Origin of the sequence: Aliiruegeria lutimaris (assembly GCF_900099935.1) — a bacterium.
GTDB lineage: Bacteria > Pseudomonadota > Alphaproteobacteria > Rhodobacterales > Rhodobacteraceae > Tropicimonas > Tropicimonas lutimaris.
Genome location: NZ_FNEK01000005.1, coordinates 1 through 113691 on the forward strand (window position 1 = coordinate 1; position 113691 = coordinate 113691).

At 62.8% G+C, this 113691-nt stretch carries 109 protein-coding genes and 3 pseudogenes (1 of these 112 only partly in view); 47 read left to right on the forward strand and 65 right to left on the reverse strand.

From position 1 onward, the window contains the following. On the reverse strand, window positions 1-248 hold a 248-nt coding region (locus BLR85_RS03725; RefSeq protein ID WP_139188298.1), incomplete at its 3' end, for a transposase. 89 nt (window positions 249-337) lie between these two features. Here BLR85_RS03725 and BLR85_RS03730 point away from each other — a divergent pair. Next, a pseudogene (locus BLR85_RS03730) lies at window positions 338-1438 on the forward strand (IS110 family RNA-guided transposase); the annotation flags it as partial. Window positions 1439-2029: 591 nt separating this feature from the next. On the opposite strand, the gene BLR85_RS29005 reads toward BLR85_RS03730, so the two are convergent. From BLR85_RS29005 to BLR85_RS03765, 7 genes are all read right to left on the reverse strand, one after another. Continuing rightward, the gene (locus BLR85_RS29005) at window positions 2030-2194 is read right to left on the reverse strand and encodes a hypothetical protein (protein ID WP_170844447.1); all 165 of its coding nucleotides are present in this window, start codon (window positions 2192-2194) and stop codon (window positions 2030-2032) included. 181 nt (window positions 2195-2375) lie between these two features. Next, a complete protein-coding gene (locus BLR85_RS30420) occupies window positions 2376-2624 on the reverse strand; it encodes a transposase (protein ID WP_093149836.1) in 249 nt (82 codons plus the stop codon). A gap of 712 nt (window positions 2625-3336) precedes the next feature. Then, a complete protein-coding gene (locus tag BLR85_RS03745) occupies window positions 3337-3897 on the reverse strand; it encodes an Lcl domain-containing protein (protein WP_093149840.1) in 561 nt (186 codons plus the stop codon). 353 nt (window positions 3898-4250) lie between these two features. After that, window positions 4251-5696, reverse strand: a complete 1446-nt coding sequence (locus tag BLR85_RS03750) for a TrkH family potassium uptake protein (protein WP_093149844.1) — start codon at window positions 5694-5696, stop codon at window positions 4251-4253. Window positions 5697-5718: 22 nt separating this feature from the next. Continuing rightward, complete coding sequence (locus BLR85_RS03755; protein ID WP_139188299.1) at window positions 5719-6165, reverse strand: CBS domain-containing protein; 447 nt, start codon at window positions 6163-6165, stop codon at window positions 5719-5721. Window positions 6166-6496: 331 nt separating this feature from the next. Next, window positions 6497-8809: a polysaccharide biosynthesis tyrosine autokinase gene (locus tag BLR85_RS03760; protein WP_093149854.1), complete on the reverse strand. Its 2313-nt coding sequence runs from the start codon at window positions 8807-8809 to the stop codon at window positions 6497-6499. Between the two features lie 63 nt (window positions 8810-8872). Next, window positions 8873-9631 (reverse strand): DeoR/GlpR family DNA-binding transcription regulator, encoded by a 759-nt coding sequence (locus BLR85_RS03765; protein WP_093150250.1) that lies wholly within the window; start codon window positions 9629-9631, stop codon window positions 8873-8875. Window positions 9632-9830: 199 nt separating this feature from the next. On the opposite strand from BLR85_RS03765, the gene glpD reads away from it, so the two are divergent. Together glpD and glpK are read left to right on the forward strand one after the other, a co-directional pair. Further along, window positions 9831-11429: a glycerol-3-phosphate dehydrogenase gene (gene glpD, locus BLR85_RS03770; protein ID WP_093149858.1), complete on the forward strand. Its 1599-nt coding sequence runs from the start codon at window positions 9831-9833 to the stop codon at window positions 11427-11429. 104 nt (window positions 11430-11533) lie between these two features. After that, window positions 11534-13021, forward strand: coding sequence for a glycerol kinase GlpK (gene glpK / locus BLR85_RS03775; protein ID WP_093149861.1), 1488 nt, complete (start codon window positions 11534-11536; stop codon window positions 13019-13021). A gap of 92 nt (window positions 13022-13113) precedes the next feature. Here the strand turns inward: glpK and BLR85_RS03780 are convergent, their stop codons facing one another. The 14 genes from BLR85_RS03780 to BLR85_RS03845 all read right to left on the reverse strand — a co-directional run bounded on the left by BLR85_RS03780 (window position 13114) and on the right by BLR85_RS03845 (window position 22963). Then, on the reverse strand, window positions 13114-14418 hold the full coding sequence (locus BLR85_RS03780) for a UDP-glucose dehydrogenase family protein (protein ID WP_093149865.1): 1305 nt from the start codon (window positions 14416-14418) through the stop codon (window positions 13114-13116). 141 nt (window positions 14419-14559) lie between these two features. Then, the gene (locus tag BLR85_RS03785; protein WP_093149868.1) at window positions 14560-16047 is read right to left on the reverse strand and encodes an ArnT family glycosyltransferase; all 1488 of its coding nucleotides are present in this window, start codon (window positions 16045-16047) and stop codon (window positions 14560-14562) included. Beyond that, the gene (locus BLR85_RS03790; RefSeq protein ID WP_093149871.1) at window positions 16019-16327 is read right to left on the reverse strand and encodes a lipid-A-disaccharide synthase N-terminal domain-containing protein; all 309 of its coding nucleotides are present in this window, start codon (window positions 16325-16327) and stop codon (window positions 16019-16021) included. Before BLR85_RS03790 ends, BLR85_RS03785 begins: the two co-directional genes overlap by 29 nt. Window positions 16328-16331: 4 nt before the next feature. Further along, on the reverse strand, window positions 16332-17072 hold the full coding sequence (locus tag BLR85_RS03795) for a glycosyltransferase family 2 protein (RefSeq protein WP_093149875.1): 741 nt from the start codon (window positions 17070-17072) through the stop codon (window positions 16332-16334). An 87-nt stretch (window positions 17073-17159) separates the two neighbouring features. Further along, window positions 17160-18230 carry a LacI family DNA-binding transcriptional regulator gene (locus BLR85_RS03800; protein ID WP_093149879.1) on the reverse strand — a complete coding sequence of 357 codons (1071 nt, stop codon included), beginning with the start codon at window positions 18228-18230 and terminating at the stop codon, window positions 17160-17162. A gap of 116 nt (window positions 18231-18346) precedes the next feature. After that, the gene (locus BLR85_RS03805) at window positions 18347-18886 is read right to left on the reverse strand and encodes a flagellar basal body-associated FliL family protein (RefSeq protein ID WP_093149882.1); all 540 of its coding nucleotides are present in this window, start codon (window positions 18884-18886) and stop codon (window positions 18347-18349) included. Between the two features lie 11 nt (window positions 18887-18897). Then, window positions 18898-19626, reverse strand: a complete 729-nt coding sequence (flgH, locus tag BLR85_RS03810; protein WP_093150254.1) for a flagellar basal body L-ring protein FlgH — start codon at window positions 19624-19626, stop codon at window positions 18898-18900. Between the two features lie 5 nt (window positions 19627-19631). Continuing rightward, window positions 19632-20084, reverse strand: a complete 453-nt coding sequence (gene flgA / locus BLR85_RS03815) for a flagellar basal body P-ring formation chaperone FlgA (protein WP_093149886.1) — start codon at window positions 20082-20084, stop codon at window positions 19632-19634. Further along, a complete protein-coding gene (flgG, locus tag BLR85_RS03820) occupies window positions 20081-20866 on the reverse strand; it encodes a flagellar basal-body rod protein FlgG (RefSeq protein WP_093149890.1) in 786 nt (261 codons plus the stop codon). Before flgG ends, flgA begins: the two co-directional genes overlap by 4 nt. A gap of 12 nt (window positions 20867-20878) precedes the next feature. Beyond that, window positions 20879-21592, reverse strand: coding sequence for a flagellar hook-basal body complex protein (locus BLR85_RS03825; protein ID WP_093149894.1), 714 nt, complete (start codon window positions 21590-21592; stop codon window positions 20879-20881). Between the two features lie 4 nt (window positions 21593-21596). Further along, on the reverse strand, window positions 21597-21863 hold the full coding sequence (locus tag BLR85_RS03830; RefSeq protein WP_093149898.1) for a flagellar biosynthetic protein FliQ: 267 nt from the start codon (window positions 21861-21863) through the stop codon (window positions 21597-21599). Between the two features lie 3 nt (window positions 21864-21866). Beyond that, on the reverse strand, window positions 21867-22157 hold the full coding sequence (gene fliE / locus BLR85_RS03835) for a flagellar hook-basal body complex protein FliE (RefSeq protein ID WP_093149903.1): 291 nt from the start codon (window positions 22155-22157) through the stop codon (window positions 21867-21869). A 12-nt stretch (window positions 22158-22169) separates the two neighbouring features. After that, entirely contained in the window at window positions 22170-22562 is a 393-nt protein-coding gene (gene flgC / locus BLR85_RS03840; protein ID WP_093149906.1) for a flagellar basal body rod protein FlgC, read from the reverse strand. An 11-nt stretch (window positions 22563-22573) separates the two neighbouring features. Beyond that, window positions 22574-22963, reverse strand: coding sequence for a FlgB family protein (locus BLR85_RS03845; protein ID WP_093149910.1), 390 nt, complete (start codon window positions 22961-22963; stop codon window positions 22574-22576). 81 nt (window positions 22964-23044) lie between these two features. Here BLR85_RS03845 and BLR85_RS03850 point away from each other — a divergent pair, with 81 nt between their 5' ends. Continuing rightward, window positions 23045-24364, forward strand: a complete 1320-nt coding sequence (locus BLR85_RS03850; protein WP_093150258.1) for a FliI/YscN family ATPase — start codon at window positions 23045-23047, stop codon at window positions 24362-24364. 61 nt (window positions 24365-24425) lie between these two features. Here BLR85_RS03850 and BLR85_RS03855 read toward each other — a convergent pair whose 3' ends face one another. The 6 genes and pseudogenes from BLR85_RS03855 to BLR85_RS03880 all read right to left on the reverse strand — a co-directional run bounded on the left by BLR85_RS03855 (window position 24426) and on the right by BLR85_RS03880 (window position 28890). Continuing rightward, window positions 24426-24800 carry a hypothetical protein gene (locus BLR85_RS03855; protein ID WP_093149914.1) on the reverse strand — a complete coding sequence of 125 codons (375 nt, stop codon included), beginning with the start codon at window positions 24798-24800 and terminating at the stop codon, window positions 24426-24428. A 7-nt stretch (window positions 24801-24807) separates the two neighbouring features. Continuing rightward, on the reverse strand, window positions 24808-25893 hold the full coding sequence (locus BLR85_RS03860; protein WP_093149919.1) for an EscU/YscU/HrcU family type III secretion system export apparatus switch protein: 1086 nt from the start codon (window positions 25891-25893) through the stop codon (window positions 24808-24810). Then, complete coding sequence (locus BLR85_RS03865) at window positions 25893-26663, reverse strand: flagellar biosynthetic protein FliR (protein ID WP_093149924.1); 771 nt, start codon at window positions 26661-26663, stop codon at window positions 25893-25895. The genes BLR85_RS03860 and BLR85_RS03865 overlap by 1 nt, the downstream gene beginning before the upstream one ends. Continuing rightward, window positions 26660-27766: pseudogene (locus tag BLR85_RS03870) on the reverse strand (FHIPEP family type III secretion protein); the annotation flags it as partial. The gene BLR85_RS03865 and the pseudogene BLR85_RS03870, both read right to left, overlap by 4 nt. Window positions 27767-27923: 157 nt before the next feature. Then, the gene (locus BLR85_RS03875) at window positions 27924-28583 is read right to left on the reverse strand and encodes a winged helix-turn-helix domain-containing protein (RefSeq protein ID WP_425284462.1); all 660 of its coding nucleotides are present in this window, start codon (window positions 28581-28583) and stop codon (window positions 27924-27926) included. A gap of 16 nt (window positions 28584-28599) precedes the next feature. Then, on the reverse strand, window positions 28600-28890 hold the full coding sequence (locus BLR85_RS03880; protein ID WP_425284463.1) for a hypothetical protein: 291 nt from the start codon (window positions 28888-28890) through the stop codon (window positions 28600-28602). Between the two features lie 180 nt (window positions 28891-29070). On the opposite strand from BLR85_RS03880, the gene BLR85_RS03885 reads away from it, so the two are divergent. The 3 genes from BLR85_RS03885 (at window position 29071) to BLR85_RS03895 (ending at window position 31203) form a co-directional block, all read left to right on the forward strand. After that, complete coding sequence (locus tag BLR85_RS03885; RefSeq protein WP_093149939.1) at window positions 29071-29538, forward strand: hypothetical protein; 468 nt, start codon at window positions 29071-29073, stop codon at window positions 29536-29538. A 173-nt stretch (window positions 29539-29711) separates the two neighbouring features. Continuing rightward, window positions 29712-30908 (forward strand): TIGR03862 family flavoprotein, encoded by a 1197-nt coding sequence (locus BLR85_RS03890; protein WP_244520597.1) that lies wholly within the window; start codon window positions 29712-29714, stop codon window positions 30906-30908. Further along, the gene (locus BLR85_RS03895) at window positions 30898-31203 is read left to right on the forward strand and encodes an HNH endonuclease family protein (protein WP_093149946.1); all 306 of its coding nucleotides are present in this window, start codon (window positions 30898-30900) and stop codon (window positions 31201-31203) included. The genes BLR85_RS03890 and BLR85_RS03895 overlap by 11 nt, the downstream gene beginning before the upstream one ends. 2 nt (window positions 31204-31205) lie before the next feature. Here BLR85_RS03895 and BLR85_RS03900 read toward each other — a convergent pair whose 3' ends face one another. Both BLR85_RS03900 and BLR85_RS03905 read right to left on the reverse strand, forming a co-directional pair. Beyond that, window positions 31206-31835 carry an enoyl-CoA hydratase/isomerase family protein gene (locus tag BLR85_RS03900; RefSeq protein ID WP_093149949.1) on the reverse strand — a complete coding sequence of 210 codons (630 nt, stop codon included), beginning with the start codon at window positions 31833-31835 and terminating at the stop codon, window positions 31206-31208. Then, window positions 31832-32587, reverse strand: a complete 756-nt coding sequence (locus BLR85_RS03905; protein WP_093149953.1) for an SDR family oxidoreductase — start codon at window positions 32585-32587, stop codon at window positions 31832-31834. The genes BLR85_RS03900 and BLR85_RS03905 overlap by 4 nt, the downstream gene beginning before the upstream one ends. A gap of 145 nt (window positions 32588-32732) precedes the next feature. Here BLR85_RS03905 and BLR85_RS03910 point away from each other — a divergent pair, with 145 nt between their 5' ends. The 6 genes from BLR85_RS03910 (at window position 32733) to BLR85_RS03935 (ending at window position 38534) form a co-directional block, all read left to right on the forward strand. After that, window positions 32733-34247 (forward strand): DUF2125 domain-containing protein, encoded by a 1515-nt coding sequence (locus BLR85_RS03910; RefSeq protein ID WP_093149957.1) that lies wholly within the window; start codon window positions 32733-32735, stop codon window positions 34245-34247. A gap of 124 nt (window positions 34248-34371) precedes the next feature. Then, on the forward strand, window positions 34372-34953 hold the full coding sequence (locus tag BLR85_RS03915) for a DUF2796 domain-containing protein (RefSeq protein WP_093149961.1): 582 nt from the start codon (window positions 34372-34374) through the stop codon (window positions 34951-34953). A gap of 8 nt (window positions 34954-34961) precedes the next feature. Then, window positions 34962-35678, forward strand: coding sequence for an ABC transporter ATP-binding protein (locus BLR85_RS03920; RefSeq protein WP_093149964.1), 717 nt, complete (start codon window positions 34962-34964; stop codon window positions 35676-35678). Further along, on the forward strand, window positions 35678-36925 hold the full coding sequence (locus tag BLR85_RS03925) for an ABC transporter permease (protein WP_093150262.1): 1248 nt from the start codon (window positions 35678-35680) through the stop codon (window positions 36923-36925). Before BLR85_RS03920 ends, BLR85_RS03925 begins: the two co-directional genes overlap by 1 nt. Window positions 36926-36954: 29 nt before the next feature. Then, window positions 36955-38010 (forward strand): hypothetical protein, encoded by a 1056-nt coding sequence (locus BLR85_RS03930; RefSeq protein ID WP_139188301.1) that lies wholly within the window; start codon window positions 36955-36957, stop codon window positions 38008-38010. Between the two features lie 8 nt (window positions 38011-38018). Next, complete coding sequence (locus BLR85_RS03935; RefSeq protein ID WP_093150267.1) at window positions 38019-38534, forward strand: DUF3299 domain-containing protein; 516 nt, start codon at window positions 38019-38021, stop codon at window positions 38532-38534. Here the strand turns inward: BLR85_RS03935 and BLR85_RS03940 are convergent. Then, complete coding sequence (locus BLR85_RS03940) at window positions 38531-40219, reverse strand: ABC1 kinase family protein (protein ID WP_093149970.1); 1689 nt, start codon at window positions 40217-40219, stop codon at window positions 38531-38533. The genes BLR85_RS03935 and BLR85_RS03940 overlap by 4 nt on opposite strands. 123 nt (window positions 40220-40342) lie before the next feature. Further along, window positions 40343-41722 (reverse strand): trypsin-like peptidase domain-containing protein, encoded by a 1380-nt coding sequence (locus BLR85_RS03945; protein ID WP_093149975.1) that lies wholly within the window; start codon window positions 41720-41722, stop codon window positions 40343-40345. Between the two features lie 142 nt (window positions 41723-41864). On the opposite strand from BLR85_RS03945, the gene BLR85_RS03950 reads away from it, so the two are divergent. The 5 genes from BLR85_RS03950 (at window position 41865) to lpxK (ending at window position 46807) form a co-directional block, all read left to right on the forward strand. Then, window positions 41865-43211: a TldD/PmbA family protein gene (locus tag BLR85_RS03950; RefSeq protein WP_093149978.1), complete on the forward strand. Its 1347-nt coding sequence runs from the start codon at window positions 41865-41867 to the stop codon at window positions 43209-43211. Continuing rightward, a complete protein-coding gene (locus tag BLR85_RS03955; protein ID WP_093149981.1) occupies window positions 43198-43974 on the forward strand; it encodes an inositol monophosphatase family protein in 777 nt (258 codons plus the stop codon). The genes BLR85_RS03950 and BLR85_RS03955 overlap by 14 nt, the downstream gene beginning before the upstream one ends. Window positions 43975-44304: 330 nt before the next feature. Further along, window positions 44305-44547, forward strand: coding sequence for a DUF4170 domain-containing protein (locus tag BLR85_RS03960; protein ID WP_068311973.1), 243 nt, complete (start codon window positions 44305-44307; stop codon window positions 44545-44547). An 8-nt stretch (window positions 44548-44555) separates the two neighbouring features. Beyond that, entirely contained in the window at window positions 44556-45818 is a 1263-nt protein-coding gene (locus tag BLR85_RS03965; protein WP_170844449.1) for a 3-deoxy-D-manno-octulosonic acid transferase, read from the forward strand. Beyond that, window positions 45818-46807 carry a tetraacyldisaccharide 4'-kinase gene (gene lpxK / locus BLR85_RS03970; RefSeq protein ID WP_093149989.1) on the forward strand — a complete coding sequence of 330 codons (990 nt, stop codon included), beginning with the start codon at window positions 45818-45820 and terminating at the stop codon, window positions 46805-46807. Before BLR85_RS03965 ends, lpxK begins: the two co-directional genes overlap by 1 nt. Window positions 46808-46810: 3 nt before the next feature. Here the strand turns inward: lpxK and BLR85_RS03975 are convergent, their stop codons facing one another. Further along, window positions 46811-47461 carry a DsbA family protein gene (locus tag BLR85_RS03975; protein WP_093149994.1) on the reverse strand — a complete coding sequence of 217 codons (651 nt, stop codon included), beginning with the start codon at window positions 47459-47461 and terminating at the stop codon, window positions 46811-46813. 14 nt (window positions 47462-47475) lie between these two features. Next, window positions 47476-48009 carry a DUF721 domain-containing protein gene (locus BLR85_RS03980; RefSeq protein ID WP_093149999.1) on the reverse strand — a complete coding sequence of 178 codons (534 nt, stop codon included), beginning with the start codon at window positions 48007-48009 and terminating at the stop codon, window positions 47476-47478. Between the two features lie 81 nt (window positions 48010-48090). Between BLR85_RS03980 and mutY the strand changes: the two genes are divergently transcribed. Genes mutY through BLR85_RS03995 form a run of 3 tightly spaced genes read left to right on the forward strand, consistent with a single transcriptional unit; the run spans window position 48091 to window position 51605 of the window. Next, window positions 48091-49158 carry an A/G-specific adenine glycosylase gene (gene mutY / locus BLR85_RS03985; RefSeq protein WP_093150004.1) on the forward strand — a complete coding sequence of 356 codons (1068 nt, stop codon included), beginning with the start codon at window positions 48091-48093 and terminating at the stop codon, window positions 49156-49158. A 56-nt stretch (window positions 49159-49214) separates the two neighbouring features. After that, window positions 49215-50348: an alkane 1-monooxygenase gene (locus BLR85_RS03990; RefSeq protein WP_093150270.1), complete on the forward strand. Its 1134-nt coding sequence runs from the start codon at window positions 49215-49217 to the stop codon at window positions 50346-50348. Window positions 50349-50402: 54 nt separating this feature from the next. Continuing rightward, window positions 50403-51605: a class I SAM-dependent methyltransferase gene (locus BLR85_RS03995; RefSeq protein ID WP_093150008.1), complete on the forward strand. Its 1203-nt coding sequence runs from the start codon at window positions 50403-50405 to the stop codon at window positions 51603-51605. Window positions 51606-51708: 103 nt separating this feature from the next. Here BLR85_RS03995 and BLR85_RS04000 read toward each other — a convergent pair whose 3' ends face one another. From BLR85_RS04000 to BLR85_RS04030, 7 genes and pseudogenes are all read right to left on the reverse strand, one after another. Continuing rightward, window positions 51709-52821 carry a site-specific DNA-methyltransferase gene (locus tag BLR85_RS04000; RefSeq protein WP_093150013.1) on the reverse strand — a complete coding sequence of 371 codons (1113 nt, stop codon included), beginning with the start codon at window positions 52819-52821 and terminating at the stop codon, window positions 51709-51711. Window positions 52822-52910: 89 nt separating this feature from the next. After that, window positions 52911-53567: pseudogene (locus tag BLR85_RS04005) on the reverse strand (ribonuclease HII); the annotation flags it as partial. Between the two features lie 13 nt (window positions 53568-53580). Beyond that, window positions 53581-54186 (reverse strand): glutathione S-transferase family protein, encoded by a 606-nt coding sequence (locus BLR85_RS04010; protein WP_093150023.1) that lies wholly within the window; start codon window positions 54184-54186, stop codon window positions 53581-53583. A gap of 81 nt (window positions 54187-54267) precedes the next feature. Then, complete coding sequence (gene holA, locus BLR85_RS04015) at window positions 54268-55299, reverse strand: DNA polymerase III subunit delta (RefSeq protein ID WP_093150028.1); 1032 nt, start codon at window positions 55297-55299, stop codon at window positions 54268-54270. Beyond that, entirely contained in the window at window positions 55296-55793 is a 498-nt protein-coding gene (lptE, locus tag BLR85_RS04020; protein ID WP_093150032.1) for an LPS assembly lipoprotein LptE, read from the reverse strand. Before lptE ends, holA begins: the two co-directional genes overlap by 4 nt. Next, window positions 55780-58371, reverse strand: coding sequence for a leucine--tRNA ligase (leuS, locus tag BLR85_RS04025; protein WP_093150036.1), 2592 nt, complete (start codon window positions 58369-58371; stop codon window positions 55780-55782). Before leuS ends, lptE begins: the two co-directional genes overlap by 14 nt. 91 nt (window positions 58372-58462) lie before the next feature. Then, window positions 58463-58960: a DUF3576 domain-containing protein gene (locus BLR85_RS04030; protein ID WP_093150040.1), complete on the reverse strand. Its 498-nt coding sequence runs from the start codon at window positions 58958-58960 to the stop codon at window positions 58463-58465. Window positions 58961-59197: 237 nt separating this feature from the next. On the opposite strand from BLR85_RS04030, the gene BLR85_RS04035 reads away from it, so the two are divergent. From BLR85_RS04035 to BLR85_RS04045, 3 genes are all read left to right on the forward strand, one after another. Continuing rightward, complete coding sequence (locus BLR85_RS04035) at window positions 59198-60265, forward strand: porin (RefSeq protein ID WP_093150046.1); 1068 nt, start codon at window positions 59198-59200, stop codon at window positions 60263-60265. A gap of 103 nt (window positions 60266-60368) precedes the next feature. Then, on the forward strand, window positions 60369-61841 hold the full coding sequence (locus BLR85_RS04040) for a tetratricopeptide repeat-containing sulfotransferase family protein (protein ID WP_093150051.1): 1473 nt from the start codon (window positions 60369-60371) through the stop codon (window positions 61839-61841). Between the two features lies 1 nt (window position 61842). After that, window positions 61843-62496, forward strand: a complete 654-nt coding sequence (locus BLR85_RS04045) for a YggS family pyridoxal phosphate-dependent enzyme (protein WP_093150054.1) — start codon at window positions 61843-61845, stop codon at window positions 62494-62496. A gap of 3 nt (window positions 62497-62499) precedes the next feature. Here BLR85_RS04045 and BLR85_RS04050 read toward each other — a convergent pair whose 3' ends face one another. Beyond that, a complete protein-coding gene (locus BLR85_RS04050; protein ID WP_093150058.1) occupies window positions 62500-62994 on the reverse strand; it encodes a L,D-transpeptidase family protein in 495 nt (164 codons plus the stop codon). Next, window positions 62991-64073 (reverse strand): GTP cyclohydrolase II, encoded by a 1083-nt coding sequence (ribA, locus tag BLR85_RS04055; RefSeq protein WP_093150062.1) that lies wholly within the window; start codon window positions 64071-64073, stop codon window positions 62991-62993. Before ribA ends, BLR85_RS04050 begins: the two co-directional genes overlap by 4 nt. A gap of 165 nt (window positions 64074-64238) precedes the next feature. Between ribA and BLR85_RS04060 the strand changes: the two genes are divergently transcribed. From BLR85_RS04060 to BLR85_RS04080, 5 genes are all read left to right on the forward strand, one after another. Continuing rightward, the gene (locus BLR85_RS04060) at window positions 64239-64925 is read left to right on the forward strand and encodes a response regulator transcription factor (RefSeq protein ID WP_068312185.1); all 687 of its coding nucleotides are present in this window, start codon (window positions 64239-64241) and stop codon (window positions 64923-64925) included. Window positions 64926-65320: 395 nt separating this feature from the next. Beyond that, entirely contained in the window at window positions 65321-66109 is a 789-nt protein-coding gene (locus BLR85_RS04065) for an exodeoxyribonuclease III (protein ID WP_093150066.1), read from the forward strand. Between the two features lie 71 nt (window positions 66110-66180). After that, window positions 66181-67101 carry a tetratricopeptide repeat protein gene (locus BLR85_RS04070; protein ID WP_093150071.1) on the forward strand — a complete coding sequence of 307 codons (921 nt, stop codon included), beginning with the start codon at window positions 66181-66183 and terminating at the stop codon, window positions 67099-67101. Between the two features lie 27 nt (window positions 67102-67128). Next, on the forward strand, window positions 67129-67767 hold the full coding sequence (locus BLR85_RS04075) for an LON peptidase substrate-binding domain-containing protein (RefSeq protein ID WP_093150077.1): 639 nt from the start codon (window positions 67129-67131) through the stop codon (window positions 67765-67767). Continuing rightward, window positions 67764-67955: a Trm112 family protein gene (locus BLR85_RS04080; protein WP_093150081.1), complete on the forward strand. Its 192-nt coding sequence runs from the start codon at window positions 67764-67766 to the stop codon at window positions 67953-67955. The genes BLR85_RS04075 and BLR85_RS04080 overlap by 4 nt, the downstream gene beginning before the upstream one ends. A gap of 114 nt (window positions 67956-68069) precedes the next feature. On the opposite strand, the gene BLR85_RS04085 is transcribed toward BLR85_RS04080, so the two are convergent. Then, window positions 68070-69299, reverse strand: a complete 1230-nt coding sequence (locus tag BLR85_RS04085) for a UbiH/UbiF/VisC/COQ6 family ubiquinone biosynthesis hydroxylase (RefSeq protein WP_093150085.1) — start codon at window positions 69297-69299, stop codon at window positions 68070-68072. Between the two features lie 87 nt (window positions 69300-69386). Between BLR85_RS04085 and BLR85_RS04090 the strand changes: the two genes are divergently transcribed. The 4 genes from BLR85_RS04090 to BLR85_RS04105 all read left to right on the forward strand — a co-directional run bounded on the left by BLR85_RS04090 (window position 69387) and on the right by BLR85_RS04105 (window position 75899). Further along, on the forward strand, window positions 69387-70715 hold the full coding sequence (locus tag BLR85_RS04090) for an amidase (RefSeq protein ID WP_093150090.1): 1329 nt from the start codon (window positions 69387-69389) through the stop codon (window positions 70713-70715). Between the two features lie 139 nt (window positions 70716-70854). Then, the gene (locus tag BLR85_RS04095) at window positions 70855-72039 is read left to right on the forward strand and encodes an aminotransferase class I/II-fold pyridoxal phosphate-dependent enzyme (RefSeq protein ID WP_093150274.1); all 1185 of its coding nucleotides are present in this window, start codon (window positions 70855-70857) and stop codon (window positions 72037-72039) included. Between the two features lie 13 nt (window positions 72040-72052). Next, entirely contained in the window at window positions 72053-74974 is a 2922-nt protein-coding gene (locus BLR85_RS04100) for an FtsK/SpoIIIE family DNA translocase (protein WP_093150094.1), read from the forward strand. A 331-nt stretch (window positions 74975-75305) separates the two neighbouring features. Further along, on the forward strand, window positions 75306-75899 hold the full coding sequence (locus BLR85_RS04105; RefSeq protein ID WP_093150100.1) for a LolA family protein: 594 nt from the start codon (window positions 75306-75308) through the stop codon (window positions 75897-75899). A gap of 69 nt (window positions 75900-75968) precedes the next feature. Here the strand turns inward: BLR85_RS04105 and BLR85_RS04110 are convergent, their stop codons facing one another. Both BLR85_RS04110 and BLR85_RS04115 read right to left on the reverse strand, forming a co-directional pair. Next, complete coding sequence (locus BLR85_RS04110) at window positions 75969-76550, reverse strand: transglycosylase SLT domain-containing protein (RefSeq protein WP_093150105.1); 582 nt, start codon at window positions 76548-76550, stop codon at window positions 75969-75971. 109 nt (window positions 76551-76659) lie between these two features. Beyond that, window positions 76660-77541: an AEC family transporter gene (locus BLR85_RS04115; RefSeq protein WP_093150110.1), complete on the reverse strand. Its 882-nt coding sequence runs from the start codon at window positions 77539-77541 to the stop codon at window positions 76660-76662. 82 nt (window positions 77542-77623) lie between these two features. Here BLR85_RS04115 and hspQ point away from each other — a divergent pair, with 82 nt between their 5' ends. Further along, the gene (gene hspQ, locus BLR85_RS04120; RefSeq protein ID WP_093150114.1) at window positions 77624-77950 is read left to right on the forward strand and encodes a heat shock protein HspQ; all 327 of its coding nucleotides are present in this window, start codon (window positions 77624-77626) and stop codon (window positions 77948-77950) included. Window positions 77951-78050: 100 nt separating this feature from the next. Here the strand turns inward: hspQ and BLR85_RS04125 are convergent, their stop codons facing one another. From BLR85_RS04125 to BLR85_RS04135, 3 genes are all read right to left on the reverse strand, one after another. Next, window positions 78051-79631 (reverse strand): gamma-glutamyltransferase family protein, encoded by a 1581-nt coding sequence (locus BLR85_RS04125; protein ID WP_093150118.1) that lies wholly within the window; start codon window positions 79629-79631, stop codon window positions 78051-78053. A gap of 199 nt (window positions 79632-79830) precedes the next feature. Beyond that, window positions 79831-80307 carry an ATP-binding protein gene (locus BLR85_RS04130; RefSeq protein WP_170844450.1) on the reverse strand — a complete coding sequence of 159 codons (477 nt, stop codon included), beginning with the start codon at window positions 80305-80307 and terminating at the stop codon, window positions 79831-79833. An 86-nt stretch (window positions 80308-80393) separates the two neighbouring features. Continuing rightward, window positions 80394-80732: an STAS domain-containing protein gene (locus tag BLR85_RS04135; RefSeq protein WP_093150127.1), complete on the reverse strand. Its 339-nt coding sequence runs from the start codon at window positions 80730-80732 to the stop codon at window positions 80394-80396. A gap of 90 nt (window positions 80733-80822) precedes the next feature. Between BLR85_RS04135 and BLR85_RS04140 the strand changes: the two genes are divergently transcribed. Genes BLR85_RS04140 through BLR85_RS04155 form a run of 4 tightly spaced genes read left to right on the forward strand, consistent with a single transcriptional unit; the run spans window position 80823 to window position 83474 of the window. Then, window positions 80823-81983, forward strand: coding sequence for an acetyl-CoA C-acyltransferase (locus tag BLR85_RS04140; protein ID WP_093150131.1), 1161 nt, complete (start codon window positions 80823-80825; stop codon window positions 81981-81983). A 12-nt stretch (window positions 81984-81995) separates the two neighbouring features. Then, entirely contained in the window at window positions 81996-82454 is a 459-nt protein-coding gene (locus BLR85_RS04145; protein ID WP_093150134.1) for a GAF domain-containing protein, read from the forward strand. After that, the gene (locus BLR85_RS04150; RefSeq protein WP_093150138.1) at window positions 82444-82830 is read left to right on the forward strand and encodes a GFA family protein; all 387 of its coding nucleotides are present in this window, start codon (window positions 82444-82446) and stop codon (window positions 82828-82830) included. The genes BLR85_RS04145 and BLR85_RS04150 overlap by 11 nt, the downstream gene beginning before the upstream one ends. Beyond that, window positions 82827-83474, forward strand: a complete 648-nt coding sequence (locus BLR85_RS04155; protein ID WP_093150142.1) for an RluA family pseudouridine synthase — start codon at window positions 82827-82829, stop codon at window positions 83472-83474. The genes BLR85_RS04150 and BLR85_RS04155 overlap by 4 nt, the downstream gene beginning before the upstream one ends. Window positions 83475-83480: 6 nt before the next feature. Here the strand turns inward: BLR85_RS04155 and BLR85_RS04160 are convergent, their stop codons facing one another. The 10 genes from BLR85_RS04160 to BLR85_RS04205 form a co-directional block, all read right to left on the reverse strand. Continuing rightward, entirely contained in the window at window positions 83481-85811 is a 2331-nt protein-coding gene (locus BLR85_RS04160) for an aldehyde dehydrogenase family protein (protein ID WP_093150145.1), read from the reverse strand. A 15-nt stretch (window positions 85812-85826) separates the two neighbouring features. Beyond that, complete coding sequence (deoC, locus tag BLR85_RS04165) at window positions 85827-86837, reverse strand: deoxyribose-phosphate aldolase (protein WP_093150148.1); 1011 nt, start codon at window positions 86835-86837, stop codon at window positions 85827-85829. 81 nt (window positions 86838-86918) lie between these two features. Then, window positions 86919-88028 carry a hypothetical protein gene (locus BLR85_RS04170; protein ID WP_093150151.1) on the reverse strand — a complete coding sequence of 370 codons (1110 nt, stop codon included), beginning with the start codon at window positions 88026-88028 and terminating at the stop codon, window positions 86919-86921. A 60-nt stretch (window positions 88029-88088) separates the two neighbouring features. Further along, on the reverse strand, window positions 88089-88448 hold the full coding sequence (locus BLR85_RS04175) for a hypothetical protein (protein WP_093150155.1): 360 nt from the start codon (window positions 88446-88448) through the stop codon (window positions 88089-88091). A gap of 109 nt (window positions 88449-88557) precedes the next feature. Beyond that, on the reverse strand, window positions 88558-90297 hold the full coding sequence (locus BLR85_RS04180; RefSeq protein WP_093150158.1) for a SulP family inorganic anion transporter: 1740 nt from the start codon (window positions 90295-90297) through the stop codon (window positions 88558-88560). A gap of 57 nt (window positions 90298-90354) precedes the next feature. Then, window positions 90355-92040, reverse strand: coding sequence for a bifunctional protein tyrosine phosphatase family protein/NAD(P)/FAD-dependent oxidoreductase (locus BLR85_RS04185; RefSeq protein ID WP_093150162.1), 1686 nt, complete (start codon window positions 92038-92040; stop codon window positions 90355-90357). Window positions 92041-92120: 80 nt separating this feature from the next. Then, window positions 92121-93002 carry an MBL fold metallo-hydrolase gene (locus tag BLR85_RS04190; RefSeq protein ID WP_093150167.1) on the reverse strand — a complete coding sequence of 294 codons (882 nt, stop codon included), beginning with the start codon at window positions 93000-93002 and terminating at the stop codon, window positions 92121-92123. Between the two features lie 17 nt (window positions 93003-93019). Then, window positions 93020-93538, reverse strand: a complete 519-nt coding sequence (locus tag BLR85_RS04195; RefSeq protein ID WP_342028767.1) for a YeeE/YedE family protein — start codon at window positions 93536-93538, stop codon at window positions 93020-93022. A 3-nt stretch (window positions 93539-93541) separates the two neighbouring features. After that, window positions 93542-93970 (reverse strand): YeeE/YedE family protein, encoded by a 429-nt coding sequence (locus BLR85_RS04200; protein WP_093150171.1) that lies wholly within the window; start codon window positions 93968-93970, stop codon window positions 93542-93544. 3 nt (window positions 93971-93973) lie between these two features. Further along, window positions 93974-94183, reverse strand: coding sequence for a YgaP family membrane protein (locus tag BLR85_RS04205; protein ID WP_093150174.1), 210 nt, complete (start codon window positions 94181-94183; stop codon window positions 93974-93976). A gap of 459 nt (window positions 94184-94642) precedes the next feature. Between BLR85_RS04205 and BLR85_RS04210 the strand changes: the two genes are divergently transcribed. Together BLR85_RS04210 and BLR85_RS04215 are read left to right on the forward strand one after the other, a co-directional pair. Further along, on the forward strand, window positions 94643-96577 hold the full coding sequence (locus BLR85_RS04210; RefSeq protein WP_093150184.1) for an elongation factor G: 1935 nt from the start codon (window positions 94643-94645) through the stop codon (window positions 96575-96577). 148 nt (window positions 96578-96725) lie between these two features. After that, on the forward strand, window positions 96726-97559 hold the full coding sequence (locus tag BLR85_RS04215) for an aldo/keto reductase (RefSeq protein WP_093150190.1): 834 nt from the start codon (window positions 96726-96728) through the stop codon (window positions 97557-97559). Window positions 97560-97625: 66 nt separating this feature from the next. Here the strand turns inward: BLR85_RS04215 and BLR85_RS04220 are convergent, their stop codons facing one another. Both BLR85_RS04220 and secG read right to left on the reverse strand, forming a co-directional pair. Beyond that, window positions 97626-99269, reverse strand: a complete 1644-nt coding sequence (locus tag BLR85_RS04220) for a CTP synthase (RefSeq protein WP_093150194.1) — start codon at window positions 99267-99269, stop codon at window positions 97626-97628. Window positions 99270-99465: 196 nt separating this feature from the next. Next, window positions 99466-99831 (reverse strand): preprotein translocase subunit SecG, encoded by a 366-nt coding sequence (gene secG, locus BLR85_RS04225; protein ID WP_093150198.1) that lies wholly within the window; start codon window positions 99829-99831, stop codon window positions 99466-99468. Between the two features lie 172 nt (window positions 99832-100003). Here secG and BLR85_RS04230 point away from each other — a divergent pair, with 172 nt between their 5' ends. Continuing rightward, complete coding sequence (locus BLR85_RS04230) at window positions 100004-101296, forward strand: adenylosuccinate synthase (RefSeq protein WP_093150203.1); 1293 nt, start codon at window positions 100004-100006, stop codon at window positions 101294-101296. Window position 101297: 1 nt separating this feature from the next. Then, a complete protein-coding gene (locus BLR85_RS04235) occupies window positions 101298-101555 on the forward strand; it encodes a DUF2842 domain-containing protein (RefSeq protein ID WP_093150207.1) in 258 nt (85 codons plus the stop codon). Between the two features lie 87 nt (window positions 101556-101642). Here the strand turns inward: BLR85_RS04235 and BLR85_RS04240 are convergent, their stop codons facing one another. Beyond that, window positions 101643-104420, reverse strand: coding sequence for a hypothetical protein (locus BLR85_RS04240; RefSeq protein ID WP_139188302.1), 2778 nt, complete (start codon window positions 104418-104420; stop codon window positions 101643-101645). A 125-nt stretch (window positions 104421-104545) separates the two neighbouring features. Here BLR85_RS04240 and BLR85_RS04245 point away from each other — a divergent pair, with 125 nt between their 5' ends. Continuing rightward, the gene (locus BLR85_RS04245; RefSeq protein ID WP_342028768.1) at window positions 104546-105277 is read left to right on the forward strand and encodes a thiamine diphosphokinase; all 732 of its coding nucleotides are present in this window, start codon (window positions 104546-104548) and stop codon (window positions 105275-105277) included. Here the strand turns inward: BLR85_RS04245 and BLR85_RS04250 are convergent. From BLR85_RS04250 to BLR85_RS04260, 3 genes are all read right to left on the reverse strand, one after another. Beyond that, on the reverse strand, window positions 105234-106136 hold the full coding sequence (locus BLR85_RS04250; protein ID WP_093150215.1) for a DMT family transporter: 903 nt from the start codon (window positions 106134-106136) through the stop codon (window positions 105234-105236). The genes BLR85_RS04245 and BLR85_RS04250 overlap by 44 nt on opposite strands. Window positions 106137-106191: 55 nt before the next feature. Further along, the gene (locus tag BLR85_RS04255) at window positions 106192-107565 is read right to left on the reverse strand and encodes an L-serine ammonia-lyase (protein ID WP_093150219.1); all 1374 of its coding nucleotides are present in this window, start codon (window positions 107563-107565) and stop codon (window positions 106192-106194) included. A gap of 107 nt (window positions 107566-107672) precedes the next feature. Further along, window positions 107673-108737: a LacI family DNA-binding transcriptional regulator gene (locus BLR85_RS04260; RefSeq protein WP_093150224.1), complete on the reverse strand. Its 1065-nt coding sequence runs from the start codon at window positions 108735-108737 to the stop codon at window positions 107673-107675. Between the two features lie 176 nt (window positions 108738-108913). Here BLR85_RS04260 and BLR85_RS04265 point away from each other — a divergent pair, with 176 nt between their 5' ends. The 4 genes from BLR85_RS04265 to BLR85_RS04280 all read left to right on the forward strand — a co-directional run. Continuing rightward, window positions 108914-109927 carry an ABC transporter permease gene (locus BLR85_RS04265; RefSeq protein WP_093150228.1) on the forward strand — a complete coding sequence of 338 codons (1014 nt, stop codon included), beginning with the start codon at window positions 108914-108916 and terminating at the stop codon, window positions 109925-109927. A gap of 50 nt (window positions 109928-109977) precedes the next feature. Next, window positions 109978-110988 carry a substrate-binding domain-containing protein gene (locus BLR85_RS04270; protein WP_068312135.1) on the forward strand — a complete coding sequence of 337 codons (1011 nt, stop codon included), beginning with the start codon at window positions 109978-109980 and terminating at the stop codon, window positions 110986-110988. Window positions 110989-111115: 127 nt separating this feature from the next. After that, window positions 111116-112663, forward strand: a complete 1548-nt coding sequence (locus BLR85_RS04275; RefSeq protein ID WP_093150232.1) for a sugar ABC transporter ATP-binding protein — start codon at window positions 111116-111118, stop codon at window positions 112661-112663. Continuing rightward, window positions 112660-113691 carry the 5' portion of an ABC transporter permease gene (locus BLR85_RS04280; protein ID WP_212635011.1) on the forward strand. 9 nt of this gene lie beyond the right edge of the window, so only the first 1032 of its 1041 coding nucleotides appear in the window; its start codon is at window positions 112660-112662; its stop codon lies off the right edge, out of view. Before BLR85_RS04275 ends, BLR85_RS04280 begins: the two co-directional genes overlap by 4 nt.

Here is a 113691-nt window from a genome sequence, read left to right on the forward strand (position 1 = left end):
TCCAAGGTGAGTTGACCGATCTTCGCGTGTAGGGAGGTGATGTCGATTTCCGGTTCCTTGCTCTTCGGCTTGTCCTCGAACACATCAGACACGCCATCGAGCAACTGGTCTTTCCACTGCTTGATCTGGTTCGGATGCAGGTCGAACTGGGTGGCCAGTTCGCTCATCGTCTTGTCGCCCTTCAGCGCCGCCAATGCGACCTTCGCCTTGAACGCGCCACTGTGGTTTCTTCTCGGACGTCTTGCCATCTTTCGCTCCTTCTTCCCGGCATCGCTGCCGGATCGGGAGCAGAAAATCCACCTAACTCAACCGTTCAGATTTCCCGAGCCACCTCTCTTTGGCCAGCTATGACCTGCCGGTGCGGATCGGGTTCGAGGCAACCGGCAATTATCACCGGCCCTTGGCGCATCATCTCGGTCAGGCCGGGTTCGAGCTGAAGCTTGTGTCATCCGTCGCGCTGGCCCGGACACGCGAAGCTTTGCACAACAGCTGGGACAAAAACGACCCAAAGGACGCCCAAGTCATCCTGCACATGCTGGAGATCGGCGCAGTGCAGTTTTTCCACGATCCGCTTGTGACTGGCGTTGCTGACATCCAGGAGCTGTCTAAAACGCATGAGATCGTTTCACGCTCAAAGACCGAGCTGTGGCATCGCATACTGACGCATTACCTGCCGCTCTACTTCCCCGAAGCCGAACGCTATCACCGCAGCTCGCGCACTGACTGGTTCTTGGCATTCCTCGAGAAGTATCCGACGCCGCATATGATCACGGCCATGAGCCGTGAGGCCTTCGTTGCAGATGCGTGGCAGGTGGTCGGCCGGAAGGTCTCAAAAGAACGCCAGCTTTCAGATATTTACGCAACGGCGGTTGGCTCTGTGGGACTGCCCGTTCACCCGGAGTCCGACGCCGTTCGTATGTTCCGCCTTGTGCTGGCCGAAGGCCGAAGCCTGGTTCGCCAGCGCAACGAGATCGAGACGCGGGCGTTCGAACTTCTATCTGATCATCCCGACTACCAACTTCTGACGACCGTCCCTGGCATCGGCCCGATCAACGCCTTGACCATCCTGGCCGAAGCTGGCGATCTGCGCCGTTTCCGCCACCATCGCCAGTTCCTGAAGTTCTGCGGCATGGACCTCGCAACCGTGCAGTCCGGCATGTTCCGAGGCCAAAGTCGCATCTCGAAGTATGGCAATGCACGGCTTCGCAGAACCCTATGGATGGCTGGCCAAGTTGCAGTGCTCAAACGCACGAACAGCTTCCGCGACAAGTTCGAACGCTACATCGCGCGGGACCGACACAATGCCCATTTGCGTCGCAAGGCCTACACCGCCATCGCGGCCAAGATGGCACGCACCGTACACGCCGTGGTCAAACACGGCGAACCCTATCGCCCCTTCTTCGAGGGGGTGAGCCCAGGCGGAAGGACCCTTGTCTGATAAGAGCCGTGGAGGCAGTTCGATGACCTCGTAGATAATGTTCAGGTCTTCCGCTTGGGAATTTGGATCTCGTCTTAAGGACGGTGAGGGCCGCGATGCTGCGTACCCTGTGTTTGCTATGGGAGAGACCGCTTCTTGACGGCGGAGACCGCTTGGGCAACCATATCAGGGCATTCGGGACACCGGATGTCCCATGACCTGCTTACCTAACCAGCAAAATCTTCCCGATATAGGACGTTGTCGCTGATAATCATGCCGGGCTTTCAGTGCCGCAGGAACAGCCCGTAGAGCACCTCAGGCACATCCTCTGAATCCATCCGTGTCCGAACCTCCAGCGGGTGCCCTTGGCGAGTGAATGCATCCAGGACAGTCAGCATCTTGTAGCTGGGCCCGTTGCTGAGTTTGTGGCGAACGAAATCGACGCTCCGGACGTGGTTCGGATGTTTCGGTTGGAGCCGGAAAATCGAGCTGTCCTCGTGAAAGAGTCGCTACTTTTTCTACTGGCGCTGAGGGAGTTGTAGCCTTTCGTCGTCCCAGAGGCGCTCGATCGTCTCCGGCGCTTTCGCGACCCCACTGGGACCACGGTCGCTTTCAGTTGTGATTGACCTGCCAGCCCTCGATCCGCAGCAACTCGGTAACCTTGCGATATCCGTGGCGACCATTGCTCTTTGCCAGGCGGATCAAGGCCCGCCGCAGGAAGGCATCGTTCTTCTCGGCGTCTTGGTTCTGCATCGAGCTGCGGGCAAGGCCGATCACCTAGCGGGTTCGCCGCTCGGACGCCGCGAGCTTCTGGCGGGTATAAATGACGGCCTGACGAAGTTGACTCGGCTTCAGGTAGGCCAAGTCTGCCTTGAGGATCGTTCTGCATGCGCCTCGAACCGGTGGCAGCTGCATGCCACTTACTGTCCAACTCCAGCTCAGCCACGGTTCTGCGCGCTTACGCGGCCGCGTTGCGGCGCCAGTCCCCTGAACTCTTCAGCCTGGCATTTTCCTTCTCAAGGCAGTGCAAATCCGACAGTTGCGACTTGCCTATGCCAACGAAGCGATAACGCCAGTTGTGGCACGTGGCATCCGTGACACCGTTGGACCGACATGCCGTTCGCACGTCATGTCCATCCACCAACTTCAGTTCAATCTCGCGCAGCAGCTTGAGGATATCCTCGTCCGGGTACCGTTTCCGAGCGATCTACCATTCCCTTTTTTCGGCTAACGTAGAGGCCCAGTTTTAGGGGGGTAATGACAGAATTTCTAGAAGGTCGGCAGCCGTTTAGGCGCCCGGAAGACGGGGCCAACGAAAGCCTGGATCCGGCGGTGATCGATTCAATCGGCGCACGTGACCACGCGGGGATTTTTTCGTCCAACATGGCAGCGATCCGTCCGACCCAGGCGCGGGCGGAATAGCTCAGCGTCGGGGTTTTGACACGTCCTTTGTCCGCCTGCATCTGCCGGCAATCGTTGACACGGCTGGTGCCAGTAAGCTGCCGCCCTCGTAGACCCTGACGTTGAGCGCGACCGCGCGCCGTTGAAACGCCTGCACGGTGCGAGACGGGTTCGCCTGTCCAACGCCTTCGACGAGCACGGCTGTGATTGCGTGTGGCGGGAGTCAGCCCGTGAAGAGCTTGCAGGTCTTCGGTCTGTTCATGATCGAAGCCAATATCGTCCTCGACCAGATTCTCGATCTCGACGGAAGTCACCGTGAGCGGGATCTCGGGTAAAGTGCGACCGAGGAGATGGACGCCGCTTACCGTCCGACCATCTGATCGAGCCAAATGCCGAAGGTCATCGCGCGTTTCAGGAGCAGTTCCCCGCAAATCGACACTTCTTTACAGATCAACCGCTCCGGAAACGTCATGCAATTCCTGAATGCAGGGAAATGCGATATCGGCTTCGTGGAAGCCTCACGCCCAGTGCAGCGGAGTCCGTACCATCGGCACATGGTGATAGAAGCGTGTGATCCGCGCCGTCAGGAGGTGTGGTTCGGGGAAAATGGTGGGAGTGGCACGGAAACCACCACCTACCCCGACCGGACTTCGAAAAACTGCCTCCGTGATCGACGCGGCATTTCTACCGTCTGTTTCAACCAGTTTCGAGAGCCCGCCGTGAGTGGTGACGCTTCGAAGTCTTCTGAAAGGAACCGCTGGCGTCTCCGGATCATGGTCATGTGTTCTGGTCGTGATGGCCGGAACCAACTCGTCCGGCAGCGCGAGATGACCGATCTCCAGGGACGCAAGCTCACAGGAATTGGGGAGCCGCCAGTCGTTGAAACCACAGTGACGCAGCGCGTTCTGACGGTTGACCCACTCCAGCGCGCCGAACCAGTCCACGCAGGTGCCGCAGGTCTGCCGGCTCCACATCAAGCCTTGGTCCCAATCGAATAAGACACCGTTGCCGGAGTCACTTCGCGTTTGGGTTGAGGGACTTTGACGACCCATTCTGGCCATTGCCGGGCGTGTAACCATGTCTTTTTGCTAACCTGTGCCGCTGACCGGAATTTCTTGCCGGCGAAGCCAATCTGGTCGGAGATTGTGGAGACAACAGGAAGTTGCGAGCGAACGTAACACCGTAGGATCGGACGGTGGAGATGAAAACAAATTTATAAATATCAGATGGATATGTCTTTTTGTGGTGGCATTTTCCTTTCGAGCCGAAAGCAGGCCGCGGACCGCGTTAGTAGGTCGTTAACTTTTGTTCCAGATTTCCTGCACATTGCCGAATCTTGCCGTCAAGTGGTCAGAACATACTTGGGCCGAAAGCAGGCCGCGGAAGACGGTGAGGGAATTTCTCACGCGGAGGAAGCCGCCTTGGTCCGTGCTCAGCCCGTCCAGAAACGGCGGGTAAAAAGCACGTAAAGAGACAGGATTTCGAGGCGGCCAGCAAGCATCCCGAAAATCATGATCCACTTGGCCGTTGCGGGGAAGGCTTCGAGCGACCCCGAGGCGCCGACCGCTTCGCCGAAGGCCGGGCCGATATTTGCAACCGACGTCCAGGCGGCGGTCACCGATGTCTGGAACGACAGGCCAGTCAGGGCAATTCCGACCGATGTCAGTCCGAGGGTAAGGATGAACAGGGTGAAGAAAGCCATGACGGAATCGATCACGTCCTTTTGCAGGCGCTTGTTGGACAGGCGCAACGGGACGACAGCGCTGCGCGAGCGCATCTGCTTCACCATCTGCTTGACGCTTTGCCACAGAACCAGCCAGCGAAAAATCTTGACCGAGCAGGCCGTGGAACCCGTGCACCCACCGATCAACCCGGCGATGAAGACGACCGTCAGCGCGAAGCCGCCCCAGCGGGTGATATCCTCGCTCGCATAGCCGGTGCCCGAGAAAAGCGTCACCACGTTGAAGACGGTTTCGCGCAGGATATCGGTAAATGTCCCTTGATGAAGCACCAGACGATAAAGGACGAGCATTCCGCAACACAGGATCAGGAGTTGAAGATAGACGCGCACCTGTGGGTCGCGAAACAGGTGCCCGGGGCGTCCTCCGAGAAGCTGCACCAGCCGGACGAGGGGGAAACTCGCCAGGATCATGTAGAGGGAGGAGACGTATTCCAAAGGGCCTTTATAGGGGGCGAACGACGCGTCCGAAGTCGAGAAGCCGCCGGTCGAAATCGTGGTCATGGCGTGCACGATCGCGTCGAATGGGCTCATGTGGAACGCCATATAAGTGAAAAGGCAGGCGAGCGTCAGCAGGATATACACCCTCAGCAGCGACAGGGCGATATCCATTGCGCGGGGCATGATCTTGCCCAATGTGTCGAAGCCTTCCGTCAGGAAGAACTGCATCCCGCCAACGCGCATCGCGGGCAGAAAGATCATCGCGACGATGACGATCCCGAGACCGCCAAGCCATTGTAGGATGCCGCGCCAGAGCAACACGCCATGGGGCAGGTTTTCAAGGCCGTGAAAGACGGTGGAGCCGGTTGTCGTCATCCCCGACATGGCTTCGAAATAGGCATCCACGAGGCTCGCATGCGGAATGCCGAGAACGAATGGAATCGCGCCGACGGCCGGTAGGACGCTCCAGACGAGGGAGGTCAGCAGGAAGGCCTGCCGGCGATCCATGAACCGAATGGACGCGCCCGTCGTCGCGAGAACGACACAGGCTGACAGAAACAGAACGATCACGCCGTCGAGAAAGAAGACCAGCCCGGACTGCCGTCCGCCGAAGGCATCGACGACTCCGCAGACCAGCATCAACACGCCCATGACCATGGCCAGATAACCGGTGATGTTGATGACGGGACGGATTTGCATGGAAATGGCTCTTGAACCGCTCTTAGTCCAGGGGCGTCAAACGACCGGCGGCGAGGTCCCGGAGGGTGTCTACCTCCAGGGTGTCGTCCTGGTGAATGCACTCGAGCAGGTCTTTTAGGGTTATCATCCGGACGAACGCTCCGTCGCGAAGCATGGCCAGATGCCGGATATGGTTTCGGCTCATGAGCTTCAGTGCGGCAGACAGGCGCGTGTCGGCTTCGCAGGTGATCGCGGGACGACTCATGCAGAATCTGACGGTTTCGTCGGACAGGTCCGGACCCCGCTTCACCATGGCGCGAATGATGTCGTGATCTGTCAGGATGCCTTCGACCCCGCCGTGGATATCCACCACCGCGAGCGCGTTCACGTCCAGATCTACAAGCTTTTCGGCGGCCCTTAGGACGGGCATTTTTGCAGAGCAGCATGCGCGAATACCGGACTCGTAATTTCCGATACGTTGAACCGACACGAGCGCTCTCCTTGTTCTACCCGGAACGCCGGGTCTGGCCGGTTATCGAAATACTCGAAGTGACGAAACAGCTCTGGAGTTCCACAACGATGCCAAAAAGTCTTTCAGGACTGGCAGGATACGTTCTGCCCAATTCGATCCGGTCCGGAGCATCGGGCCGGTCGCAGCGCCGCCTGGAGTTCGAAATCTCGGCAGAAACTGTATCGCCTCTTTTTTGGTTCGCCACCTTATGTCAGCAGAGGTGCAGGACGGCGGGGACGGTATGTCAGTTGCCAGCGAAGGTCAAGATCGGCGGGGTGCGGCGTGAAAACGGTGTCCCTTTCGGCCGCTATCAAGAGTTCTGGTAATAACCGCTCTTGGCGTAGCCATAGGCGCCGTAATCATGCCCATAGCCGTAGCGCCGCATGCCCTTGGGGTTCACATGGGTCAGGATCAGGCCCGTGAGTCTTGTATTTCCGGAAGAGACGGCCGCGATCCCCTGCTGGACGACGCTTGCAGGCGTGCTGTCCCATTTGACGGCCAAGATCACGGCGTCCGAATGGAGGGCGATGGAGCGCGCGTCTGGCACAACGAGAACCGGAGGCGTATCGATGATGATCTGATCATAGGTTTCGCGCAGTTCCTTGAGCAGATCCCCGAACTTTGCCGATGCAAAGAGGTCCGCCGCGCTGACCGAGGCGTTCTCTCCGGGCAGGACGTCGATGCCAAGGCGTTCGTCCTTGAGGATGATGTCCTTCAACTCGGCGTCGCCGGATAGAACGGACACGAAGCCCTTGTTGTCATCCAGCGTGAAATACTGGTTCAGAACACGGCGGCGAATGTCGCCTTCCAGCAACAGGACCTTTCCACCTAGCGCCGCGTAGTGATGCGCCAGCATGATCGATGTCGTGGTCTTGCCTTCGCCCGGCGCACAGGAGGTCATCATTATGATCTTCGGGGGATTGTCCAGGTTGGACAGCTCGATCGACGTGCGAAGGTTCCGGGTCGCTTCAGCCGAAGTCGAGGTCGGATTGCTCAGGATGAATTCGACCAGCCTGGATCTCCGTCGCTGGCTAATGAGCGGGATCTGGCCCATGACCGAATACCCTGTCACCGTTTCGAGGTCGCGGGCGGTGCGGAAACCCCGATGCAACAGTTCGCGCAGAAGGAAAATGGCGATCCCGACAAAGCCACCCGCCACCAACGCGACAGCCAGGATCAGGGATCTCCGAGGTTGAAATGGCGCATTCGGAGCGACGGCCTGCGAAATCACCCGTGCGTCCGCCCGTTCGATGCCCTGCTGGATCGAGAGTTCCCGTAGCCGGACAAGGAAGCTTTCATATAGCAGTCGGTTGGCTTCCACTTCCCGTTCCAGCTGTTGAAGCGTGACCAGGTCTGCAGACTGCTTTTCAACCGATGCCGCCAATTCAGTTGCGGATTTTTCCAAAGCGCGATGTTGCTCTTCCAACCGGGTCAATTCGAAGCGCTTGCGTGTGACAGCCTGTTCCACGAGGGCGTCGAAAGATGCATCGGTTGCACGACCGTTTGCGACATTCTGGGCCGCCCTGTTGAGGGCGACATCTTTGGCGACTGCGAGTATTCTCTCCCGTTCGCCGCTTTCGACAGCTTCCTCCAGCTCGGACAACTGCTCCCGCGCGCGTTGCGCCTCACGCAGCTTCGCGTCTGACCTGTCTCGCATTTCCTTCAATTGTCGGTTCATGCCCTCGAGCGTTTCGATACTGACGAGGTCGATCGAGGCATTGAAATTTTTTGCTGCAGTTTCTGAGGCTTCAAGGTCGGCGCGAAGATCTGCAAGGCGCTCGGACAACCAGACCAGCGCTTGTTCGGATGCGGCGAATTTTCTCTGAAGCTGGTCTTCGATATAGACCTCCGCCAGGCTGTCAGCCAGAAGCGCAGCCTTCTCGGCTGATTCCGATACCGCTGTGATGGTAAAAACGACCGTGTATTCGATGTTCTCAATTTTTAACGCGCCGAGAACATTGGAGACAACGTTTTCGCGTATGCGCTCCTCGCTTGGCGGAGGTGCGGGATCTGTTTCTTCTACGCCAAGAACGGTCATCAATACGGAACGGAATGCGGCCCTGAGCGAAAACGAAGGGGACTCAATTTCTTCTTGGTCCGGCGGTCCGAACTCGGGATCGTTCATCAAGTCCAGCTTGCTAACCAGCATGTGGCCGAGTTTCCTCGATTGCAGTATCTCGATCTCGGTTTGCGTGCCTTGGTAATCGCTGGCGGAAACTCCGGTTACCATGGATTCGATCGGGCTGAATTGTTCTGTTTTTTCTTCCGCCGCCAGTACCGTCTGGGCTCGGTACATCGGGACAGATTTTACATAAGCCTGATAGCCGCCGGCCAAAACGCCGAGTGCCGCGCAAACTGCGATGATCCACTTGCCACGCCAAAGGGTGTTTAAAATGGCGAGAATATCAATCTCGTCGTCGCTATTTTCTCGATTGAAACCCGCAGTGGCGGTCTCTGCAGTACGGTTGTTTCGCAAACTCTCGTTCATCAGATATTGCTCAAATAACGGGGCGAACTGGCCCGGACTGTTCAATTTGGTGAAACCTGTTTGCACCTGACGCATGTCGCATGCATGGATCGCGATCGCGATGCCGGCTCCCTGCCAATCGGCTTGCGGGATCAATGTATTCTTGGCAATGTTTCCATCAAAGGCCCGCGGCGCGTTGCGGACGCCATCGACGAGGGTTCACACCACCACCACTTCCGTGCCCCAATCCCGGCACTGCCGGCTCAGGGACGTCGTCAGCGGGCGGTCGGTGAAGAAGTTGTCGATCTCGCCGAGTGAGGCGATGCGGGCTGGGGCAGTCCGCTGGAACTTGGAATGATCGGCCACCAGGAAGCTCTGGCGGGCCTGTCGCAGGATCGCCTGCGAGACATGGACCTCCTCGATATCGAAATCGAGCAGATCGCCGTCATGGTCCAGCGCCGAGCATCCGATTACCGCGATGTCGACCTTGAACTGTTCGATCACTTCACGGGTCAGGGCGCCGGTCAGCCCGCCATCGGAGCGGCGCAGCATCCCGCCAGCGACCGTGATGTTGATCTCCGCGTTGGCGACCAGAATGTTCGCCACATTGAGGTTGTTGGTGATCACCATCAGGTTGCGATGTTGCAGCAGAGCCCGCGCCACCGCCTCTGTACTGGTGCCGATATTCAGGAAGACAGAGCAATCATGCGGGATCGCCGCAGCGCAGAGCGCGGCAATCGCTCCCTTGGCATTGGTATTGAGGTCCCTGCGGTCCTCGTAGCCGATATTGGTTACGCCGGATGGCAGCATTGCGCCGCCATGCACGCGTTCCAGCTTGCCGGCCTCGGCCAGTTCGGTCAGGTCGCGCCGGATCGTCTGATGGGTAACACCGAACCTGGTTACAAGGTCGTCGACCGTGACCTTTCCCTGTTGCCGGGCAAGTTCGAGGATGTCGGTTTGTCGGAAGCTCTGTGCCATGGCGCGAAAATGTTCGAAAATTTTGGTTTTGGGAAGCAAAAACTTCAGGTCTCCTCACAACCGCACGAAATGGCACGCAAAAATACTAAATATCGATCACAAAAGAACTAAATCGAACATATTCGATTGACCGACTCATCCGTTTCCGCTTTCTATTGGGGGGAGACAGCAGCCGAAGTTCGAAGGATAGACATCCGACATGTCCGAGAAGCGCTCGCAGCGGGAAATTTTCGATGTTTTCATCATTGGCGGCGGCATCAATGGCTGCGGCATCGCGCGCGATGCCGCGGGGCGCGGGCTGAAAGTCGGACTGGCGGAGATGGGCGATCTTGCGTCGGCCACGTCTTCGGCCTCGACCAAGCTCTTCCACGGTGGTCTGCGCTATCTTGAATATTTCGAGTTGCGCCTGGTACGCGAAGCGCTGATCGAGCGCGAGGTGCTGTTGCAGGCAATGCCCCATATCAGCTGGCCGATGCGTTTCGTGCTGCCCTATCACCCCGACATGCGTTTCGACAGGCAGACCCCTGCCTCTCGGCTGCTTGGCTGGACGATGCCCTGGACAAGGGGGCAACGGCCTTCCTGGATGATCCGTTCGGGGCTGTTCATGTATGACCATCTCGGGGGGCGAAAGATCCTGCCGGGAACCACCTCGGTCGATCTCAGGAACGATCCGGCAGGTGTGCCTATCAACGACAAGTTCACGAAGGCCTATGAATACTCCGATTGCTGGGTCGAGGACGCCCGGCTTGTCGTGCTCAACGCGCGCGATGCGGAGGCGCGCGGCGCTCATATCATGGTACGCACCAAGGTTACCCGCGCTGTCCGTGATGCCGGCGTCTGGAAGATCACGCTGCAGAATTCCGAAACCGGCGCCAGCCGGCAGGTGCAGGCTTCCATGCTGGTCAATGCGGCGGGGCCATGGGTGAAGGATGTGCTCGAAGAGATCGCCCATGCCGACACGCGCGAGAGCGTGCGCCTGGTACGTGGCAGCCATATCGTCACGCGTAAGCTCTTTGATCACGACAAATGCTATTTCTTCCAGGGACCGGATGGGCGGATTGTCTTCGCCATTCCCTACGAGAGCGATTTCACCCTGATCGGGACGACCGATTTGGAACATGACAGGGCCGATACAAAACCTGTCTGCACCGAGGAAGAGAAGGCCTATCTCATCCAGCTGGCATCGGACTATTTCAAGCGGCCGATCACCGAAGAGGACGTGGTATGGACCTATTCCGGCGTGCGCCCGCTTTATGATGACGGAGCCAGTTCAGCTACGGCTGCGACGCGGGACTATGTTCTCAAGGTCGATTCGGATGGCGATGCGCCATTGCTGAGCATCTTTGGCGGCAAGATCACGACATATCGAAAGCTGGCCGAAGCTGCTCTTGAGAAGATCTCGGCCCATGTCCCCGGCGCGACCGGGAAATGGACCGCGGGCGCGCCCTTGCCGGGCGGGAACTTCCCGGTCGACGGTGTTCCCGCCCTGATCGCGAAGGCGCAGGCCGACTATCCGTTCCTCGACGCGGCTTGGGCAAAACGGCTGGTTAGAGCCTATGGTACCGAGCTTTGGCAGGTTCTGGGCGATGCAGTCGAGCTTTCTGACCTTGGGGTGTTGTTCGGCTACAACCTGACCGAGCGCGAGGTTGCCTGGCTTATGGACAAGGAATTTGCGCGCACGACCGATGACGTGCTGTGGCGGCGTTCGAAACTCGGCCTCCGTCTGGATGCGGAGCAGGTCGCGGCGCTCGATAAGTTTATGAAGGGCGTCCGCGGCGGCGCTCCGGACGCGGCCTGAAGACACCTTTTCGCGCATTGCGCGGCGTGACAGGGTTCCAGCATCATCTTTCGCCGCCGAGGAGGATCGTGCGGCGAAGGACAAATCGAAAATAGGGCAGAGCCATGACCCACATCCTTGCCATCGATCAGGGCACGACATCCAGCCGGGCGATCCTGTTCGATAAACAGATGCAGATCCGCGAAATCGTTCAGGAGGAGTTTCCGCAGCATTTTCCCCATTCCGGTTGGGTCGAGCATGACCCGGCGGATATCTGGAATTCGGTTCTGAGGACTTGCCGTGAAGTGATCACGAAAGCTTCGCTGCTGCCGTCGGACGTGATGGCCATCGGCATCACCAACCAGCGCGAGACGACGCTCGTCTGGGACAAGGAAACGGGCGAGCCGATCCATAACGCCATCGTATGGCAGGACCGGCGGACGGCCGCGATTTGCGAGGAACTGCGCTCGGCTGGCCATGAACCGCTCGTCGCCCAGAAGACTGGACTTCTGCTGGACCCGTATTTCTCCGGCACCAAGCTGAAATGGCTGCTCGACAATGTCGAAGGCGTGCGGGCGCGGGCGGAAGCGGGCGAGTTGCTCTTTGGCACTGTCGACTGCTTCCTGATCTGGAAGCTGACGGGCGGTCGCGTCCATGCGACGGACGCCACCAATGCCGCGCGGACACTGATGTACGACATCCACAAGGGTGGCTGGAGCCTGTCCATCTGCGAGTTGCTCGGCATTCCGGTCGAGATGTTGCCCGATGTGCGCGACTGCGCCGCCGATTACGGCGAGACGGATCCAGCGCATTTCGGCGAGGCGATCCCGATCCTCGGCGTGGCCGGAGACCAGCAGGCGGCAACCATCGGGCAGGCCTGTTTCGAGCCGGGGATGCTCAAATCGACCTATGGAACGGGCTGTTTCGCGCTGCTGAACACGGGCGACACCCCGGTGCAATCGAAGAACCGCTTGCTGACGACCATCGCCTACCAGTTCGGCGGAAAGCCGACCTATGCGCTCGAAGGCTCGGTCTATATCGCGGGCGCGGTCGTGCAATGGCTGCGCGACGGGCTGAAGATCATTTCGTCGGCGCCGGAGAGCCTGCCGCTCGCCCAGTCGGCTGATCCTTCGCAGAATGTCATCCTCGTGCCGGCTTTCACCGGCCTCGGCGCGCCCTATTGGAATGCGGAATGCCGTGGCGCGATCTTCGGTCTGACGCGCAACAGCGGCCCGGCCGAGATCGCGCGAGCCGCGCTGGAAAGCGTGGGCTTCCAGACGCGGGACCTGTTGGAAGCGATGCAGGCGGACTGGCCGGACCGAAGCGCCGAAGCGGTGCTGCGCGTCGATGGCGGCATGACCGCCAATGACTGGGCGATGCAGTTCCTGGCCGACATTATCGGCGCGCCGGTCGACCGCCCTACGATCCTGGAGACGACAGCGCTCGGTGCTGCCTGGCTGGCCGGGATGGAGGCCGGTCTTTACCCCGACCGGGCCGGTTTTGCCGAGACATGGGCGCGCGACAGCCGTTTCGAACCGGCGCTGGAAGACGAGACGCGGGAAGAGAAATACGCCGCGTGGAAGCGCGCCGTGCAGGCGACGATGTCCGTCTGATCGCCCCGGATCGGGACATTGCGGAAATGGACGGCGTGCAAATAAAAGCCCGGTGCGGAACCGGGCTTTTCTCTTTTCGATGAACGTACCGTTTACCGGCCGACGGCGACAAACTTTTCGAAGCCGGCGGCCTTGGCGTCGGCCTCGGTGTAGATATTGCGCAGGTCTGCCATGCGCGGCGTTGCCATGCTGCCGGCGACGCGTTCGAGATCGAGCGCGCGGAACTCGTTCCACTCCGTCAGGATCACCAGGAGATCGGCGTCCTCGGCGGCCTCGTAGGCATCTTCCAGCCACTCGACGCCCGGCAGAAGCGCCTCGCCTTCGCGACGGCCTTGCGGGTCTACCACGCGGACCTTGGCGCCGCCGCCGACCATGGCCGGGACGATCGTCAGCGAGGGAGACTCGCGCATGTCGTCGGTGTTCGGCTTGAAGGTGACGCCCAGAACCGCGATGGTCTTGCCGTTGAAGCTGTCGCCGCAGAGGTCGCGCAGCTTGTCGATCATGCGCCGCTTCACCGCCTCGTTCACGCGGATGACGGTCTCGGTGATCTCCTGCGGAACCGAATGGTCCTGCCCGATCCGCGCGAGCGCGCTGGTGTCCTTCGGAAAGCAGGAGCCGCCATAACCGGGGCCGGCATGCAGGAACTTGTTGCCGATCCGCCCGTCGAGCCCCATCCCCTTGGAAACGGCCTTCACATCGGCGCCGACGCGTTCGCAGAGTGCCGCGATCTCGTTGATAAAGGTGATCTTGGTCGCAAGGAAGGCATTGGCGGCGTATTTGATCATCTCTGCCGATTCCAGGTCGGTGTAGACGATCGGGAAATCGCGCAGGAAGAGCGGGCGATAGATCTCGCCCATCGTCTCCTTGGCACGCTCCCCGTTGATCCCGACAACAACGCGGTCCGGCCGCATGAAATCGTCGATCGCCGCGCCTTCACGCAGGAACTCGGGGTTGGAGGCGACGTCGAAATCGAGATCGGGGCGCGTTTCGCGCACGATCCGCTCGACCTCGCGATTGGTGCCAACGGGGACGGTGGATTTCGTGACGATGACGGCGTAGCCGGTGAGGCAATTGGCGACCTCCTCCGCGGCTGCATAGACATAGGTCAGGTCCGCATGGCCATCGCCGCGCCGCGTCGGTGTGCCGACGGCGATGAACACGGCATCGGCACTATCGACAGCCGTGGCCAGATCCTCGGTGAAGGACAGCCGGCCGGCGGCCACGTTGCGTTCCATCAGCGAGTCGAGCCCCGGCTCGTAGATCGGCACCTCGCCGCGAACCAGCATCTCGATCTTGGCCGGGTTCTTGTCCACGCAGACAACCTCATGCCCGAAATCCGAGAAACACACCCCAGAGACCAGACCCACATAACCGGTCCCGATCATTGCAATCTTCATGAATTTGTCTCCGCAGGTTCCTGAATGGTGCAAAGCGAATGGTGCATCGCGTCCGCGCTGTCAATGCGACGGGGGGCGCGGTGCTCGGAGTATTGCCGACTTGTCCGGGTTTCGCCTGTGACAAAGCGGGCTCGGAACGTCTTAATTGCCCGGACGCGCGACCAGGCATTGCGCGTCGACCAGGAACAGTTTCTGCGAACGATGGGCATAGGCACCGTTTTGCGGAGCGATCCGGCCCAGCGAGACAGATTCCGTGCATTCATTGGGAGCGTTCTTTTGTTTGCTGACAAACAGGACCGGTTCCGTAAGATCCGAAGGCATGGAATGTTTGAGAACATAGTGATTGGGGGCACGTCCTGAAACCGGGCGGGCATAGACCGCAATCGGGCCGTCCTTGTTGAAATAGAACAGATCGGCCAGCACATCGCGGTCATCCGCGACGATGGCGCGCACCCCCCTTGTTTTCGCCGCTTCGAGAATACTTTGGCTCATGTCGCTGCGCCCCAGATACCGGGCCAGCAGCAGTTCGCCGTCGGCGCCGAGGCGCAGACCGGTTCCGAACACCGTCAGGACCGGCAGGAGGACTGCCAGCAGGAGGTGAATGCCCATGCTCACTTTCAGCAATCCCGGGCGATTGGTGAGCAGCCACGGGACGACCAGAAGCGTTCCAGCGATATAGGCAGTCGCCGCCCAGTTGGCATAGGCCTGGCTGAGAAGCGCCTGAACGGAGACGATGGCAAGGATAGGCAGCGAAAACAGCAGCAGGAATTTCTGTTCCGCCGAGATGCGCCGGGGGCGGGCTGCGAGATAGAGAAGGCAGGCAAACAGGATCGGACCGAAAACCGCGAATTGCGAGCCGAGGAATTCGGCCAGTCCGACGAAATTCAGCGTGGCATTGTCGCCCGGGTTCCGTACCCAGTCGGCATTGTCCAACGTGTGCTCGACCGTGCTCAACCCGTTGGCGAGGTTCCACAGGATATTGGGCGATATCGCCAGCAGGAAAGCGGCGAAACCAGAGGCTGCCGGTTTCCATCCCGGTCGGGCCTGCCAGAGCAGGGCGGCGGAGAGGCCAGCGCAGATGATGAAATAGACCGCCGCGTACTTGCCGAGAAAGCCGATGCCGAGCGAAAGACCGGCCAGGATTGCCCAACGATGCGAGCCGCCGACGTCCAGCCCGCGCATCCAGGCCAGCAGGGACAGCACGAGGAACGGTACCATGACCGTGTCGGTCGAGATCATCAGGCTTCCGATTGCGACCATCGGCAAAGTAACATAGGTCGCGCAGACCCAGATCGCGGCTTGCTTGCCGAAACGGGGTGCGGCGATTGCCGCCAGCAGCAGCCCCGTTACGCAATGCAGCAGCGGACCCGGGATGCGCACCCAGAAGCTCGCATCCGACCCGCCGATCTCCGTGGCCGCCCGTATGGCCCAGCCGATCAGCGGTGGCTTGGAATAGTAGCCGAAGGCCAGCTCCTGCCCCCAGAGCCAGTATTGCGCTTCATCAACGAACAGATCGGTGCGGTTTGCCGCAAGCAAGGCAATGCGGAATGTGGTGACCGCCAGCGCGACCAGAAGGGCGGGAGCGAACCAACCGCGCGTTTCAGCGGGCGATTTTGCGGCGTTCGGCATGGATCAGCCAGAGGTTCCGACAATAGATGAAGACGCCCATGGATTGACCGAGGATGAAGACCGGGTCCTTGCGGTAGACCGCATAGGCGAACAGGATGAAGCCGCCACCAATGGACAGGTACCAGAAGGCGAGTGGAACAACCGACCGGCGCGCGCGTTCCGAGGCGATCCACTGCACGAGGAAGCGGGCGGTAAAGAGCAACTGGCCGCCGAGGCCGATCATGACCCAGAGGAACTCGGTCCAGTTCGAGACGGCCAGAATGCGGAAGACCTGTTCCATTATGTCAGATACCTTCCTGTCCGGCGTCGAAACGTTCCTGCGGCTGGGCCTTCTTGCGGCGTCGAATGAGCCAAGAGACGGCCAGCAGGTCCGGGATACCGACGAGGGCACGCCGGAAATTGGTGTAGTTGGAGCTTCCGGCCTGACGTTCGCGGTGGCTCACATCGACCAGCAGGATCTCCCAGTTGTCGCGCTTGAAGAGCGCGGGCAGGTAGCGATGCATGTGATCGAAATAGGGCAGGGCGAGAAACGCGTCCCGGCGGAAGCCCTTGAGCCCGCAGCCGGTATCGCGGGTCCCATCCTTGAGGATCCAGGCGCGCAGGCCATTGGCGAATTTCGACCCCCAGCGTTTGGAAAGCGTGTCCTGGCGGGCGACGCGCTGGCCGGCCACGAGTCCAAGCTTGCCGGTCTCGTCGGCAAGCAGCGGTTGAAACAACTTTGGAAGCTCCGAAGGCGGGTTCTGCCCGTCGCCGTCCAGGGTGCAGATGACACGGCCTTTCGCGGCCAGAACGCCGCTGTGAACCGCCGCGCTTTGCCCAGCCGAATTCGGGTGCGACAGCAGTCGGACATTGCCGAGAACCGTGTTCATGCGCAGTGCCTCGGCGGCGGTTGCGTCATCCGATCCGTCGTCGATGACAATGATTTCCGAGGAGACGTCCGAGCAGGCTTCCGCGATCCCTTCCAGAAGAGGGCCCACATTCACCTCCTCGTTCTTCATCGGGATCACTACCGATACATCGACCATTTCCGCCTCGCTCTTCTATGTCCGACCATGCCGAGTGGTTGCAGCCGGGCTTTAACGTCATAGCAGGCCACATGTCCATGGCTGCGGTCATTGACGCTGGAGAGTGTCTCCCATCGTCACTTTCGGCATCAGGACGACATGCTCGCCACCGGCGAGGGCGGGGGAGCCTGCGCGCTCGGCAATAATCCGCGCCGCGGCCTCGCCGATCTCGCGCCGGCAGGAATCCATCGTAGCCAGTTGCCGGGGAAGCCCGTCGAGAAGCTCAATATTGTTGAAACCGGCCATGCCGACCCGTCCGGGAATGTCGATCCCGTTCTCCATGCAGTAGAGCATGCCGCCCGCACCGATCAGGTCATTGGAGTAATACAGGAAATCCAGGTCCGGGCTGCGTTCGAGAATGGCCTTGGTCATTTCCCGACCCTTGCCGAAGCCTGAGCCGCCTTCGTAATATTCTTCGTCGGCCAGCTTCATTCCGGCCGCTTCGAGCGCATCGACAAAGCCGTCCAGGCGCTTCTTTGCCCGGTGGTCCAGCGGCATCTTCGTGCCGAGGAAGCCTATCCGCTTGTAGCCGGCCTCGATGATCGCTTGCGCCATGACGCGCCCGGCCCGCCGGTGGGAAATGCCGACCACCGAATCAATGGGCTCTCCGTCGACATCCATGATCTCGACCACCGGGATCCCGGCATTCCGGAGCATGGCCTTGGAGGCTTCCGAGCGTTCGAGCCCGGCGATGATCACGCCGGACGGCCGCCAACTCAGCATTTCATAGAGGACCTTTTCCTCCTGCTCGGGGCGGTAATGGGTAACGCCGAGAACAGGCTGAAGTTCGGTATCTTCCAGGACATTCGAGATGCCGTCGATAACCTCGGGAAAGACCATGTTGGAGAGCGAAGGCAGGATGACCGCCACAAGGTTGACGCGGCTCGAGGCGAGCGCGCCCGCGATCTTGTTCGGTACGTATCCAAGTTTCTTCGCTGCGGCGAGAACGCGCTCGCGTGTCGCCGCGCTGACGTCGCCACGGTTCCTGAGAACACGGCTGACGGTCATTTCGCTTACCCCGGACGCTTCTGAGACGTCCCGCAAAGTCAGCGGTCTGCGCGCTTCGGTTGGGGTCGTGGCTGCGATGCCGGCGGAAGAGGTGGGATCATCAGTGCTCATGGCGGAGTGTTAGCGCCAATTCTTGCCTTGTAAAAGCGCTCACACTGCAGATCGCCGCTGAAAAGCACGGCAATCTGTCGCGATATGTCTTTTGGGTCACCAAAGCGCTCAAGGGCTCACAGGTCCTGACGGGCAATATCGGTGATCAGGACGTTCAGGATGTCATGCCCGACGAGCTTTCGGCCTGCCAGTTTCAGCTCGCGACGCAGGATGTCCATGTTGCCACCGCTGGTAATTATGCCGTCGAACCCGCCCATGTTCGCATGATCGAACAGGACCTGCAGGAACGTGTCGCGAAGACGCGGCTCCAGGGCAAAGATCTTTTCGCGGTAGCCGAGCGTTGTCTCGAGGCTGAGCGAGAGCACGACCATCGATACCACGCGGCCATCCTTCAACACGGGCACGATGAACTGGTTGTTCAGTTTCGTGAACTCCGTGTCTCCGGAGACCGTATCATGCCCCCCATCCTTCGTGTCACCATGGCCATCGGACTCGGTAGAATCGGCGCTTAAAGGTTGCGCGGCGTGGGCGTCTCCCGCTGCTGCCGCGTTTTCCGACTCGCTGCCCGGAACCGGGGCGGGTTTCAGATAGAGCCCGGCCCCGACACCCGTGGCAGCGCCGAACAGGGCAAGCAGGAGTGGCAGGATGAGACGCATGACGACACTCCTCAGAATGGCAGGATGATATCCGCGACCTGCTGGCCATAGCGCGGCTGCTGCACATCCGTGATCTGACCCCGTCCGCCATAGGAGATCCGGGCGCCGGCGATCTTGTCATAGGTGATCTCGTTCTGCCGGGTGATGTCTTCGGGGCGCACATAGCCGGTCACGAGCAGTTCCCGAAGCTCGAAATTCACGCGAACCTCCTGGCTGCCCTGGATTTTCAGGACCCCGTTCTGGAGAACCTCGACGACGGTTGCCGCCACCCGAAGTGTCAGTTTTTCCTTGCGCTTCACCGATCCGTCGCCTTCGGAGGAACTGGAGGATGACAGATCCACAGCTGGATCGAGCGAAGCACCTTCAAGGAACTTTTTCGAGAAACGGGTGTCGAGCCCCATGAGATTCGAAACTGCCATGTCTTCGCCTGAGCTGCGCGAACGTGCGGTCGAGTTCGAGATCTCCGCCTTGTCATTGATTTCGATGACGACAGTCATGATGTCGCCCATCTGGCCGGCCCGCCGGTCCCCGAGCAGGGACTGCCTGTCCTTGCTCCAGAGCGATGCGGTCTCGGTGGGTCGTTCTGTCGTCAGGGTCTCGGGCAGCGGAATCACCGACATCGCCCGGTGTTCATACGTTCCGGCAGTCTCGGAAAAATCCGGGCGTTTGCCGACATCGGCAACACGGGCGCAGGACATGAGGGCAAGGCTGGCGGCGATCAGGATCGCGACGTTTCTCATCATGGTCACTCCATTCGAGAGAATTGCATTTCGGTCGGTCCCACGAGCACACGGCCGTGGGCATCCACTGTTCCTAAAACGGTCGTGCGGGACTGCAGGTTCATGGCACGGACGCGATCGCCAAGCGCGGCACGTGCCAACGAACGGCCGTCGGTCGTGATCGCGAGACCGTTATGGTTGAAGACCAGGGGAACGATCTGGTTGCGCTCGATCAAGGCGGGCGGCGAGAGATCTTCTGGTCTGATGGCCCGCCCGGCATAGAGGACCACCCGCGCTTCCATTCCGACGGCGGTCTCCACGTCCGACATCGCGCCGGGCAACGTGTCTTCGACAAGCTGAACGTCCTGGGCGGAAATGATCGACCGCGATCGGATCGTGTGTGTTGCAACCAGCGATTCGGCCGCAGCCTGTCCGGCAAGGGCGATAATGAGCGGGAGAGCGAGCGGGATCGTTTTCATCGGATCTGCGTCGTTGCGCCGAGCATCTGGTCGACAGCGGAGATGACCTTGGCGTTGAGTTCGTAGCCCCGCTGGGCCTGGATCAGGTCGGTGATTTCGCGCACCGAGTCGACAGAACTGTCTTCGAGGTATCCCTGGCGCACGGTGCCGAGCCCGTCCTCGCCGGGCGTTGCAACGAGAGGCGGGCCGGAGGCCTCGGTCTCCAGGAAGAGATTGCCGCCAATCGCTTCGAGCCCCTTCTGGTTGGAGAAATCCGCGAGGGTGAACTGGCCCAGCAACTCGGCATCCACCTCGCCGTCGAAATAGGCATAGATCTCACCGTCCGGATTGATGGAGATCGACCGGGTGTCGTCCGGCACCGTGATCTCCGGCGCGATCGCGTAGCCGTCCGAAGTCACCACCAAGCCATCGGCGGAAAGTTTGAGTGCACCGTCCCGTGTATAGGCCGATGCGCCCGAAGGAAGGGTCACCTCGAGGTATCCCTCACCGTCGATCGCGATATCCAATTCGCCATTGGTGGCGGAAAGGGATCCCTGCTGGTGGTCGACCGTCACGGCGGAAGGCCGGACCCCAAGGCCGATCTGAACGCCGGTCGGGACTATCGTGCCGTCGGAGGCATTGATCGTGCCGGGGCGCGTGAGCTGTTGGTAATGAAGATCCGCGAATTCGGCGCGACGCGCATTATAAGCCGTTGTGCTCATATTCGCGAGGTTGTTGGAAATGACATCGACCCGCATCTGTTGCGCGGCCATGCCGGTAGCGGCGATCTTGAGCGACTGCATCAGTGCCTCCAATTATCTTGAGAGCGTGTCGATCAGGCTCGACAGCCGTTTACTTTCGCGGTCGGAAAAAGATTGACCAAGCTCGTAGCTGCGCTGGACTTCGATCATCCGCGCCATTTCGATCACCGGGTTCACGTTGGAACCCTCGACGAATCCCTGCAGAACCCTTGGGGAATCAACTGGTTCGAAGTCCCCGGCCAATGAGAATAGCGTGTCGCCTTCCCGTTTCAGGCTTGCGGGGTCTGCGGGGGCGACCACGCCAATACGTCCCAGTGGCCGGCCATTTGCGCTGATCGTGCCGTCTGTCGCGATGCTGACACTACCGGCATCCGGCGGCACGAAGATCGGGGCGGCACCCTCGTCGAGGACAAGAAAGCCATCCGGCGTCATCAGGTCCCCCATGTCTCCGGGAAAAAAGCTGCCCGCCCGTGTCAGCCGTTGCCCTTCCGGCGTCTCGACGAGGAAAAAACCGTCGCCTTCTATCGCCACATCAAATGTTCCACCGGTTGGCTCCAGGCGCCCCTGGCTCAGGTCAAGATTGCGCGCCCGGGCGGCGGCCATGGAAACGGACTGATCGGCATTGCCGGCCGACTTGATGAATTCCGAGAAAACCACGCCTTCCCGACGAAACCCGGTGGTCGACATGTTGGCGATGTTGTTCGCGATGCTCTGCATCTCGTTCAGCAGGCCCGATTGCCGTGACAGGGTGACATATCCTGCGCTCATTGCTTCAGACTCCTGCGATGAGCGGAATGATCCGCGCCGTGAAAAAGCTTACCAGTGTCTGGGTCATGAAATTCATCGACATCCAGAACACGACCACGATCGCCAGCAGTTTGGGTACGAAGGTCAGCGTCATCTCCTGGATCGAGGTCAGCGCCTGGAACAAGCCGACGGCCAGTCCCGCCACGAGTGCGACCCCGAGAATGGGCATGGCGATGGTGACGCCGGTCCAGAGCGCCTCTCGCAGCGTGTCGAAATACGCGGCTTCATTCATGGTTCAGACCGGCATCCGCATGATTTCCTGATAGGCCTCAACGACCTTGTCGCGCAGGGTTGATGCCGTCTCGATGGCCAGTTCGCTTTGCGTCAGGGCCATGACGAGGGCGTGAGGGTCGGCTTTGCCGACCATCGCCGCTTTCGCAGTCGCCTCCGTTTCCTGCAGACCGGCGGCGAAATTCGTCGCCGCAGCCTGAAAGCTCTCGCCGGCATTTGCCGGTTTCTGTGTGGGAGTGAGCGCGGGCTTTGCCGCAATGTAGCCTCTTGGGGCCTGTGTCGCCTGGATTACCATTCTGGTTACTCCTTACTTTCTACGCAGCTCGAATAGGCTCGAGGTCATTTTCCTCGCCTGGTCGAACATCTTGAGGTTCGCCTCGTAACTTCGTTGCGCCTGTCGGGCGTCTGCGATTTCGACGACGAGATTCACATTGGATCCGTCGTAATGCCCGCTGTCGTCCGCCATGGGATGAGACGGGTCGTAGACCTGCTCCAGCGGCCGCTGGTCGAGCTGCACATGTCCGGTTGTCACCAGCTCCATGTCGCGGCTTCGATCCAGCTCGCTTTCGAAAGGCACCATTTTCCGGCGGAATCCCTGTGTGTCGGCACTGGAGATGTTCTCGGAGATATGGCGCAGCCGCGTAGACTGCGCTTTCAGGCCGCTGGCGGACACGGCCATGGTGTTGAGCAGGTCACTCATCGCGAAACCTCCTACCGACGCCCGATGCTGGCGCGGATCACTCCCAGACCACTGCGGTAGATCGAGATCGCCATATCGTGTTGTTGCTGGATTTCTGCGGATTTCAGGATTTCGTCTTCGAGCGAGACGGAATTTCCGTTCGGCGCGACGACACCGGATTCCACGATCCTGGCCCTTGCCGCCGCTTCCTGGCCGTTGTGACCGATATGGCCCGGGCGCGTCGCGCGCATGGAGCCTTCGTCACCGAACGCGGTATAGCTGTCAGCAAAACTCGGAATGTCTTGCTGCCGGTAGCCCGGCGTGTCGACATTCGCGATGTTCGCGGCCACGACCGACTGGCGCGCAGCGGCAAGTTGGGCCAGTTGCTGCGCCATGTTCAGTAGTTCGATTTTTGTTGTCATCGGGGGTTCTCCCTCGGCTTTCAATCAAGGCTTAACCCCGATTCCTTTAGAAACAGTGTGCGTCCAAAAGGGGAACACATGATGAACGGCAGAAGCCTCGAAACGCTTGCTTGCGAAATCCGCTCAATGACACCCGTGCGGCCCGTAGGGCGCGTTGTCGCCGCCGGCCACGGCATCCTGACCATTGGTGGCCTGCAAGAGGACGCGGCACTGGGCGATCACGTCCGGCTGGAGACGCGGCACGGGGTGTTGCGGGGCGAGGTGATCAATATTTCGCGGGACGGAGTCGCCGTTTTGCCCGATGGCTCCGGGGAAGGCATCCGAATCGGGGATCCCGCCGTTCTAAAGGGGGCGCCCGTGATCGCTCCGTCCGATCACTGGGTCGGCCGCATCGTTGACCCTTACGGAAATTCGCTGGATGGCCGGAGCCTGGGGCGGGGCGCCACCGAGAGGCCTTTGCGGGCGTCGCCGCCGGTTGCAACGCGCAGGCGGCCGCTCGGGGAACGCCTTCCAACCGGTCTTGCCGTGTTCGATACAATGCTGCCGCTGGTTCGCGGGCAGAGAATCGGGATCTTTTCCGGCTCCGGCGTCGGAAAGTCGACCCTTCTGGGGAACCTGACCCGCCAGGTCGATTGCGACGTCGCCGTGGTGGCGCTCGTCGGCGAACGCGGGCGGGAAGTTCGGGAATTCGTCGAGTCCAATCTCGGGCCGGCGGGCATGAAGAAATCCGTCGTGGTGACAGCGACCTCCGATCAGCCCCCGCTGGCCCGTCGTCGCGCCATGTGGACGGCGATGAGCATCGCGGAGCATTTCCGGGACCAGGGCAAGCATGTGCTCTTTCTGGCTGATTCCGTCACACGCTTTGCCGAGGCGCATCGCGAGGTCGCTCTCGCGGCGGGTGAGTCCTCCTCCCTGCGTGGGTTCCCTCCGTCCACGGCGCACCAGATCATGACCCTGGCCGAGCGCGCCGGACCCGGAGACGTCCGCCATGGCGGAGAAATCACGGCAGTTTTCACCGTGCTCGTCGCAGGGTCGGACATGGACGAGCCGGTGGCGGATATTCTGCGCGGCGTTCTCGACGGGCATGTCATCCTAGACCGTCAGATCGCGGAACGCGGTCGCTTTCCGGCGGTGGACCTTTTGCGTTCCGTTTCGCGCAGCCTGCCGGGAGCGGCGAGCGAGGCCGAGAATGCCCTGATCCGTCTGGCCCGTCAGCGCCTTGGGGCCTATGACCGCGCCGAGGTTATGATCCAGGCCGGTCTCTATACATCCGGCAGTGACCCTGAGGTCGACGCGGCGATCCAGGTCTATCCGCAACTCGACAGCTTTCTTGCGGAGCTGTCGCCCGAAGGACCGGAGGGCGCGTTTGCACGGCTCGGGGCAATCCTAACCCGCAGATGAGCGCGGCTTCTTCTCGGAAGCGAAACTCAAAACGGCCGGTTCATCCGTCTTCCGGGGCGGACTAACGACGTTTCCTTTCGGCATCCGCTTGTACCAGCAGTTTCGACAGTGCGTTATCCTTGGCAAAGGTACGCCGAGCCGCTTCCTGTTCGCGCGCCAATTCCGCTCGCAGGCGGGCAACGGTCATGTTCTGGCGCGCCCGCTCCCCATCGACCCAGCGAAGCCAGCGCGTTGTCGAGAGCACCTGCGCGACATCGAGAGCGTCGCCGGGCGCGATCTGCTTCAGGGCGGTTTCCCTGTCCCGCGCCAGCTTGTTAAGGCGCGCGGTTGCCGCGCGCTCCTCCCCGGCCTTTTCCCGAAGCGACTGGCTGGCTGCGAGCCATGCGGCCTCGGTGACGGATTTCAGGCGTTTGAGGTCTCGAAGGCGGTTTTTCATGACGTGATCAATCCAGCACTCTCTGACGGGCGAGACCGCGCATCTTCTCGGCAAAACGAATGGCTGCCGCAACGGCGCGGTACTGGTCGGGATGGATCTCCTGACCGATTTCCGTCGTCGCGTGGATCGCGCGGGCGGTTGGCGGGTCCCGATGTATGGGAACACCCGATTCCATCGCCTTTTCTCGGATCCGGGCGGCGATTTCATCCACCCCCTTGGCAACGCAGATGGGTGGGCCGCTGAAGGACGGATCCCATTTGAGCGCCACGGCATAATGCTCGGGGTTAACCACGACGACACTCGCATCGGGCACATCGGCCAGCATGGAACCCATCGCGATTTCCTGTGCCCTCCTGCGCCGGGCCATTTTCATGAAGGGGTCGCCTTCGGACTCCTTCGCTTCGTCCTTGAGTTCCTTGTGGGACATCATGTTGCGCCGCCGGTGTTCGGCGTGCTGCCATAGCAGGTCGATGGCGCCGAAGGTCCCGAATACCAGAACGACGATGGTCAGGAAATCGACGGCAAGCTCGCCCATCAATTGCGCGACGCCGCCGGGTGTCGACGACATCGTCGCGGCAATGCTGTCCATGCGTGCCGACAGGAAGAGAAACAGCACGCCCGACACGATCACGAGCTTCAGGAAACTCTTGGCGAATTCGAACAGGCCAGAGCGGCCATACTTGTTCTTGGCGTTCGATAGAGGAGATATTCGGGACAGTTTTGGCGCCAGCTTGCTGGGGGCAAAGACCAGCGTGCGTTGTGCCAGCAGGCTGGCGATCACGATCAGTCCGGGCGGTAGCATCAGGGGCAGGAGACCTTGCAGCAGCGAGCTGCCCAAGGCGCCGCGTTCAAGCGGTACACCGAAATGCGCGCGCGTGGCCGCGCTGTTTTCGAGGCTGGAAAGTATCGATGTTCCGAGATCGCCGAAACGGGTTGCGATCGAGGGGCCGAGCGCAACGATGGCAATCAGGATCGTGGCGTAAGCGATGGCGCCGGTCAGGTCCTGTGATCGCGGCACGTCGCCTTTCTTGCGCGCATCGTCCAGTTTCTTCTGGCTTGGCTCGTGTTGCTTGTCCTGCTCTTCCTCGGCCATCAGCGCATCCCGAATGGATTGGCCAGAACGACCTGGAAAGCGTCGAGCCAGATCCGAAGAAGGAAAGGCGACAGCAGGGCCAGCATGGCCATTCCGACACCGGTGATCGCCGGCGCGCCAACCAGTACGACCATGAGTTGCGGCATGGCACGGTTAATCGCGCCGAGCGCCAGGTTGTAGATGAACGCTGCCAACACGAAGGGGGCGGCGAGGCAGAAGGCCAGCCGGAAGCAATAGGAGATATGGGCGATGCCGAATTCGGTCAGCTCGGTGGAATCCATCAGGCTGCCGACGGGAAAGATGCTGTAGCTCTCCATGATTGCCCTTGCCGCGAGCACATGGAGATCCGCCATCACGGCGAGCGCCAGCCCGCCCATGACCAGCACATGACCGATGGCGGGCATCGGCTCGGTCGCGGACCCGGAGAAAATCTGTGCGAGCGAGGTCGACTGTGCGATCATGGACGCGGCCATCTGCAAAACCACGACCATCATCCGCAGCGTCAGCCCGAGAACGACACCGATCAGGGTCTCGGCGCCTATCAGGGACAGCAGTTCTGTGCCCGTGTCGGGGGCATCTGTGAGTGGAACCGCAGGAAGGACAATCGAGGTGAATGCCAGCGCGACGGCGAGCTTGACGCGCTGCGGCACCAGTTTCTCGCCGAAAGCCGGCAGGAAGGCAACGACACCGGCGACGCGCAGGAAGGCCACCACTCCCTGCAGCAGAAGGCCCTGACTTGCCTGCAGCAGTTCGGGTGGCAATTCGATCATGCCGGGACGACCCCGATCATCGAGGGGCGTGCATCCATGCCGATTTCTTCGAAGGAAAGGACGGGCGAATGCACGCCCTTGGCGGCCAGAACGCTAGTCAGGAAACGCCGCCGGCGAGTCGAGGTGACGATTGCCGGGAAAATTCCTCTCTCGGCAGCTTGCGACAGCTTCTCGGAGACGCCTGCGGCCAGCCGGCCGAAATCTTCCGGCGGAAGCGCGACTTCCTTCATGCCGCCTGGGCCATCGATCTGGTAGGAGGAAAAACGGTCCTCCCATTCCGGTGCCAGCTGGAGCAGCGGCACGGTTCCGTCTTCGCGGCGTAGCCCCGAAACGATCTGGAACCCAAGCCGCTGGCGGACATATTCGCAGATGGCTTCGGGCGTGTTGAAGCTGCCGCGCGCCTCGGCAATCGCCTCCAGGATGAGCGGCATGTTGCGAATGGAGACCTGTTCTTCGAGCAGCAGGCGCAGGACGGCCAGCAGCATGTCGATCGGCACCTTGTCGGGCACGAGCTCGTCGATCAGCTTCCGGTTGGCCTCGGCGCGCCCCTTGTCGGAAAGATTGGTCAGTTCATTCAATAGGCGCCGGAGGGCCTTCAGGGTCATCAGGCGGGGGAAGTTCCGCTTGATGACTTCGAGCAGATGTGTCGCCAGCACTTCCGAAGGCGTAACGATCGTCGTGCCGTCGAGGGCGAGTTCCTCGCGTTGATCCTCCGGAATCCAGCGTGCGGGCGCTCCGTAGACAGGCTCTGAGACGTTCTCGCCCGGAGGGTAGGGAAGCGAGGGGTCGGAGACGAGCGCGAGCACCCTTCCGGGCTGAAGCCGGTCGCGCGCCTGTTCCACGCCCTGGATGCGCAGGACGTAGGTGCCCTGTTCGAGGGCGGCATTGTCGGTGAGTCGCACTTCGGGAAGGACAAGTCCGAACTGCGACGCGACGTGGTTGCGCATGTTCGCAATACGCGCGTCGAGGCCCGTGCCCGGATCGAGCACCATGGACACTAGCTCGGGAGAGAATTCCAGGTGAATGTCGTCGAGGTCGAGCATGTCGCCGATAAGCCGTTCCGAAGGGGCCGCTTCGGTTGCAGGACGGACGTTTGCGGCTGCCGCGGTGACGGTACTTCCGGTACGGGCCCGTCCGGTACTTCGGGCACGAACTGATCGGCATTGCGCGGCGTCGAAATGGCGTCGTCGCGATCAAGACAAAAAAGGGTCCAGGTCACATTCCTGGGCCCTTTATCTTTGGGCAGACGCCGGCGGGCCGTCACACCATCCGTATCACGTCCTTGTTGATGGCCAGCACATAGCCTTTGCGGGCGATGTTTCGCACCAGCAACTCGCTGACCATCTGGTTTCCAAGGGAATCCCGTAGCCGCTTGATGCGCGTGGCCCCGGCAGCTTCCTCGCAATCCTCCGGGCGCCGCCCCTGGATCACGGCTTCCAGTTCGGCCCCGGTCAGGAATTCCTCGTCCATGCGCGCCTCGGCTAGGGCGGCCAGCGTCTCGATGGCGGCTTCGGTCAGCTTGAATTCCATGTTGTTGATCAACACCAGCCGTTCCTGACGACTGATGATCAGGTCCGTGACCTGGATTCCCTGCCGTTCGATCTGACCCATGCGGCGGTTGAGAATGACGATCGCCACCAGCAGGGAGAGCGCCGCAACCAGTAGTGCAGCGGCAAAAACCAGCAGCACGAAGATGATCTGCCGGTAGCTCTGCAGCACGTCCGAGAAGGAGGTGCCGCTCGCGGCCAGGATCTCCAGAAGCCGAATCTCGGCCTCTGAGGTCAGGTCGTTATTCTCGACGAAAATCCGTTCGACCCGGGCGTTGAACGCATCCGCGTCCGGCAGGTTGGCAAAGAGCAGCACGGCGGCTAGCGCAAGAATGCCGACGATGCCGGCAACGCCGAACATGACGGCACGCATGCCGGCGCGGCGCGCCTCAATAACGGAGGTGGAACTGTCCGGCACTCGCTTTCCTCTCGGCCAGGCCGGATTCGTCAAAGACGCCCAGCACGTTCAGAAGGGTCCAGCCGTCGCGCGCAATGCGCTGTCTGATCTGCGCCGCGGCGGCGCCGGGATTGCAGGCATCCCCGTCGATGCGGATGGTGCCGTAATGCAGCCGCAAGGGGTTGTCTTGCTTTGCCTTGTAGTCGGCGTAGCAAGCCGCCTGGGCGGGCAGGGCAAGCAGCATGAGAACGGCGGTGCAGGCCGATATCCGGGTTCTGGTCATCATGCGGTCACAGTGGGCAAAATCCCCGCAAAGTTCAATAACGACAGGCCTCTAAGCGCTCGTTATTCGATAACACCCCGCCGTTATTGCGTGATTTCGGCGCTCGGGGCGAGGGTGTTTGCAGCAAGACCGGGGCGAGCAGCGTCGCTGGTCAAGGCGACGAATGACAGGAGACAGAAAATGCGCAAGACACTGACCGCCGTGACCCTTTCCATGGCCCTCGCAGCCACGAGCTTCGTTCCCGGACAGGCCGTGGCGGGGGACCGCGAAGACCTCGCCGCCGTTCTGTTCGGGGCGAGCCTTCTGGCCATCGTGGCGGCTGCCGCGTTGAATGACGACGATGGGAAGGACCGCAAGGCCCGCGCCCCGGTTGTCCAATACCAACGCGCGCCGGTCGTGACCGTGCAACCGCCCCAGCGGGTCGAGGTGAAGCGGAACAACACCCTTCCCAGCCAATGTTCCCGGCAGTTCAACACCAATAGCGGCCAGCGCAGCTACATGATGAAGGATTGCCTGGAAAGGAACGGTGTGCGCGTGTCCAGCCTTCCGGGGCGTTGCGAACGTTCCATCGACATGCCGGGCCGCGGACCGGACCGGACCGGATGGTTCCAGGGCTGTCTGAACAGCGAAGGCTATCGGATCCGTTGAGACCGCGAATACAGGCACGATAATCGCGGGAGCAGCAGGCAGGGGGAAACCTTGCCAGGGCGGCGGGGATCTCCTCGCCGCCTTCTCCGTATTTGAGGCGGTTCGGTGGAAAGCCGGCCGGGGCTCGCGTAGAAGCAATGCATCGGAATAAAAGCAAGAGGCTGGGCCTTGCGGTGAACGAACAAGTGGATGCGTTGATAATCGGGGCCGGTCCGGCGGGGCTGATGGCGGCCGAGGTGTTGGCGGATGCCGGCCACTCCGTGATCGTGGCCGATGCCAAGCCCTCGGCGGGGCGCAAGTTGTTGATGGCGGGCAAGTCCGGGCTGAACCTGACCAAGGATGAGCCTGCCGAGCGATTCCTCGAAGCTTACGCCGAGGCGGCGGAGTGGTTGGCGCCGATGCTCGCGGAGTTCGGCCCGCAAGATGTGAAGGATTGGGCGGAACAACTCGGCAGCGAGGTTTTTACCGGATCGGCGGGCCGTGTCTTCCCGAGGGAAATGAAGGCGTCTCCGCTGCTGCGATCCTGGCTGAAACGGCTGGGAGAGAAGGGCGTAGAGCTTCGCGTGCGCTGGCGGTGGACCGGCTGGGAGGGAGACGCCTGCTGCTTTGACACGCCCGATGGGGCGAAAACGGTCGACGCTGCAGCGACGGTTCTCGCCCTGGGCGGGGCGAGCTGGGCACGGTTGGGCTCCGACGGTGCCTGGGCCGGGAGGTTGCGGGGGGCAGGGATCGGGCTCGATGTCTTTGCCCCGTCAAATGTCGGGCTTTGCGTCGACTGGTCGCCGCATATGGAACGGTATTTCGGCGCGCCGGTAAAAGGCGTGGCCTTGGTGGTCGGCGAGGCCCGTTATCGCGGCGAATTCGTAATTTCCCGCCATGGTCTCGAAGGGAGCGGCATCTATGCGGTCAGCCGTCCGGCGCGCGAAGAGCGCCCGATCCTGATCGACCTGCTGCCGGACTGGAGCGAAGAGAAGGTTCAGGAACGGCTGTCCCGCCCGCGCGGCAAGGCCTCCATCAGCAATCATTTGCGCAAGAGCCTGCATCTCGATGCGGCGAAAGTCGCGCTGTTGCGGGAATTCGGTGGTCCGCTTCCCGATGGCGTGGCGTTGGCGCAACGGATCAAGGGGTTGCCGCTTGCCCATGACGGGCCGAGACCGATGGATGAGGCGATATCGGTGGCCGGTGGCGTGCGCCGAGACGCGCTGGATGACCGGCTGATGCTGAAGCTGCGACCGGGTGTGTTCTGTGCCGGCGAGATGCTGTCCTGGGAGGCGCCCACGGGCGGCTACCTGCTGACGGCGTGCCTGTCGACCGGGCTATGGGCCGGGCGAGGGGCGGCGGAATGGCTGGAGCGCAGCCATGACGCATGAGGCGGGCGATCCCGTCTGCCCGCTCTGTGGCCGGCCCATCCCGGCGGATGTGCGTCAAAGCCTGCACCACCTCGTGCCGAAACTGCGCGGCGGAAAGGGCGGGCCGACGGTGCTTCTGCACCAGATCTGCCACAACGAGATCCACGCCACACTCTCCGAGACCGAACTGGCGCGCAGCTACAGCAGCATCGAGGCTTTGCGGGCGCATCCCCAGATCGAGAAATTCATTCGCTGGATCAGCCGTCGGCCGCCGGAATTCTATGCCAGAACCCCGGGCCCGCGCCGCCGCCGCTAACGTCAGCCGGGAATCATCGCCTTGATCCCCTTGCGAATCTCGGGCGGCGCGGCGCAGACGGCTTCGCTGAGCGCATGTAGCGTCTCGCCAAGCGCCTCCTTCTCGACGACCCGGTCCACGAGGCCCCATTCATAGGCGGTCGCGGCGTCGATCTTCTGGCTGGCCATCAGGATCATCCGTGCGCGGGCCGGACCGATCAACGCGGCGAGGCGGCCCGGATCGGAGGGTTGCGGCAGGAAGCCGAGTTTCATCACGGGATAGAAAAACCTGGCCTGCGGTACGGCTACGCGCAGATCACAGGCCAGCGCCATGCCGAAGGCGCCGCCGGCAAGCGTGCCGTTCAGTGCCGCGATGGTCAGGCACGGCATCCCGGCGATGCGCGAGGACACCCGCTCCCAGATGCCGTCCGTTGCCAGCCCGGCGCGCGCTTCCTCAAGGTCGGCCCCGGCGGAGAACACCTTGCCCTCGCCGGTCAGAACCAGCGCGGCAACGCCGGCCTGCTCGGCCTCGGCAGTGGCGGTCTCTACGGCGCGCAGCATGTCGCGGGTGAGCGAATTGGCCTTGTCGGGGCGGTTGATCCGCAGGGTCCAGACCTGAGCCTCGCCCTGCGACTCGCGGATAACGTCGATCATTCGATGACTCCCACGCGGCGACGGATCGATTCGTCGCGCAGCGAAATCTCCTGTCCGATGAACTCGTCGGCATCGACGCCGCACATCCACAGTAGTGCCTCGGCCGGCCATTCGGGCGGAATGTGATCGCTCCACTCCAGCTTGCTCACCGGGTTGATTCCGCTGGACTTTATCACGCGCTGCATCTCGGTGGCCACGGTGCCAGGGCTCAGCCCCATCGCGCGGATGCCCGCCTGGGCGTATTCCTTGTCGAGCGAGCGGGTCAGCATCGCCGCGCCCGCCTTGGAGGCGCAATAGCTGCTCCAGGCCTCGACCGGCCCGTGCGCGGCACCGGAACTGATCGTGATCACGGTGCCGCCGCCTTGCGATAGCATGACGGGCAAGACTGCCCGCATACCGTGAAAGACGCCCTTCAGGTTCACGTCGATCGCCTGGCCCCAGCTTTCCGGATCCGCCTCTGCCAAATGAATGATCGGATCGATCACGCCGGCATTGTTGATCAGCACGTCCAGGCGGCCGAATGTGCTTGCAGTGGCCTGTACTGCCGCTTCAACCTCCCAGTAGCGACTTATCTCGCAGGGAATTGCCAGCGCCGCCTCTCCGATTTCGCCCGCCAGCGTGGCCAGTTCGTCCCGGCTGCGCGACACCAACGCCACTTTCGCGCCGGCGCGGGCGAAAACCCGGGCGGCGGCCGCTCCTATGCCCCGGCTCGCGCCGGTTATCAGCACCACCTTGCCGGTCATGTCGGTCATGTTTTCCCTCACCAAATTGCTCGCGCTTCCGTTACCCATGCCAATTTTATCATTACAAAGAAAGAGCTTTCGGCCTATTCCCTTGACCGTGTTCGCCCTCTGTCCGACACTTGAGCAGGGTTTTCCAAAGGAAGGGTGTTTCATTATGAAACCGTGGATTCTCGGCGGTGTATCGGCCGCAGCATTGATTACGATTCCTTGTGTGGGATGGAGCCTCACCGCGCAGCAGGCCTGGCAGAGCTGGCAGGACGCTGCACAAAGCTACGGTCAGGAACTCACCAATGACGGCGAGGAGATGATGGGCGGCACGCTCACCGTCCGCGGTGTCGCCATGTCTACCGACATGGAAGGCACCAGCATCTCCATGGGGGTGGAGGAACTCGTTTTCGCCGAGCAAGGCGACGGATCGGTCATGGTCACCATGTCCGAGACCATCCCGGTCACCGCGAGCGGCATCGATCCAGACACGGGCGAGGAAATCGACGTTTCGGTCGTGATCGAGCAGTCTGGACTTGCGATGACGGCCTCCGACGCCGACGGCGCCACCGCTTTTTCCTATGACGCACCCTCGTTGATGGTGAAAATCGCCGACATGAAGATCGACGATGCGGCTTTCCCGATGGTTCTGGAAGTGGCGCTCACGGACACGTCCGGTGCCTATTCCGTCGGATCCGGCGCGGGAACGCCCGTCGAATCCGCGTTCGAGGCTGCCGGCGTCGGCATCAACGTGGATGTCGCCGATCCGGAAGGCTCTGGAAAGATGGTTTTCACGGCGAGTGTCGATGGGTTGACCACGAGTTCCTTTGCTACGGGCTTCGCGGATATGGACCCCGATGACATGGCCAGAATGCTCAACGAGGGCTTCGCGGTAGAGGGTGGCGGCAAATACGGTCCGGTCAGCTTCGACATGGCCTTCGAGGAAGATGGCAGCAGCATGCTGGCGACGGGCTCGCTCACGGGCGGTGGTGTCGGCATCACCATGAATGCCGACGGTATCAGCTACGAAATCGGCTACGAGGGTCTGGATCTGAAACTGTCCGGCTCCGAGATTCCGCTGCCGCAAGTGACGGCCAAGGCCGATGTTCTGTCGACCTCCTTTGCCTTCCCGCTGTTGGTCAGCGATGCCGTGTCGCCTTTCGCGTTCCGCACGGCCATCGAAGGCCTGCAGGTGGGCGAGGAGATCTGGTCGATGATCGATCCGGCCGCGGTCCTGCCGCGCGATCCGGCCAGCCTTATCCTTGAAGTGGCCGGAACCGGCCGTTGGATGATGGATATCTTCGACGAAGAGGCCATGATGGCGCTCGACGACGCGCAGGCGCCCGGCGAAGTCGAGACGGTGGAAGTGAAGGAGCTGAAGCTGGCCATCGGCGGTGCCGAGTTGACCGGCAACGGCGCCTTCAAGCTCGACAACACGGACCTTCAGACCTTTGACGGCGTGCCGCGTCCCGAAGGCACGGCGAACCTGCGCCTGCTCGGTGGCAACGGCCTGCTCGACAAGCTGACCCAGATGGGGCTCGTGCCGCAGGATCAGGTGATGATGGTCCGGATGATGTCGGGCATGCTGGCCAAGCCCGGTTCGGAGCCAGATGAACTCCTCTCCGAGATCACGATCGACGCAAACGGGCAGGTCCTGATCAACGGCGCGCCGTTGCCTTTCTGAGCGTGTTTCAACTAATCGAAAACGGTCGGCCTGAATGGCCGGCCGTTTTCCCTTCGTGATGGTTGACCGGGCATGACGCGCCCTGCATAAGGGTTACGAGATAACATTTCATTTTGAGGCGCCGATGAAAGTTACCGTTCTTACCGCTTTCGCTCTCTCGGCGGCCGGGGCTGCGCTCGCCCAGGACATGCACCAGCATGACGCCCATGTGCATGGCAGGGGCGCGCTGGATATCGCGGTCGAAGGCGAAAATATCCTCATGGAATTACGTGCGCCCGGCGCCGATATCGTGGGATTCGAGTATCCGGCGCGGGAAATCGAGGAAAAGGCCGCCGTTGCGGTGGCGTTGAACCTTCTTTCCAACCCCGAGGACCTGTTCGTTCTGGACGCGGCGGCCGGATGCGGTTTCGTTGCCGCGGAAGCGGAATTGCACGGTAAAAAGACTCAGGACGATGCCCAGGAAAGGGACGACGACGATAAGACCGAGCTTGCCGACTCGGCCGAAGCAGGCGGGCATTCGGAATTTCACGCCGAATTCGTGCTGAGTTGCGATCACATTGAACGGCTGAAAACCATCTCCCTGAATTACTTCAAGGCCTTCGAGCGTGCGGAGGCGCTTGAGGTTCAAGCGATCTCGGACAAGGGTAGTTTCAGTGCCGAACTGACACGAGACGCACCGGTGCTGAAGCTGGAAGGGCGGATCTGATTTCGGATATGGCAGCGAGCGAAACGGAGGCAACAAACGCCATCTTGATGTCGGGCGTGAAATTCGCCTGGAGCGGCGCGCCGCGTTTCGGGATGTCGATTGCCGAACTGGCCGTGCCCGCGGGTCAGACCGTTTTCCTGCTGGGCGAGAGCGGCTCCGGGAAATCGACTCTTCTCAGCCTCATCTGCGGGATCAACCAGCCTGAGGAAGGCCGTATCGAGATCGCAGGACAGGACATCGTGCCCATGAAAGGCGCCGCGCGAGACCGGTTTCGCGCCGAGCAGATCGGCGTGATCTTCCAGATGTTCAACCTGCTGCCTTATACGACGGCGCTCGACAACATCCTGTTGCCCCTGCGCTTTGCCCCGGAACGGCGGCGGCGTTGCCCCGACGGGCGCGGCGAGGCACTGCGTCTGGCCAAGGCGCTAGGGCTGCCGGCGGCGCTGGTCGAACGCACACAGGCGGCCGCGCTCAGCACTGGTCAGCAGCAACGCGTCGCGGTGGCCCGTGCGCTGATCGGACAGCCACAGTTGATCATTGCTGACGAACCAACCTCGGCGCTCGACGCCAATGCTCAGGCGGCTTTCCTCGACCTGCTCTTTGAACAGGTGCAGCAGATGGGCGCGACGCTGCTTCTGGTCAGCCACGATATTCGCCTGGCAGAGCGTTTCGACCGGCGCCTCGACATTCTCGACATTGCCGACGTGCGGAGGGAAGCCACATGATCCTCCTCCGTCTCGCCATCCGCTCTCTGTTCAGCCGGCGTTTCACCGTCGGGCTGACGGTCTTTGCCATCGCGCTCTCCGTGGCGCTGTTCCTCGGAGTAGAAAAGGTCCGAACAGGCGCGCGCACCAGCTTTGCCGACACGATCTCGGGCACGGACCTGATCGTGGGCGCGCGTACGGGCGGGGTGCAATTGCTGCTCTACTCGGTCTTTCGTATCGGCAATGCGACCAACAATATCGGCTGGGACAGTTACCAGCAGATCGCCGCGCGCCCGGAGGTGGACTGGATCGTGCCGATCTCGCTGGGGGATTCGCATCGCGGCTTCCGGGTGATGGGCACCAGCGCGGAGTATTTCGCCCGCTACCGGTATCGCGGCGGCCGTTCGCTCGGGTTTGCCGAAGGCGCCGGGCTGGAGGACCTGTTCGATACCGTGATCGGCGCGGATGTCGCCCGGGATCTGGGCTACCGGATCGGCGATCCCATCGTGGTCTCTCACGGGTTGGCTTCCTTCACCGAGCATGACGACAAGCCGTTTCGCGTCGCGGGCATCCTGCAGAAAACCGGCACCCCGGTAGATCGCACGGTCATCGTCAGCCTCGAAGCGATAAGCGCGATCCACCTTGATTGGAAAGACGGCTCGAAATCGGCCAATCCACTCTCCGCCGATGCGGTGCGGGCCTTGGATCTTGCGCCGGACAGCATCACCGCGGCGATGCTGGGCGTGAAATCGCGGATGCAGGTGTTCCGCTTGCAACGCGACATCAACGAGTTCGGGGCCGAGCCGCTGCTGGCGATTCTGCCCGGCGTCGCGCTGCAGGAGCTCTGGCAGATCGTCGGCGTGGCCGAATCCGCGCTGGTCGGTGTCTCCGCCATGGTAGTTACGACAGCACTTCTGGGCATGGCGGCGATGATCTTTGCCGGGCTGAACGAGCGGCGGCGGGAGATGGCGATCTTTCGTTCCGTTGGCGCGCGCCCGCGAGTGATCCTCGGTATGCTGATGCTGGAGGCTTTGCTCATCGCCCTAGCAGGGGCATTGCTCGGGCTGGTCCTGCTCTATCTGGGGCTGGTGGTTGCGCGCCCGTGGGTGGACGCGGCCTTCGGGCTCTACCTGCCGCTCACGGCGCCAGGCCGGTTCGAGGCAAGCTGGATCGGCGTGATCGTGCTGGCCGGCGGGCTGGTGGGGTTGTTCCCTGCCATTCGGGCCTATCGGATGTCGCTTGCCGATGGCATGACTGTTCGGAACTGACCTGAACTGAACTGGACAAGGAAACGCGCGTGAAAAGGGGCATTGCAGCTCTCGTGGCACTGGCAATCGGGTATTCCAGCTCGGTCCATGCCTGCAGCTTCCATACATATTTGCCCGAGATGACGGTGATCGACCGGCTGATGATGACGGAAAACGTCGTCCTGGCGCGGCCAGCTGCCGGCGATCCCTTTCGATTCGAGGCCGTCGAGGCGCTGGAAGGCACCCTGGAGCAGGCCGATCTTCCGACGCTTGTCGACAGTTCCACACGGCGACGGCTCGCGGCCAATCCGGAGGATGCCGTTCTCTTTGCCCGCGACGGCGGTGGCTATGGGCCGTTCATGCGGCTGGCCTATGTAGACTCCGGGTATCGTGCGTTGCTGGAGGAGGTGATGGCCCGGAAGGAGGACTGGATCATGGGCGACGATCTGGCCCGCTACCAGTTCTTTGCCGACCGTCTGGAGAGCGAAGACCAGGCCATTCGCGGCCTCGCGCTGCGCGAACTCGATCGCGCGCCCTATGACATCTTTCAACAGTTGGACATGGCGCCCGCAGCGGCCCCGATCCTGCAGGAGCTCTGGCAGATAGACCAGATCCCGTTCGTTCCGATCCGGATCCTCCTGCTTGGCCGAAGCGGAGATGCGGCGGCGCAGGAGTCCGTGATCGCGGGGCTGGAACGCGCGAAGAAAGACGGCGGCCGCTATCTCGGCCCGCTCGCCGTGGCGCTGATCGAGCTGGACGGGGCGGGAGGCGTGGACAGGCTTGTGGCGGACTACCTCTCCGGCCAGAACGATCCGGGCGCCACCGAGAGCGTGGTAGAGGCGCTGGCAATTCAAGCGGGTGCCGGAGATGAGGCGCTTCGTACCTATATCCTCGAAACGCTGAGAGGGTTCGTGCATGCCTTCCCCCAGCACGCCGATGCGGTGGCCCGACAGTTCGTCCTTCGTTACGACTACGCAATGGCGGAGCCTCTGCGGGAGGTGATGACTGCCGGCAAGATCAAATCCGCCACGGATCTGATTCCCGTCGCCGCCTATGTGGCGACTTCCGGAGAATTTTCGGGCGCGTTCGGCGCCGTGAGTGAATGAGAGACAAGATGACGACAGTTCATACGCGGCGCAGCCTGTTGGGCGTCTCCCTCGCGGGATTGCTTGTTGCGGCTAGCCCGCTGCGGGCCGAAGACGTGATCGAGCTGGAATGGGATGACCTGATCCCGCACGAGGGCGGCGCGCTGGAGGCGGCCGCCGAGAGGATGGGCGTGATCTCGCATGACCAGATCAGCTCCCTGCCCGAGGCATCCGACGATGCCCCCACCACCGACGCCTATGACGGCAAGCTGGTCAGAATTCCCGGGTTTGTCGTGCCGCTGGAATATCTCTCAACCGGCGTGACGACCTTCATCCTGGTTCCCTATGTCGGCGCCTGCATCCACGTGCCGCCGCCGCCCGCGAACCAGCTCATCCTGGTGACGAGCGAGACGCCGCTGGAATTCTCGGGCCTGTTCGAGCCGGTCTGGGTGACGGGCGTGTTCGGCCGGGCGGCGCTCTCAACCGACCTGGCCGATATCGGCTATGCGATCTCGGCAGATAAGGTCGAGCCCTACGAGGGCTAGCGCCGCCCGCCGCCGCCGCGGCTGCGCCAGGTGGTGTAGATCAGCCAGAGCCCGCCTAAGATGGAAGCCGTGAAGCCCATCATCGCAAAGACCGACAGGCCGACGGGCAGTTTCGCGCCGGAAAAGCTCATCACCATGGAGGAGCCCATGATGAGCGCCGACGTGACGATGGCCATGGTCAGCCGGGTGACGGAGCGGTCGATGCGGTCGAGATAGTGCTCCATCTGGACGATGTCGATGCCCAGGCGGATCTGGCCACGCTGTGCCATTTGCAGCAGCTTCTTGAGATCCTTGGGCAGGCCGGTCACGAGGTCCAGCCCCTCCGCCGCGCCCTCGCGGGCCTTGCGGGCCAGACGGTCTGGCGCGTAGCGGCGCAGCATCTGTCGGCGCAGGAAGGGACGGGCTGCCTCGACCATGTCAAACTCCGGGTCGAGTTGCCGGCCCATCCCGTCGAGCGAGGCAAAGGCCTTGGCCATCAGCGTCAGGTCCGAGGGCAGTGCGAGGTCATGGTCGCGCATGGCCGAAAACAGGTCCCGCGTCAGCGAGGCGATATCCAGCCGGTCGAGCGCGACCCCGTGCACCCGGTCGATAAAGGCATCGATCCGGCTTTCCAGTTGCAGGTTCTGCTTGGCGTCGGCATCGGCCCAGGTGAGCAGGATCTCTGTCACCTTGTCGGCCCGCCGCTCGACCATGCCGTGCAGCAGGTCCACCATCTCGTCGCGGCGCTGGCGCGAGAGCTGCCCGACCATGCCGAAATCGATGAAGACGATCTTGTTGCCGGGCAGGTAGAAGACATTGCCCGGATGCGGGTCGGCATGGAAGAACCGGTCCTCGAACATCATCTTCAGCACGGCATTGGCGCCGCGCAGGGCAATGACCTTCTTGTCGAAACCGGAGCTGTCCACGGCGTCGCGGTCGCTGCCGGGAACGCCATCGATGAACGCCTGCACGTTCATCATCTCGTTTGTCCACTCCCAGAAGACCTTGGGCGAGGAGATGTCGGGGTCGTCGGAGAAATTCGTGGCGATGGTCTCGGCGTTGCGGCCCTCGATGGCGAAATCCAGCTCGGAATGGATGGAATTCGCGAATTCCTTGATGATCGCCTCCGGGTGGAAGCGCGCAACGTCTTCAAAGCGGCGGGAAGCGAAGCGAGCGATGCGGGTGAGCAGGCGCAGGTCGGCCTCGATCACGCCACGAATTCCGGGGCGGCGGATCTTGACCACCACGTCCTCGCCGGTTTTCAGCTGTGCGCGGTGGGTCTGGGCAATGGAACCGGCGGCCAGCGGCACGATGTCGATCCGCTCGAAAACCTCTTTCAGGGGGCGGCCCAGCTCTTCCTCGATCTCGACCACGAGCTTGTCGAAACTCAAGGTCGGGACGTGGTCACGCAGCTTTTCCAGCTCGCGAATGTATTCCTGTGGAAAAAGGTCCACCCGCGTCGACAGGATCTGTCCCAGCTTGATGAAACTCGGCCCCATCTCTTCCAGGGCCTTGCGCATTCGCACCGGGGCGGGTTCGTCCGCAACCTGTTCCTGCTTGCCCCGGTGCAGCAGCTCCCCGGCTTTCTCCAGGATCTGGTCGACCCCGGCATAGCGCAGCAGATCCCCGAATCCGTACCGGATGAGGATGGTCGAGAGTTCGGTCAGTCGTCGCAATTCGCTCGGGGAGCCGGGGGGGATGGGCACGCGAAGTCTCCAGCAATCCTGCGCGGCCGGTCGCAACCGGCCGCGGCTGTTGAAAACCTGTTAGAGCAGGCCAGCGCCATGGTCCATGCCAACCGGACCAATGGCGCCGAAAGGTCCCGCCTGTCAGCCGCGCACTCGAAGCCGCAGCAGCTTGCCGCGCCGCTCGGCGAGCATTTCCCAACCCGGCGCGCCCTGTGCCACTTGCGCCTCAAGCTGGGCGGCGGTTTCGATATCGACCCCGTTGAGGTTCAGCACCAAATCCCCCGGCCGCAGGCCGAGTCGCGCCGAGTCGCCGTCGGCCCGCAGGATGATGACGCCGGTGGCGCTCATCGGCAGGTCCAGCTCGTCGATCAGGCGCGGTGTGACATCGGCGAGCACGAGGCCCGACAGCGCCGACCGGCCGCCAAGCCGCACCGGTTCGATGCGATCAACGCCCGGCGCTTCGGCCAGTGTCACCGAAACGGTCATGGTTTCGCCATCGCGGAAAAGCTCGATCTCGGAGTTGGTTCCGGCACCGAGCGTCACCATCCGGTAGTCCAGCTCATCGGGCGTATTCACCGACAGGCCGGCAATTGACAGGATCACGTCTCCTGTCCGCAGCCCTGAGTTGGCAAAGGGGCTCTCCGGGTGGATCTCGCTCACCAGCACGCCGGTAGGCACGCCCTGCCCAAGCGCCGCGGCCAGGGCGCCATCGACCTGCTGCACGCTCATGCCGGACCATGGGCGGACGAAGTCCTCGTTTCCGGCCTGCGCCTGGGCGACGTATTGGGCGACCAGATTGGACGGAATGGCAAAACCAATCCCGTTCGAGCCGCCCGAGCGGGTGAGGATCGACGTGTTCAGCCCGACGAGCCGCCCGCTCATATCCACCAGTGCCCCGCCGGAATTGCCGGGATTGATCGGCGCGTCCGTTTGCAGGAAGTAGCCCGATCCCGTCCGCGTGGCCGCCCCGGTGCGGGCGGTGGCCGAGATGATGCCTGAGGAAACCGTCTGGCCGACGCCGAACGGGTTGCCGATGGCGAGCACGAGATCGCCCACCTCGGCGGCCTCGGAATCGGCCAGTTCCAGTGCGGGCAGGTCTTCGGCGTTATGCAGGCGGATCACCGCGATATCGGCCTCGCGGTCGCTCAGCAGCACCTCGCCGTCGAATTCCCGCCGGTCGGCGAGCACGACGCGAATATCGGTTGCCTTCCGCACCACGTGGTAGTTGGAGACGACGATACCGCTCTCGTCGACGATCACGCCCGAGCCGAGCGAGTTCTGCACGCGCGGGCTCGACCGGCCGAAGCCCTCGAAGAACTGAGAAAAGAACGGGTCGTCGGCAAAAGGACTGGCGCTGCGTTCGCTGACCCAGCTGGCATAGATATTGACCACGGCCGGCGCGGTCGCGCGCACGACAGGGGCAAAGGAGAGCTGGATCTCGGCCTCGTTGGCAGGGGGGCGCTCTTGCGCGGCGGCCGGCACAGCGAGGCAGAGACAGAGTAACAGGGGGAGGACACGCATTTATCAGGCTCCGTTGGGGATGGCTCCGGAATGCTGACGAGATATGTCTTCACTCGGGGGATCTTCAAGTCGGGGAGCGCTTGCGCCGGGCGACAATCCGCCCTAGCTCGGATGGGTGAGGCAAGCATACGAGGCACAGAAAATGGACCAGCCGCTCGAATCCCTGACCCAGGCGCTTCTGGATGCGGCAGCGCGTGCCGGAGCCGATGCCGCGGACGCGATCGCCGTGGACGGCACCTCGCTCTCCATCGAAGTGCGCGGCGGTGCGCTGGAGACGGCGGAACGCTCGGAAGGGGTAGATGTCGGCCTGCGTGTGATGCTCGGGCAACGGCAGGCCTGCGTCTCGGCCTCCGATCTGTCGCCCGCGACTTTTGCGGAGATGGCCGAACGCGCGGTCGCCATGGCACGCGAAGCGCCGGAGGACCCCGGTGTAGCCCAAGCCACGCCGGAGCAATTTGCCCGGGATTTCGACGAAACCGCTTTGGAACTCGTTGATCCCTCCGCCGAGCCCGAACCCGCCGCGTTGGAACAGGCCGCGCGAGAGGCCGAGTCGGCGGCGCTCTCGGTCAAGGATATCTCGCGGGTCGACACTGTCGGGGCGGGCTATGGAAGGCGGCGCATGCATATCGCCACCTCCGCCGGTTTTGCCGGTGGATACGCGCGCAGCGAGTCGAGCCTTTACGCGGTGGCCATTACCGGCGAGGGCACCGGGATGGAGCGGGATTACTACGGCGATTCCCGCGTGTTCCGGGCCGATCTGGACTCGCCGGAGAAGGTCGGGCTGACCGCCGCGGAGCGAACAATTGCTCGCCGTGGCGCCCGAAAGCCGCCCACCGGAGCCTATCCCGTGCTCTATGACGAGCGGATTTCCTCTTCGCTGATCGCGCATCTGCTGAATGCGATCAACGGCAATGCCATCGTGCGCGGCGGCTCCTGGCTGCGCGGCGCGATGGGCGTGAGCGTGCTGCCCGGCAGGCTTTCCCTGGTGGAAGAACCGTTGCGACCGCGCACCGCCGCCGCGCGCCCCTTCGACGCCGAGGGCCTGCCGACGGCAAGCCGCGACATCGTCCGCGACGGCGTGCTGAAACGCTGGGTGCTGGACATCGCTACCGCCCGCAAGCTCGGGCTGGAAAGCACCGCCAATGCCGCGCGCGGCACCTCCGCTCCACCCTCTCCCTCGGTGACCAACCTGTCCCTGACCCAGGGCAGTGTGAGCCGCGAGGAGTTGCTGGCGCAGATGGGAACGGGCCTGCTGGTGACCTCGATGATCGGCGCCACGATCAATCCGATGACCGGGGATTACTCGCGCGGTGCCTCCGGTTTCTGGGTAGAGAATGGCGAGATCACCTATCCGGTCAATGAATGCACCATTGCCGGGAACCTGCGCGAGATGTTGCGCAGCCTCGTGCCGGCCAATGACGCGCGGACGCATCTGAGCCGGGTTGTTCCATCCCTGCTGGTGGAAGGTTTGACACTTGCTGGACAGTGATCTGAGCCTGCTCATTGAGGCCGCCAGGGCCGCTGGCGAGATTGGCCGCAAGCATTTCACCTCTGGCCATCGTGTCTGGGAGAAGGACGACGGGCAAGGACCGGTGACCGAGGCAGATCTCGAAGTCGACGCGATGCTACGGGAGCGGCTGACGAGTGCAAGGCCCGGCTATGGCTGGATGTCGGAGGAGAGCGAGGACGATCCGGAGCGCCTCGGGCGCGCCCGCGTCTTCGTTGTCGATCCCATCGACGGCACACGCGCCTTTACCGAGGGAAGCAAGACCTGGGCGCATTCCCTGGCCGTGGTCGAGTGTGGGCGTCCAGTGGCGGCGGTCGTTTACCTGCCGATGCTGGGCAAGCTCTATTCCGCCGAGGATGGCAAGGGCGCGCGGTTCAACGACCATCCGATTGCCGCCAGTCCAAGGCAGGCCTTCGACGGTGCCGATATTCTCGCCGCGCACCCCACCTTCAATGCGCGACACTGGAAGGGGGGAGCTCCGACAGTCAAAAGACACTTCCGCTCCTCCCTCGCCTACCGCCTGTCGCTCGTGGGCGAGGGACGGTTCGACGGGATGCTGACCCTGCGCGACAGCTGGGAATGGGACATCGCCGCGGGAGCCCTCATCGCGGCCGAATCCGGTGCCAGGGTGAGCGATCGTCACGGAGCCCAGATTCGTTTCAATACCGTCGAGAGATGCGCGCAGGGTATCGTTTGCGCGACGCCGGGCGTGCATGGCGAGATCCTGGCCCGTCTGGCGCACTGACCCAGTTTATTTCGAAATTTGGCGATGGCCGTCATTGGGAGCGCTGCCCCCAAACCCCGGGGATATTTTAGGTCGGAAGTAATGTGACGTGCAGATCTTCTTCTGACACCAAATATCCCCGCCGGAGGCACGGTCCGCAGGATCGTTCAGGCGCGCGAAGCGCGCGCCCCCGAATGGAAGAATTTTCCGCAACATTGACATTCGGCCATTTTAATCGGCCTATGTGCGTGACGGCCTGCCCTGTCATCCACCGTTAGCGCCCCCTGCCTTGACGCGCCGCAGCATCCGGCTAGGGTGCAGCGAAAATGCACAAACGAACAGGGAAATCCCATGGCACAGCGCCTGCACCTCGTCTTCGGTGGCGAACTTGTAGATCCGTCCAAGAACCAGTTCAAGAATATCGACGACATCCACATCGTCGGCATGTTCCCCGATTACGCCTCGGCCCATGATGCGTGGAAAGAAAATGCGCAGAAAACCGTGGATAACGCTCACATGCGCTACTTCATCGCGCATCTGCACCGCCTGCGGGACGAAGAGACCGAAGCCTCTTCCACCGAGGAACTCGGCTGAGGCCACCCTTGGATGGCTTGATCCTTCCGCGCCTGCGCGCGCATTTGCGTGCATCAGGCCAGGTGCGCAAGCTTTCCAGTGAGCTTGAGCGCGGCGGAGAGCTAGGCCGCAATGCTGCAGAGCAGCTTGCTCGAAGTGATCTCGCGCGCCCGGATGGGCCGCTGGTCTGGTGCCATGTTCCGGGACGTATCGAGACCGGCGCTCTGGCGTCGCTGGTCGAAGGCCTGAATGCCGAAGTGGCGGGCACGTCGATGCTGGTCACTTCACCCGATTCCGCGCGCTGCAGGCGGGCTGTAAATCCCAGCGAGTTCATCTGTCAGTTACCACCGCTCGACAGTCCCCGCTTCAACATGCGTTTTCTCGACTACTGGGCCCCCGATGCAGGGATCTGGTTCGAACGGGTGGACGCGCCGATGCTGCTGGACGCTGCCGCGCGGCGTTCCGTCCCGCTTTTCCTGCAAAACGGGGTCGCTCCGGAAGCCACGTCGCCGCGCTCCCGCGCCGTCGAACGCCGGCAACTGGGATTGTTCGAGCGGATCTTCGTGCTGGATTCGCACGAATTCGAAGGGGTCCGCTCCCTGGGAGCGGTGCCTGCGCGGGTCGAGATAACCGGGCGGCTGACCCGGATCGCGCATCCGCCGCCCTGTCTTGAGGCCGAACGGATGGCGTTGGCGGAGGCGCTGCGTGGACGGCCAAGCTGGCTGGCCGCGGCGCCAGATCCCAGCGAGATTCCGGCCATTCTCGAAGCGCATCGGGTGGCCCGGCGCTCGGCCCATAGGCTGCTTCTGATCCTTATGCCACGAGAGGATTCAGAGGGGCCGGCCCTGACCAGGATGCTGCGCTCCGAGGGATGGAACGTGGCGCGCAGGGATGCGGATGAGGAGCCGGACGAGGCGACGGACATTTTCGTTGCCGACAGCAAGGAAGAAATCGGTCTGTTCTATCGGCTGGCGCCGGTGACCTTCCTGGGCGGAACTCTCTCCGACACGACTGTTCCTATGGCCATTTACCCCGCCACACTGGGATCTGCGATCCTGTCGGGGCCCTATTCGGGGGCGGAGGGCGAAACCTTGCGCAGGCTGCGCCGGGGCGGTGCCTGTCGGCTTGTCGCCGACAGCGAGCGTCTGGGAGCGGCCCTGACCGAGCTTCTGGCGCCGGACCGCGCTGCGCTTCTGGCGCTCAATGCCTGGGACATCGCGTCGGACGGAACCCAGATCCTGGAACGGTTGGTCAGGGCCGTTTCCGAAGCCCTGAGATCGAGGACGGATTGATGCGCGCACCGGAATTCTGGAACAGGCCTGCCGATAGCCCGGGGCTCGCTGCGCGGCTTCTCGCGCCGCTTGGTGCAATTTACGGAGCTGCCACCGCACTTCGTTTGACACGGGTTGCGGGGTATCGAAGTGAAATCCCGGTGATCTGCGTCGGAAACATCAGTGCCGGCGGCACCGGCAAGACCCCGACCGTCATCGCGCTGGCTCAGCGGCTCGGTGATGGCACTCATGTCGTCACGCGCGGGCATGGCGGGCGGCTGGAAGGTCCCGTTCAGGTCGATCCGAACCGGCATGAGGCCGATGATGTTGGCGATGAACCCCTGCTGATCGGGGCTTTCGCGCCGGTCTGGGTGGCCAAGGACCGGGCCGCGGGTGTGCGGGCCGCCGAAGCAGCCGGGGCGACATGCGTCTTGCTGGATGACGGCTTTCAGAACCCGTCGGTCGAGAAAACGGCTTCCATCGTGGTCGTCGATGCCGCGCGTGGTTTTGGCAATGGCCGTTGCATTCCCGCAGGCCCGCTGCGCGAGGCGGTCCCGGCGGGTCTGGCGCGGGCCGACCTTGTTCTGACCATCGGGTCCGAGGAGATGCAGGCGCGGTTTTCGGAAACCTGGGGAGCGGCGGTCGAGGTGGCGGGCGTGCCCCGGGCCAAGGGCGCGCTGGTGCCACTGCAGACGGGGATGGACTGGCAGGGCCTGCGGGTGCTGGCCTTTGCCGGGATCGGGTACCCGGAGAAGTTCTTTCAAACCCTGCGCGGGCTGGGGGCCGAGATCCTGCGGGCCGAGGCGCTCGAGGACCACCAGCCGCTGACCCCGGCCCTGATCGCGCGTTTGGAGACGGAGGCCCAGAGGCTTGGCGCGCAGCTGGTGACAACGGAAAAGGACGCCGTGCGGATGCCGGCGTCCTTCAGGCGGAACGTGTTGAGCGTTCCCGTGCGGTTGGAACTGGAGGATTGGGCGCCGCTGGATCGGCTGCTGGCGCCCACCCGCTAGCGCTTACTCGGCCAGCTTCTCGTCGAGCAGCTTGGAGAAATCCGCGTAGTTCATGTTGGAGTATTTCTCGCCATTGATGATGAAGCTCGGCGTGGCGTTGATGTCATGCTCCTCGGAATTGGCTTCCCACCACTGGTAGAGCGTCTGCGCCATGTCGGCATCCTGCAGGCAAGCATCGACCTTCTCGTCGGTCAGGCCCGCCTGGCGGCCGATCTTGCGCAGGTTGTCGGCGATCTGGGCCGGCTCGCCGGAAGCCCAGGACGAGATGTCGTCCATCAGCAAATGTTGCACGCCGAAATAGCGCATCGGATCGCAGCGGGCGACCATCGAGGCCCAGAGGCCGGGGCGGTCGAAATAGACATCGCGGAAGGTGAAGGAGATCTTGTCGGTGTCGATGTAATTCTTGCGGATTTCCTGAAAGACCGTCTTCTCGAAATTCGAGCAATGGCCGCAGGTGAAGGACGCATATTCGATCACTTGCACCTTGGCGTCCGGGTTGCCCAGCGTCATCTCGACGACTTCATGGCCTTCGGCGGCCTGGGCGGCACCCACCAGCGCGGGCAGGTTGGGCGTGCTGGCATTCTGGCTCATCCAGTAGCCAATACCGGTGGCCGCTACGGCGGCCAGGGCCGTCATGGTGAGGTAGCGCTTCATTCAGGGGTCTCCGATCAAGTCTTTTTCGATTTCTGTAACACGTCGGCACCGAGCGCTTCCAACGCCCGGCGAAGCCCGTCATCCGCCACGTTCGCGGCAAGTTCTGCTGCTTGTTCGCGACAGGCGGCGTCTGGCTGTTTCGGTGCGGGTGGTTTGCGGGCGGGCCGGAACTCCGCCTGTCCGTCGGCGAAACCGGTCGGCGCGGTCTGGGTGAAGCGGATTCGCGCGATGGCGTTGTAGCCGTAGACGGCGTTAATCTTCTCGCGCAGGCGCGGCTCCTGCATCTGCAGCATCGGCCCCTGGGCGCCTGTGGTCAGCACGGTCAGGGTCGCGCCGAAGCCGCCCTTGGCATAGGACACCGACAGTGGCCGGGAAATCTCCGAAAATTCGGCTCCGACGATTTCGGCCCAATGGGTCAGCAGGCGCGTCTCGGAAAAACCGCGGCTCTCGGAAGCCTTGCGAATCCGCTGCGCGAGCAGACCGGAAGTCCGTTCGAAGCCGCGCTTGCGGCGCGGTGCTGGTTTCTGGCTGTCCTGACGCGGCTTCATGCCTGACAAATCTCCTGTTCAGCACTATCTTACCTGTCTGTGCGACAGGAACCAGCACTACGCGGCGACGGAGAATAAATATTGCGTGACGAAGACGTCAGCGCGGCGAGCGGCACGCTGCTGGACTGGTATGATCGCCATGCGCGCGTTCTGCCGTGGCGGGTAGCGCCGGCAGACTTGCGCGCGGGGGGGCGGCCGGACCCTTACCGGGTATGGTTGTCAGAGGTGATGCTGCAGCAGACGACGGTTGCCGCCGTCGGACCAAAATTCGAACGATTCCTGTCGCTCTGGCCGGATGTGCACGCTTTGGCCGGGGCGGCGGACGCGGATGTCATGGCCGAATGGGCGGGGCTTGGCTATTACGCGCGGGCACGGAACCTGTTGAAATGTGCGCGGGTGGTGTCCGGGGATCTGGGCGGAGAATTTCCCCGTGAACGCGCGGGCCTGCTCAAGTTGCCGGGGATCGGCCCCTACACGGCTGCCGCGATCTCCGCGATTGCCTTTGACCACCCGGAGGTGGTGGTCGATGGCAATGTCGAGCGTGTCGTGGCGCGGCTTTTCGCCGTCGAAACACCGCTGCCGCAGGCCAAGCCCGAGCTGACCGAAATGGCCGGTATGCTGACGCCGGCGCAGCGGCCGGGCGATCACGCGCAGGCGATGATGGATCTCGGAGCCACGATCTGCAGCCCAACGAAACCAGCCTGCGGCATTTGTCCACTCGTGACTCCTTGCCGTGCGCGGGCTGCCGGTAATGCCGCTGAACTACCGCGAAAGACCCGCAAGGCACCCAAACCCGTGCGGCTCGGCTATGCCTATGTTGCCCGTCGGAGCGATGGTGCATTGTTGCTGGAGCGCCGCCCGCCGCGCGGGCTGCTCGGGGGGATGCTCGGTTGGCCGGGGAGCGACTGGGGCGACTCGCCCACCGAGACGCCGCCATTCGCCGCCGATTGGCAGGAGGTGCCGCGCGAAGTGCGCCACACCTTCACCCATTTCGACCTCCGGCTGGCCATTCGCGTGGCATGTGTCAGCCATGAGGTTGATGCAAGTCGCGGCGATTTTGTGGACAATGCGGATTTTGAACCGACATCGTTGCCAACCCTGATGCGAAAAGTCTGGAAGCTCGCTGAATCCTCCCTGCCGCCGCTTTGATCGCCGATACCGAAGGCGTATGCTCGGTGCAGTTTTTCCAGACGGCAGGTCCGACGATGATCCCCGCTTCCCAGGTTGCCCGTTTCCAGAATGCCCTGCCGTTCTGGCTCTCCCTGCTCATGGTGCCACTGGCCTATCTGTCGGCCACGCGGGGCGGGGTCTGGGTCTTTGTCCTGCCGCTCTTTTCCTGGGGCATGTTCTCGATTCTGGACGAGATTACCGGCCTCTACGAGGAAAACGCGGATCTGGCCACGCGTGATGACGAGCTGTTCTGGTATCGGCTGATCACGCTGATCTGGTTCCCGGTCCAATTCGGCACGCTGTTCTGCCTGATCTCCTACGTACCCGGTGCCGCGCATCTTTCCTGGCCCGAGAAATTCATGGTGTTCTTCGGCATGGGCATCGTGTCTGGCACGACCGGCATCGTCTATGCCCATGAGTTGATGCATCAGAGCAACCGGCTCGAACGCTGGCTGGGCGATCTGCTGATGGCGACGGTGCTTTACAGCCATTTCCGCACCGAGCACCTGCTGGTCCACCACCGCTATGTCGGAACCCCGCGCGATGCCGTGACCGCGCGCTATAATGAGGGCTTTCACCGCTTCTTCTTCCGTGTGCTGCCGGGTTGCCTCGTTTCCGCCTTCCACGCCGAGAAGGCCATGCTCGCCCGCAAGGGGCTGCCCTGGCATCACTTGTCCAACCCGTTCTGGCGTTACTGGACGCTTCAGGCGCTGTTTCTGGTACTGGCGCTGTTCGTCGGTGGGTGGGGTGGGCTGCTGCTCTTCTGCTGGCAGGCGCTGGTTGCGGTCTGGCAGTTGGAGGTCGTCAATTATGTCGAGCATTACGGTCTGACGCGGAAACATCTGGGCGAGGGGCGCTATGAGCATGTGCTGCCCCGGCACAGCTGGAACGCCTCGCATCGCGCGTCCAATTGGCTGCTGATCAACCTGCAGCGCCATTCGGACCACCATTACAAGCCGCAGCGCCGTTTCCCGCTGTTGCAGGCCTATTCCGAGGAGGAGGCGCCGCAATTGCCCTATGGCTACCCGGTGATGGCTTTCCTGGCGATGATCCCGCCGCTCTGGCGAAGGCGCATGAACCCAAGGGTCCGGGCGTGGCGGCGGCAGTTCTATCCGGACGTGCAGGACTGGACGCCGTACAAATTCGCGACCAACCCGATGCCGCGATAGCGGGCCGCCAGAAAGAACTTGCATCCAAGGGCTGGCCCACGCCATCTGACCGACATGGACAAGGTGCAGCGTCAATACGAAGATTTTCCCTATCCGGAACGCGACCCGGCCGACGAAAAACGCCGGCTGGTTGTCGGTTCCCCCTCCTATCCGTTCGAGATCGACCATCACCTGTTTGGTGGCAAACGCGACTGGAAGGCGGGCACCTCGATCCTCGTTGCTGGTGGTGGCACGGGCGACGGGCTGGTGCAGATGGCGCAGATCCTGACCAATGCCGGTGCGCCCTACGAGATCACCTATCTCGACCTGTCGGAGAAATCCCGCAAGATCGCCGAGGCGCGAATCGCCGCGCGCGGGCTCAAGGGCGTGCGGTTTCATACCGATAGCCTGCTGAATGCCGCCGATTACGGGAAATTCGACTATATCGACTGCTGCGGCGTGCTCCATCACCTGCCGGAACCGCAGGCCGGCTTCAACGCGCTCGCGTCAGCCCTCGCTCCCAAGGGTGGCATGGGGCTCATGGTCTACGCGCCACACGGCCGTTCGGGCGTGTATCCGTTGCAGGATGCCTTCAACGCGTTGACCGATGGCATGGCGCCCGAAGAGGCCATCGCGGTGGCTCGAAAGATCCTCGCCAAGCTCCCCGAGGGGCATCCGTTCAAGTGCAACCAGCAGTTGGTAGATCACGAGGCGAGCGATGCGGGCTTCCTCGACCTGCTGCTGCACGGGCGCGACCGCCCCTACACGGTGACCCAGTTGCAGGAAGCCATCGAAGGCGCGGGGCTTTCCTGCGTGGCGATGATTCCGCCTGCGCAATACGATCCCGCGCCCTTCCTGCCGAAAGACATCGCCTCCGAACTCGGACCGCGCGCTGCGATGCAGGCGGCCGAGAACCTGCGCGGCACGATCAAGGTCCATATCGCCTACGCGACATGGCCGGACCGCGCCGCAGCCGCGCTGGCCCGTCCAAAGGACCTTTCGCTAGTGCCGCATCTCAAGGGGGTGGCTGGGCCGGCGCTGGCGAAAGCCATCGCGGCCAAGGGGCAGGTCAGCATGACCCTTGGCGGGGAAAGCCTGCGGTTGAGCCTGCCGAAAAAGGCGGCCCCGCTGCTGGCCGGAATCGACGGGAGGGCCTCGCTTTCCGCCATCGCAAAGCTTCGCGGGATGGACCCGTTTGCCTTTGGAGCGCTCTGGGCCGAGCTCGACCGCGTGCTCGCCGGTTGGGGGTTGCTCCACTATTCCAGCCTTGTGCCTTGAAGCCTGAAACGGACTGAAAAAACCCCGCCTTTGGACAAGGCGGGGCAAGTAGGTGCCGCTGTAGTCAGGCCACAGGCACCGGCGGTAACTGTTTGAAATTATGTCAGGACGGGCGGGTCTGCATTTCGGCCCGGATCTGCTGGCGCAGCACGTCGATCGGCACCGGTTTGCCGTCGCGCTTGAAGTGCCAGTAGGTCCAACCGTTGCAGGAAGGTGCGCCTTCCAGCGCAGCGCCGACCTGGTGGATCGAGCCCTTCGTGTCCTTGGAGATCAGCGTGCCATCGGCGCGCACCTTGGCGGCCTTGCCGTTGGGCGAGGTCAGCATCTCTCCCGGACGCAGCATGCCGCGCTCGACGAGTTGGCCAAACGGAACGCGCGGTTCGGCGCGTTTTGACGTCGTCACCTTGAGCGCATCGCTGTCGAGACGGCGCACATTGGCGATGCGTGCCTCGGCGACCTTGCGATAGGCCGCTTCGCGCTCGATACCGATGAAATCCCGCCCGAGCATCTTGGCCACGGCGCCGGTGGTGCCGGTGCCGAAGAACGGGTCGAGCACCACGTCGCCGGGGTTGGACGAACCGATCAGCACCCGGTGGAGCAGCGATTCCGGCTTCTGCGTGGGGTGGGCCTTGTCGCCATTGGCATCCTTGAGCCGCTCGCCGCCATTGCAGATCGGCAGCACCCAGTCGGAGCGCATCTGCACGCCTTCGTTGAGCGCCTTCAGGGCTTCGTAGTTGAAGGTGTATTTGCTGGCCTCGGACTTGCCGGCCCAGATCATCGTCTCATGGGCATTGGTCAGCCGCTTGCCGCGGAAATTCGGCATCGGGTTCGACTTGCGCCAGACCACGTCGTTGAGGATCCAGAATCCGGCATCCTGCAGCTTGGCGCCGACGCGGAAAATGTTGTGATACGATCCGATTACCCAGATCGCGCCATTGGGCTTCAGCAGGCGGCGGGCCTCGGCGAGCCACTGCTCGGTGAAGCGGTCATAGGCACCGAAGGAGGAGAAGCTGTCCCACTCGTCATCCACCGCGTCGACCAGTGAATTATCCGGCCGGTGCAGTGTTCCCTTCAACTGAAGGTTGTAGGGCGGGTCGGCAAAGATCAGATCGATCGAGTCATCGGGGAGCTTTTTCATCTCCGCAATGCAGTCGCCGGAAATAATCGTGTTCAGCGGCAGGGTCTTGGCCGCTGCCTTGGTCGTGGTTTTGTTCATGTCTGCCTCGTCCCGCGCCCTGTTTTTGTAGGCGTCGTGTTGCAGACAGAATGATTCATTGGTGATTCGGCGTCAAATTCTTTATTGAATCAAGGACTTGTTGAATTCTCTTGATACAAGATATTGCGCACCGGGGCAAAGGAACGCCTATGATGTGGGGTTACCCCAAGATCTCGGAGTGCCTTTTTGTGCTCAGCCGTGGGGTATCCGGCATTGCGCTCCCAGCCGTAGCCGGGATGCTGTTGCGCCAAATCCACCATGAGGCGGTCGCGCGCCACTTTTGCCACGATCGAGGCCGCCGCGATGGACAGACATTTCGCGTCGCCCTTGACCACGGTCTGCCCCGCGCAGGTGAGCCCCCGGGGCGCCATGTTGCCGTCGATCAGGGCAAGGTCCGGCAGCACGGGCAGGCGCTCCAGCGCCCGCAGCATGGCCAGGTGGGAGGCGCGCAGGATGTTGATCGCGTCGATCTCCTCCACCCCGACATGCACGATTGCGACCTGCGCGGTTTCAAGGATCGCCTCCGCGAGCGCATCGCGTTTCTTCGCACTCAGCTTCTTGCTGTCGTTCAGGCCCTCCGGGATGGCTTTTGGATCGAGGATGACAGCAGCGGCGGTGACAGGACCGGCCAGCGGGCCGCGCCCGACCTCGTCGACGCCAGCGACATGGCGCGCGCCGTTTTGCCAGGCGGCTGTTTCAAAGGAGAGATCGGGTTTCATCCTGCGGGTCTCCGCATCGGTGGCAGAATCGGGGAGGGGCTCAGTCCCCGTCGCTGCCTTCCGCCGCCATCGCCCGTTTCAGGGCCGGGCGGTTGCACATGCGCTCCAGATACTGCGCCAGTTTCGGTTCGACGATGGGAAAACGCGCGATCTGGGCCCACATACCGCAATGGGTCAGGATTATGTCAGGCACCGTCATGCTCTCGCCCATCAGGTAAGGGCCTTCGCCCATGCGGCTGACCAGCGTTCGCTGGCTGCGTTCGAACTCCCATTTCAGGCTCTTCTTGATCGCGCTTTCGCGCAGTTCCTCGGGCAGGATGAAGCTGTGCCGCGCGGCCATCCACAGCGCGGCGTCGAACTCGTCGAGCAGGAACTGGGTCAGGCTGTCCTGCCGCGCCCGCTCGATCGTGCCGGCGGGAAAGGTGAGCGCGCCGTGATGGTCCGCGAGATAGGCGAGGATCGCCGTCGAATCGGTGATCGGGGTATTGTCGACAACCAGCACCGGCACCTTGCCCGTCGGGTTCACGGCAACGACATCCGGAGACCGCGGCGCGGCGGCGACAAGCTCATAGGCCAGCCCCAGTTCTTCCAGCATCCAAACAACGCGCAATGTGCGGCTTTGGAGCTTTCCGATCACTGAGTACATTGGCTTTCCTCCCCTTGATTTCGCCACGCTGGCACGGACTGCCGGGAGGGTAAAGATCGAAAGCGGAGCATCGTCGCCGTGTCAACGTCGGGCGGATTTCAGCATGGAGAGGCGGATGAAAAGCCGCTCCACCAGCGCCATCTGCGGCGCCGTCTGGCCGCCGGAACGCAGCTCCAGATCGGTGCCGACAAGGTGCGCAAGCGCCGTTTCGAGCTTGTCCCGGCCCCATTCCTGCGCCTGCCGGATCATGCGGTCGCGGCGCGGCCCGAAAATGGGCGGCCGCTGGCGCGCGATACCGGAGGAGGGGCCCTTCGGGTCGCAGGCGGCCGAATGCAGCGCACGGAAATGGCGGGTGGCGCTGATCACGAGGAAAACCGGCGCCTCGCCCTGTCCGTCGAGCTTCTGAATCAGTGGGCCGATCTCGCGCACGCGCCCTTCGGCGACGGCGTGCAGCAGGTCGTCCACGGCGGCCTCGACGGTGGCGGGGGCAAGCTGGGCGATCTCCTCGCTGGTGAGCGGGGAGGGGTCGTTGATCTTGTAGAGGGAGATTTTCTCCAGCGTCTGGCGGAAATCGCCCGGATCAAGCGCCCGGCCGAGCGCCTCCAGGTCGGTCATCGCGTTGCGGTCGATCTCGTTCAGTCCGGCGCGTTTCAGCTCCGCCTCGATCTCCGCGCGGCTGGGCGGGTCGTCATAGATTGCGGCGCAGAGCGCGTTCTTGCTGGTTTCAAACAGCTTGCGCAGCTTGGAGCTTGCCTTGAGCATCCCGGCGGTGACGACGATCATCGCGTCGCCCTCCCGCCATTCGCCAAGGGCGCTGGAAATGGCGTCCACCTGCCCGTCGGCGGCGTCCTCCACCAGAACGGCGCGCTGTCCGGGAAAGAAGCCAACGGCCTTGACCGCGTCGAGCAGGGCGGCACCGTCGCGGCGCAGTTCCGGACCCGAAAGGCGGACAAGGCGCATTTCCTCATCGCCATTGGGTCCGATCAGTGCGGCAATCAGGTCCTGTCGTTTGATGGCGACCCGCATCGCGTCCGCGCCGTAGATCAGTATACCGGCACGGCGCTTGTCCGGTTTCGAAAAGAAGGCATTCGCGTCGCGCCCGGATAGCTTCACGGCAGCCAGCTCTGCGCCGTTGCCATCAACTCGGTTACGACCTGGTCGGCCAGTATGATCATCAGCCGTTCCCGAGCGTCGATCGCGGAGGCAGATGTGGCCACGGTGGTTCCAAGCGCCGAGTAGGCGACGAAATTGCGGACCGTTCCGCTGGTGACGGTGGCCTGCGTGTTCTGATCGACGACGGTGTAGTCCAGCGTGCCGGTGAGGTGGTAGCGATAGGTCGAACCATCGGGCGAGACGGCCAGCCCATCGAAGCCGTAGGTGATCGAGAAAGTCAGCCGGTAGGGAGCCGAGTCGTTTCGGCTGAGCCGTGTTTCGATCCGGTCCACGAGGACGTAGCTCGGCTTGTCATAGGGTGGATCGGTCGTGAGCTGCCCGCGCAACCGGTCTCCGGCGCCGCCCGGCGCATAGGCCGGGGTGAAGCCGCAACCGGCTGTCAGCCCGGAAGCGGCGAGGGCGGCGAGGAAAGTTCTGCGATCAGACAACGACATTCACGATCCGCCCCGGTACGACAATGAGTTTCTTTGGCTGGCCGCCATCCAGCGCCCGGATTACCGCGTCATGGGCAAGCACCAGCGCCTCCACTGTTGCCTTGTCCGCGTCCTTGGCAACCTCAAGTTCGCCGCGCTTCTTGCCGTTGATCTGGATCGGCAGGAGCACGGTGTCTTCGACCAGCATCGCCGGGTCCGCCTTGGGCCACGGCGCGCGGGCAACGAGCCCCTCGCCGCCGAGCATGGACCAGACCTCCTCGGCGAGGTGCGGTGTCATCGGCGACATGAGTTGCGCCATCACGCGCATGGCCTGCGCCTTGGCACCAGCGGAAGCCTTCGATTTGGCAACCGTATTGGTGAAGCCGTAGAGCTTGGCGATGGAGGTGTTGAAGGCGAAACCCTCGATTCCCTCGGTCACGTCGGCAATCGCGCGGTGGGTTGCCTTCTCCAGCACAGTATCCTCGGCGCCGCCCTCGGGCGCGGCGGCTTCCACCATTTCGCTGGCAATCCGGTAGACACGTCCAAGATGCTTGTAAGCGGCCTCGGCGCCCGAAGCCGTCCATTCGACATCGCGCTCCGGCGGGCTGTCGGACATCACGAACCAGCGTGCGGTATCGGCGCCGTACTGGGTCACGATGGAGACCGGATCGACCACGTTCTTCTTGGATTTCGACATCTTGGCGGAGGGAATCACCTCCACCGCCTCGCCGGTCGCCTTGACGTTCACGCCGCTTTCCGTCCGCTCGACATCCTCGGGCAGGTGATAGACGGGGCGGTCATTCTCGTCGCGGGTCAGGTAGATCTCGTGCGTGACCATGCCCTGAGTGAAGAGCGCGTTGAAGGGCTCCTTGCACTTCTCGGGCAGGTGCCCGGTCAGGTGCATCGCGCGGGCGTAAAAGCGCGAATAGAGCAGGTGCAGGATCGCGTGCTCGATGCCGCCGATATACTGGTCGACGTTCATCCAGTACGCGGCCTCTTCCGGCACGGTCGGTGTCGTGGCGCGCGGTGCGGTGAATCGGGCGAAGTACCACGACGAATCGACGAACGTGTCCATCGTGTCCGTCTCGCGCTTTGCCGGCTTGCCGCAGCTCGGGCATGGCACGTCGCGCCAGCTCGGGTGACGGTCCAGCGGGTTGCCCGGCACGGAGAAGTCGATCGGCTTGCCATCCTCGTCATAGGGCAGCTCGACGGGGAGGTTCTCGCGTTTCTCCGGCACGACACCGCAGCTTGCGCAATGCACGACCGGAATCGGGCAGCCCCAGTAACGCTGACGGCTCAGCCCCCAGTCCCGCAGGCGGAACTTGGTCACCCCCTGACCCAGCCCCTTTGCCTCGAAGAGGTCGATGGCGGAGGCGATTCCTTCCTCGCCAGTCTGGGTTTTGGATCCGGCAAAGCCCTTGACGTAATTTACCTTTTCGGATTTCAGCGGCACATAGGCCTCGCCGCCATCCTCGGGTGCTGAAAAGTCCGCGGTCGGCTCCACGGGGGCGTAGGTCGAGACAACGGGCAACTCGTATTTGCGGGCAAACTCCAGGTCGCGCGCGTCATGCGCCGGGCAGCCGAAAATGGCGCCGGTGCCGTAATCCATGAGGATGAAATTGGCGATGTAGACCGGCAGCTCCCAATTCGAATCGAGCGGGTGCCGTACCTTGAGCCCGGTGTCGAATCCACGCTTCTCGGCTTTCTCCAGTTCCTCCTCGGAAGTGCCCATGCGACGGCACTCGGCGCAGAAGGCGGCGATTTCCGAATTGTCTTCTTCGAGCGCTTTGGCCAGCGGGTGATCGGGCGAGATGCCGACGAAGCTGGCGCCCATCAGCGTGTCCGGCCGGGTCGTGTAGACCTCAACCTTGTCAAAACCCGCGGGCGCATTCACCGTGTCGAAGGCAAATTGCAGGCCACGGCTCTTGCCGATCCAGTTGGCCTGCATCAGGCGCACCTTTTCGGGCCAGTCGTCCAGGTCGTCCAGCGCTTCGAGAAGCTCTTCGGAGAAATCCGAGATCTTGAAGAACCATTGCGTCAGTTCCTTGCGCTCGACCAACGCGCCCGAGCGCCAGCCGCGCCCGTTCTCGACCTGCTCGTTGGCGAGCACGGTCATGTCGACCGGGTCCCAGTTCACCACCGCGTTCTTGCGATAGATCAGCCCGGCATCGAGCATGTCGATGAACATGCGCTGCTGTTGGGCGTAATATTCCGGATCGCAGGTGGCGAACTCGCGTGACCAGTCGATAGAGAGCCCCAGCGGCTTCATCTGCGCGCGCATGTCGGCGATGTTGCCGTAGGTCCAGTCCTTGGGGTGGCCGCCCGAGGCCATGGCGGCATTCTCGGCGGGCATGCCGAAGGCGTCCCAGCCCATCGGATGCAGCACGCTGAAGCCGCAGGAGGATTTGTAGCGCGCGATGACGTCGCCCATCGTGTAGTTGCGCACATGCCCGATATGGATACGGCCCGACGGGTAGGGGAACATTTCCAGGACGTAGTATTTCGGCTTGGCCGGGTCGCGGACGGCCCTGAAAATACCGGCGTCCTCCCAGGCGGCTTGCCATTTCGGTTCGATGACGGACGGGTCCAGGCGGGACATCGCTTACCTCGGCTCACGGAGACTTCTGTTCCGCGGCTTGATAAGCGTGCTCCCGCCCAGCGTCCAGTGCGGCTTTGCCGCTCCGAAGGTCTCAGAGACGGGTGTGCTCGATCCGCAATTGGCGCGCACGGGTCAAGATAGCATCCTCGACGGCGCGCACGGTGTCGGGATCGGCCGGACCGGAGCGGGTATTGAGGGCAACCTTGAGCGAGCGCGCATCCAGCGCCGGATCGGTCACATAAACAGTGGCGCGATAGGCGCGGCCACCGCCCGGCGGGGTGCCGTAGCCGGTCACGATCACGCCGGAGAAGGGATCGACTCGCTCGACTGGCAGGAAATTCAGGATATCAATGGACGCCAGCCAGATGTAGCGGTTCACTTCCAGCGTGGTGTTCGCGTCGTCGAAATTCGTGAACAGATCCCAGATCGTGTCGCGCTTGTTGCCGTCGTCGTCCACCGCGGGGTTGTACTCGTTCGGAAGCTGGCTCGTATCCACATCCGTGGAAATCCTGCTGGCCCAGCCACAGCCGGAAACGATGGCTACTAAAGCCAGAGCGGTTGCGGTCCTGGTTACCGATGCGAAGGTCATGCCCTCTGCCCCCCGAAGCATTGTTTTGGCAGTGTGTAACTGAGCCTTTACGGCCTCACAAGCCTTTAGAGCCTCGGCAGGGTTTCGCCACTGTGGCAAAGCTGCACCAAATTCCGCAAGCTGACTCTGCGCACCCATCGCTAACTTGCAATCAAGGCGCTGTGGAGCGAGACACTCCTCATACCCAATTCGGATTCCCGGGTTGAGGTGAACTCTTGAGATACACGAGGGAAAACGATGAAAAAGGTTCTTCTCACTTCGACCGCTCTGGTTGCCTTCGCAGGCGCAGCTGCTGCTGAAGTTACGATGTCCGGCTCTGCCGAAATGGGTGTCATTGGTGGCGAAAATATCGAATCGCAGTTCATTCAGTCGATCGACGTTCGCTTTTCGCTGTCCGGCGAGACCGACAATGGTCTGACGTTCGGTGGTAGCATCGATCTGGACGACGTCTCCGACTCCGCTCGGACCACTCCGTCGGGCCTGGGCGACCAGACCGGCTTTGCTGACTTCACGGTCTTCGTGTCCGGCGAGTTCGGCACCGTGACCATGGGCGACACCGACGGCGCTCTGGACTGGGCGATGACCGACGCTGCCTCGATTGGCAACCCGGGTTCCATCGCGGACAACGAAACCGGCCACCTCGGCCGCCAGGACACCTACCTGGACGGCGCCTATGACGGCCAGATCCTCCGCTACGACTACGCCTACGAAGGCTTCGGCTTCGCAGTGTCCCTCGAGCAGGACGACCGCAGCGACCAGGAACTGGAAGACGCGGGCCTGACTTCGAGCGACCGCGGCGACTACAACTGGGCCGTTGGTGTCAAGTGGTCTGGCGAAGCTGGCCCCGGCACTGTCAAGCTCGGCGCTGGTTACCAGTCCTCTGACTCGGGCGCTCTGACCTTCGGTTCCGACGACAACAACATCACGTTCAGCCTCGCGACCGACGCGACTGTCTGGGGTGTGTCCGGTGGCTACTACATGGACAACGGTTTCTCCTTCGGTGGTACCTACTCCGGTTGGGATGCGGACGAGCTGGACTCCGGTTCGCATTGGGCAGTCGGCGCTGGCTACGCTTTCGACGCCTTCTCGATCCATGCCAACTACGGCGTGCATGACTTCGAAGACAATTCCGGCGACCAAGCTACTGCTTCTGGCTGGGGTCTTGCCGCTGGTTACGACATGGGTGGCGGTCTGTCCGCTCTGGTCGGCTACGGCTACTCCGAGCTCGACATCGATCTTGACACCGGCACCGACTCCAAAGGCGACACCAGCAACTGGTCGATCGGTCTGTCCATGTCCTTCTGATCCTAGATCAGAGACTGTTTAGGGAAGAGCGGGCATTGCCCGCTCTTTTCTTTTTGTGCCGGAGAATGGTAGCAGGTGTCGAACATCCAGCAGGTCGGCCCCTATGCTTCCAGTCAATCCCGCGCGTTTTTCCGAGCTTTTCCACAAAACTCAAGCGCTTGAGAAAGCCGGACGGCTTGATGAGGCCCGCGACCTTTGCAGCAGGCTGATCGCCGCGGCGCCGCAGCGTGTGGAGCCACATTTCCAACTCGCCCGTATCGAACGCCGCGCCGGGGATATTGCAGCCGCAATTGCCCATTTGCGCGATGCCAGGGAATTGAAGCCCAAGGAGCCTGCGATCCTCGCGGCACTCGCAGACATGCTGTCGGCCCATGGCGATGACGAAGAAGCGCTCCAGATCCACGACATCCTGATCCGCGCCGCCCCGCGCGATGCGCGCTACCTGATCGACAAGGCGCTGGTTTTGCAGCGGACCGGCGCGTTCGAAAAGGCCGAAACCACGCTCCGCAAGGCGCAAGCGCTCGACCCGTTGCGGGGAGAGCCCTACCGGATGCTCACCGCCAACCGGAAGGTGAAGCCGGGCGATCCGCTGATCGGCAAGATGAAGGCGGCACTCCGGAACAAGAAACTTTCCCGTTCCGCGCGTGTCGAGATCGAATTCGCACTCGCAAAGGCGATGGAAGATACCGAACAATATGACAAGGTTTTCCGCTATCTGGCGCCTGCCAACGCGACGATGAAATCGGCCTATGGCTATGATGCTTCCGACCGGCAGGCGGAAGTGAACGGCTTGATCGAGGCATTCCACGACTTCGATTTTACGCCCACCAAGCCGGCCGATGACAGTTTCACCCCGATCTTCGTCACAGGCCTGCCCCGCTCGGGGACGACCCTTGTCGAGCAGATCCTGGCCAGCCACTCGCAGGTGATCAGTGGCGGCGAGATGCCCTATGCCTTGCGTCTGTGCTACGATGCAATCGGCAACCCGGGGCAGGGATTTGCTCCGATGGCCAAGGTCGCACCGGAGAAGATCGCGCGACTTGCGGAACAATATCAGGCAGCGGCGCGTTCCAGCGTCTCCTTCGACCGGATCGTGACCGACAAGGCGATCCAGTCGCACTTGGTCATGGGCCTGCTGAAGATGGCGGTTCCCGCGGCCCGTTTCATTGTCGTGCGTCGCGATCCGCGCGATCTGCTCTATTCGATCTACAAGAACATGTTCGCGCAGGGCACGCATCGCTACGCCTATGATCTGGAGGATCTCGCGAAATACTACGCGAGCTTCCTGCAGATGCTCGATTTCTGGCGGGAAAACCTGCCGGGCGGCTTCCACGAGGTCCATTACGAGGAACTCGTGGCCGATCCGGAGGCGCAGTCGCGCGCGCTGGTTGCCGCGGCCGGGCTGGATTGGGAGGATGCGTGCCTGGAATTTCACAAGAGCCGCAGCTCGGTGAAAACCTTGTCGGTACAACAGGTTCGCCAGCCGATTTACCGCAGTTCGGCGCAGGCGTGGCGCCGCTACGAGACCGACTTGCAGCCGCTGGTCGACGCACTTGAACGGGAAGGGGTGCTTTGAAATGGGGTTGAAGGAGATTCGCGAACGGATTCGGACCGCGGAGTTGGCTGCCGGCCGGCTGGAGGGATCCACCGAACTGATCGCGGTGTCGAAAGTGCAGCCACTGGAACGCGTCGAGGCTGTGCTGGAGGAAGGGCATCGGGTCTTTGGCGAAAACCGTGTGCAGGAAGCACAGGGCAAGTGGCCGGACTTCAGGGAGCGTTTCGACGGTGTGGAACTGCACCTGATCGGACCACTTCAAACCAACAAGGCGCGCGCGGCCTTCGAACTCTTCGACGTCATCCACACGCTGGACCGTCCGAAGTTGGCGACCACCTTCGCCCGCCTTGCCGAGGAAACCGGGCATTGTCCGCCCGTCTTCATCCAGGTCAATACCGGCGAGGAGCCGCAGAAGGCCGGCATCCTGCCATCGGAAACCGATGCCTTCGTGACGCAGGTCCGCGATCTCGGCCTGCCGTTGCGCGGGCTGATGTGCATTCCGCCGGTGGAGGAGGAACCCTCGTTGCATTTCGCGCTTCTGGCCAAACTCGCAGAACGCAACGGGCTGGAGGGGCTTTCCATGGGCATGAGCGGCGATTTCGAACGCGCCGTCGCGCTCGGCGCGACCCATGTCCGGGTCGGATCGGCGATTTTCGGCGAACGGGATTACAGCTGAACTTCAGGGAACGATCAGGCGGGTGCCTGGGGGAAGCTCGGGCAGCAGGCGCAGCAGGTGATCGCGGCGAAAGGCGACGCAACCCTCCGTCGGGTGGCGCGGCTTGCGCCAGATATGCAGGAAGATTGCCGATCCGTGCGCAGGCTGCGCATCCGGCCAGTTCCAGTCTGTCGTCAGGATGACGTCATAGAGCGGATCGGCGCGGCGCAGGTTTTCATGGCTGAAACCATGGGGCGCCCGGACGTGGTGGTTGTAGTCCGGATCGCGCGAGTCATCCGACCAGAGGTCGCGGGGTCCGATCGGCATCGCCCATGGCGCAGGTCGCGCCAGCCTGTCGGGGCGATAGAACAGACCGGTGATGAGATGCGTGCCGCGCGGCGTCGCCCCGTCGCCTTCGCGCTTGTTTGACCGAATGCCTTCGCGCCCGATGGATGCCGGCAGAAGGCGGCCACGAAAACGAATGCCACGTGGCGTCAATACAAGGTCCTGCGGTTTCACAGAAGATGCCCGGATTTCGCGGCCTTGGTCGCGAGATAGGCGGCGTTTTCTTCCGTCTTGCCGACTTTGAGCGGCACGCGTTCGGTGACCTTGATCCCCTGCGCCCGCATCATCGCGATCTTGGCCGGGTTGTTGGTCATCAGCCGCACGGAAGAAAAGCCCAACTCCCGTAACAACGCCGCGCCGATGCGGAAATCGCGCTCGTCATCTTCGAAACCCAGCCGGTGATTGGCTTCGACCGTATCGAACCCTTGGTCCTGCAGCGCGTAGGCGCGCATCTTGTTGGCCAGCCCGATGCCGCGCCCCTCCTGGTTCAGGTAGAGCAGGATGCCGCTGCCTTCCCGTCCCATGGCGGCCAGCGCACCGCGCAACTGCGGGCCACAATCGCATTTGAGCGATCCCAGCAGATCCCCGGTGAAACAGGCCGAATGCAGTCGGGCCAGAACCGGTTTGGATCTGTCCGGCTGGCCAATTTCCACCGCGTAATGCTCCTCGGCGCCATCATCGGGGCGAAAGATATGCAACCTCCCAGACTCGGCCAAGGCCATGGGCAGGCGGGCGGAGACGACCTCGTCATAGCTGGCCCCCTCTGCGGGGGGCAGGTCCGTTGCGAGGTCCAATTGGGTCAGGTTCAGCTCGCGTGCCAACTCCGGGTCGGAACAGGGCCGAACGAGAACGGCAGGTAGCAGCCTTGCCTGCTTGGCCAGGGCAATCGCCGCGCGGTGGAAGGCCGCGTCCCCGCCCCGCTCCGTGCGAAATGGCCCCTTCATCGGTGCGGAGAGATCATCGGCCGGGTCGGCCACCGTCCGCACCCATTCGAGAGTCGCGTCCGACGGCAGGCAGATCCGCGCTAGGTCCCCGTCATAGGCGCGTGCCTTGAGTGTCTCGGCCCGGCGTGCAGTGATCGCCAGCACCGCGGCGCCATCGCCCGCCATATCGGCGAAGCGCGCCTCGTCGAGCGTTTCGGTGGCAACGACCAAGGCCGCCTCACCGCCCGCACGCAGGCACACGGGCAGGCCCATGCGCAGGTCGGCGCGGGCACGGGCACGGCGTTCGGCGGGGGTCGGTGACAGCGACATGTGGTCTCGAATGCTTGGCTGCAGCGCGATAGCATGTAACGAAACGACCCGGAAGCTGAAACAATTCCCCGCTGCTTCACACAACGGCGTGAACTGTTTGCAGCAATTCTTGCCGAAAGCGTCAACGCTCCGCATCTGGGCAGGAAGGCATAGGAAGGAATGACGATGGCAAATCTGAAGAAGATCCTGCTCGTCGATGACGACGAGGACCTCCGCGAGGCGCTGAGCGAACAGCTCGTGATGACAGAGGATTTCGACGTTTTCGAAGCTGGCAGCGGCCATGAGGCGATGGAAAAAGCCAAGGCCGGAATCTACGACCTGGTCATCTTGGATGTGGGATTGCCCGATACCGACGGGCGCGAGCTTTGCCGGTTGATGCGCAAGCAGGGGGTGAAATGCCCCGTGCTGATGCTTACCGGGCATGACAGCGACGCCGATACCATTCTCGGGCTCGATGCAGGTGCGAATGATTATGTTACCAAGCCCTTCAAGTTCCCGGTCCTTCTGGCGCGGATCCGTGCTCAGTTGCGGCAGCACGAGCAATCCGAGGATGCCGTGTTCCAGTTGGGGCCGTACACGTTCAAACCGGCGATGAAGATGCTGGTGACCGAGGATGACCGAAAGGTCCGTCTGACCGAGAAGGAAACCAATATCCTCAAGTTCCTGTATCGGGCGACCGAGGGCGTTGTGGCGCGCGACGTGCTGCTGCACGAGGTCTGGGGCTACAATGCCGGCGTTACCACGCATACGCTCGAGACGCATATCTATCGCCTACGGCAGAAGATCGAACCAGACCCCTCGAATGCGCGACTTCTGGTAACGGAATCGGGCGGATACCGCCTGGTTGCCTAAACGCCTATCCGGCAGCCTTACGCTAAGGAATGTATTAACCATTGCCGGGTTATAATCCCCTTGTCGCGTCGGGGTTATGGCGTGGCAACCTCCCTGTTGGACTGGCCCGGGCGTTTCGCCCGGGTTTTTTTGGTGATGCTTGTCGTCAGTGGAGGAGGTGGTCGTAAGCAAACTGCCACCGTTCGTGGGGGCGCTGCCCCCCGTGCCTTTCGGCGCTCCCCCGGGATATTTCAGGTCAGAAGAAGTCGTGAAACATCCAATTTTCTTCTGACTTAAAATATCCTGGGGGTTTGGGGGTGAAACCCCCAAGTCCTGCCCTCTGCCTGCAACGCTCTTTTCGTTTGAGGCCCGGCCAAGCTCCCGTTAGGGTCGCGCGGCCTCACGCGGAGAATCCCATGTCCTTCACCATTGCCACCTGGAACATCAACTCTGTCCGCCTGCGGGCACCCCTCGTCGCGCAGCTCCTGACCGAGGAGGCCCCGGATGTCCTTTGCCTTCAGGAATGCAAGAGCCCGGTGGATAAGATCCCCGCAGAGGTGTTTGCCGAGCTCGGCTACGTGCACATGATCGCGCGTGGCCAGAAAGGCTATAACGGCGTGGCGATCCTGTCCAAGCAGCCGATCGAGGATTTGGGCGACAAGGATTTCGCCGATCTCGGCCATGCCCGCCACGTGGCCGGGCGCTTGGAGAACGGGGTGACGATCCACAATTTCTATGTCCCTGCCGGCGGCGATGTGGCGGATCGCGAGGTAAACGAGAAATTCGGCCAGAAACTGGATTACCTGACAGACATGCGCGACTGGTTCCGGGAGCACCGCCCGGAAAAGGCGATCCTGGTGGGCGATCTCAACATCGCACCGCGCGAGGATGATGTCTGGAGCCACAAGCAACTTCTCAAGGTTGTTAGCCATACGCCGATCGAAGTTGATCACTTGGCCGAGACGCAAGAGTCCGGCCAATGGGTCGATGTTACCCGCGCCGACATTCCAGAGGGCAAGCTCTATTCCTGGTGGTCCTACCGCGCGCGAGACTGGGACGCGGCGGACAAGGGGCGGCGGCTGGACCATGTCTGGGCAACGGCGGATATCTCGAATGCGGCCCATTCCAGCCGTATCCTGCGTCATGTGCGCGGCTGGGACAAACCCTCCGATCATGCTCCGGTGCTGGCGACCTTCGATCTCTGAGACGCCGCCCCTTGCATGGGGACGGTCCATGGGCCATCTAACCCCCAAGAATTGTTCATGAGGAGCCACCGATGCTGGAATTCGGCCAGAGCCCGTCGCAACCCGCCGCCGACCTGATCAAGGACGGCACCGAAGCGACATTCATGCCCGACGTCGTCGAGGCGAGCCAGGAGGTGCCGGTCATCGTCGATTTCTGGGCGCCGTGGTGTGGCCCCTGCAAGACGCTTGGCCCGATGCTTGAGCAAGCCGTGACGGCTGCCAAGGGCCGGGTGAAGATGGTCAAGATCGACGTCGATCAGAACCAACGCCTCGCCCAGATGCTCGCCCAGCAGGGTTTGCCGCTGCAATCGATCCCGACGGTCGTGGCCTTCTACCAGGGACAGGTCGCCGACATGTTCCAGGGGGCGCTGCCGCAATCCGAAATCAAGGCCTTTGTCGACCGTATCGCGGGGCTGGCCGGTGACGGGGGCTTGGGCGAAGCGCTCGAAGCCGCCGAAGCGATGCTGGCCGAAGGCGCCGCGGCGGACGCCGCGCAGACCTTCGCCGCGATTCTCGGGGAAGACCCCTCCAACGCGACGGCTTTTGGCGGCATGGTGCGATCCTATCTCGTGCTAGGCGAAGTGGAAAAGGCCGAGCAGTTCCTGAATTCCGTTCCTGCGGAGCTGGCTGGCAAGCCGGAAGTCGAGGCCGCCCGTGCCCAGCTCGAACTGTTGCGGCAGGCTGCGGATGCCGGCCCCATTGCCGAATTGCGGTCCGCGGTGGAGGCTGATCCGGCCGATCACCAGGCACGTTTCGACCTGGCCACCGCGCTGCATGCCAATGGTGAGATCGAGGAGGCCGTGGCCGAATTGCTCGAGCTTTTCCGGCGCGACCGCGAATGGAATGACGGTGCGGCGAAGGCCCAGCTCTTCATTATTTTCGACGCTCTGAAGCCGACCGACCCGGTGGTTCTCAACGGTCGTCGCAAGCTCAGTTCGCTAATATTTGCCTGATGGCACAATCCGGCTAGGTTGAGGCGTATGATCACGCAAGCTGACCTGCCCGACCGAATTCCGGTCTTCCCCCTGCCCGGTGCGCTGCTCCTGCCGCGCGCCCGGCTTCCGCTGCATATATTCGAGCCACGTTACCTCGCGATGCTCGACGATACGCTCAAGACCTCGCATCGGCTGATCGGAATGATCCAGCCACGGGAGGGCGAGGGCGCAGGCCTCAACGCCATCGGCTGTGCCGGTCGGGTGACGGGCTTTTCCGAGACGGAGGACGGGCGTTACATGATTACGCTCGCGGGCATCTCGCGCTTTCGGCTGCGCAGCCAGATCGAGGGCTTCACGCCCTATATCCGGGCCGATGTGGAGTGGACAGGTTTCGAACGCGACCTAGGCAACCAGGAGCAGGACGCGCATTTCCGCCGCGAGACATTCATGGATCTGCTCGCACGGTTCCTGGAGATGCGGGGGCTCTCGACCGATTGGGACAACCTGCGCGAGGCGGATGACGAATTGCTGATAAACTCGCTTGGAATGCTGTTGCCCTTCGATGTCGGCGACAAGCAGGCGCTTCTCGAAGCGCCGAGCCTCGTGGACCGGCGGGAAACCCTGACCGCGCTGATGGAAATTGCCCTGCATACGGGTGAGGAAGGATCCGAGGTGATGCAATGAGCGACCGGCCCGCTCCGCCGCAGCATGACCGCAAGATGCTCGAAGCGCTGGTCTGTCCGCAGACGCGGACGCTGCTGCGCTATGATTCAGAGCGGCAGGAACTGATCTCGGTCGCCGCGCGGCTCGCCTATCCGATCCGCAACGGCATCCCGATCATGCTGGTCGACGAAGCCCGCGTGCTGGACTGACCCGCCCGTACCGCATTTCGCCCATTTACGCGCATCGCCTTTAGCTGCCTCTCGGCTTCGCCTCGAACGCAAAAGGCGATTTTCTATAGCTTGGGCCATGGGCGAGACACGTGATCAGGCGGGTTTCCCCTTCAACAGGTTGGGCACGTCGCCCGTCACGCCCGCTGCCTCTCGAATGAAGCGGCGGCGCAGGGCGGGCATCTTGTCGATGGCGGCCATCCCGAGGCCACGGCCGAGGCGCAGGAGGGGGTTGTCATTTGAAAACAGCCGGTTGACTGTGTCCATTCCAATGGCGAGCGTGGCCCGGTCGAAGCTGCGCCACTGGCGATGGCGGTCCAGAACGAGGATAGAGCCGATATCCTCCCCGCGCCGATGCGCCTCGGCCAGCACCTGGGTCAGGGTCGCCACATCCACAAGCCCCTGGTTGAACCCCTGGCCGGCAATCGGGTGCACGCCCTGCGCGGCGTCGCCGATCAGCACCAGCCGGTCCTTCACCGTCTGGTTGGCCATGGTCAGGTTCAGCGGATAGCTGAAGCGCTTGCCGGCCAGCCGGATCTCGCCCAGGAAATCGCCGAAACGCGGGCGAAGCGCTTCCAGGAAGCCTTCGTCGTCGAGAGAGGCGATATGGGCAGCCGCTTCCGGCTCCTCGCTCCAGACGATGGAACTGCGGTTGCCGGGCAGGGGCAGGATCGCCAGTGGCCCGCTCGGCATGAAGAACTGATGCGCGGTGCCGTTATGCGGTTTCTCGTGTTCGACGGCACAAACCAGCGCTGTCTGCCCGTAATCCCAGCCCGTCCGCTGGATGCCCGCGCGCAGGCCGACACCCGTTTTCCGTCCATCCGCGCCGACGAGAAGTGCGCCGGTGAGGGTCTCGCCCGAGGCCAGCGTGATGGAGGCGGCCTGCGGCGTGATCTCCTGTGCAACAACATCTTCGCCCGAGCGAGTGGTCACCAGCGGGTTCGCTTCGATCGCCTCCAGCAGCGTCTTGCGCAGGTAGCGGTCCTCGAGCAGGTAGCCCATCACGCCCTCGTCCAGTTCGCCGTGGTCGAAATGCATGGCAAAAGGCCAGATCGGGCCTTCGCCCGCACGCCCGTCGCTGGTGACGATATGCAGGATCGGCTGGGCATGTTCGGCGACCTTTTCCCAGATGCCGATGGCCGCAAGCAGCCGTTGCGAAGCGAGCGCGAGGGCATAGGAGCGCCCGTCAAATTCCGAATCGGCCCGGGCCTCGAAGCTCAACCGGTCCACGACGATGGAGGAAAGGCCGGCCTGGGCGGCGGCAAGCGCCAGCGAGGGGCCATTGAGCCCACCGCCAACGATCAGGATATCGCAATCATGTGTCATCGCCGACAGACATACCCCGAGATGCAGGATTGTCCATGCGCTGCCCTGCCGCTACCGTCGCCGCGGGGCAGAAAATTGGAGTTTGGCATGGACGAGTGGCTGACTATGACCGCGGCGGATCTGGGGCGCGGGATCGGGGCAGGCGATATCGACCCGGTGGCGCTTGTCGATTGTTATCTCGATGCCATCGCCCGGCACGAGTTCTCGCCTCGAATCTATGCCCGCACCACCGCCGAACGTGCCCGCGCCGAGGCCGCCGCCGCTGGGGCCCGCGCGCGCTCAAGCTTGCGGCTGTCGCTTCTCGATGGCGTGCCGATAAGCTGGAAGGACCTGTTCGATACCGCGGGCGTCGCCACCGAAGCTGGCAGCGCCCTGCTCAAAGGGCGGGTGCCGGAGGCGGATGCCGAGGTGCTGCGCAATGCCACCGCCGCTGGTCTCGTCTGCCTTGGCAAGACCCACATGACCGAGCTGGCCTTTTCCGGGCTGGGGCTCAACCCGATCACCGAGTCTCCGCCCTGCGTGAACGATCACGACGCCGTCTCAGGCGGGTCCTCCTCCGGCGCAGCCACCTCGGTCGCCTTCGGGCTCGCCGCAGCCGGAATCGGCTCCGATACGGGCGGCTCGGTGCGCGTTCCCTCGGCGTGGAACGATCTGGTCGGGCTGAAGACGACTTCGGGCCGTCTCTCGCTCAAGGGCGTGGTGCCGCTTTGCGCCCGTTTCGACACTGTGGGTCCGCTCTGCCGGTCGGTGGAAGATGCCACGCTCCTGCTGGCTGCCATGGAAGGGAGCAAACCCGCCGACCTCAAGGGTGTGAGCCTCTCGGGAAAGCGCCTTCTGGTTCTGGCAACGGCTGCGCTGGACGATGTGCGCGAAGCACCGCTTCGGGGCTTCGAGCAGGCAGTGGATCGTCTCGCCACCGCGGGCGCACGGATCGAACGGCGCAAGCTGCCGGTGGTGGCCGAGGCCCTGGCTCTCTCTCCCAAGCTCTTTGCGCCGGAAGCCTATGGCACCTGGATGGACGTGATCGAGGCCAAGCCGGAGCTGATGTTCGCCGAGGTCTGCGCGCGCTTCCGTGGTGGGCGCAATGTCAGCGGGCCCGAATATGTGCAAGCCTGGCAGCAACTCGACCGGCTGCGCGCCCAGTATCTGGCTGAAACGGCAGGCTATGAGGCGGTTCTCGTGCCGTCTGTGCCACTTCTGCCGCCGAACAAGGCTGCTCTGGAGGCCGACGGGGAATTCTTCGCCTCCGAGAACCTGCTGGCGCTGCGGAATACGCGCATCGGCAACGTGCTCGGTCTGTGTGCCCTGACACTGCCGACCGAAGTGCCCTCAGCCGGTCTCATGGTTATGGCTGCGCCAATGAGCGAGGAACGCCTGCTTCGCTTGGGCAAGGCCATGGAGCCCGTGCTGCGCTAGGGCTCACCTCTGGCGCAAAAGCCACAAGCCCCGCGCGGAGTGAGACATTTTCTGGACCGGGGGCCCTTCGCTGGCTAAGCTGTCAGCAAAACGGGGCGTAATGACCCCGATCCCTGAGGCAGTACAGAAAATCGAGCGCATGACGTTCCCAGAGAGGTTCGCGGGCCTTCCCGATTACGCGTTTCCGCGGCTGCGGAAGCTCCTGGCCGCATCCCAACCGGGCGGCGAGGTCATCGATATGACCATCGGCGAGCCACGCCACGCCATGCCCGGCTTCGTGGCCGAGGTTCTCGCGGCCAACACGGATGGTTTCGCGAAATACCCGCCCAATGAGGGCACGCCCGAATTGCGAGCGGCGATCTGCGACTGGGTCGAACGGCGCTACGGCGTCGCGCTCGACCCGGAGAGCCAGGTGATGGCGCTGAACGGCACCCGCGAAGGGCTGTTCGGGGCGGCGATCGCGCTCTGCCCGGAGACAAAAGGGGGCAAGAAGCCTGCCATCCTGGTGCCGAACCCGTTCTACCAGGTCTATGCCGTCGCGGCTCTGACGGCGGCGGCCGACCCGATCTTCGTGCCAGCGACGACCGAGACCGGTTTTCTGCCCGATTACGCCGCGATTCCGGCCGAAATACTGGACCGGACGGCTATCGCCTATGTCTGCTCGCCCTCGAACCCGCAGGGCGCGGTGGCCGATATGGGCTATTGGCGCGACCTGTTGGCGCTGGCCGAGAGGCACGATTTCCGCATCTTCGCCGATGAGTGCTATTCCGAGATCTACCGGACCGCGCCGCCGACGGGTGCTCTGCAGGCTGCAAAGGAAGTCGGTGCCGACCCCGAGCGCGTGGTGATCTTCCATTCGCTCTCAAAGCGCTCCAACCTGCCCGGCCTGCGTTCGGGCTTCGTGGCCAGCGGGCCGGAATGCATGCTCCGCATACGCCAGTTGCGTGCCTATGCCGGCGCGCCGCTGCCGCTGCCGCTGCAACGGGTGGCCGAGCGCGTATGGGCGGACGAGGCGCATGTCGAAGCATCTCTCGCGCTCTACCAGCAGAAATTCCGCCTCGCCGACGCAATATTCTCTGGCGTGCGGAACTATGTCGGCCCCGAGGGCGGCTTCTTCCTCTGGCTACCGGTCGAGGATGGCGAAGCGGCGGCGATAAAGGCCTACGAGCAGACCGGCGTGCGGGTGCTGCCGGGCGCCTATCTCGGGCGCGACGAGGAGGGAGGGAATCCCGGAAAGGGATATATCCGCGTCGCGATGGTGGCAGATCTGGACGAATTGCAGCGCGGGTTGACGCTGCTGCGCGACTGCATTTATAAAGAATAAGGATAAAAATCCAATGGCTTATCAGACACGACAGCGCGATCCGCTCCTTGACAGCAGCATGCAGGAAGCCATCGAAAAGCGCGGCCGCGAATTGATCGGCCTGGCCCTGCTTGGCCTTGCCCTGGCGATTGGCGGCATGCTGGCCAGCTACGCACCGCAGGACCCGTCCTTCTTCTCCGCCACTGACGCGCCGGTGCAGAACATGCTGGGCAAATTCGGCGCCTCGGTCGCTTCGCCACTCTTTATCGTTGTAGGCTACGGAAGCTGGGCGCTGGCGGCCATCACGCTGGCTTGGGGCGCGCGGCTCTTGATGCATTTCGGCTCGGAAAGGGCAATTTCGCGGGTCATCTTCGCACCGATCGCCATCGCCGCGGCGGCTGTCTTCGCCTCCAGCATCGCCCCCACCGATGCCTGGCCCCACAGTTTCGGGTTGGGTGGGCTGTTTGGCGATACCGTTCTGGGCGCGGTGCTCAACATGCTGCCGATTTCTGCCAGTTTCGGCGTGCGCCTGCTCTCCGTGCCAATTCTATTCTTCGCTATCGGGATGCTGCTTTTCGTCTGCGGTTTCACCGGGGACGAATTGCGGCGCCTGGGCCGTTACATTCTCGTCGGCGTAATTCTGACCTATGCCGCGTTGCTGCGGGTCTTTGGCGCGGGCCTGAACGGGGCGGGCAAGGCCGCGCGTGGCGTGGCAGAGAAAACGGGCGAACGCCGTGCCCGCCGCGCCGAAGCGCGCGCGGTGGCTTCCGCGCGAACCGTGCCTGACGACGACGATTTTGCTCTGACGGAAGAGCCGGATCTGGACAGATCCATTGCGCCCGAGCCGTCGTTCTCGCGCTCCACCGGTGGGCTTCTAGCCTCGGTCTCGACGCTCGTGCGGCGTCAGCCCGAACCCGAACTCGTGGAAGCAGCCGCCGATCCCGAGACCGCGGAGGCGCTCGAAGGGGTCGAAGCCCCGACCGAGGACCGCATAAAGGCGCGCATTGCCGATGCGATCCGTTTGCGTGCTCGGGGCGGCGCGGTGCGGGCACAACCGAGTGTCGGCCGCGCGGAACCGCCGGTTGTGCGGCGGCGCAAGCCGGATCCGCTGATCCTCAAGGTACCCGGTGCGGTTCCGCCGGCACCGATGGCCGAGATCGACGATATGCCGCCCGTTCCGGTGCCAGCCCTGAAGCACCCCTTGTCTGCGCCGCGGACCCAACCGGAGCCGGAAGCGATCGAGTCGATGGGGAACGAGTCGGTTGTCGCGCCCTCGATGGCAGGCCCGCAGGTCGCGCCGCGTATCCCGCAACGGGTTGTTCCGGGGATGGTCGAAGAGTCGCGCCCGATGGTGCAACATCCCGACCGTTCCGCGCCGAAGCCATCCAAGAAGGCCCAGGCCGAAGCCCAGCCCGCGCTGGCGCTGGAGCCGCAGGAGACCGCGAAATACGAGCATCCGCCGCTTTCCCTGCTTACCAGCCCGGTTGCGATCCAACGCCATGTTCTGTCCGACGAGGCATTGGAAGAGAACGCCCGCATGCTCGAAAACGTACTGGACGACTACGGCGTCAAGGGCGAGATCGTTTCGGTGCGCCCCGGCCCGGTCGTGACCATGTACGAGCTGGAGCCGGCTCCCGGCCTCAAGGCGAGCCGCGTGATCGGGTTGGCCGACGATATCGCGCGTTCGATGTCGGCGCTTTCGGCGCGTGTTTCCACCGTGCCCGGCCGTTCCGTGATCGGGATCGAATTGCCCAATGCCCACCGCGAAAAGGTGCTGCTGCGCGAGATCTTCGCCGCGCGCGAATTCGGCGACACCTCGATGCCGCTGCCGCTTGCCCTCGGCAAGGATATCGGTGGTGCCTCGGTCGTGGCCAACCTTGCCAAGATGCCCCACCTGCTGATCGCCGGTACCACCGGTTCGGGCAAGTCCGTTGCGATCAACACCATGATCCTGTCGCTGCTCTATCGGCTCAGCCCCGAGGAATGCCGGTTGATCATGATCGACCCGAAGATGCTGGAACTCAGCGTCTATGACGGCATCCCGCACCTGCTCTCGCCGGTTGTGACCGACCCCAAGAAAGCCGTGGTGGCGCTGAAATGGGTCGTGGGCGAGATGGAAGACCGCTACCGCAAGATGTCCAAGATGGGCGTGCGGAATATTGAAGGCTTCAACGGTCGGGTGCGCGACGCGCTGGAAAAGGGCGAGATGTTCTCGCGCACTGTCCAGACGGGTTTTGACGACGAGACAGGCGAACCGGTCTTCGAGACGGAAGAATTCGCGCCCGAACTGCTGCCCTTCATCGTTGTCGTCGTCGATGAGATGGCCGACCTGATGATGGTCGCGGGCAAGGAGATCGAGGCCTGTATCCAGCGTCTGGCGCAAATGGCGCGGGCGTCGGGCATTCACCTGATCATGGCGACGCAACGCCCGTCTGTCGATGTCATCACCGGCACGATCAAGGCCAATTTTCCGACCCGGATCTCCTTCCAGGTGACCTCGAAGATCGATAGCCGAACGATCCTCGGCGAGATGGGCGCCGAGCAACTCTTGGGCATGGGCGACATGCTCTACATGGCCGGCGGCTCCAAGGTAACGCGTGTCCACGGGCCGTTCGTGTCGGACGAGGAGGTCGAGGAGATCGTCAACCACCTGAAATCTTTCGGTCCGCCGGAGTATATCGGCGGGGTGGTCGACGGTCCGGACGATGACAAGGAGAGCGATATCGATCTCGTGCTCGGCCTCGGCGGCAATACCGATAGCGAGGATGCGCTCTACGACCAGGCGGTTGCTATCGTCATCAAGGACCGCAAGTGTTCGACCTCCTATATCCAGCGCAAGCTGGCCATCGGCTATAACAAGGCCGCGCGGTTGGTGGAGCAGATGGAGGACGAAGGATTGGTCAGCGCTTCCAACCATGTCGGCAAGCGCGAGATCCTGGTACCGGAGCAGGGATGACGAGACATCGGCCAGGTCGATTTAGTCTGTCTCAATCTCAATTCGCGCTTTGCCGGTTTCAAGGCATTCAGGGGGGCTTGCCCCCCGCGCTCTGCCGAGCGCTCCCCCCAAGGATATTTTCAGTCAGAAGAATACAGAGCGCCTCCTTCAATTTCTTCTGACGAGAAATATCCCCGCCGGAGGCACGATTTGAAGGATCGTTCAGCAACGCGTTTTCCATAGCGAAGCTTTTCGATTTGTTTCGCCCGCGGGATGGCATCCCTTTGCCGGTCACGCCTCTTTGATGGATTCGGCTCTGGTCAGAACGTCCTCCAGCACATAATCAATCAGCATGATCAAAAGAGCCTTTCTTGCCCTGACGCTTTCGGTTCTGCTGGCGGGTCCCGCGGCGGCCGAGAAACTGTCTTTGAACAGCATTTCCAACTATTTCAACTCGTTCCAGACCGCCGCGGGGGAGTTCACGCAGATCAACTCGGACGGAACGATCTCGACCGGGAAACTGTTTATCAAGCGCCCCGGGCGCATTCGGTTCGAATATAATCCGCCCGAGAAATCGCTGGTAATGGCGGGCGGCGGTACGGTCGCGGTTTTTGACGGGAAGTCCAACAGCTCGGCGGAGCAATTTCCGCTCAGCCAGACCCCTCTAAACCTGATCCTGGAATCGACCGTGAATCTGGGCCGCCGCAACATGGTGGTTGGCCACAGCAGTGACGGAAGCAAGACAACGGTTGTCGCGCAGGATCCCGAGCATCCCGAATATGGCAATATCCGGCTAGTCTTCACCGATAGCCCGATCGAGTTGCGCCAATGGGTGATCACGGATGGCAGTGGTCAGCAAACAACCGTGATCCTCGGGCAATTGACCAAGGGCGTTGCGCTTCAGCCCAGCCTGTTCAATGTCCAACTGGAGTTGGAACGGCGCTGAGCGCTGTGCAGCTGCTGATGCCGGCATGAAGCCTCGCACCGCGTTGGTGCCGTGCGAGGCCTTTCTTCGTCAGATCTTGCCGCAGGAACGCAGTTGCCGGTCATACATCGTTGCACGCTCTCCGACCTTGGACGACACGTTGAGCAGCCAGCCCTTGGACTTGTAGCTGCCGCGTTGATAGCCGGTCCAGCCGTCGTGATAGGCGAGATACTGGTTGCGGGCATCGGATAGAGAGATGCCGAGCTTTTCGCGGGTCTGGTTCATGTACCAGCCCATGAAATCCGTCGCGTCCCGGATATTGTCCCGCTTCGCGCCGCGGTTTCGGGTGGAATCGCGATAATGGTCCCAGGTTCCGTCGAGTGCCTGGCTATAGCCATAGGCCGAGCTCTGCCGTCCCATTGGGATCACGCCGAGCGACCACTGGTAGGGTGTGCGCGCATCGCCGTCGAACTTGCTCTCCTGATGAATGATAGCCATCTGCACCGGAACGGGAATATCCCACTTGCGTTCCGTGGCCTTCATGGCTCGCAAGTATTTCGGGCGCTGGTCGACGATGCTGCAGGCATTGTCGAGGTTTCGTGGGGAACTTTTTCCCCCTCCGCAGCCGGCCAGGGCCACGATAATGAAAAAGGCGCAGAAAAGTCTGGTCATCCGCCTGTCCGATTTAAATTTGTGTTCTGCTCTTTTATTGCGTCCAGTCTAGGGCAATCCGGGGTGCGAGGAAACATTCAACCTTTGCGACTTTGGTCACATCCTTGTTTCAAAGCAGGAAGGCCAGGGCGAGCGGAAGCGCGAGGACCGAAAGCAAGGTCGAAACGACAACCAGGCCGGCCGCTGCGCCGGAATCCGTGTCATAGCGTTCCGCCAGAAGATAGGAAGTTACCGCCACGGGCGTGATCATTTGCAGGACAAGGACGGCCAACGGGACGGCGGAAAGACCCAGGGCATGCCCGATGCCGAGGGCGGCGGCTGCTCCGATCGCCGTCTTGAGCAGCGAGAGCAGGAAGGATCGTCCCAATTCGTTGGGGCGGAGACGCCCGACCGCGACCCCGAGCGTGAGCAGCATCAAAGGGATCGCCATCTGGCCGATCAGCGTCAGCCCGTTTGTGAGCCACTCCGGCGTGTGCCAGCCCTGCCACAGGAAGAGGGCGCCGAGAACTGTGGCGATGAACATCGGCTCGCGTAGAACGCGTGCCGGCTTGCTGCCGCCCGAGACCATCCATATTCCCACGGTAAAGACGCCGATCGTGGTGACGGCAAGAACGACCACGGCATAGCCGAGGCCCTCATTGCCAAAGGCGAACAAGGCGAGTGGCAGTCCGAGATTACCGGTATTTCCAAAGGTCAGCGGCGCGAGATAGCTGCGCTGGTCCAGTCTCAGCAGATGCACGACAAGTGCCGTGGTGATGGCCACCGCGCCATAACAGATTGCCGCTGCTACCGAGATGCTTGCCAGTGCGGCCGGGTCGACCTCTGTCTTCGTCAGCGCGGTAAAGATCAGGCATGGCACGGCGAGCGTCATCGCAAGCCGGGTCACGAACTCTACGGGATAGTCCCAGCCGGCCCGTGTCCAGGCCGTTCCGAGCCCCGCGAGAAGGAAAACTGGCGAGACGATTTCGAGGACTGTCAGGACAAGGTTCACAGACTGTTTCCCATGTTTTCGGTGCTGTCGGATGGACTCCGGCGCTCCTTCGGCTTAGGCAGGAAAGGTGGGGACTTCAACTATGCTTAAGAGTCAGGCGAAATATCACCTTGGACAGGTTGTCCGGCACCGGAAGCATCCCTTCCGGGGCGTGGTGTTCGACGTGGACGCCATGTTTTCCAATACCGAGGAATGGTATGATGCCATTCCCGAGGAGTCGCGCCCTCCCAAGGAACAACCGTTTTATCACCTTCTGGCCGAGAATGATCAGAGCTACTACGTCGCCTATGTCTCGGAGCAGAATCTTGTGCCGGATTATTCCGGCGAACCAGTGGACCATCCCGATCTTCCCGACCTGTTCGGGGAATTCGAGGATGGAATCTATCCGCTGCATTTTCAGTTGAACTGATCCAACAGGTCGGTCGGACGGTGGCGCTCCCGCTCCTTCGCGACGCCCTTTCGGGCGCCTTGAAGCGTTGGGAGTGGCGCGGTTCGCGCGCGCCTGTGGTTCAGTATCCGAGCGCAATCCCATCCTTGCGGGGATCGGAGGCACCGGTCAGGCGGCCGGTGTCCGGGTCGATCACGATGGCCTGGGCGCCACCTAGCCCTGCGGCCGGTATGGTGATCCGGTGGCCGAGACGTTCGAGTTCGGTCCGAACGGAAGCGTCGTAGCCACGTTCGAGTCTGAGTTCTCCGTCGATGGCGAAGGCCCGTGGAGCATCGATGGCTTCCTGCGGATCCATTCCGAAATCGACCATGTTGCTGATCAGGCGGCAGTGGCCCGTGGGTTGGAATTGTCCACCCATGACGCCGAATGGCATGATAACCTTTCCGTCCCGCTTGGCCATTCCTGGAATGATCGTGTGCATCGGTCGCTTGCCGGGGCCGGCCTCGTTGGGATGACCCGGCTCGAGCGAGAAGCCGGCGCCGCGGTTCTGGAGCAGGATCCCATAGCGCGGGCTGGCAAGGCCGGAGCCGAAGCCGTTGAAGATCGAGTAGATCAGCGACACCGCCATCCGGTCCTGATCGACGACGGTGATCAGGATCGTGTCCTGATGTACGGCTTCGCGGGGGCTTTGAATACCCGCCGGCGCGCTTTGCCTGTCCAACTGGTTGAGAAGCTCGCGGGCAAAGGCGGGGTCGTGCAGGCGCGAGGTATCCGCCATGTAGTCGGGATCGGCGAGCAGGCGATCACGCGCGTCATAGGCGAGACGCGCGATTTGCGCTTCGAGATGCACCCGCTCGGCACCGAAAGGATCCAGCCCGGAGAGGTCTTGCTCAGCCAACATTTGTAGCATCAGCAGCGCGATGGTGCCCTGACCGTTCGGGGGATGCTCGACCACGTCCAGGCCGCGATAGTGGCCTTGGAACGGAATGGTCCAATCTGCCTGGCAGGCCGCAAAGTCTTCCTCGGTATGGCTACCGCCATTCGCGCGGAGTGCGCCGACCATGTCGGCGGCTATTTCGCCGGTATAAAAGGCCTGTGCGCCATGTTCGGCGATGGCACGAAGAACTTCGGCCTGACCAGGGGCGCGGAACAAGTCGCCAACCGCAAGCGGCGCACCGTTTTTCAGGTAGTGCTTGCGAGCGTCGCCGATGAGGCGGGGGGCGTCTTCCATCCAGTCGAAGGCGACCCTCGGGGCCACCGGGACGCCCGTTTCGGCATAGTCGATGGCGGGAGCGAGGCTCGCCGCGAGGCCGAGACGGCCGAAGCGGGCGGAGAGGGTCTCGAAACCGGCGATCGCTCCGGGGACCGTAACCGGCAGTGCGCCTTCGGTCGGGATTTTACTGTGTCCAGCGGCGCGAAGTTGTTCGGCATCGAGCCCGGCGGGGGCGCGGCCCGATCCGTTCAGGGCGTGGACCTGACCGTCTCCCGGATTGCTGATCAGGGCAAAACAGTCACCACCAATGCCGGTCATTTGCGGCTCGCAAATTCCAAGAAGCACGGCTCCGGCAATCGCCGCGTCGACCGCGTTGCCGCCTTTTTTCAAAATGTCGATTGCTGCCATGGCGGCCAGCGGGTGCGATGTTGCACAGATGCCGCGATCGGCATGGACGGTCGAACGGCCGGCCCTGTGGAAATCTCTCATGTCGTTCTCCTTCGCCGTCCATGCATAGCGTTTGGAGAAGATAGGTCCAGAGGGGAGATATGGTCCTCGGCACCGCGTACTGGGTGGGGGCCTGGAAACACGGTGCCGAGGGAAGCCTTGTGCAGCTACAAAGCCAGTATGGCGATGCTTTTTGTCTTGCTGGTGGAATGAATAGGGCGCGTTTCTGGCAAACCCCCTGCTATCCCTCGTCGTGGCTGAGAGGGATCTGGAACATCAGGTTGTTGCGGTCGCGTTCCCGAGCGTATCGCAGGTCGCAGGTCAATTCCCTGATCAGGAACCATCCGAATCCACCCTCGGGGAGATCGGAGAGGTCGACGGAGAGGTTGTGCGACTTCCCACTTGGCAAGGCGAGCCCCGGCATCGGTTTCCCGTCATCCTCGACACGACAGAACAGGTTATCGGCACTCAGGTGGAGTTTGAGGTCGAACCGGCTGCCCGGACGTTCGCAATAGGCGTGTTCGACCACGTTGTTCATGCATTCAGCCAGGACGACCTCGATTGCATCCCTGTCTGAAGGAGCAACACCGAGCCGCTTGAGTTCGTCGTTGATCCTGATCAGCGCATTGCGGACATCCTCGGCTGTGCTGTCCACGGTTTCGCTCAGCATGTGATCGGTGCCGGATGTCACCGCCCCGTTGGCCGCATGTCCCAACAAGGAGTCCTCCGGTGTTTTCGAACTCGATCCCTTAGCATTGGTTTTGCCAATCCCGGACCGTCTGGAAGAGGTTTCGTCGGTTTTCATCAGGCTGCGCTGGCGCTCATCGCGGCATCTGCCGTGGGGTGGATCGTGAAGACCGAGTCCATTCTGGTCAGCCGGAAAACGCGTGAAACCTTGTCCGAAAGCCCGGCGAGTTCCAACTGGCGATCCTTGCCGAGAAATTTCATTGCGGCCACGACGGCGCCGAGCCCCGAGGAATCGAGGAAATCGACCTTTTGAAGGTCCAGAACCACTCGCTTCGGTTCATTGCCACAAATTTCCCGAATGCAATCCTTGAACTGAACGGCACAGGCGGCATCAATGCGTTCGGCAAGCACGGTAATCTTCAGGATATCGTCCTGGCGGACGGTCTCGAAATCCATGCCCTGTCTCCTGTTTCTCAATCTGCATCTAGGCTGGACCAAAAACCTTACCATTCGGTATGCGTGTGGAAGGGAACAGGGAGGATTTTCATGAAAGAGGTTGTCATCGCGGGCGCCGCCAGAACGCCAATGGGGGGGTTCCAGGGCGATTTCGCCTCGCTTTCCGCGCCGAAACTCGGGGCGGTGGCGATTCGGGGAGCGTTGGAACAGGCGGGCACGCAGCAGGTGGAAGAACTGCTGATAGGCTGCGTTCTGCCGCACGGCCAGGGCCAGGCGCCAGCGCGGCAGGCGGGGTTTGGCGCTGGCTTGAACGAGGATGTGCCGGCGACAACGCTGAACAAGATGTGCGGCTCCGGTATGAAGGCGGCGATGATCGCGTTCGACCAGATCGCGTTGGGACAATCGGGAATCGTCGTCGCGGGCGGCATGGAGAGCATGACCAACGCTCCCTACCTGCTGCCCAAGATGCGCGCCGGCGCGCGGATCGGTCATGGCCAGGTGCAGGATTCGATGTTTCTTGATGGGCTGGAGGATGCCTATGACAAGGGCCGACTGATGGGGACATTCGCCGAGGATTGCGCGGAGCGTTTCCAGTTCACGCGCGAGGCGCAGGACGAATACGCACTCGGCTCGCTCTCCAACGCGCTGGAGGCCCAGAAAACCGGCGCGTTCTCAGACGAGATCGTTCCGGTGACAGTCCGTGGCCGCAAGGGAGACCGGGTAGTCGACATTGACGAGCAGCCGGGCAATGCCCGCCCGGACAAGATCCCGCTTCTGAAGCCGGCCTTCCGGGAAGGGGGAACGGTGACGCCGGCCAATGCCTCTTCGATTTCCGACGGTGCTGCGGCGTTGGTGTTGGCTTCGGAAGACAGCGGTCTACCGGTGCGGGCGCGCATCCTCGGCCATGCCAGCCATGCACAGGCACCGGGATGGTTCACCACCGCGCCGGTGCCGGCCGCGCAGAAGCTTCTGAAAAGGATCGGCTGGAGCGTGGAGGAAGTGGACCTTTGGGAGGTCAACGAAGCCTTTGCCGTTGTGCCGATGGCGTTCATGCGCGAGATGGGAATTGAACGGGAAAAAGTGAACGTGAATGGTGGCGCCTGCGCGCTCGGCCATCCCATCGGGGCCTCGGGTGCACGGATCATGGTGACGCTGCTTAACGCACTGGAAAAGCGCGGGTTGAAGCGGGGCGTGGCGGCAATCTGCATCGGTGGCGGCGAGGGCACGGCGATCGCGCTGGAACGCCCCTAGGAAAGGAAGCGAATGGCGGTTGATTACGGTGCGCTGGAGAAGGTCCTGCTCTCCCTGACCGAGGGCGAGACCGATGCCGTTGCCCTGATGGCGACGCTGGCCTGCGAGATACATCAATCGGATGACCGGTTCGACTGGACCGGGTTTTACCGTGTCGTGGCGCCCGAACTGCTGAAGATCGGGCCTTACCAGGGTGGACATGGTTGCCTTGTCATCCCGTTCTCGCGCGGAGTCTGCGGGGCGGCGGCGCGGACTGGCGAGGTGCAACTCGTGGATGACGTGGACGCCTTTCCAGGCCATATCGCCTGCGCCAGTTCCACCCGCTCCGAGATCGTCCTTCCGGTGCGGAACGGGGCGGGCGAGCTGATCGCGGTGCTCGATATCGACAGCGACCAGCCCGCTGCCTTTACGCGAGAGGATGCCGATGGGCTGGCCCGGATTCTGGAGAAGGTGTTCGTGAATGTCGGCTGAACCGCAAGCGGGGCGCTGTCTGTGCGGCAATGTCCGCTTCGAGATCGACGGGCCGGTCTCTGCGGGCTCCATCTGCCATTGCGGTCAGTGCCGGCGGCAGGGCGGGCATGTCTGGGCCTCGGCGCAGGCACCGCGCGAGAGCTTCGCGATCAGCGGCGACGTGCAGTGGTACGCGGCCAGCGACACCGCCACGCGCGGCTTCTGTCCGCGCTGCGGCTCCTTCCTGTTCTGGCATGGGGCGGGGGAGGCCGAGATGTCCTTTTCGCTCGGGGCGCTGGAGGAACCGACCGGTATTCGGGTCGAGAAGCACATCTTCTGCGCTTCCAAAGGTGACTATTTCGAGATCGGCGAAGACGGGGGCGCGCGGAAACCGTGAGCAGCGATTACGACCCACCGCAGGACCCGCCGGCGATCCTGTACCGTGACGAGAACCTTCTGCTGGTCGACAAGCCGCCCGGGCTGCTCTCGGTTCCCGGCAAGGGGGAGCATCTGGCCGATTGCCTGCTCTCCCGGCTGGAGCGTGACTATCCCGGCACCTTGCTGGTGCACCGTTTGGACCGGGACACCTCCGGCGTGATGGTCTTTGCCATGAACAGGAGGGCGCAACGGCATCTGGGACTGCAATTCGAGCGTCGGCATACAACCAAGCGCTACGTGGCGCGGGTTGTCGGGCGTGTGGAGAAGGAGTCCGGGCTGCTCGACCTTCCCCTGATCGCGGATTGGCCGAACCGACCGAAGCAAATGGTGGATTTCGAACGTGGCAAGCCCGCGCGGACGCATTGGCGGGTGCTGGAGCGGGAGGCGGCAGCGACACGGGTGGAGCTGCAGCCCGAAACCGGGCGCAGTCACCAGTTGCGCGTGCACATGGCCGCGCTTGGCCATCCGATCCTCGGCGATCCGCTCTATGCGGAGGGCGACGCGCGGGAGGTGGCCCGGCTCATGTTGCACGCGCAAAGCCTGACACTCCGCAACCCCGAGGGCGGGGAGTATATGACCTTCCGCGCGGAAGTTCCGTTCTGAGCCGCCTTACTCGCCGTAAGGCACCCAGACGGTCTTGATCTCGGTCGCCTGCGTCAGCGCCTCCCGGCCCTTCATCGCGCCGTCCAGCCCGCAAGCCCAGATGCGTTTGAGATTGCCCGCGGCCGCTTTCTCGATGGCAGCATCCAGATCGGCGGTGGAGAGGTTCCACACCGCGTCCACGTCCAGATGGCTGGCTATATCGGCCGAAAGCGCGCCCTGCGCGCCGGTAACGATATTGACCACGCCCGCAGGCACGTCCGAGGTCTCCAGCACCTGATAGAAGTCGGTGGCGGCCAGCGGGAAGGCTTCCGACGGCAGCAGGACCACGCGGTTGCCCATCGCCACCGCCGGCGCCATGGCGGCGATCAGGCCGAGCAGCGGGCGGTCGGGCGGGCAGACGGCACCGATCACGCCGACCGGCTCGTTGACGGCTACCGCGAGGCCACGCAGGGGCACGCCCTTGGCCGCGCCATCCAGCTTGTCGGCCCAGGCCGCGTTGGTGAAGAGCAGGTCGATGGCCGCCTCGACCTCGTCCGCGCCGGTCTTCGTGCCGGTCATGGCGTCGATCCGGGCGGCGAATTCGGCGGCGCGGGCCGAGAGATTCTCGGCGATGTAGAACAGGATCTGCGCCCGCAGGTGCCCGGTGGATTTGGCCCATCCAGCAGCCTTTCCGGCGGCCTCTACGGCGTTGCGGATATCCTTGCGGCTGCCCTCGCCCACATGGCCCAGAAGCGCGCCCTTGGGCCCCCAGATGGTGCGGGAATAGCCCGAGTCGGGACGTGCCTGCTTGCCGCCGACGAACATCTTGGCGGTTCGGTCGAGCGGGTTGTCGCTGCTCGGGTCGGCGGGCGCCGCAAAGGGGGCGATGGCGGTCGCGCGGGGCGCCGTCTTGACCGGCCTGGTATAGGCCAGCAAGCCTTCCCAGCCGCCCTCGCGGCCGAATCCGCTCTCGCGCACGCCGCCGAAACCGGCCGCGGCGTCGAAGAGGTTGGTCGCGTTCACCCAGACCACGCCGGAGGCGAGTTTGGGGGCGATGTCGAGCGCGAGGTTGACGTTCTCGGACCAAACGGAGGCCGCCAGCCCGTAGCGGGTGTTATTGGCGATCTCGACGGCCTCGCTAGGTGTGCGGAAGGTGGTGGAGACGAGAACTGGGCCGAAGATCTCTTCCTGCATCAGCCGGTCGGCGGGGGCCAGCCCGGTGATCAGCGTCGGCGGATAGAAACAGCCATCGGGCATTTGCACGGCCGGCTGGTAAATCTCGCCATCGCCCGCTCCTTCTTCGACGAAGCGGGCCACCGTCTGAAGCTGCACCGGATCCACCAACGAGCCGACGTCGATGCATTTGTCCAGCGGATCGCCGATGCGCAAGGCATCCATCCGGGCCTTGAGTTTGGCGTGGAAACGCTCGGCAATGCCCTCCTGCACCAGCAGGCGGGAGCCCGCACAGCAGACCTGCCCCTGGTTGAACCAGATCGCATCGACCAGCCCTTCCACGGCACTGTCGAGATCGGCATCCTCGAAGACGATATAGGGGGACTTGCCGCCCAGTTCGAGCGTCAGCGACTTGCCGGAGCCGGCGGTCGCTTCCCGGATGGCGCGGCCAACGGCGGTGGAGCCGGTAAAGGCGATCTTGTCGACGTCCGAGGCAACGATCATCTCGCCCACGGCGCCGTCGCCGGTGACGATATTGACCACGCCCGCAGGCAGGCCCGCTTCCTGGCAGATCTGGCCAAAGAGCAGCGCGGTCAGCGGCGTGAACTCGGCGGGTTTCAGAACCACCGTGTTGCCCATGGCGATGGCAGGCGCGATCTTCCACGCGAGCATCAGCAGCGGGAAATTCCACGGAATGATCTGGCCACAAACGCCGAGCGGCGCGCGGCCGGGCAGCCCGTCCTCCATGAGCTGGGCCATGCCGGCATGGTAGTAGAAATGCCGCGCGGCGAGCGGGATATCTATGTCCCGGCTCTCGCGGATCGGCTTGCCATTGTCGAGCGTCTCCAGCACGGCAAAGAGGCGCGCGTGTTTCTGCAGCAGCCGCGCCAGCGCGTAGAGGTAACGCGCCCGCTTGTGCCCACCAAGCCCGGTCCAGCCCGGCTGCGCGGTGCGTGCGGCGACGACGGCGGCATCCACATCCGACTGGCTGGCCTGGGTGAGCTTGGCCAGAAGCGCGCCGGTGGCCGGGTTGCGGCTCTCGAAACCTGCGCCCGGTTTGGTGAAGCTGCCATTGATGAAATGGCCGAAGGCGCGTCCGCGGCTGTCGAGCCAAGCTTGCGCCTCGTTGGCGCTTTCGGGTGCCGGTCCGTATTCCATGCTGTCGAAAATGTCCTGAATGTTCATGATGCCCCTCCCGGATCAGGCCAGCGGGTGACGGAAAGCGGCGGAATAGGCGCCGGTGACGTGATGTTCGATCTGCCGTTCGATATCGCCCAGAAGCGAGGAGGCGCCGAAGCGGAACAGGTCCGGCTGCAGCCAGCGATTGCCCAGCTCCTCCTTCAGCAGAGACAGATAGACCAGCGAGTCCTTGGCCTTGGAGATGCCGCCGGCGGGCTTGTAGCCCACCTTGAAGCCGGTGCGCGCCTCGTAGTCGCGGATGGCGCGCATCATCACGAGGCTGACGGGGAGCGTGGCGTTCACGCTCTCCTTGCCGGTCGATGTCTTGATGAAATCGGCGCCACCCATCATGCAGATGAGCGAAGCGCGGGCGACATTGCGCAGGCTCCCCAACTCGCCGGTCGCGAGGATCGCCTTCACATACGCCTCGCCGCAGGCGGCGCGGAACTCGCGCATCTCGTCATAGAGTGCCTGCCAGTTGCCGGTCAGAACGTGGCGGCGGGAGATGACGATGTCGATCTCGGCTGCGCCAGCCTTCACGGACTCGCCAATCTCGGCAACGCGCAACTCAAACGGCGAGAGGCCGGCCGGAAAACCGGTGGAGACGGCCGCGACCGGGATGCCGGAGCCTGCCAGCGCCTCGACCGCCACCTCGACCATGTCGTGATAGACGCAGACCGCGCCGGTGGTCAGCCGCTCGACGCCAAGAGCTTCCAGCAGGTCCGCGCGAACGGGCTGGCGGGCCTTGGCGCAGAGCCGGCGCACGCGGCCGGGCGTGTCGTCACCTGCCAGCGTCGTCAGGTCGATCAGCGAGATCGCCTTGAGCAACCAGGCGGCCTGGTAGTCTTTCTTGACCGAACGGCGACCCGGCAGGCTGGCTGCGCGACGCTCGATGGCCGAGGTGTTCGCTTGCGCGCGCATCACCCAGTCCATGTCGAGTTCCATGCCGGGGTTGCGTGGCTCTCCGGCCAGTTGCGGCAGGTGATCGGCGCGGCGCGTTACCGCCGTGGTCTCCTCGTTCCGCGTCTGCATGAGGTGCCTCCCTTCGAATTCTTCGCTGGCACGCTCGCACGGGCGGCGTGACGGGGCAAGTGGTGGGACAACAGGATCCGCTCAGTCGCGCGGCAGCAGCCGGGTGAGGGTCTCGGAGGTGAAGTCATCGGCCTCGTCCAGCATGCGCGGCACGAGCCGGTCATAGCTCTTCCAGTTGATGGTGATCGCCCGGCAATGCCAGTAGCCAAAATCGGCGCGTTTCAGCGCACCCATCGGTAGCCACATGTCGGGACGGTGAACATCCCAGCCAAAAAAGCGCCGCCATCCGTCGGGACGAATACAGTACTTGGTCGGGCAGGGGCCGACTCCAACCTCGGGGTGCAGGTGATCGGCATGGGAGATGAGTGGCTCGGCATCCGCGAGCGGGCTGCGCCACGTGCCGTCGAACGCCACGATGCCGAGCGGGCTGGCATGGGTCGCATCGAAGATCGACCCGCCCCGGCTCCAGACAAGCTCGTCGATGTCCACGTTCAGAACCGCGCGCGCGTGGCGCAGGAAGCGCAGGCGTGCCAGGTTGAACATGGCCGGTTGCAGGAATTTCGCCCCGCCACCGCCGGACTTTGAGCGCACCGGGCCATAGCGCTGCGGGACCTTCAGCACGACAGCGCGTTTCAACCCGGTACCCGCAAGCGTTTCGAGCAGCGCTTGGGGCGTGTATTCGTCCGAGGCGTTGTCCATCACCAGCATGGCTTCCAGCCCGTGCTCGGCGATGTGGAAACGTGCCCAATCGGCAATCCATTCCAACCGGTTGTTGCGCGAGATATGCAACGAGGCGTTCAGCCCGGCAAAAATCCCGCTCTCATCGGGACTGATTCCGCTCTGCCCGCTCCAGCGGCCGGAGTTGGTCGAGAGCGCCTGTGCCCCCTCGGGCCGGTCGAGAATGACGATGTCATGGCGGCGGAAACGGCGGACCCTGCGTATGCGCGCAGGCTGACCATCAATCCGCAATGCGCCATCCGCGAGCATTGCCTTGAAATTCAGGAGTTTCGGGCAGACGACGAGCAGTCGATCGCCCATGGCCAACACATCGTACCAGAGCGTTGTCCAGTCATAGGAGTTCTCGAAATTCGGACCCCGGGCGAGTTTGGACACGATGGGCGTGCGCCTCAATCCGCTGCCCTCGACGGACAGCGACTGCATATCGGCTATGGAAAAATCACCGGGCTCCATGACGCAGCCTCATAGGCTGATCCACGCATCAATCCAACAGCAATACGGCCTCCGAACGGGTTAGAGGGGGAGTTCCCTTGCGTTCGTGAGTTGATAATCGTAACAGGCGGTCCCGTTGCGGAAGCGGCGCACCTTCATGTTGGCCAGCTTGAATTCGAAAAGCTGCCGCGCGGCCCCGCTGGCAATGTCGGCGGCATCGGCCACCACGGCGCGAATCCGGCGTTCCGGGTTGCCCGCGGTGAGCTGCTGGACGACGGCGTCGAACTGCTTCTGGGCGAGAGCCGTGTCCTTTTCGCCAATTGTCCGCCAGCTCTGGACGAGCTGGTTGTCCTGCATGTCCTTGGCGTTGAGCACGGGCAGGGTGCCCATGCCGGAAACCTTCGCCGTCCATTGTCCGCGGGTTTGGGTGATCTTGATCATATCGCAAATCCTTCCGGGTTGCTGCGGGACGCACGGTTCGTGATTCCCAAATGGGAACGCCTCAAGCCCCGCGCATGTCCCGCGAATGCGGGACGCACCGGAGCCCTTGTTATTCGGCTGCTTCGCTCAATGTCGCGTTGCCGGACAGGGCCATGTAAGCGTCATATTGCGACAGGAATACCCGGCCGTTCATCTCTTCAAGGAAATGGCTGCGTTTCAGGCGGTCCATTACCGGGCCTTTTACCTCGCTCAGGTGCAGCTTGATACCCATATCTTTGAGTCGGTGCAGAATGCTCTCCAGTGACTCCAGTGCGGAGAGGTCCACCTCGTTCACCGCCGGGAAATTCAGCACCACGTGCTTGAGCTGCGTGTCGCCCACGACACGGTCATAGACGTAGTCCTCCAGGAAACGCGCATTGGCGAAATAGAGGCTTTCATCCACGCGCAGCGTGACCATCGCAGGGTCGGTCATCACCTTGTGGCGGCAGATATTGCGGAAATGATGCGTGCCCGGCACCAGCCCGATCTCGGCCACATGCGGGCGCGAGGTCTTGTAGAGATGCAGGAAGATCGACAGCACCACGCCGGACGAAACGCCGACCTCCACGCCCATGCCGAGGGTCAGCAGGATGGTGGCGGAGACGGCGAAGAAATCTGGCTTGGAGAATTTCCAGGCATCTCTGACCACCGAGAAATCGACGAGCGACAGCACGGCGACGATGATTGTCGCGGCCAGCGTCGCCGTGGGCAGGAAATACAGCAACGGCGTGAGCAGGAGGGCCGCCAGCAGGATGCCTATGGCGGTAAAGGCGCCCGCGGCGGGGGTCTCGGCGCCGGCATCGAAATTGACCACCGAGCGGGCAAAACCGCCCGTGACCGGGTAGCCGCCAGTGAGCGAGGCCGCGATATTGGAGGTGCCGAGCCCGATCAGCTCCTGATCCGGATCGATGCGCTGGCGCCGCTTGGCGGCGAGCGTTTGGGCCACGGAGACGGATTCGACGAAGCCGATGATCGAGATCAGGATCGCCGGGCCGATCAGCGCTTTCCACATTTCCCAATCCGCCGAGGGAGCCGAAAGCGGCGGTAGGCCACGCGGTACGTCGCCGACGATGTTAACGCCGCGATCGGCAAGGCCGAAGATCCAGGCGAGCAGCGTTGTCACGACCACGGCCGCCACCGGGCCGGCCTTGGTCAGCACATCCGCCAGGCGCGGCTTGACGCCGGATTTCAGCAGCAGCGGCTTTAGCCCCTTGCGGACCCAGAACAGGAAGGCGGTGGCGGTGACACCGATGATCAGCGTCCAGAAATTCGTCTGGCCGAGATTGCCGAGCAGGTGGCCCAGTGTCTCGATCAGGTTATGGCCCGAGGCCTGTACGCCGAGGACATGCTTGAGCTGGGAGGTGGCGATCAGGATTCCCGAGGCGGTGATGAAGCCCGCGATGACCGGGTGCGACAGGAAATTGGCCACGAAACCGAGCCGCAGCAGGCCCATTATGGTCAAGAAGGCACCGGAGATGAAGGCCAGCGTGATCGCGGCGAGCGCGATGGCGCGTGGGTCGGTCAGCCCGAAATTGCCCACCGCTGCCGCCGTCATCAGCGAGACCACTGCCACCGGCCCCACGGCCAGCGCCCGCGAGGTGCCGAAGATCGCATAGGCCACCAGCGGCAGAATCGAGGCATAGAGGCCCATCTCCGCAGGCAGGCCCGCGAGCAGCGCGTAGGCGAGCGATTGCGGGATCAGCATGATCGTCACGATCACGGCGGCAAGCGCGTCGCTCTCGAAGGTCTGGCGCGTGTATTGGCTGCCCCAGTCTAGAATGGGCAAGTATCGGCGGAGAAACGGGGGCATGGGGAAAACCTTGAAAAAGCGAATGACCGGCGCGCCCGTGAGCGCGCCGGCGAGCTATCAGACCTTGGGGGCTTCGACCGTGATCTTCTCCGGCTTGGCCATCCATTCACGGCCCTTGAGCATGCCGCCCCAGTAGACGGGAGGCAGCAGCATTTCCTTGAGGATCCAGGCTGCGCGCGTGGGCTTGGTGCCGTTGATGAGCCATTTCGGCAGGATCGGCATCAGCGTTCCGCCATAGCCGAATTCGGCCAGCACGATCTTGCCGCGCTCCACGGTGAGCGGGCAGGAGCCGTAGCCGTTATAGGCGCCCTGGGGGCTGCCGCCGAGGATGTCGGCTGTCACGTTGGCGGCCACGACGGGCGCCTGCATCCGGGCTGCCGCGGCGGTCTTGGCGTTGGGCGCGTTCATCACGTCGCCGAGCGACCAGATATTGTCGTACTGCTTGTGGCGCAGCGTGATCTGGTCGACATCGACCCAGCCCGCGGCATCGGCCAGCGGCGAGACGCGGATGAAGTCCGGCGCGGTCTGCGGCGGGCAGACATGGATCATGTCGAACTCCGCCTCGATCGTGGTCGGCTCCTCGTCGGGCTTCTTCACCTCGAAGGTTGCTTTCCTGCCGGGGCCGTCGATGGCGACGAGGTTATGGAAGAAATTCAGCGTGGCGTCGTATTTCTCCACGTATTCCATCAGCGCGGGCACGTAGTCCTTCACACCGAAGAGAACACCGCCGGCGTTCATGAACTGGATGTCGATGTTCTTCAGGACGTCCTCGCGGAACCAGTGGTCGCCCGAGAGATACATCGCCTTCTGCGGCGCGCCGGCGCATTTGATCGGCATCGGCGGCTGGGTGAAGAGAGCGCGACCTTTCTTGAGATTCTGCACCAGTTCCCAGGTGTAGGGCGCAAGGTCGTAGCGGTAATTCGAGGTCACGCCGTTCTTGCCCAGCGTGTCCACCAGCCCGTCAATCGCGTGCCAGTCGAGCTTGATTCCCGGGCAGACGATGAGCCGGTCATATTTCACCACCCGGCAGCCATCGAGGATGACGGCGTTGTCATGCGGTTCGAAAGCGGCAACGGCGCTCTTGATCCAGTGCACGCCCTTCGGGATCAGGCTGCCCATGGTGCGTGCGGTGGTGGCCGGGTCGAACACGCCGGCGCCGACCATGGTCCAGCCGGGCTGGTAATAATGGATGTCGGCCGGGTCGATGACCGCGATGTTCAGATCGCGCATCCGGCTCTTGAGCGAGGAGGCGACCGAGATGCCACCCGCGCCGCCGCCGACGATCACGACGTCGAATTTGGCGTCGCCCGTATCGGTCGGCGTCTTGCCGCCATTGACGATCCGGCGGACAACGCCGCCCATGTCGTAACCCGCCGCCTTGGCCGTGGCCAGGATGTCCGAGGCAGACATGTCCTTGGCATGGCTGAGCGACCAGAGCGTGGTGCAGCGCGTGCCCGTCCGGCAATAGGCCAGCACCGGGCCGGGCAGCGCCCTAAGGGCTTTGCCGAATTCGACGGCCTGTTCATCCAGAACCATGCCCGAGGTGACCGGCTGGTAGAGGCATTCCAGCCCCACTTCCTTCGCCGCCATCTCGATTTCCTCGAAGGTCGGCTGATCGTTGCCCTCGCCATCGGGGCGGTTGCAGACGATGGCGCGGAAACCCGCATCCTTGATCTTCTTCACGTCTTCGGGCGCAATCTGCGGCGTCACCGAGAGCGCATCGGTCAGTCTCTTGATTTCCATCTCGCGGGCTTCCTCCACCACTGGATGCCCCGGAGCGTCATTGCCGCGCCCCGGTGACCATCATCTTCTTGTTATAGGACTCAGAGGCCGTTGACCGGAACCTTGAGCATCGGGTTGCCGTCATCATCGGTCGGGATCACGCCCGCCCGCATGTTGACCTGCAACGAGGGGATGATGAGGTTCGGCATGGCGAGCGTGGCGTCGCGTTCGGTGCGGAACTTGACGAAATCTTCCTTCGTCTTGCCCTCGCCGACGTGGATGTTGTGCTTTTTCTCATCGCCCACGGTGGTCTCCCATTTGATCTCGCGACCATTGGGGCCGTAATCGTGGCACATGAAGAGCCGCATCTCGTCGGGCAGGGCGAGCACCTTCATGATGGAATCGTAGAGTGTCGCCGCATCGCCGCCGGGGAAGTCGGCGCGCGCAGAGCCGCCATCGGGCATGAAGAGCGTGTCGCCCACGAATGCCGCGTCCCCCACCACGTGGACCATGCAGGCCGGGGTGTGGCCGGGCGTGTGCATGGCGAAGACATCCATCGTGCCGATCTTGTAGGTGTCGCCATCCTTGAACAGCGCATCGAATTGCGAGCCGTCGCGCTGGAACTCTGTGCCTTCGTTGAAGATCTTGCCGAAGACGTTCTGCACGGTGATGATGTGCTCGCCGACGCCGATCTTGCCGCCGAGCTTGTTCTGGATATAGGGCGCGGCCGAGAGGTGGTCGGCATGGACATGGGTCTCGATCAGCCATTCCAACTTGAGATCGTTGTCTTCCACGAACTTGATCAGCTCGTTGGCGTGCTCATAGGTGATCCGGCCGGCGGCGTAGTCGATATCCATCACGGAATCGATGATCGCGCAGGAATTCGAGCTCGGGTCCTTCACGACATAGGAAATCGTGTGGGTCAACGGGTCGAAAAAGCCGGTAACTTCGGGCTTCACGGACATGTCTACGGGGTAATCCATGGTTTCCTCCTTGAAAGTCAGTTGTGTGTGTGTTCCGGCATCGGCCCCTTGGGGGCGTGGTCGATCGGGCCGTGGGCTGCGGGCTGGTGCAGGTCCGGGCCGCCCGGTGTCTGGAAACGCTTGTCGTAATGGGTGTTGATATAACGGGCCACGCCCATGCCGCCGATCAGCGCAACGGTGAAAAGGATCACCTCCCAGCGGCCGGTTCCGAGCGCGGGCAGTGCGCCGCCCGGGCAGAAGCCGGATAGCCCCCAGCCGACGCCGAACACGGCCGAGCCGCCGACGAGCTTGAGGTCGATGGAACGGTTCTGCGGCACGTGGAAGATATGATCGAAGGTCGGACCCTCACGCTTCAGCACGAAGCGGTAGCCAAAGAAGGCGACCACGACAGCCCCGCCCATGACGAAGGCGAGCGAAGGATCCCAGGTGCCAACGAAGTCAAAGAAGTTCAGCACTTTTTCGGGGTTGGCCATGCCGGATATGGAGATCCCGACACCGAAGATGAGGCCGATCAGGTAAACGGAAATCAGGCGCATTGGTCAGCCTCCGAACACGTGGCGGACGACATAGACAGTGAGCGCCGTCGTTGCCATGAAAGTCGGCACCGCCACGAAGGAGCGCGGCGAGAGGCGGGCAAGGCCGCAGACGCCGTGCCCGGAGGTGCAGCCCGAGCCGTAGGATACGCCGAGACCGACGAGAAAGCCGCCCACGATCAGCGCCAGGGTGGAAACTGGCACGGTGATTTCCGGCCAGTCGCCTGTCACCATGAGATAGAAGGCTGGACCCGAGATCATGCCGGCGAGCAGAGCCCACCGCCAGGCACGGTCGTCCTCGGCAAAGATCGCGGCCGACAGGATGCCGGTGGCGCCCATGACCCGGCCAATAGCTGCCATCAGCAGGACTGCGGCCAACCCGATGAGGACGCCCCCGAACAGAGACGCCAGAGGCGTGAAATTGACGATTTCCATGGGTCAGGCGTTGTCGCGCTTGCAGGTTTTGATGCCGAGAATGGCGTAGGGCGGGCAATAGCCCATGGCGGCGGTGGCCAGCATGACAAGGCCGACAATGGCGGCAATCGCTGTCCAGAGCGTGCTCCAGCCTGCGCTGAAGGCAAGAATCAGCAGTACGACGCCGATCACGACGCGGGCGATGCGGTCGGCAGACCCCATGTTCTTGGTCATTGTACGTTTCCCTGTATTTGGTCCGATCCATCTGGGAGATCGGCATTCGAATTTACCCGGTGAATCGGGCCTTGGCCAAATCTAAACTAACCAGTTTACAAATTCAAGTTGCCGAATGTGTATCCGGGCCGTGCTCACGCGTCCGTGAACGCGACCGGATGTGCCGTACTGGCAGATTAAAGGCGCTACCGCGAGCGTAAACAGGGTTTCGGCACGGGAATGTCGCAGCCAAATCTACCCGGAAGCCCTTGACCTTCCCGCATATGCGAGCGGAATACTTGGGGGCCGCGCGTTTATTGCTTTCCCGTCCATGACGACAAAAGGGAACAGGATCCGCGGCAGGATCAGACGGCGGCACCAGACCGCGCGGGATCCGGGGAGGTCCGTCCGCCAGGGCGGGCCGGTCCGCGCAAAAGGGTCAGGGGCCGCCAAACCGGCAAAGTTTGGAGGAAACCTGACATGCGTTGTTTCACAGTTCTCGGCCCGTCCAATTCGGGCAAGACGACATTGGTCGAGGCCTTGAGCAGTTTGGATTCCAAACCGGTCCGGTCCGACATGACCGAGTTCTTTGGCGTGTCGGAATTTACCTACTTGGGTGAACCCTGGGCGGCCTTCGATGTCGCCGGCGGTGCCGAGTATCTCGGCTATGCGGGCGAGGCGTTGGCCGCCTCAGATGCCGCGATCCTTTGCGTGCCGCCCGAGCCGGAGGCGGCGGTGCTTTGTGCCCCCTATCTGCGCCTGATAGAGGAGAGCGGAACCCCCTGTATTCTGTTCATCAACCGCATGGACGCGAGCGACAATCGTGTGCGCGACATCGTGGCCGGCCTCCAGGCCTATGCCAATCACACGATCATCCTGCGCCAGGTGCCAATCCGCGAGAATGGCGAGGTCGTTGGCACCGTGGACCTGATTTCGGAACGCGCCTGGGAATTCCAGCCCGGCGAGCCCTCACAGTTGATCGAGATTCCCGAAGGAGTGATGGAGCGCGAGCAGGAAGCGCGCGCGGAGTTGCTCGAACACCTGTCGGATTTCGATGACCACCTTCTGGAAGAACTCATCGAGGACAAGGCGCCGCCGCGCGACGAAGTCTACGACGTGGCGACGGCCGTGCTGCGGGAAAACGACGATATCCCGGCCTTCCTCGGTTCGGCCAGCGGGCGCAACGGCATCACCCGCCTGATGAAATCGCTTCGCCACGAGGCGCCCTCCGTCGACAAGACACTTGAACGTCTGGGCACCAACGCGGTGGCTGCCGGCGTCATTGCCACCTACCGCAAGCATATGGGCAAGGCGGTTCTGATACGGGCGCTGAGTGCCCCGGTCGCGGCCAACGCGCCGCTGGGCGGCGCGAATGTCGGCAACCTGAGCGGGCTCGACGCCAAGCACCCGGTCGAGAAAGTCGAAGCAGGCTTCATCGGGATCGCCGTCAAATCGGATCACCTGAACGCCGGAAGCTATTTCACGGCGGACGGGACGGAAGAAATGGATGACTGGGCCCGCGGCCACCCGCCGAGCTTTGCCTCGCTGGTGACGCCGGTGCACGAGAAGGACGATGCGCGCCTGTCGTCGGCGCTGGCCCGCGTGGCCGAGATCGATCCCGGCCTGACGGTGGAGCAGGACGAGGCGAGCGGCCATGCGATGGTGCGCTGCCAGGGGCCGATGCATCTTCGGCGGGTGCAGGCGCTGCTGGACGACGATTTCGGCGTGTCCACCCAGACCGAGGAGGTTGCCGCGCGCTATCGCGAGTCGATCTCCAAGGCCGTCGAGCACCAGTATCGCCACCGCAAGCAGTCCGGCGGTGCCGGGCAATTCGCCGACGTGCTGATGAAGATCGGCCCGCAGACGCGGGGCGAGGGCTTCTCCTTCGACGAGGTGGTCAAGGGCGGCGCCGTGCCGCGCAACTACATCCCCTCGGTTGAAGCCGGCGCCAAGGATGCGATGACGCAGGGGCCGCTGGGCTTCCCGGTGATCGACGTCTCCGTGACGCTGCTGGACGGCAAGGCGCATTCAGTAGACAGCTCCGACTTCGCCTTCCGCACCGCTGGCAAGGCCTGTGTCAAGGAAGCGTTGAACGATGCCTCGCCGGTGCTTCTGCAACCGATCGACAAGGTCGACATTCACGTGCCATCGGTCTTCTCCGGCGCCATCGTGACTCTGGTCTCCTCGCTCAAGGGGCAGGTGCTGGGCTTTGACCCGAATCCGGACGCGAAAGGCTGGGACATTTTCCACGCGCTTCTGCCGGATTCCTCGCTGAGTGAACTGTCCCGCGCGCTTGGCGGCGCGGCGCAGGGCACGGCGTGGTACGAGGCGGCATTCGATCACTATCAGGAAGTCCATGGCAAGGAAGCCACGCGGATTTCGCAGGAGGCGAAGGAAGCGGCAACCGCCGGCTGACACTGGCCGCGTTAGCGCAAGGAAATCGGGACGAGCGCCGGGCAGATGCCGCGGCGCTCGTTCTGTTTTGCGTGGACGAGTCTGCCTTGCCCCGCCGAGGCCGAAGGTGCATAGTGCGCTCAATCGATTGACCTGACAGGAGGCGGGCATGACAAAAATCCCAAAAATCACGATGAACGATGGTTACACCATCCCGCAATTCGGCTTCGGAATCTGGGAGGTTCCACCCGCCGCGGCCGCTGACGCGGTGGAGAGCGCACTTCGCCTCGGTTACCCGCTGATCGACGGCGCCTATTTCTACAAGAACGAAGAGGGGCTGGGCGAAGGCCTGCGTCGCTCCGGCGTCGCGCGCGAGGATGTTTTCATCACCACCAAGGTCTGGAACCACGAACAGGGCCGCGACAAGGCGCGCGCTTCGGTGGATCGGAGCCTGAAGCTGATTGGAGTGGAACAGCTCGATCTCGTGTTGATCCACTGGCCGGTGCCGAGCCAGGATCTCTATGTCGAGACCTGGGAAAGCTTCATCGAGATGCGCGAGAAGGGGCTGGTCCGGTCTATCGGCGTGTCCAACTTCAATGCCGAACATCTGGACCGGGTTGTCGCCGAAACCGGAGTCACCCCGGCGCTGAACCAGATCGAGGTGAACCCGGAACTTCAACAGCCGGAACTGCGCGCCACAAATGCCGATCTTGGCATCGTGACCCAGGCCTGGACGCCGCTCGGAAATGGCCGCTCCTTTGGCTCCGAGCCAATTGCCGCCGCCGCCAGGCGAACCGGCAAGAGCCCGGCGCAGGTAACGCTGCGCTGGCATCTGCAGCTTGGTCACGCGGTGATCTCGCGCTCGGTCAATCCGGGGCGGCAGGCGGAAAACCTCGACATCTTCGATTTCGAGCTGACCGATGCAGAGATGGAAGCGATCAAGACGCTCGATTTCGGCGCGCGGACCGGGCCGGACCCGTCTGTCTTCAAATTGATGGGCTGAGCGCGACAGTTTCAAAAGAAAACGCCCCGGCCAAGGTCGGGGCGTTGGATATTTCAGGACGGGCGATCACACCAGCCGGCTGTTCTCCTTCGCTGCGCGGATGAAATCGCGGAACAGCGGGTGCGGCTCGAAAGGCTTGGATTTCAGTTCCGGGTGGAACTGCACGCCGATGAACCACGGATGATCCTTGATCTCGACGATCTCGGGCAGACGGCCATCGGGGGACATGCCGGAGAATGTCAGCCCCTTCTCCTCAAGCTGCTTCTTGTACCGGATATCCACCTCGTAGCGGTGGCGGTGGCGTTCGTCGATATTGGTGGTGCCATAGATCTCGGCAACACGGCTGCCCTCTGCCAGCACGGCATCATAGGCGCCCAGCCGCATCGTGCCGCCCTTGTCGTCATCGACCGCACGCTCGACCTTGGCATTGCCCTGCACCCATTCCTTCAGGTGGTAGACAACGGGGGTGAAGCGCTTCTTGCCGGCCTCGTGGTCGAATTCCTCCGAGCCGGCATCGGTCATGTCGGTCAGATGACGTGCGGCCTCGATCACGGCCATCTGCATGCCAAGGCAGATACCGAGATAGGGCACATTGCGTGTACGGGCAAACTCCGCCGCCTTGATCTTGCCCTCGGTGCCACGCTCGCCAAAGCCGCCCGGCACGATGATCGCGTGATATGGCTCCAGGTGCGGTACGCAATCCTCGCGTTCGAAGATCTCCGCGTCGATCCACTCGGCCTTGACCTTCACCCGGTTGGCCATGCCGCCATGGGTAAGCGCCTCGGCGATGGACTTATAAGCGTCCTCAAGTTGGGTGTATTTACCGACGATGGCGATCCGAACTTCGCCGTCGGAATTGTGCACCCGGTCGGAGACGTCTTCCCAGCGATCAAGAATCGGGCGCGGTGCGGGCGAGATTTCGAACGCATCGAGTACCGCCTGGTCGAGCCCTTCGCGGTGATAGGCCAGCGGAGCGTCATAGATCGAGCTGAGGTCCTGCGCGGCGATCACGGCGTCCGGACGGACGTTGCAGAACAGCGCCAGCTTGTCGCGCTCCTTCTGCGGAATCGGGCCCTCGGAACGGCAGACCAGCAGGTCCGGCGCAAGGCCGATGGAGCGCAGCTCCTTGACCGAGTGTTGCGTCGGCTTCGTCTTCAGCTCGCCGGAGGCCTTGATAAAGGGCAGCAGCGTCAGGTGCATGAAAATACACTGGCCGCGTGCCTTGTCCTGCGCGAATTGCCGGATCGCCTCGAAGAAGGGCAGCCCCTCGATATCGCCGACCGTGCCTCCGATTTCGCAGAGCATGAAGTCGACCTCGTCCTCGCCGATGGCGATGAAGTCCTTGATCTCGTTTGTGACGTGAGGAATCACCTGGATCGTCTTGCCGAGATAGTCTCCCCGGCGTTCCTTCTCCAGCACGTTGGAATAGATCCGCCCGGAGGAGACCGAGTCGGTCTTGCGGGCGGCAACGCCGGTGAAACGCTCGTAGTGGCCTAGATCGAGGTCGGTTTCCGCCCCGTCATCGGTGACGAAGACCTCGCCATGCTCGAACGGGCTCATCGTGCCCGGATCTACGTTAAGGTAGGGGTCCAGTTTGCGCAGGCGGACGGAGAAACCACGGGCCTGAAGCAGCGCGCCTAGTGCCGCCGATGCCAAACCCTTGCCAAGGGACGACACGACGCCGCCTGTGATGAAGATGAACCGTGCCATGCTTGGCCGACCCCCGTGATCTGTAGCGTTCCTGCTCGCGCAAAACGCCAGTTGAAGCAGCTGAAAGGTGCTCGAAAAATCGCACCATCACGGGACTCAGAGCTTAGAGCATTCGCCGTGACGGGGCAACAGCACCCCAAGATGATGTTGCCGAATTTCGGGTGCAGGCAAAGCCTTGTGACCAGAAGGTCGCAGGTTATTCAGCAGCCTGCGGTAGCAGCGGCGCATTGCCACCCGGAGCGGGCGGCAGCAGATCTTCACCATTCGTCCCGCTCTCGACCGGCGCGGTCTCCGCCACCGGGGCGGGGGCGTCCGTGATCCGGTCCACCACCGAGGCGCCCTCGGTATTGGCGGCAGCCAGGATGGTCAGCGTGATGGAAGTGATGATGAAACCAATGGCAAGTGCCCATGTGAGCTTGCCAAGCGCGGTGGCTGCACTGCGGCCGGACATCACCCCGCCGCCACCCATGCCGAGCCCGCCCCCTTCGGAGCGCTGCAACAGCACGATGCCGATCAGGCTGAGAGCCAGAATCAGGTGGACGATCAGGATGACGTTTTCCATGCACGGAGCCTCGAATTCGGATGGGCGGTATCTAAATGCAAGCCCGCCCGGTCGCAACCCCTGAAGGGACCGCTCGGCCGCTTTGCCGCCCTCTGCGTCAGAAAGGTGGTTTGCGCCCTGCGTCAGGGCCGCTATACACGCGCGGGTTTTCCGGTCAGTCGAGGAGATGGATATGGCCAATGTTGTCGTTGTCGGCGCCCAATGGGGCGACGAAGGTAAAGGCAAGATCGTTGACTGGCTTTCCGAACGGGCCGATGTGATCGCGCGCTTCCAGGGCGGGCATAACGCTGGCCACACCCTGGTAATTGATGGAGAGGTTTTCAAACTTTCGCTGCTGCCTTCGGGCATCGTGCGCAAGGGCAAGATCTCGGTGATCGGCAATGGCGTGGTTCTCGACCCCTGGGCGCTTGTGGCCGAGATCGAGAAACTGGCCAAGCAGGGTGTCGAGATCACGCCCGACAACCTGATGATCGCCGAGAACGCTCCGCTCATCCTGCCGCTGCATGGTGAATTGGACCGTGGCCGCGAGGCGCAGAGTTCCGTCGCCAAGATCGGCACGACCGGCCGCGGTATTGGACCGGCCTATGAGGACAAGGTGGGCCGCCGCGTGATCCGCGTTGCCGACCTTGCCGACGAAGCTACGCTTCAGACCCGCGTCGGCCGCCTGTTGGTGCACCATGATGCACTGCGCAAGGGGCTGGGTTTGCCGCCGGTCGATGTAGACAAGCTGATGGCCGATCTGCGCGAAATCGCGCCCAAGGTCCTGCCCTTCGCCAAGCCGGTCTGGCGCGAGATGAACACCGCCCGCAAGGCCGGCAAGCGCATCCTGTTCGAAGGCGCGCAAGGCTCGCTGCTCGACGTGGATTTCGGCACTTATCCCTTCGTGACTTCCTCGACCACGATCTCCGGTTCCGCGGCTTCGGGTACCGGCATGGGACCGGGTTCGATCGATTTCGTCCTCGGTATCGTCAAGGCTTACACGACTCGCGTCGGTGAAGGACCGTTTGCCTGCGAGCTGTTCGATTCGGTCGGCGAGCATCTCGCCACCGTCGGTCGCGAGAAGGGTACCGTGACGGGGCGCTCGCGTCGCTGCGGCTGGTTCGACGCGGTGCTGGTGCGCCAGACCTGCGCCCTGTCCGGCGTCAACGGCATCGCCTTGACCAAGATGGACGTGCTGGACGGGCTCAAGGAACTCAAGATCTGCGTCGCCTACGAGTTGGACGGCAAGATACTGGATTACCTGCCCACGGCGGCCGACCAACAGGCGCGCGTGACCCCGATCTACGAGACGATGGAAGGCTGGAGCGAGAGCACAGCGGGTGCGCGGTCCTGGGCGGATCTGCCCGGTGCTGCGGTGAAATATGTTCGCCGGATTGAGGAGTTGATCGACTGCCCGGTCGCGCTTCTGTCGACCTCGCCGGAGCGGGACGACACGATCCTGGTCACCGATCCCTTCGCGGATTGACATGGCGCTGAGCTACAAAGCCCGCCGCCGCTGGTCGCTTGTCATCCTTCTGGTGGGTATGCCCGCCTATGTCGTGCTGGCGGTCACGATCATGAACTGGATCGACCGGCCGTCGATCTGGATCGAATTGCTGGTCTATATCGGGCTGGGAATCGCTTGGGCGCTTCCGTTTCGCTTCGTTTTCAGGGGTATTGGGCAAGCCGATCCCGACAAATCGACCAGTGACGCGTCTGAGAAGGGCAAGAATAACGAGCGCTGAAAAAGGGACGCTGTCAAAAGCAAAACAGGGCGGGTACCTCTCGGCACCCCGCCCATTACTCGTTACGAAATCGGCTTCTTCGAGCGGTTAGAGCGCTACGCTGCGCTGTTCCGGATTATACCTGGAAGCTTGAGAAAGCGTGAACTGGCCCCGGTCGAGCTTCTGGATTTTCCCCTGGCGGAGAAGCTGGCCGAAGCTCCGCAGACTGTCTTCGCGGCGCAGATCTTCCTGCCCTTCGGCCTGGCGGACGACATCCATGATTTCGGGATGCGAGAAATGTGTCCGACCCTGCACGTAAGACGTATATGCAGCGGCGCATTCCAGCATTTCCTCCAGTCCGCGAGCGCCCATCCGTTCCGAAAACTCTTCGAAAGTGGTGCTCTCAGCGAAGATTCCGGCGGCTTCGCGATCGCTTGAAACCATAGAACTGCGCGAGGACTCTTCCAGTTCGTTTTCGGAAGGCGCCTTCTCGGCGGCAGCGGAGACCATCCGGCCCGCGGTCACTCGGCGCGGGCGCACGGGCTGAACGCTTGCCGGCTCGCGCGGTTTCGCCTCCGCGTCGTCATCCACACGTTGTTCCGAGACCAGCATCAGGGGGGCGACTTTGAGCCGTTCCGATGTCGTCACGGGGCGGGTGATTTCTCTGTCACGCAGTTCTGACCGTGCAGGGCGACGCGGCCGCACGGGCTCAGCCGGCTTGGGGGCAGCGTCCTCGGACACCGGCTGTTCGTTTTCGTGCTCCGGCTTGATCGCGGTGAAGTCGAGCTTGTCGGCTGCCTCTTGTGCTTCAAGTTCGGCTTTCGGAGGCAGGGTGGCGTCCGCATCGGGTTTCTGCGATTGCAGCGAAGTGGCAACAGCCGCGCGCAGATCGTCCCGATACGGCAGCGTATCCCCGTCATCGTCCCGATTGCGCGGTCCTTCTGCCTTGGTCGCGGCGACAGCGGCCTTGAGATGTTCGATTGCCGAACGGCGGCGGCGAAGTTCCGGGCCCGCGAGCTTGTTGTCGGCCTCGTCCATCAGGCGCGAGACATTGTGGTTCTCGTCATGTTCCTGCCCGAGGGCACGGGCGCGGCGTTCGGCGGCCGCTTCCGCACGGGTCTCTTCCTCCGAGGACTGTGCGACCCTGGCGACGGCCTCGGCCAGTTGGTCATCATCTTCGTCACCGACGGGTGCAGTGGTGTCCTCAACGGCACGGAAAGCAACTGTCTCGACCGGCTTCTCGGCCTCTTCAAAGGTTTCCTCTTCGGTCTCCTGGGTAATCACCTCGGCGTCGTCGTGCGTATCGACCCCGGTTACAGGTTCGGCAAAAGCGCTATGCGACGCGAAAGCCAGAGCGGAGAGTTCCTGTTCAAGCGATTCCAACTCGGTGGAGGCAGGCGTGTCTTGTCCGTCCAGAGCCCGGAGGGCTTCGGCCTGGCTTTCGGTTTCCAGCGCGGCGATCTCGGCCGAGTCGGCTGCCATTTCCCGTTCCACGGCTTCGAGTTCACGCAGAAGATCTGCCTCTTCATCCGGAGAAAGGCCGGACGCCGATGGTTCGCTCAGTTGCTCGGGCTCGGTTGCGTACGCCTCGGCGACGTCCTCGGCCTCGATCGTTTCCGGCTCGAACGTCTCTTCCGTATCCAGCGAAACGGGCTGCTCGGGCATCGGCATTTCGACCGTCGCCTCCGCGGTTTCGACCAGGTCCGGCACGGAGATATCGTCATTCAGTGCCGTGTCATCCACAGCCGTCTCGTCCTCTTTCTCGGAGAGCGCGGCCCGGAGCGATGCCATGAGTGACTGCTTCCGAACACGGATAACATTGCTGCGAGGCATTTCTTCCTCGTAGGCAGACACCTCTTCTGCTTCGAGGCTGTCCTCAGCGACTTCCGGCTCATCCAGAACAGGCGAATCGGCGGTCTCCACCGCGATTTCATCAACCGGCGCCTCTTCGAGGAATTCCGCAAATGCGGTGTCGGTGGTGAACTCTTCGGGAGCAGTTTCGATCTCGACGAACTCCTCGACCATTGCCGAAGGCTGCTCTTCGTTTGCGGCCTCGACGATCGGAAGCTCCGCAGCCGGAGGTTCGGCAAAATCAGGCCCGTCAATCGGAAGCTCGGCCATGGGAAGTTCGGCTATGGGCTCTGTCAAGGTGAGAGGCATACTCTCGTCAGCGGCTACAGCCGTCTGTTCCGGTGCCTCGGCGATTGTTTCTTCGCATGGCTCAGGCAGGGAAACCTCGGCAGGCGGCTCCTGCGGTTTGATTTCTTCGACCTGGCGCGACCGGGCCACGACGGCGCGGATGCGGGCAAGCTTCTCGGCAAGGCTCTCCGCAGGGGCCGATGCGGGGACGAACGGAGCGGCCTCGACTGGCTCGGCGAACACAGGTTCGGGAAGCGGTCCCGGCTCGGCCTCTGTTTCGGCCGTTTCGACCGGCGCTTCCGTCGCGGTGACGAATGGCGTCTCCTGTTCGGCGGTGGTTGCAGGAATGTCGGCTGCTGGTTCTTCGGCGACCGAAACCTCCTGCGGCTCCGTGACCGCGGAAACTTCCTGTTCTGCCGGCTCAACGAAGCTCTCGGCGACCATTTCGGCCGGCGGGGCTTCAGCGATCGGGGTTACGGTTTCGGGCTGGACGACGGGCGCTGCGCCATCGTCTTCGGCGGCCTTCAGAGTGATGCCCTGTTCGCTAACCCGCGCCTCTACCCGGCGGTGAATTTCCTTCTCCACAATTCTCTGGAGCATCTCCGCATCCGGTGTCGGCGGTTCCGCTCCGAAATAGCGGTCTTCGGCCGCCAGGTTGCGGAAATACTCGGCGATCGCCTTCATCGTGCCGAAGGAATCGTCGAAACCTTCGAGGGTGCACGAAAAGGTGCCGTAGGAGACTGTCAAAATTTTGTTGGAGCCTACCATATCTTTGATCGCTTTCTTTCTATACCAGCCCTACCGGTTTACCATGTATTGGTTCCGGAATGAGAACGACTCCAAGAAATTAAGAGTATCATTTCCGGGCGATAATGTGGCTACGCGAAGGAAAAATGGACAATAGCAGCATGAATGATGTCATTGTTTCCGAATCCTGCGCGGTTACGCTTCTAGGCGGTGGCAAGGTTAATCTGAAGGATCTTAGGGAGGCGTTAAGGCTGGCGCCTTCTCTTGTCGCGGCGGACGGTGGGGCGACTTTCGCGATGGAAAATGGTTTCGCGCCCGTCGCCGTGATCGGTGACATGGACTCGATTCCGGTCAGGATTCGGGCTGACGTGCCAGTAGGACGGTTCCACGAGGTCTCCGATCAAGACAGCACGGATTTCGACAAGGCGCTGCGCAATATCGATGCGCCGCTGATTCTGGGCGTGGGGTTCCTCGGTCGGCGAGTCGATCATCAGCTGGCGAATTTTAACGTGTTGGCGCGGCGTTTCGATCGGCGATGCATCCTTGTCGGAAAGCACGATGTCGTTTTCGCGGCGCCGTGTGAGCTGGAGTTGCCGCTTGCACCGTTGAGCCGGGTGTCGCTCTTTCCCATGGCGCCGGTCTCTGGACGTTCGCGCGGCCTGAACTGGGAAATCGACGGTTTGGACATGACGCCGAATGGCGTGATCGGTACGTCGAACCATGTTCGCGCCGGGCATGGGGGGCCGGTTTCGCTCGCTTTCGATCGCCCTGGAATGCTGGTGATCGTGCCGCGCGCGTCGCTCAACCTTGCCATCAGCGCGCTGGAGCGCGCGACGCCATTCTCTCCCGCCAGATAATATAGAGCCCGGAAAGCATCACCACGCATATCCCGGCCAGTGCTAGCCCGTTCGGAAACTGGGCGAAGATCAGCCAGCCGAAGAGGGCACCGAACGGGATTTCGAGATATTGCATTGGGGCCAGCGTGGCCGCTGGTGCGAAACGGAGCGCCCAGGTCATCAGTAGGTGGGAGAGGGTTCCCAGAATGCCGAGTGCGACGAGCAGAAGGCCTTCGCGTAACGTTGGCTCGACCGGGTCCAGTTCGGCAATGCCACTGCCCTCGGCCAGCAGGATCACGGGAAAGAGCAGTGCCGTGCCGAGCAATCCGGTGATGGCCTGTAGCGGGATCGGGGCGATCTCGCGGGAGATCTGGCGGGTGACGAGGATGAAAAGCGCGAATTCGACCGCGACGAGAAGCGGCAGGAGCGCGACCCAGCCGAGTTGGGCGAAGGCGGGTTGCACGACCATGAGCGTGCCGGCAAAGCCGACGATACAGGCCACGAGGCGCCGGGAACCGACCTGCTCCTGAAGGACGAACCGACCGAGCAGCAGCATGAAGAAGGGCATGACATAGGCGATGGCGATGGCATCGGCCAGGGGCAGGTGCCGCAAGGCGAACACCATAGTCGCAATGCCGGCCACCTGCAGCAGGGTGCGCCACAGGATCCTCCCGAATAGGCGTGGCGGCAAGGACAGCCTGTGCCCACCACGGCGAAAGAGCGGCCAGAGGATCAGCGCCTGTATCGCGAAGCGCACAAGGACGAGCTGCCCGAGGGGAATCGCGGCGCCGATCAGCTTGGCGGTCGCATCGGCGAGCGGCGCCAGGATGCAGAAGCCCAGCATGAGGGTGATTCCAAGGAGGGGGCTGTCGCGATCCATGCGGCGCAAGCTATGCCGGGCAGATCGCATGGGAAAGCGCGTTGTGACGCCGCTTTCAGCAATTCGGGATGTTCACCGCCAGTCCGCCGAGGGAGGTTTCCTTGTACTTGTGGGACATGTCCTGGCCTGTCTGGCGCATGGTCTCGATGCAGGCATCCAGGGGCACGAGGTGCATTCCGTCTCCACGCAGGGCAAGCGATGCCGCGCTGACAGCCTTGATCGCGCCAAGCCCGTTGCGCTCGATGCAGGGCACCTGCACCAGCCCGCGCACCGGGTCGCAGGTCATGCCGAGATGATGTTCCAGCGCGATCTCGGCGGCGTTTTCGATCTGTTCGGGTGTGCCGCCCATCACGGCGGCCAGCCCGGCAGCGGCCATGGCGCTGGCACTGCCGACCTCGGCCTGGCAGCCGGCCTCGGCACCGGAGATCGAAGCGTTCGTCTTGACCAGCCCGCCAATCGCGGCGGCGGTCAGGAAGAAATCCGGCAGTCGCGAGGGGGCAGCGGTCGGGATATGGTCGAGCCAGTAGCGGATGACCGCGGGCAGCACGCCCGAGGCACCGTTGGTCGGCGCCGTCACGACCTGCCCGCCGGCGGCATTCTCCTCGTTGACCGCCATGGCATAAGTGCTGATCCAGTCATTGACCGAATGCGGCGGGGCGAGGTTCAAGCCGCGTTCGTTGAGCAGGGCCTTGTGCAGCCCGGGCGCCCGGCGCCGGAGATTCAAGCCGCCGGGCAGGGTGCCCTCGCTCGCCAATCCACGCTCGATGCAGTCGGACATGACCTGCCAGAGCCTGTCCAGCCCCTGCTCCAGCTTCGCATACCCATGATGGGCGATCTCGTTGGCCCGTTTCATCTGGGCAATGCTCTTGCCGGAGCTGCGAGCCATTTCCAGCATCTGCGCCGCTGAGCGAAAGGGATACGGCACGGCGATTTCCGCTTCCGGGCTGGTGTCGCGGTCCAATTCTCCTGCAGTCACCACGAAGCCGCCGCCGATGGAGTAGTAGGTCTCTTTCAGGATCACGTCGCCCTGGGCGTCTGTCGCCATCAGGATCAGCCCATTGGCGTGGCCGGGCAGGGGCGGACCATAGTCGAACTCCAGATCGGCTTCCGGGTCGAAGCGTAACGGGCCCAGCCCCGGAGGGGTCAACGAATGCTCCGCGCGGATCGCGACGAGCGCCGTTTCGGCCGCATCTGCGTCGTAACTTGCCGGTTCGAACCCGGCCAGGCCCAGAATGACGGCCCGGTCCGTCGCATGGCCGACGCCGGTAAAGGCCAGCGAGCCGTGCAGCGAGGCGCGCAGCCCGTGCGCGTGAAATGGCGAGCGCCGGAGCGATTCCAGGAAACGGCTGGCCGCAACCATCGGTCCGACGGTATGCGAGGAAGACGGGCCGATGCCGATCTTGAAGATATCGAATACGCTCAGAAACATGGCACTCCCGTCCGGTTCTCCGCAGACCTAATACAGCCAACCCGTTTCTTGCGGCCGAATAACGACATTTCCCGTCACGAAGGCGGATTGTGGCGCGGCAGTTGCAGTCAGCTTTCGCTGTCCAATGTCCGGACACTGTGGCGCAGCACCAGATCGCCCGCGACGAGCACCTTGACCGGCGGTTCCGCCTCGCTGCCGGCGATGAGGTCATCAAGGATCCGGATCGCCATGGCGCCGATCTTTCGTTTCGGCACGTCGAGCGAGGTCAGTGGCGGGTCAAAGAAGGCTGCAGTGGGAAGGTTGTCGATCCCGATCACCGAAACATCCGAGGGAACCGACAGGCCGCGCTCGCGCAGGGCGCGGATAAAGCCGAAGGCGATAATGTCATTGGCGCAGAGAAAGGCATCGGCCAGGTGTTCCGCCGCTGCCAGCTGTTCGAGCGAATCGGCATAGGCGCCCTCGATCGTCGAGGCGACGGACAGCATGTTGGACTGCTCCACTTCCAGCCCATGCTCGGCCATGCCACGCAGGAAGGCATCGTAGCGCAGCCGGAAGTTCATCACCGAGCTGTAGCTTCCGACCATTCCGATCCGGCGGAAGCCGTTCTGCATGAGATAATCGAGCGCCCGGTAGACGAGCTGGTCGTTGTCCATGTCCACGAAGTTTCCGGGCATGAAGGGGCGGTGCGTGTCGATGATGACATTGGGCAGGCCGCAGTCGAGAATGGCCCGCACGTCCTCGTCGGAAAACTCCGTTCCGAGCGCGATGATCCCGCGCGGCTCCGAACCGTCGAGACCGGCCAGAATCTCCGAAACATCTGCGTTTTCGTGGCTGACAACCTGCAGCGTGTAGTCTCGCCGGGTCGCCTCGTAGGACATGCCGTCGATGTAATCGGAAATGAAGACGTTGTGGTCGCGGTTCACGGTCTGACCGTGGCGGGCGATCTTCAGGAAACGGATGGTGTTGAGCGAATCGTTGCCCTGGAGCTCGCTGCGCGGCCGCTCCCCCCTGGGAACATAGTTGAGTTCGTGCATCGCCCGAAAAACGCGCGTCCGCGTGGCCTCCGAAATCTCGCCTTTCCGGTTCAGTACCAGCGAGGCAGTTGCGGCCGAGACACCCGCCAGATCGGCGACCTGACGCAGCGTGGCCGGCTTATTCGTCTCAGTTTCCATGCCCTTGCGATACCACCTCTCTGCTTTGGTCGCTGTTCGTACACCGGGGCAGCAACTTTTTCCAAGCCTGCTGCTTCTCGACGCGCCTGTTCACTAAAAAATGCGTTGAACGAACCTAAACTTAATGATAGCGATTTACTAAACAGAATGCAATGTTCACTAAAAGGGAGGGGAGCATGCGCAAGCTGGATGGGAATTTTGTCCTGCTCGTCACGCTCATCGTGGTTCTTCTCACGATTGGGGGATTTCTGTCGGGCGGCACCTACCTCTCCCTGTTCAACCTGCAGTCGATGGCCAACCAGGTGCCGGAACTCGGGCTGCTGGCCATTGGTGTCATGCTGGCCATGTGTGCCGGCAATGGCGGGATCGACCTCTCGGGGATCGCCATGGCCAACATGGCCGGCGTCGCCTCCGGTCTCTTCGCGTTGCAGTTCTTTCCCGTCGACGAGGCACCGGTAGCCTTCACGATCACCTTCATCCTCGGCTGTGCGGTGGTCGGCCTGATCGGGGGCACGCTGAACGGGTTGATCATCTCCCGGCTGGGGATCACGCCGATCCTTTGTACGCTCGGCACGCAGATGTTCTTTACCGGTGTGACGGTGGTGCTGTCGGACGGACGCGCGGTACGCATCGGGGCGCCGGGACCGCTCTATGAACTGGGCAACGGCTATGTGTTCGGCATCCCGTGGAGCTTCATGCTCTTCATCGTCACCGCCACGATCCTCGGGGTTGTGCTGCGCTACACCCCATACGGCGTGAAACTGATGATGACGGGCGCCAACCAGAAAGCGGCTAAGTTCAGCGGATTTGCCCGGGCTCGGATCGTCACCGTGACCTATGCGCTCTCCGGCCTGCTCGCCGGCCTGTCGGGCGCCATCATTGCCGCGCGCAATGTCAACGTGAAGTGGGATTACGGTACCACCTACCTGCTCATTGCCATCCTCATCGCCGTCATGGCGGGGGTGAAGCCCGATGGCGGTTACGGCCGGGTGATCAATGTCGTGCTCTCGGCCATCATCCTTCAGCTGATGTCCAGCCTGCTGAACTTCATCGGCCTTTCCAATTTCGTCCGCGACCTGGCCTGGGGGGCGTTGCTGCTCTTCTTCCTCTTCGTCAATCGCTTCGCCCTCGTGGAGCATTTCGCGGACCTGCTTTCTTCGCGGCGATCCCCTCACGCCCCGAAGCCATGAACCAGAGGGACAACTCTTTAATGTATCGGTATCTCTTGGGAGGAGATCTCATGAAACAAGGTCTGAAAAATACGAGCCTCATTGTGGCTGCCGCTGTCGCGGCCATGGGGATGGTCTCGACGAGCGCACTTGCTCAGGACGGCAAGTCGATCACCACGGTCGTCAAGATCAGCGGCATTCCGTGGTTCGACCGCATGGAAACCGGCGTCAAGAAATTCGCCGAAGCCAACCCGAACATGGATATCACGCAGGTCGGCCCCTCGACTGCGGATTCCGCCCAGCAGCTCCAGATCATCAACGACCTGGTCGCCAAGGGCACCGATGCGCTGGCCGTCGTGCCGATGGATCCGGCCATCATCGAAGGAATCCTCAAGCGCGCCATGGATCGTGGCACCATCGTCGTCACCCATGAGGCCGACAACCAGAAGAACACGATGGTCGACGTCGAAGCCTTCGACAACGCTTTTTACGGTGCCTCGATGAACGAGCGCCTGGCTGAATGCATGGGCGGTGAAGGCAAGTGGACGACCTTTGTCGGTTCGCTCGGCTCGCGCACCCATATGCAGTGGGTCGGCGCTGGCGAAGAGAACGCCGCGAAATACCCCGGCATGGAACTGGTCGACCCGAATAACGAGAGCTTCGACGATGCCAACCTGACCTATGACAAGGCCAAGGAACTCCTGCGCAAGCATCCCGACCTGAAGGGCTTCCAGAGCTCCGCCGGCAATGACGTGCTCGGCATCGGCCGCGCCATCGAGGAAGCCGGGCTTGCCGGCAAGGTCTGCCTTGTGGGCACCGGTCTGCCGAACCCGTCTGCTGCCTATCTCGACTCCGGCGCCATCACCGCGATCGGCTTCTGGGATCCGCAGAAGGCCGGCATGGCGATGAACTCGGTTGCCAAGACCCTGCTGGCCGGCGGCGAGATCGTCGACGGGATGGATCTCGGCGTCGAAGGCTACGAGAAGGTCTCCGTGAAGCCTGGACCGGGCGACGGGCTGCTTGTCTTCGGCAATGGCATGGTTCTGGCCGACAAGGACACCTACAAGGACTATCTCTTCTGATCGTCCTGATCGCCGTGCCGGCCCCAACCTCCCCTGAGGGCCGGCACGCATCCTTTCCCTCGTAGCTGCGGCGGGCAGTGGTGGTTGACTTCCAGGCTGCTGCCCCCGCGATGGAAACGCAGAGACAATGTCCCAATCTCCCTCAGATCAGACGCATTTCCTTGAGCTTCGCGGCATCCACAAGCGTTTCGGCGGTGTGCATGCCTTGCAAGGTGTCGATATGGTGATCGATCCCGGCGAGGCCTATCACCTGCTTGGCGAAAACGGCTGCGGCAAGAGCACGGTCATCAAGGTCATGTCGGGCGTACATGAACCGACCGAGGGTGAGATCATCCTCGATGGCCGCTCCTACAGCCACATTTCCCCGATCCAGGCGCTCGAAGCCGGGATCGAGACGGTCTACCAGGACCTGTCGCTCCTACCCAACCTGACGGTTGAGGAAAACGTGGCCCTCGGCCAGCAACTCGTGAGCGGCAAGGGGCGCCTGATGCGGGGGTTGGACAAGAGGCTCCTGTCGGAGACGGCAGCCGAAGCGATCCGGAATGTCGGCCTCGTGCCGACCCGGGAGTTGATGAAATCGCCCACGGCGGAGCTGCCGCTCGCAATTCGCCAGCGGGTCGCCATCGCCCGTGCCATCGCGGCCAAGGCGCGGCTGGTGATCATGGACGAACCGACCACCTCGCTTACCCGCAAGGAGGTCGATGCGCTGATCGAGCTCGTGGCCAAACTGCGGGCGCAGAATGTGGCCGTTCTCTTCGTCACTCACAAACTGGAAGAAAGCTACCGGATCGGCGGGCAGGTCGTCGTGTTTCGGGACGGCAAATGCGTGGCACAGGGCAAGATCGAGGATTACTCCCGCGCCGACCTCTCGAAGCTGATGACGGGGCGTGAGATCGAGATGCTGCGCTATCGCGAGGGCGCTCCGATGGAGGGCGAGATGATCAGCGTGCGCGATGCAAGCTCGGGCGAGGCCTTCTTCGATGTCAATTTCTCCGTCAACAAGGGCGAGATCCTCGGGATAACCGGGTTGTCGGACTCCGGGCGCAACGAGTTGGCGATGGCCCTGACCGGCCATCTCGGCTTCAGCAAGGGCAGCATCGAGATCGATGGCAAGAAGACCCGGATCCCGTCGCCCGCGGCCGCGATCGAGCTGGGGATCGGTTATGTTCCCGAAGACCGGCTCTCCGAGGGGTTGTTCATCCAGAAGTCGATCCTTGAGAACGAGATCACGCTGATCTTTGACGATCTGGTCAACAAGTTCGGCATGATCAACGCCCGCAAGGGTCGGGAGGAGGCGCGACGGATCTCCGAGCTGATGACGGTCAACACCAAGGATATCGATCTGCCGGTCGGCGCGCTTTCGGGCGGCAACCAACAAAAGGTACTTATCGGACGCTGGCTCTCCATCGAGCCGAGAATTCTCGTGCTGCATGGGCCTACTGTGGGCGTGGATGTCGGTTCCAAGGACTCCATCTATCGCGCCGTGCAGGCCATGGCAGAGCGCGGGATCAGCCTGATCATCGTCTCCGACGACCTGCCCGAATTGCTTCAGAACTGCGACCGTATCCTGGTGATGAACCGGGGCGAGCTGGTCGACGAGCTTGACGCCAACACTGCGGATGAGACGCAAATCTATCAATCCATGCTGGCCAGCCGACGGGAGGCCGCCGAATGACCATGGTGCAAGACATGCCTGACACTTCGATCCCCACACCGCACGAAAGCCCGCGCCCCACGATCGGAGCGCTGTTCCGGCGTCGGCCTGAATTGGTGAGCCTTGCGATCCTGATCGCGATCTGCGTGATCGTGGCCTCGATCAACCCCGCCTTCCTGCAACCCTCCTCGCTGATCGACATGGGGCGGGCGAGCGTGGTGACGGGCCTCTTCGCGCTCGGGGTCTTCGCGATCCTTGCCGCGGGCGGGATCGACGTCTCCTTCCCCGCCATTGCCGCGCTGACCATGTACTCGGCCACGCTCTTCGTCATCAATGTCTGGCCGACCGCGCCCATGGCCCTGGTTGTCGTCTCGACCGTTGTCGGTGGCGCGGCACTCGGGGCGCTCAACGGCTGGATGGTGCACACGCTCAAGGTGCCCTCGCTCATCGTCACCGTCGGCACGCAATACCTGTTCCGCGGAATACTGCTGGCCTTTATCGGCACGGTCTGGCTGATGGAGCTTCCGCCGCAAATGATCGCCTTCGGCAAGGCGCCGTTGCTGGAGTTCCAGAGTGGCAACGGGGTGACTGTCACCCTGCCAATGTACTTCCTCGTCTTCCCGGCCGCAGCCCTTCTGACCTGGTTCATGTTCAACAAGACGCTGATGGGGCGCGCGATTTTCGCCACCGGCGGCAATGCAGACGTGGCCGAGCGGCTCGGCTACAATCAGCGTATCGTCCATATCTTCGTCTTTGCCTTCACCGGCGCGCTGGCGGGCATGGCGGGGATCATCCATGTCTGCGCCAACCGCATGGCCAACCCGTTCGACCTCATGGGGATCGAGATCGAGGTGATCGCGGCGGTCGTGCTGGGCGGCGCGCGCATTACCGGCGGCACCGGGACCGTCTTTGGCACAATAACCGGTGTACTTCTGATCACGGTGGTCAATAATTCCCTCGTGCTCGTGGGGATCCCCTCCACCTGGCAGCGCGTCGTGGTTGGCGCATTCATCCTGCTTGCCGCGGCCTTCTTCGTGAAGCGTTCGCAC

Coding starts and splice junctions, on each gene's coding strand:
- BLR85_RS03960 (WP_068311973.1), top strand. CDS start 44,305: ATGGCACAGCGCCTGCACCTCGTCTTCGGTGGCGAACTTGTAGATCCG.
- flgA (WP_093149886.1), bottom strand. CDS start 20,084: ATGAAAACGATCCCGCTCGCTCTCCCGCTCATTATCGCCCTTGCCGGA.
- BLR85_RS04070 (WP_093150071.1), top strand. CDS start 66,181: ATGCTGGAATTCGGCCAGAGCCCGTCGCAACCCGCCGCCGACCTGATC.
- flgG (WP_093149890.1), bottom strand. CDS start 20,866: ATGCAGTCGCTCAAGATCGCCGCTACCGGCATGGCCGCGCAACAGATG.
- BLR85_RS04010 (WP_093150023.1), bottom strand. CDS start 54,186: ATGTACTCAGTGATCGGAAAGCTCCAAAGCCGCACATTGCGCGTTGTT.
- BLR85_RS03900 (WP_093149949.1), bottom strand. CDS start 31,835: ATGATCGACGTTATCCGCGAGTCGCAGGGCGAGGCTCAGGTCTGGACC.
- BLR85_RS04145 (WP_093150134.1), top strand. CDS start 81,996: ATGGCGGTTGATTACGGTGCGCTGGAGAAGGTCCTGCTCTCCCTGACC.
- BLR85_RS03785 (WP_093149868.1), bottom strand. CDS start 16,047: ATGCCGAACGCCGCAAAATCGCCCGCTGAAACGCGCGGTTGGTTCGCT.
- BLR85_RS04205 (WP_093150174.1), bottom strand. CDS start 94,183: ATGACCAAGAACATGGGGTCTGCCGACCGCATCGCCCGCGTCGTGATC.
- BLR85_RS03935 (WP_093150267.1), top strand. CDS start 38,019: ATGACGACAGTTCATACGCGGCGCAGCCTGTTGGGCGTCTCCCTCGCG.
- BLR85_RS03915 (WP_093149961.1), top strand. CDS start 34,372: ATGAAAGTTACCGTTCTTACCGCTTTCGCTCTCTCGGCGGCCGGGGCT.
- BLR85_RS04195 (WP_342028767.1), bottom strand. CDS start 93,538: ATGCGCCTGATTTCCGTTTACCTGATCGGCCTCATCTTCGGTGTCGGG.
- BLR85_RS03980 (WP_093149999.1), bottom strand. CDS start 48,009: ATGAAGCCGCGTCAGGACAGCCAGAAACCAGCACCGCGCCGCAAGCGC.
- BLR85_RS04110 (WP_093150105.1), bottom strand. CDS start 76,550: ATGACCAGACTTTTCTGCGCCTTTTTCATTATCGTGGCCCTGGCCGGC.
- BLR85_RS04080 (WP_093150081.1), top strand. CDS start 67,764: ATGAGCGACCGGCCCGCTCCGCCGCAGCATGACCGCAAGATGCTCGAA.
- BLR85_RS04180 (WP_093150158.1), bottom strand. CDS start 90,297: ATGCCCCCGTTTCTCCGCCGATACTTGCCCATTCTAGACTGGGGCAGC.
- BLR85_RS03920 (WP_093149964.1), top strand. CDS start 34,962: ATGGCAGCGAGCGAAACGGAGGCAACAAACGCCATCTTGATGTCGGGC.
- BLR85_RS03830 (WP_093149898.1), bottom strand. CDS start 21,863: ATGAATGAAGCCGCGTATTTCGACACGCTGCGAGAGGCGCTCTGGACC.
- BLR85_RS04190 (WP_093150167.1), bottom strand. CDS start 93,002: ATGGATTACCCCGTAGACATGTCCGTGAAGCCCGAAGTTACCGGCTTT.
- BLR85_RS03990 (WP_093150270.1), top strand. CDS start 49,215: ATGATCCCCGCTTCCCAGGTTGCCCGTTTCCAGAATGCCCTGCCGTTC.
- lpxK (WP_093149989.1), top strand. CDS start 45,818: ATGCGCGCACCGGAATTCTGGAACAGGCCTGCCGATAGCCCGGGGCTC.
- BLR85_RS03975 (WP_093149994.1), bottom strand. CDS start 47,461: ATGAAGCGCTACCTCACCATGACGGCCCTGGCCGCCGTAGCGGCCACC.
- BLR85_RS04035 (WP_093150046.1), top strand. CDS start 59,198: ATGAAAAAGGTTCTTCTCACTTCGACCGCTCTGGTTGCCTTCGCAGGC.
- BLR85_RS04140 (WP_093150131.1), top strand. CDS start 80,823: ATGAAAGAGGTTGTCATCGCGGGCGCCGCCAGAACGCCAATGGGGGGG.
- BLR85_RS04270 (WP_068312135.1), top strand. CDS start 109,978: ATGAAACAAGGTCTGAAAAATACGAGCCTCATTGTGGCTGCCGCTGTC.
- BLR85_RS04170 (WP_093150151.1), bottom strand. CDS start 88,028: ATGGAGCCCGGTGATTTTTCCATAGCCGATATGCAGTCGCTGTCCGTC.
- BLR85_RS04045 (WP_093150054.1), top strand. CDS start 61,843: ATGGGGTTGAAGGAGATTCGCGAACGGATTCGGACCGCGGAGTTGGCT.
- hspQ (WP_093150114.1), top strand. CDS start 77,624: ATGCTTAAGAGTCAGGCGAAATATCACCTTGGACAGGTTGTCCGGCAC.
- glpD (WP_093149858.1), top strand. CDS start 9,831: ATGTCCGAGAAGCGCTCGCAGCGGGAAATTTTCGATGTTTTCATCATT.
- BLR85_RS04255 (WP_093150219.1), bottom strand. CDS start 107,565: ATGTTTCTGAGCGTATTCGATATCTTCAAGATCGGCATCGGCCCGTCT.
- leuS (WP_093150036.1), bottom strand. CDS start 58,371: ATGTCCCGCCTGGACCCGTCCGTCATCGAACCGAAATGGCAAGCCGCC.
- BLR85_RS04200 (WP_093150171.1), bottom strand. CDS start 93,970: ATGGAAATCGTCAATTTCACGCCTCTGGCGTCTCTGTTCGGGGGCGTC.
- BLR85_RS03910 (WP_093149957.1), top strand. CDS start 32,733: ATGAAACCGTGGATTCTCGGCGGTGTATCGGCCGCAGCATTGATTACG.
- BLR85_RS04185 (WP_093150162.1), bottom strand. CDS start 92,040: ATGGAAATCAAGAGACTGACCGATGCGCTCTCGGTGACGCCGCAGATT.
- BLR85_RS04150 (WP_093150138.1), top strand. CDS start 82,444: ATGTCGGCTGAACCGCAAGCGGGGCGCTGTCTGTGCGGCAATGTCCGC.
- BLR85_RS04220 (WP_093150194.1), bottom strand. CDS start 99,269: ATGGCACGGTTCATCTTCATCACAGGCGGCGTCGTGTCGTCCCTTGGC.
- BLR85_RS03845 (WP_093149910.1), bottom strand. CDS start 22,963: ATGACAACAAAAATCGAACTACTGAACATGGCGCAGCAACTGGCCCAA.
- flgH (WP_093150254.1), bottom strand. CDS start 19,626: ATGAGAAACGTCGCGATCCTGATCGCCGCCAGCCTTGCCCTCATGTCC.
- BLR85_RS04085 (WP_093150085.1), bottom strand. CDS start 69,299: ATGACACATGATTGCGATATCCTGATCGTTGGCGGTGGGCTCAATGGC.
- BLR85_RS04215 (WP_093150190.1), top strand. CDS start 96,726: ATGACAAAAATCCCAAAAATCACGATGAACGATGGTTACACCATCCCG.
- BLR85_RS03855 (WP_093149914.1), bottom strand. CDS start 24,800: ATGAAAAACCGCCTTCGAGACCTCAAACGCCTGAAATCCGTCACCGAG.
- BLR85_RS03795 (WP_093149875.1), bottom strand. CDS start 17,072: ATGGTCGATGTATCGGTAGTGATCCCGATGAAGAACGAGGAGGTGAAT.
- glpK (WP_093149861.1), top strand. CDS start 11,534: ATGACCCACATCCTTGCCATCGATCAGGGCACGACATCCAGCCGGGCG.
- BLR85_RS03790 (WP_093149871.1), bottom strand. CDS start 16,327: ATGGAACAGGTCTTCCGCATTCTGGCCGTCTCGAACTGGACCGAGTTC.
- lptE (WP_093150032.1), bottom strand. CDS start 55,793: ATGTCGTTGTCTGATCGCAGAACTTTCCTCGCCGCCCTCGCCGCTTCC.
- BLR85_RS04090 (WP_093150090.1), top strand. CDS start 69,387: ATGGACGAGTGGCTGACTATGACCGCGGCGGATCTGGGGCGCGGGATC.
- BLR85_RS04065 (WP_093150066.1), top strand. CDS start 65,321: ATGTCCTTCACCATTGCCACCTGGAACATCAACTCTGTCCGCCTGCGG.
- BLR85_RS03800 (WP_093149879.1), bottom strand. CDS start 18,230: ATGAGCACTGATGATCCCACCTCTTCCGCCGGCATCGCAGCCACGACC.
- BLR85_RS04235 (WP_093150207.1), top strand. CDS start 101,298: ATGGCGCTGAGCTACAAAGCCCGCCGCCGCTGGTCGCTTGTCATCCTT.
- BLR85_RS03995 (WP_093150008.1), top strand. CDS start 50,403: ATGGACAAGGTGCAGCGTCAATACGAAGATTTTCCCTATCCGGAACGC.
- BLR85_RS03825 (WP_093149894.1), bottom strand. CDS start 21,592: ATGAGCGCAGGATATGTCACCCTGTCACGGCAATCGGGCCTGCTGAAC.
- BLR85_RS03780 (WP_093149865.1), bottom strand. CDS start 14,418: ATGAAGATTGCAATGATCGGGACCGGTTATGTGGGTCTGGTCTCTGGG.
- BLR85_RS03945 (WP_093149975.1), bottom strand. CDS start 41,722: ATGCGTGTCCTCCCCCTGTTACTCTGTCTCTGCCTCGCTGTGCCGGCC.
- BLR85_RS04095 (WP_093150274.1), top strand. CDS start 70,855: ATGACGTTCCCAGAGAGGTTCGCGGGCCTTCCCGATTACGCGTTTCCG.
- BLR85_RS04125 (WP_093150118.1), bottom strand. CDS start 79,631: ATGAGAGATTTCCACAGGGCCGGCCGTTCGACCGTCCATGCCGATCGC.
- BLR85_RS03765 (WP_093150250.1), bottom strand. CDS start 9,631: ATGGCACAGAGCTTCCGACAAACCGACATCCTCGAACTTGCCCGGCAA.
- BLR85_RS04040 (WP_093150051.1), top strand. CDS start 60,369: ATGCTTCCAGTCAATCCCGCGCGTTTTTCCGAGCTTTTCCACAAAACT.
- BLR85_RS04230 (WP_093150203.1), top strand. CDS start 100,004: ATGGCCAATGTTGTCGTTGTCGGCGCCCAATGGGGCGACGAAGGTAAA.
- flgC (WP_093149906.1), bottom strand. CDS start 22,562: ATGAGTGACCTGCTCAACACCATGGCCGTGTCCGCCAGCGGCCTGAAA.
- BLR85_RS04000 (WP_093150013.1), bottom strand. CDS start 52,821: ATGAACAAAACCACGACCAAGGCAGCGGCCAAGACCCTGCCGCTGAAC.
- BLR85_RS03895 (WP_093149946.1), top strand. CDS start 30,898: ATGACGCATGAGGCGGGCGATCCCGTCTGCCCGCTCTGTGGCCGGCCC.
- BLR85_RS04135 (WP_093150127.1), bottom strand. CDS start 80,732: ATGGATTTCGAGACCGTCCGCCAGGACGATATCCTGAAGATTACCGTG.
- BLR85_RS04160 (WP_093150145.1), bottom strand. CDS start 85,811: ATGAACATTCAGGACATTTTCGACAGCATGGAATACGGACCGGCACCC.
- BLR85_RS03865 (WP_093149924.1), bottom strand. CDS start 26,663: ATGATCGAATTGCCACCCGAACTGCTGCAGGCAAGTCAGGGCCTTCTG.
- BLR85_RS03850 (WP_093150258.1), top strand. CDS start 23,045: ATGAACGGCAGAAGCCTCGAAACGCTTGCTTGCGAAATCCGCTCAATG.
- BLR85_RS04105 (WP_093150100.1), top strand. CDS start 75,306: ATGATCAAAAGAGCCTTTCTTGCCCTGACGCTTTCGGTTCTGCTGGCG.
- BLR85_RS03745 (WP_093149840.1), bottom strand. CDS start 3,897: ATGGTTACACGCCCGGCAATGGCCAGAATGGGTCGTCAAAGTCCCTCA.
- BLR85_RS04210 (WP_093150184.1), top strand. CDS start 94,643: ATGCGTTGTTTCACAGTTCTCGGCCCGTCCAATTCGGGCAAGACGACA.
- ribA (WP_093150062.1), bottom strand. CDS start 64,073: ATGTCGCTGTCACCGACCCCCGCCGAACGCCGTGCCCGTGCCCGCGCC.
- BLR85_RS04245 (WP_342028768.1), top strand. CDS start 104,546: ATGTGGCTACGCGAAGGAAAAATGGACAATAGCAGCATGAATGATGTC.
- BLR85_RS03950 (WP_093149978.1), top strand. CDS start 41,865: ATGGACCAGCCGCTCGAATCCCTGACCCAGGCGCTTCTGGATGCGGCA.
- BLR85_RS04030 (WP_093150040.1), bottom strand. CDS start 58,960: ATGACCTTCGCATCGGTAACCAGGACCGCAACCGCTCTGGCTTTAGTA.
- BLR85_RS04075 (WP_093150077.1), top strand. CDS start 67,129: ATGATCACGCAAGCTGACCTGCCCGACCGAATTCCGGTCTTCCCCCTG.
- BLR85_RS03875 (WP_425284462.1), bottom strand. CDS start 28,583: ATGCGTGCCGTCATGTTCGGCGTTGCCGGCATCGTCGGCATTCTTGCG.
- BLR85_RS04275 (WP_093150232.1), top strand. CDS start 111,116: ATGTCCCAATCTCCCTCAGATCAGACGCATTTCCTTGAGCTTCGCGGC.
- BLR85_RS03885 (WP_093149939.1), top strand. CDS start 29,071: ATGCGCAAGACACTGACCGCCGTGACCCTTTCCATGGCCCTCGCAGCC.
- BLR85_RS04100 (WP_093150094.1), top strand. CDS start 72,053: ATGGCTTATCAGACACGACAGCGCGATCCGCTCCTTGACAGCAGCATG.
- BLR85_RS03905 (WP_093149953.1), bottom strand. CDS start 32,587: ATGACCGACATGACCGGCAAGGTGGTGCTGATAACCGGCGCGAGCCGG.
- BLR85_RS04265 (WP_093150228.1), top strand. CDS start 108,914: ATGCGCAAGCTGGATGGGAATTTTGTCCTGCTCGTCACGCTCATCGTG.
- secG (WP_093150198.1), bottom strand. CDS start 99,831: ATGGAAAACGTCATCCTGATCGTCCACCTGATTCTGGCTCTCAGCCTG.
- BLR85_RS04060 (WP_068312185.1), top strand. CDS start 64,239: ATGGCAAATCTGAAGAAGATCCTGCTCGTCGATGACGACGAGGACCTC.
- BLR85_RS03880 (WP_425284463.1), bottom strand. CDS start 28,890: ATGACCAGAACCCGGATATCGGCCTGCACCGCCGTTCTCATGCTGCTT.
- BLR85_RS03805 (WP_093149882.1), bottom strand. CDS start 18,886: ATGCGTCTCATCCTGCCACTCCTGCTTGCCCTGTTCGGCGCTGCCACG.
- BLR85_RS03750 (WP_093149844.1), bottom strand. CDS start 5,696: ATGCAAATCCGTCCCGTCATCAACATCACCGGTTATCTGGCCATGGTC.
- BLR85_RS04250 (WP_093150215.1), bottom strand. CDS start 106,136: ATGGATCGCGACAGCCCCCTCCTTGGAATCACCCTCATGCTGGGCTTC.
- BLR85_RS04260 (WP_093150224.1), bottom strand. CDS start 108,737: ATGGAAACTGAGACGAATAAGCCGGCCACGCTGCGTCAGGTCGCCGAT.
- BLR85_RS04175 (WP_093150155.1), bottom strand. CDS start 88,448: ATGATCAAGATCACCCAAACCCGCGGACAATGGACGGCGAAGGTTTCC.
- fliE (WP_093149903.1), bottom strand. CDS start 22,157: ATGGTAATCCAGGCGACACAGGCCCCAAGAGGCTACATTGCGGCAAAG.
- deoC (WP_093150148.1), bottom strand. CDS start 86,837: ATGCAGACGCGGAACGAGGAGACCACGGCGGTAACGCGCCGCGCCGAT.
- BLR85_RS03860 (WP_093149919.1), bottom strand. CDS start 25,893: ATGGCCGAGGAAGAGCAGGACAAGCAACACGAGCCAAGCCAGAAGAAA.